This is a genomic window from Phascolarctobacterium sp. ET69, assembly GCF_023336935.1.
Lineage (GTDB): Bacteria > Bacillota > Negativicutes > Acidaminococcales > Acidaminococcaceae > Fusicatenibacter_A > Fusicatenibacter_A intestinipullorum.
In genome coordinates, this window is record NZ_JAMBLR010000006.1 from 1 (window position 1) to 100,127 (window position 100,127).

Here is a 100,127-nt window from a genome sequence, read left to right on the forward strand (position 1 = left end):
GGAAAAGAAGCATACCTTATGGTATGTTTCTTTTTTATGTTTTCCTGTGTTTTTAATTTATTGTCTTTTTATGTTTATGTGTATATAGCGCGTTTCTATTTTATAGGTTATAATTAGTTATAATTTAAATCTAATGGCTGGCATGCTATCCTAAAAGGTATAAAAATATTGTGATTATTTGATTATCGGAACCCATTATGCGGATAATAAATTAATTTTAACACATAAAAATATTAATGAAGTTATACAACTTATTAAACAAACTTTTCTTGAATTTGTTGCGCCGGACTATGATGAATCAGGCATAAAAAACTTCTTTAAATTTGCAGAAGATGAAGATTTACTTATGCAGCTTGTATTTTATGCGGCTTTGCATAACAATAAAATCACTGGGATACTTGCCGTAGATGATAAATTAAACCATATTTGCTTATTCTTTGTCGATAAGAATTTACAAAATACCGGTATTGGAACTGCCTTGTTTAAAAGGTTTTTAAATGAATCTATGCCTAAAGCAGTAACTGTTAATTCATCTCCGTTTGCCGTAAAAGTTTATGAAAAGCTTGGTTTTACTGCAACCGGCAGCAGGCAGATTTCTGATGGGATTGTTTATATTCCTATGCTGTATAGCAGTAAATAGTTGCAGTATACAAAGCATATTATTTTTGGTGCATTTTATAATGAGGTAACAAAGTGATTAAAATACTTTTTATTTGTCTTGGCAATATTTGCCGTTCGCCGATGGCGGAGTTTTTATTTAAAGATATGGTTGCCAAACGAGGCCTGGCAGATAAATTCTATATTGCTTCTGCGGCTACAAGCAGTTATGAAATCGGTAATCCGGTGCATCCCGGCACGCGCAATAAACTTGCACAGTATGGAATTAGTGTTGCCGGTAAAACTGCCGTACAGCTTACAAAAGCAGATTATGATAAATACGACTACCTTATAGGCATGGAATCCTCCAATATCCGCAATATTTTGCGCATTGTAGGCAGTGACAGCCGGCATAAAGTATATAAACTTTTACAGTTTGCAGGCAGTGAGCGCGATATTGCCGACCCATGGTATACCGGCAATTTTGATGTTACTTATAACGATATCCACGAAGGCTGCACTGCTTTGCTGGAATATTTGCTTAAAAATAAAACCGGCGTTTAAGCGCAATCTTGTGGAATCCGACTTGATTCAAAGAGGCAAGACCTTAAACACCGATTCTGAAAATCATTATAACAGGAATGCAAATTAATTACAATTAGTCCTGCCTGCGCAGGGCTTTTTTATTGTGCTTTTGCCTGCTGATGATATAATGTTATTGTTGAAAGAAGATGCTGCAATGAAAATTATTGATGCTCATATGCATTATTTTAATATTGAAGGTTTTAAAACTGTTGCCGCAAATGCGGGATACGAAAACACTGCGGCTTGCTGGCAGCAGATTTGTGAAGAAAATAATATTGTGTTCAGCGTGGCAATGGGAAATACAGAAGATGTGCCGAGCCGTTATGGCGGAATTTCGCCGCGCCTTATTGATTTAAATGCGCCGTTTGATGACATAAAATATAATCAGCCCGATAATATTGGTTATTGCCTGGGTGTTAAAAGCGAGCAGATTACTTTGGAAAATGCCGGGAAAACAGCGCTTGAATTTGAATATTATGCTCAAAAGCCGCAATGCGTAGGTATAAAAATTTATCCGGGTTACAGGCCTGTTTATGTTTACGATAAACGCCACTGGCCGCTTTTTGAACTGGCGCGTGCCTATAATTTGCCGGTAGCCGTTCATACCGGCGATACTGCCTCCAGTGATGCGCGCCTTAAATATGCGCATCCGCTTACCGTTGATGAAGCTGCTGCCGATTTTCCGGATGTTAAATTTGTTATCTGCCACTGCGGCAACCCGTGGTTTGCAGATGCCACCGAAGTAGCTGCCAAAAATCCTAACGTGTATATAGATTTATCAGGTTTGCTGGAAGGCATACCCGGGCCGGATTTTTATAACAAGCAGAAGGCTTATTTTGATTATCTTTCAATGTGGCTTAATTATATGGGCCGCTGGGATAAGCTGATGTACGGCAGCGACTGGCCGCTTGTAAATATAACTGATTATATTAATATTTTAAAACAGGTTGTGCCGCAGGAACATCATGAAGAATTTTTTTACGGCAACGCTTTAAATGTATACGGGCGTATAAAAAATTTGCTGCATGATTGTTAACGCTTTTTAAAACACAGGTTGACGGAAAAGCCCTGTAATAATATAATTATGAAGTAATAATATTTTTCAGAGGTTGCAATGCAGAGTTTAATTGAAATAAAAAATTTAAAACATAGTTATATTGATACCGACGGCAATGAAATTCATGCTTTAAATGGAGTAAGCCTCGATATTTATAAGGGCGAATTCATAGCCGTTATTGGCGCCAACGGCAGCGGTAAATCCACTCTGGCGCGCCATTTGAATGCCCTGCTTTTGCCTACGGAAGGCAAATGTGTTGTGGCAGGCATGGACACCGCAGACGATAAAAATTTATGGAATATACGCCAGCATGTCGGTATGGTTTTTCAAAATCCTGACAACCAGATTGTTGCGGCAATTGTTGAGGAGGATGTGGCCTTCGGACCGGAAAATATCGGCGTGCCGCCGGCAGAAATCCGCACCAGGGTTGATAATGCACTGGCAGCCGTTGGCATGACGGAATATGCAAAACATGCCCCGCATTTATTAAGCGGAGGGCAGAAACAGCGCGTGGCCATTGCCGGTGTGCTGGCATTGGAGCCGGACTGCATTGTGCTGGACGAGCCTACTGCGATGCTTGACCCGCGTGGGCGTATTGAGATTGTAAACACGGTAAAAAAGCTGAACCGTGAAAAAAATATTACCGTTGTGTATATAACGCATTATATGGAAGAAGCCATGCAGGCAGACCGCATTATAGCCATGGAACACGGCGTGATAAAAATGCATGGCAGGCCTGAAGAAATTTTTACGAAAGTAAAAGAGCTGCATGCTTTGGGGCTTGAAACACCGCTGGCAGCACAGGCCGCCTTTGACCTGCGCCAGAAAGGAATTAAGCTGGCGGATGGTATTATCTCTAACGAAGAACTGACGGAGGAATTATGCCGATAAGTTTAGAACATGTTTCGTTTACATATATGAAGGGAACGCCTTTTGAAAAAACTGCTCTGCATGATGTAAATCTGCAAATAGAAAAAGGTGAATTTGTTGCCGTTATCGGGCATACCGGCAGCGGCAAATCCACACTGGTGCAGCATTTAAGCGGGCTGCTGCATCCGCAGAAAGGCAGCGTTTGTGTTGACGGCGTAAATTTAAACGCCAAAAATGCAGCCGCCAAAAAAGCACGCAATTCTGTCGGTATGGTTTTTCAGTATCCGGAGCATCAGATTTTTGCCGAAACGGTTTATGAAGATATTGCCTTTGGCCCGCGTAATAAAGGCTTAACGCCGGAGGGAACCGACAGAGCCGTTAAGGACGCCATGGCTTTTGCCGGGCTTGATTTTGAAACCTTTGCCCAGCGTTCGCCGTTCCGCCTTTCGGGCGGGCAGATGCGCCGCGTAGCCATTGCCGGTGTTGTTGCAATGGAGCCGGATTATTTAATTTTGGACGAACCTTCTGCCGGATTAGACCCGCGCGCCCGCGACGAAATTTTTAAGGAAATAATGGCGCTGTACCGTAAACGCGGCATAGCCGTTATTTTGGTAACGCATAATATGGAAGAAGCCGCGCGCTATGCAACACGCCTTTTGGTAGTGTCTGACGGGCGGATTATTTTGGACGGAGTTCCGCATGAAATTTTTACAAACCATAAGGAAGAACTGTTAAAAGTGTCTATGGATGTTCCTCCCGTTTATAAGCTGGCGGAATGTTTGCAGGAACATGGGCTGAACGTAAAAAGCACGCCGGAGCTTGCCGATTTGGAACGGCAGATACTTAAAGTAAGGAGGAGCAGACATGCTGACTGATATTACTTTAGGGCAGTATTACCCCGGCAGTTCCGTTATACACGGGCTTGACCCGCGTGCAAAAATACTGGCAACGCTGCTGTTTATCGCCGCTATTTTCTTTGCGGAAAGCATGCTTTCCTACGGAGTTTTGGCTTTGTTCGTTGCAGCAGTTATTCTGCTTTCGCGCCTGCCGGTATTAATGGTGCTGCGCAGCGTAAAGCCTTTGTGGATTATTATTCTGCTTACGCTGTTTATCCATGCTTTTACGGGTGAAGGCAGCAATGTTTTATATCAGTACGGCTTTTTCCGTTTAACGGAAGAAGGCCTTATTATGGGTATAAAAATGTCGCTGCGGCTGGTATTTTTGCTGCTTATTTCGTCTATTTTAACTTTTACTACATCGCCCATTGTGCTGACAGACGGTATTGAATCGCTGCTGCGGCCTTTTAAATGTATTGGCGTACCGGCGCATGAGCTTGCAATGATGATGACCATTGCCCTGCGTTTTATACCTACTTTGATAGAAGAAACCGACCGTATAATTAAAGCGCAGACCGCGCGCGGAGCTGATTTTGACAGCGGCAGCCTGCTGCAAAGGGCCAAAAATATGCTGCCGATACTGATACCGCTTTTTATAAGCGCGTTCCGCAGGGCAGATGAACTTGCCATTGCCATGGAAGCCCGCTGTTACCGCGGCGGAGAAGGGCGCACCCGCATGCATGAGCTGGTGTATAAAACCGGCGATTTTATTGCCCTGGCAATAATTGTGCTTTTAATTGCCGTTTTGGCAGTAATGCGCTGGGGGCTGGGCTTATGAGGCGGACATTCAAACTAACGGTTGCTTACGATGGCAGCGGTTATCATGGCTTTCAGCGCCAGCCGCGCGATATAACGGTGCAGCAGGTGCTGGAAGATGCCTTAAGCCGCATTACAGGCGAAAATGTAGTGATTGCAGGCTCCGGCAGGACAGACAGCGGCGTACACGCCAGAGGGCAGGTTGTTTCTTTTACAACCGGCTGCGGCATACCGGCTGCTAATTTAAAACGCGCCATGAACAGCATACTGCCCCCGGATATAACGGTAATTGCTTCGCAGGAGGCGGAGGAAGGTTTTCACGCACGCTTCAGCGCCAAATGGAAACGCTATTGCTACCGCATTGTGCTCAACGGTGATTACGACCCGTTCATAAGAAATTATGCATGGCAGATGCAGAACACCAAATTAAATATCGAAGCCATGAACATGGCAGCAGGTTTTCTTCTGGGCACGCATGATTTTTCTTTTTTCCGCTCAAGCGGCAGCGTGCAAAGTTCGCCTGTAAAAACAATATATAAAGCCGTGTGGCAGGAAAAAGCGCCCGGTGATTTGCTTTTTGTTATTGAAGGTGACGGTTTTTTATACCGTATGGTGCGCAACATTGTGTGGAACCTTGTTGAAGCAGGGCTTGGCAGAAAGAGCCTGGAACAGTTTAAGGAAGAACTTGATAAAGCGGAGCGCCATTTTAAAATAAGCCCGGCGCCGCCGCAGGGCCTTTACCTTGATTATGTGGGCTATACGGAATATTTGCCTTAAAAACTGCGAATTTTGCTTGACAAACAATAAGCAGATGTATAAAATATATATACGTGATTTTGTGACGTATCTTATTAGCCCCAAGATAAGTTAACAAGTCGCACTGAACAGGAAATAATTTAGGAGGGACATAAGGATGAAATCTTTTATGGCTAATCCGTCCAACATCGAACGCAAATGGTACGTTGTTGACGCAGCTGATAAAACTCTCGGCCGTCTTGCCGCAGAAGTAGCAAAAATCCTTCGTGGAAAACACAAACCGACTTTCACTCCGCATATGGATACCGGAGATCATGTAATTGTAATTAATGCAGATAAAGTAGTTCTGACCGGCAAAAAACTCGTTCAGAAAACTTATTTCCGTCACAGCGGTTATCTTGGCGGCGCAAGCTTCACTACCGCAGGCGAAATGCTTGCCAAAAACCCTGTAAGAATGGTTGAACTCGCTGTTAAAGGTATGATTCCGCACAACCGTCTTGGCAGCAGAATCTTTACCAAACTGCATGTATATGCAGGTGCTGAACATCCGCATGCAGCACAGAAACCTGAAGTTCTCGAAATTAACGTAAGATAATAACCGGAGGAGGAAACGTAAATGGCAGTAGTTACTTATAATGCGACCGGCCGTCGCAAATCTTCAGTTGCACGCGTTCGCCTGGTTCCGGGTGAAGGTAAAATCATTATCAACCAGCGTGAGCTTGATGATTACTTTGGACTGAAAACTTTGGAATTAATCGTAAACCAGCCGCTTGAACTCACCGAAACCAAAGGCAAATACGATGTACTCGTAAATGTTATCGGCGGTGGCGTATCCGGCCAGGCAGGTGCAATCCGTCATGGTATTGCCCGCGCTCTCCTGAAAGTTGACGAAGAATTCCGTCCGGCTCTTAAAAAAGCAGGTTACCTTACTCGTGACCCGCGTGAAAAAGAACGCCGTAAATATGGTCTTAAAAAGGCCCGTAAAGCAAGCCAGTTCTCCAAACGCTAATATTTGGATATTGCTTCAAAATTCAATCCCCGAAAGCCTTATGGCTTTTGGGGATTTTTTGTATTTTACGGCGGCATTTCACATAACCTTTGCTTTTGTCAGGCAGGAGTGCTTTGAATTTGGTCGAAGTATTTATATTATAAATCTCAGGCGAGGCCTGTTTGGAGGTAAGATAATGCAGAATTATGCCGCACAGGATGAAATATTATATCATGTTGGATTATCGCCCGAAATGTTAAAAGGCGCGGAATATGCCCTATTGCCCGGTGACCCCGGCCGTGTGGAAGCACTTGCCAAAGCCCTTGGCCCTGCACAGTATTTAAATACGCACCGCGAATATACAAGCTGGCTGGCAGTGGTTGAAGGGCAGAATGTGCTTGTTTGTTCTACCGGCATGGGTGGGCCTTCCGTTGCTATCGGGCTGGAAGAACTTGCCCGCCTTGGCATTAAAAACTTTATCCGCGTGGGCACAACCGGCTGTATTCAGGAAAATATCAATCTTGGTGATGTTATTATTAATAACGCTGCCGTAAGGCTGGAAGGTACTTCTGCGCATTATGCGCCAGTTAATTTTCCGGCTGTGGCGTCGTTAAAACTTACCAATGCCCTTAATGATGCGGCCGCAGCTTTAAATGTGCCGCATCATGTCGGTATTTCCGTTTCTTCCGATACTTTCTGGCCGGGGCAGGAGCGTTATGACAGTTTTACCGGCTATGTATGCAATGCCCTGCGCGGAACGCTTAAAGAGTGGCAGGCGCTTGGTGCGCTTAATTATGAAATGGAAACGGCGGCACTGTTCGTTGTGGCACAGGCTTTTGGGCTTAATGCAGCTTCAATTTGCGGTGTTATTGCCAAACGCACGCAGAGTGAAAGCATTGCTCCGCCGGAAATATACGCGCTGGCCTCCGAACGGTTTGGCGCTGTTGCCAAAAAGGCACTGCAAACTTTGCTGAAGGGGGAATGAGCATGGCAAGGGCAATAATTCTTTTGTTGGATTCTTTCGGCATTGGGCACGCAGCAGATGCGGAAAGATTTGGCGATAAAGGTGCCGATACGCTTGGGCATATTTGCAGCTGGATGGCTGAAAACCGTAAAAATGAGGACGGCAGCCCTAAATTTTTGTATCTGCCCAATATGGCAAGGCTTGGGCTTGAAAAAGCTGCCGAACTGAGCAGAGGGCAGCGCCTTGCCCATACTATTGCCGGTGAAGGCGCAGAAATTAGCGGCGCATATACTTACGCGCAGGAAGTAAGCCGCGGTAAGGACACACTGAGCGGCCACTGGGAAATGATGGGCGTGCCTGTTGATTTTGAATGGGGTTATTTCCCCGATAAACCGAACTGCTTTCCGCCGGAATTGGTGGAAGCAATTATAAAAAAAGGCAGTTTGCCGGGAGTTTTAGGCGAAAAACATGCTTCCGGCACGGAAATTATTAAAGAACTGGGCGAAGAACATATGCGCACCGGCAAACCGATAATATATACCAGCGCCGACAGTGTTCTGCAAATTGCCGCGCATGAAACTGCTTTCGGGCTGGAGCGCTTATATGACTTGTGCAAAATTTGCTATGAACTTGTTAAACCGTACCGCATTGCCCGCATTATTGCCCGCCCGTTTGTAGGCAGCTGCGCTGCTGATTTTGTGCGTACCGGCAACAGGCATGATTATGCCGTGCCTGCACCGGAACCTACCTTGCTTGATAAACTGACGGCGGCAGGCGGAAATGTTTATGCTGTCGGCAAAATTGCCGATATTTTTGCCCACCGAGGCATAACCAAACATTATCCGGCGGCAGGGCTGGAAAATATTTTTAACGCCAGCAGCAGTGCCGTTGCGGATGCGCCGGATAATACGCTGGTTTTCAGTAATTTTGTCGATTTTGATTCTTCGTACGGACACAGGCGCAATGCTTTGGGGTATGGCGAAGCGCTGGAATATTTTGACAGCCGTCTGCCGGAAATACTGGTACAGCTGAAAAAAGATGATTTGCTGCTTATTACCGCGGACCATGGCTGCGACCCGACCTGGAGAGGCAGCGACCATACGCGCGAGCATATACCGGTACTGTTTTACGGCAGCGGCATAAAACCGCAGCAGTTAGAGCCCATGCCATCTTTTTCCTGCATTGGGCAGACAATAGCCGCACATCTGGGGCTTGCGCCGCTTGCTCATGGCACGGCCGCAGCATTTAAATAAACCGGAGGGGTGAAGAAAAATGAAAAAGCTTAATTTGTTTTTTATGCTTGCTGTAATATGCTTAACTTTTACCGGCGCTGCGCCGAAGGCTTTTGCTGCCTTTGCAGAACAGCCCGCCACGCTTGTAGTGTTTGACCGCAGCGGCAACGTAACGCAGGACGTGTACCGCATTTGGCGCGAACCTGTAAGGTGGGCCTATCATTTCCCGGATTTTAAAATTGTAGACAACGCTCCGGCCAAAGCCGCTGCTGCCGAAAAAATTTTTACGCCGCAGGGAAAAGTAAAAATTGATACCAATGTAATGAAAAGTATTGCCGAAGAAGCACAGATAGAAGCCCTTGTGCTTGTTATGGTTGATGACCTCGATTCTTATATGGTTAACAGGTTTTTCGGCTTCCGTAATGATTTTGACGATACTTACATTGAAACTATTGCCAATGCGGATATTTATGTATACAGGCACGACGGCAACAGGTTCTCCAAAAAAGAAGTTTACGAGCGTGATGTAGAGCCTATGGGCAACCAGAAAGACCCGGTAGACATTATGAAATGGGCAATCTGCAAACAGGTGAACCTGATGGAAGGACGCCCGATTATAGAATAAACATACAAAATATTGCGTTTTCAAAAAGTTAAATATACAATATTTTGTAGAAAAGGCTTTACAAATAATTATTATTGCTTTATAATTAGGTCATGAAACAAGTTTGAGGAGTGAGTTTTATGACATACGAAATGGACGGTATTAAAGTTAATTGTGCGGAAGGTATTTCAAAAGAAGAAGCTGCTGTTTATTTAAAAGACCAGCTGCAGGTACGCCCGCATGAAACCCTGCTTTCTTTGGATTTAAGCCTTAAAGGCGATAATGTTGTTGTAAAACCGCATTATGATACTATCGTAAGAGTCCGCAGAATTACGGGCTATCTCAGTACACTGCCGCGCTTTAACGATGCCAAAAAGGCTGAAGTTGCCGACCGCGTATGCCATCTGCACTGATATAAATAAACTGCCTCCGTGCCGTACAGGTGTGGAGGCTTTTTTATTTTACCGCATTATTGTATAATATTTGTAAAAAAACAAAGGAGCAGCTTATGCGCAATTACACAAAAATATATATTACCTCTAAAGGCGAGCGTGCCGCAAGAAGCGGCCATCCCTGGGTATATGCAGATGAAATTACCAATATCGAAGGAACTTATGCCAATGGCGATTTGGTTGATGTTGTAACCAATAAAGGGAAATATCTTGGCACTGGTTTTATTAACGATAATTCTAAAATTAAAGTACGCATTATTTCCACCAATACCAACGATAAATTCGATACTGCTTTCTGGCAGCGCCGTTTGCAGTATGCTGTTGATTACCGCCGCACGGTAATGCCGGGTGATGATTTTAAATGCTGCCGCCTTATTTTTGGCGAGGCCGATATGTTTCCGGGCCTTACGGTAGACCGCTTTAACGATATTTTGGTAACGCAGACTCTTTCTCTGGGTATAGAACTGCGCAAAGAAGAAATTTTCCCCATGCTGATACAGATTCTGCGCAGCAGCGGTGAAAATATCCGCGGTATTTATGAGCGCAACGATGTAAAAATACGCGAACTGGAAGGCATGGCAGAAAATAGAGGCTGGTTTATGCCCGAAACAGTGGAAGATAAAAATACCGTAACAGAAATAATTGAAAACAGCATCCGTTACAGCGTGGATGTTGAAAACGGACAAAAAACAGGCTTTTTCCTCGACCAGAAATATAACCGCCAAGCTGTGGCACGCATTGCCAAAGGAAAGCATGTGCTTGATTGCTTTACGCATACCGGCGCTTTTGCGCTTAATGCCGCTGCCGGAGGGGCGGCGTCCGTAACGGCGGTGGATGTTTCTGCCGAAGCTGTGCGCATGACAGGCATTAATGCGGAAAAGAACGGTTTTAAAGACGTTGTTAAGCCGCTTGAAGCGAATGTTTTTGATTTATTAACCAAACTGGCAGAAGAAAAATCGCACGCTTATGATTTTATTATTTTAGACCCGCCCGCCTTTACAAAATCGGGCAGCACGGTTAAAAATGCCATACGCGGCTATAAAGAAATAAATTTAAAAGCCATGAAACTTTTGCCGCGCGGAGGTTATCTGGCAACCTGCTCCTGCTCGCATTTTATGAAAGAGGAGTATTTTGTGCAGATGCTTAAGGACGCCGCGCGTGATGCCAGCGTCAGCCTGCGGCAGATTGAAGCGCGCCAGCAAGCGCCGGACCACCCGGTTTTGTGGAACGTGCCGGAAACCTACTATTTAAAATTTTATATTTTTCAGGTTGTGTAAGAGGGGAGAACAATGGAAGAAAAACTGCGTAAATTAATGCTGGCGATGATTGCCTACAACAACGGCGACGCCAAACGTATTCAGCACTTTATTAAGGTACACGCTTTGGCAAAGCTCATCGGCGAAGAAGAAAAGCTGGACGCCAAAACGCTGTATATTTTGGAAGCCGCCGCGCTGACGCACGATATTGGCATCCGCAATAGCGAAAAGAAATACGGCACCTGCACCGGCAAACAGCAAGAGGTTGAAGGTCCGCCGGAAGCGGAAAAACTGCTGCAAAGCCTGGGCTTTGACGCCGCTGTTACGGAACGTGTGTGCTGGCTGATTGCGCACCACCATACCTATGGCAATATTGGCGCTGCCGATTATCAGATTTTAGTGGAAGCGGATTTTTTAGTAAATCTGTATGAAGACGGCGTAAGCCAGGAAGCCGTAAAAACGGCGTACAGCCGCATTTTTAAAACGCAGGCAGGCAAAAACATCTGCCGTACAATGTACGGATTGGCAGAATAAAAGGACATACTGTTAAATTTTTTACGGTTTTATGCGTACGTAGTTTAATATTGTGGTTAAATTTATTTGAATACTGTACAAACTAAAGTATATAGTGTATCATATTAGTAATTATAATTTTAGGGAGGCTTTTATAAATGACTAAAGCTGCAAAATTTGACGCTTTTCTGGCAGAAAATAAAATTACCTGCTTTGCAAAGGAAGAAGTAAAAAACGACCTGCATACCGTGGTATACCGTGCGCATATGGAAGTAAGCGGGCAAATGCTGCCGACAATGGTTGTTGCCGATGACAGCATTTATACCATGATTCAGGTTCGTGTTGCTGCTTCCGTAGTAAACGAAGGCAACAAACAGGCTGTGCTGGAACATATCAACGCCATGAACGGCAAATACAAAGTATTTAAATATTATGTTGCCGATAACGGCGATATCTGCCTGGACAGCTGCCTTACCGACACGGAAGAAAGCTTTGACCCGCGTCTTGTACATACCGTTATTGATGTAATTTTAAGGCATTTAACGGAAGAATATCCTAATTTAATGAGCCTTGTATGGGCTAAATAATTGTTTTAACAGGAGTTGGTTAATATATGGATCCTCTTGGGTCTGTGGTTGAGTGTATTATTGTTTTAGTCCTTATTTTATTGAACGGTTTATTGTCAATGCTGGAAATGGCGGTAGTGTCCTCGCGCAAAAGCCGCCTGGAACAGCTGGCGGAAGAAGGCAGCAAAAGTGCTGCTTATATCAGCAAACTGGCAGAGGAGCCGACTGTATTTTTATCTACCGTGCAGATAGGCATTACGCTTGTCGGCATTGGCACAGGCGTATACAGCGGCGCCATGCTGGCGGCACCGCTTGAAGTGCTGCTGCGTAAAATTCCTTTTATGGTGCCTTACGCCGCATTTGTATCATATTCAACGGTTGTTGTGCTGGTAACGTATTTAAGCCTTGTTTTAGGCGAACTGCTGCCGAAAAAACTGGCTTTGAACAATCCTGAAAAAATGGCAATGTTCTTTGCCCGTTTTATTAAAACCTTAATTACGGTTTTCCGCCCGCTTACCATCTTTTTAAGCGTATCAACAACAGTTCTGTTAAGGGTAATCGGCGTTAAGCCCAACGAAGAACCGCCCGTAACGGAAGAAGAAGTGCGCGTTTTAATTGAGCAGGGGCGCGAACACGGTGTTTTTGATGACCGCGAGCAAATGATGATTGAAAACGTATTTGCTCTTGACGATTTGCGCGTCAGCGAAATTATGACGCCGCGCACCAAAATTGAATGGCTTGATTTAAACGACACGGCAGATGTACAATTTTCTGAAATGTCAGACAAGATGTATTCCTGTTTTGTTGTGGCGGAAAATGATTTGGAACATGTTGCCGGTGTTGTTTATACCAAAAAAGTTTTTGCGTCGTGGCTGCACGGCGGCGAACGCAACCTGCGCAAATTCATTCAGCAGCCGCTTTATGTTCCGGAGGCCATGCACACGCAGAGCCTTTTGGATATGTTTAAGGTAAAGCGCATTAAAGTTGCGCTGGTTATGGATGAATTCGGCGGGCTGGCCGGTATGGTAACGTTAAGGGACGTTATCGAGCATCTTGTTGGTGATTTGCCTTCTTACGATGAAGACGTTAAGCAGGAAATTGTAAAACGTGATGACGGAAGCTGGCTGGTAGACGGCATGCTGCCTGTTTCGGAATTTAAAGATTATTTTGAATTCGAAGAACTGCCGCTGGAAGAAAAGAACGGCTATAATACGGTTGCCGGGTTTGTGGTTACAAATATCGGGCATATTCCTCAGGCCGGCAATTACTTTGTTTGGGAAGGTTACCGTTTTGAAGTTATTGACATGGACGGCACCCGCGTTGATAAAGTAATGGTTACGCAGGTACCGCAGCAGGAACCGGAAGCTGATGATGAAGATTAAAACAAACATTAAATGACAATGGTGTCATGAAGTGGGGAGGAGTCGTAATTGGTACTTTTTATTGTAGTTGCAAGTGCAATAATTTTACTCGCTGCATATTTTACTTATGGCAAATTTCTTGCCAATACGGTTTTTAAACTGGATGACAAAAATCCCGTTCCTTCCGTGGAAATGGAAGACGGCGTTGACTATGTGCCTGCCAAAAAAGGCATGCTTTTGGGCCAGCATTTTTCGGCCATTGCCGCGGCAGGGCCTATTAACGGGCCTATTTTGGCCGCAGTTATTTACGGCTGGGCGCCTGCACTTTTGTGGGTAATTTTGGGCTGCATTTTTATCGGCGGCATTCACGATATGGGCAGCCTTGTTGCCTCCGTGCGCCATAAAGCAAAATCCATTACCGAAGTTGTGCGCCTTAATGTATCGCAGCGCGCGTGGATTTTGTTCATGATTTTTGTATGGATTACGCTTGTTTATGTTATTGTGGCATTTACCGATATTACGGCATCGTCTTTTGTCGGCAACGTAACGCTGGAAAACGGCGAAGTTGTTTCCGGCGCTGGTATTGCAAGTTCCTCTGCAATGTATCTGGCTTTGCCGATTATTATGGGTCTGTTAATGCGCTTTGGCGGCTTAAAAGAAGGTTTGGCAGTAGCGATTTTCCTGCCTCTGGTTGGTGTTGCCATTTGGGCAGGCCAGTCTTTGCCGCTTAGTCTGCCTGTTGCAGACCCGGCAACTGCCCAGAAAATCTGGGGCGTTTTAATTCTGGTTTACTGCCTTGTTGCGGCAATGATGCCGATGTGGCTTCTGCTGCAGCCCCGCGGCGCGCTTGGCGGATACTTCCTTTACATTGCCCTTGTTGTAGCGGCAATCGGCATTATGTTTGGCGGCTATGAAATTAATTATCCCGCCTTTACCAATCTTAATCCCGACGGCAGCCTTGGCGAACATTTCTGGACGCCGATGTTCCCGATACTTTTCATCACCATTGCCTGCGGTGCCTGCTCCGGCTTCCATGCCCTCGTATCTTCCGGCACCAGCAGCAAGCAGCTTGCCAAAGAAACGGACGCAACTGCCATTGGCTACGGCGCAATGCTGCTTGAAGGCATGGTTGCAGTAGTTTCCATCGTCTGCGTTATGATTCTTGCCAAAGATTCCGAACTTATTACCAAAGCGCCTAACTTTATTTACGCTATGGGCATCGGCAGCTTTATGGAACTTATCGGTATTCCGGCTGCTTTCGGTATCAGCTTCGGTCTGATGGCATTTACTACCTTTGTTTACGACACGCTCGACGTTTGCACCCGCCTTGGCCGTTACGTTATTGAAGAACTTACCGGCTGGCGCGATATGAAGGGCAAAGTGCTGGGAACCGTGCTTACTTCCGCAGTGCCTATTTTCTTCATCTTCCAAACCATGACGGATGCCAAAGGCAACGTAATTCCGGCATGGAAAACCTTCTGGAATACTTTTGGTGCTTCCAACCAGCTGCTGGCAGCGCTGGCACTTATCGGCATCAGCATCTGGCTGTACAATACCCGCCGCAATTCCAAGGTATGGATGGCTGCGTGCATTCCGGCTGTGCTTATGTTCTTAATGTCCAACTGGGCGCTCCTGCTCAGCATTTATGAAGGCTGGGTACTTGGCCTTGGGCATCCTGCCGTACCGGTAGTATCCGTAATTTTGGTAATACTTTCCGTACTGGTTGCGGTTGAAACCATTTATTCCGTAAGCAAAAGCAAAGCCCAAATTCAAAAAGAGCAATAAGGCTTGACATAATTTTTAAAACTAATTATAATAATTTCCAACAACATATTTTTCACCTGAAAAACTGTGAAGGGAATAAGATAAACCCCAACGCCTTCAGAGAGCTGCCGGAAGGTGCAAGGCAGCGGCAAAGGTTTATGTATAGCTCATCCCGGAGTTGCCCGCCCGATATGTAGGGCCGGACGTTTGGCCGCGTTATAAAGCCGGGCCTTGTTGGAGGCTGCTGAGGGCCGCGTCTGCGGCTGAAATTAGGGTGGTACCGCGTGGAATTATTCCCCGCCCCTATGCTTTGTAGGGAGCGGGGATTTTTGTTTCTCCGCTCAATTAAAAACGAACGGAGGTTATTAAAATGCAGTATGCAAACAAAAAGTACATTCCATTTCAGCCTGTAAAAATGACAAACCGCGAATGGCCGGATAAAGTAATTACCAAAGCTCCGGTATGGTGCAGCGTAGATTTGCGCGACGGCAACCAGGCACTGGTTACGCCCATGCAGCTTGATGAAAAGCTTTTAATGTTTAAAACATTGGTCGATATCGGCTTTAAAGAAATTGAAGTTGGTTTTCCTTCTGCCTCCGACACGGAATATGAAATTCTGCGCACGTTAATAGAAGGCAACTATATTCCCGATGATGTAACCGTGCAGGTACTGGTTCAGGCCCGTGCCGAACTTATCAAAAAAACTTTTGAAGCAGTTAAAGGCGCTAAAAACGTTATTATACATTTTTATAATTCAACTTCAACTTTGCAGCGCAAAGTAGTGTTTAAAAAAGATATGGACGGCATTGTAGACATCGCCGTGGAGGGCGCACGCCTTATCCGCAAATTAACGGAAGAAGAAGTTGCCAAAAGCGGCATGAACATCCGTTACGAATATTCTCCCGAAAGCTTTACCGGTACGGAAATAGATTTTTCCATCCGCATTTGCGAAGAAGTTATGCGCGAACTTGGCGCAACCAAAGAAAACCCGGTTATTTTAAACCTGCCTTCAACGGTAGAAATGTCCACACCAAACACTTATGCCGACCAGATTGAATACTTCTGCAAAAACCTGCATAACAGGGAAGCCGCTATCGTAAGCATTCATCCGCATAATGACCGCGGCACGGCAGTTGCTTCGGCAGAACTTGCCATCATGGCAGGAGCAGAACGTGTGGAAGGCACGTTGTTCGGCAACGGCGAGCGTACCGGCAACCTTGACCTTGTAACAGTTGCGCTCAATATGTTCACTCAGGGTGTAGACCCGCAGCTTGATTTCAGTAATATTCTGGAAATTAAAAATATTTACGAAAAATGCACCAAAATGCACGTGCATGAACGCCAGCCCTATGCCGGCGAACTTGCCTTTACCGCTTTTTCCGGTTCCCATCAGGATGCAATCCGCAAAGGCTACGATTATATGGAAGATTCCAAAACTCCATATTGGGAAGTACCGTATCTGCCAATTAACCCGGCAGATGTTAACCGTGAATATGAACCTGTTATCCGCATTAACAGCCAGTCCGGCAAGGGCGGCGCAGCCTTTGTGCTGGAACATGCCTGCGGTTACCGCCTGCCGAAAGAGATGCACCCGGAATTTGGCGCAATCGTCAAGGCAGCCTCGGATGCTTACGGCGACGAACTGAAAGAACAGCAGATTGTAGAACTCTTTAATAAAGAATATACTGAGTTTAAAGGTAAATACACGCTGCTTCAGCACCGCTTTACGGAACTACGCGATATGGACGGCACCACGGAAACCCGCTTTGAAGGTTATATTAACGAAAACGGTGCCATCAAGATGATTGTCGGCAGCGGCAACGGCCCGATTGACAGCTTCTTCCAGGCACTTTCGAGCATCGGCATTACCGGCTACGAATTTGTAAACTACCATGAACACGCTATTAGCCGCGGCAGTGATGCGCTCGGCATTTGCTACATTGAACTTAAAGTTCCCGGCAATGGACATATCTTTGGCGTAGGCATCAACGCCAATATCAACGTAGCGGCAATTCAGGGCATACTCTGTGCTATTAACCGTGCGGAAGCACACCATACTCAGGCGTAAAGTCAGTATTTGAAAATCCTGCTCGGACTGCGTGGATTGAAATATCACAATGTCATGCACATTATCAAGCACGTTGTTGCAGCACGCATAAGCAGCGCGTGATAAGTTATTGTGCGTAGCTACGGCCGCGTTTTCCTCAGATAATTCAAATATCTGTATTTTTAGCCTGAAAAACAAATTATTTAAATAACAAGAACACTCCCTTTTTATTCAACTGATTTTTAGCTGATAAAATGGGAGTGTTCGTTTTTTACTTATTCCTTATTTTTTACTTCAAATACTCATCAAAGAAGTTTTCAATTTTATCGAACGGAATAGCGTTTTTGCCGCCGCCGTCATACAGGTCGGTGTGAACTGCGCCGGGGATGATTAACAGTTCCTTGTTTTCGGTGTAGGGGTTGCCGTCAATCATATTTTTGTAGGCGTCTTTGCTGAAGTAAACGGAATGTGCTTTTTCGCCATGGATAATCAGTACCGCGCTGCGGATTTCGTTGCTGTATGCCAAAATCGGCTGGTTTAAAAAGCTCATAGTGCCGGTAACGTTCCAGCCGCCGTTAGAGTTTAAAGAGCGTGGATGATAGCCACGTTTTGTTTTGTAGTAATCGTAATAATCCTTTACAAAAAAAGGCGCATCTGCCGGGAGCGGGTCTGCTACGCCGCCGCCAAGTTTGTAAGTGCCGGTTTTGTAGTCTTCGGTGCGTTGTGCGTTTAGCGCCTGTCGTTTGGCGTAGCGCGCATCACTGCTGTTTTCGGCGTCAAAATAACCGTTGGCGTTCACGCGCGACATATCATACATGGTGCTGGTTACGGTAGCTTTAATGCGGGTATCCAGCGCGGCGGTGTTCAGTGCCATGCCGCCCCAGCCGCAAATGCCGATAATGCCTATTTTATCGGGGTCAACCATTTCATTTGCTGCAAGGTAATCTACTGCTGCCTGAAAGTCCTCGGTGTTAATATCTGGCGAAGCCATATAACGGGGCTGGCCGCCGCTTTCACCGGTAAAGGAAGGGTCGAAGGCAATGGTTAAAAAGCCGCGTTTTGCCATTTCCTGTGCATAAAAGCCGGAGGCCTGTTCCTTAACTGCGCCAAACGGTCCGCAAACGGCAATGGCAGGCAGTTTGCCCTGCACGTTTTTGGGTACATACATATCCGCAGCCAGCGTAATGCCGTAACGGTTGCGGAAGGTTATTTTACTGTGATTTACTTTATCGCTTTGCGGAAAAATTTTGTCCCATTCCTGAGTTAAATTAAGCTGTGCTGTCATGTTCGTATCAGTCCTTTCTGCGGTAATTGCCGTGCCTGCCGGTGCGGCGTAAGCTGCGGCTGCGCCTGTGCAAAGCAAAAGCGACAGGCCGAGTGCTGTAAAAAGCTTCATACTGCTCATCCTTTCTTACATATTAGCTGGGGCTGCGTTTTTTAGCTGGTAAAGCAAAAAATCCAGCAGGTCTACTTTTTGTTCTGTCCGGTGGAGTTCTGCCAAAAGCAGGTGTTTATGGCGGCGCAGCAGCAGTGCTGCGTTTTGGGTATCGCCGCTTCGCAGCAGCTGCATAACAGTATCGGTCAGTTCGGTGCTGCACCCTAACTCCCGCAGGCTGTTTTGGTAATCTGCTAATTTTATCTGCTGCATTTGCGCACCTCTTTTCTGTTTTTATTATAGCCAGGCGGCGATTTTTGCGCTAATGGTAAAAACTCATATCGTGATATGAAATAAATTCAATTCATGCTATAATAAACTTACGGAGGTTTTAGAGTATGGAAATCAGAACCCTGCGCTATTTTTTAGAGGCGGCGCGCGAAGAAAATATGTCCAAAGCGGCGGAGCGGATGCACATATCGCAGTCGGCGCTTTCCAAACAGTTAAAAGGGTTGGAGGAGGAGCTTGGCAAAAAGCTGTTTGTGCGGCACAGCTTTTCGATTGAGCTGACGGAAGAAGGGATGCTTTTGCGCAAGCGCGCGGAAGATTTGCTTTCGATGGCGGATAAAATAACGGCGGAGTTTGCCTCAATGGACGACATTATCGGCGGCAATATTTATTTCGGCTGTGCGGAATCGTACCAAATCCGGCATTTAGCGGCTTTAATAAAGCGTTTTAAAAAACAGTACCCGGGGTTTCATTACCACATTACCAGCGGTGATACGGAGCAGGTAACGGAAAAGCTGGATAAAGGGCTTTTGGATTTTGCCGTACTGGTAGAGCGCCCGGATTATGCAAAATACAATGTTGTTAAAATGCCGGAATCGGACCGTTGGGGGCTGGTAATGCCTGCCGGGTGCGCACTGGCGCAGAAGGATTGCATTACTTTTGAAGATTTGCTCGGGCTGCCGCTGTTTTGCTCCGGGCAGGGCTGGCACGCCGATTTGCCGCTGTGGTGCGGTGAGCGCATTAACGAGCTGACGCTGGAAGGTTCATTCCGGCTGTCGTATAATGCTTCTGTTTTTACGCGGGAAGGACTGGGTTATTTATTAACCTTTGAGCATCTGGTTAATACCAGCAGTGAAAGCGGGCTTGTGTTCCGACCGCTGTACCCGGAGCTGACGACGGATATGTTTATTATCTGGAAGAAACATCAGGTATTTACGCCAATTGCCGAGCGGTTTATTAACGAGCTGCAAAAAGAATTTGGGAGAAACTATTAAAGTTTTCTGGCATCGGCCTGAAAAGTGAAAATGCAAAAGTTTTTAAATTGCTAATCGAAAAACAGAGAAAAATTTGATAGAATTAAAAATATAAAAAGAGTTAAAAATTTTTTAAGGAGAAAAACTATGCGTACAGTTGCCTGTTTTGGCGATTCTTTAATTTTTGGTTTTCCGTATGGCCCTAAAGAATCATGGATTGCGGAAGTTGAGGCAGAAACCGGGGTAACCATGCTTAATTACGGCGTGTGCGGCGATTGCTGTGATGATATTGTGTACCGCCTGAAAAATATGTATCTGCCTGAGCAGGTTGAAGCTGTTTTATTTTGGGGCGGAGCAAACGATATTTTAAACGGACGCCCGCAGGGCTTTGTTATTGATGATTTGAAACGTGCGGCGGAATTTTGCGCGGCAAAAAAATGGCCGCTGGCTTTTGTGCTGCCGCTGTTTTCGGCTGATGACGATTTTAACGCAAGGGCAGAGCTTTTGCGGCGCCGTATGCAGCTTGAGTTCGGCGGGAAAGTATTTTTGCTTGATTTGCAGGAGGCTGTTGGCGAAACTGACAGAGAATTGCAGGCTGCGTATTTTGACGGCATTCACCCTACAATAGCAACCTATAAAAAACTTGGCATGTGCGCTTCGCAGCTTTTGGCAGGCTGGCTGAAAGGCGAATGATTTGCTTTAAAGAGGCGGCATGGGGTATAATAATAGATAATAATAAAATGGCTTTAACAGGCCTTAAAATATGATACAGGAGATTTTATAATGTTTATTGACAGAGCGAGAATTTATGTGGAAGCAGGCGCCGGCGGTGACGGTATGAGCAGCTTCCGCAGAGAAAAATTTGTAGAAAAGGGCGGCCCTAACGGCGGCAACGGCGGACGCGGCGGCAGCGTTATTCTGCGTGCCGATAAAAATCTTAATACGCTGATTGACTTCCGCTATAAACGCAAATTTGTTGCAAAACGCGGCGGACAGGGCGGCAACAGCAACTGCACCGGGCACAGGGCTGATGATGTTATTGTAAAGGTGCCTATGGGCACGCTGGTGCGTGACGACGCAACCGGTGTACGGCTGGCTGACCTTATTGAGGACGGGCAGGAATACGTTGTTGCCAAAGGCGGGCGCGGCGGTAAAGGCAATGCCTGCTATGCAACGTCTACCAACCGTGCGCCTACTTTTGCCGAAAAAGGCGAACCCGGTGAAAACCGCTGGGTTAAGCTGGAGCTTAAACTTCTGGCGGATGTAGGGCTTGTAGGCTATCCCAGCGTAGGCAAATCAAGCATTATTGCGCAGGTATCGGCAGCAAGGCCGGAAATTGCGGCTTACCATTTTACCACGCTGACTCCGGTGCTTGGCGTAGTGCGTATCGACGCCGAACGCAGCTTTGTGCTGGCAGATATTCCGGGCCTTATTGAAGGCGCGCATCAGGGCGTTGGCCTTGGGTATGACTTTTTGCGCCATGTGGAACGCACAAAGGTGCTTTTGCACGTGCTTGATGTTTCCGGTACGGACGGGCGCGACCCGATTGACGATTTTGAAAAAATTAATTTTGAACTGAAAGAATACAGCGACAAGCTGGCACGCCGCAAGCAGCTTGTTGTTGCCAATAAAATGGACTTGCCAGAGGGCAGGGAGAATTTTGAACGCGTAAAAAAATATGTGGAAGAAAAAGGCTTTGAAATTATGCCGGTATCGGCAGCAACTGGCGACGGTTTGCAGGCATTGATGTTTAAGGCTTATGAAATGCTGCAGGATTTTGTTCCGGAAGAAGATGAGGAAGAAAACCTGCTTATTGAAGAAATTGACCCGGACAGCTTTGAAGTAGTGCCCGGCAACGATACTGATTTTGAGGTGCGCGGCAAAAATATTGAGCGCCTTGTTGCCATGACGAATTTTGACAATGATGAAGCGTTGTACCGTTTCCAGCTTATCTGGAAAAGCCTGAAAATTGATGATGCCCTGAAGGAAGCAGGCATTACCGAAGGACAGACTGTGCGTATACGCGACATGGTATTTGAATTTAAAGAATATTAAATGGGGTGAGGGGTATGGTTTTACAGCGGAGTGATTTAAAAAAAGCCAAAAGGGTTGTTGTTAAGGTAGGTTCAAGCACAATTACCCATCAAAACGGCAAACGTGATTTTGGGCGTATTGACAGGCTGGCGCGTGAGATGTCTGATTTGCAGAATCAGGGGCGCGAGATGATTCTGGTAACGTCCGGTGCGGTTGCAGTTGGGGTGGACAGGCTGGGGCTGCCCGAAAAGCCGCGTACCATACCCGGAAAGCAGGCTGCTGCTGCAATAGGGCAGGGCATTTTAATGCACACTTACGAAAAGTTCTTTGCCGAATACGGGCAGATTGTGGCGCAGGTACTTTTAACGCGTATGGAGGCCATCGACCGCCACCGTTACACCAACGCGCGCAACACTTTTATGGAACTTTTGAAAAACGGTGTTATTCCCATTGTTAACGAAAATGACGTAGTTGCGCTGGATGAACTGAAAATAGGCGATAACGATAATATGTCGGCGCTGGTTGCCGGAATTACCGACGCCGATCTGGTTATAATCTTATCTGATGTGGAAGGTCTTTATACGGCCAACCCGCAGACGCATCCGGAAGCAAAACTCATCAGCCAGATTGAAGAAATTACGCCTGAGGTAGAAGCGTTAGCCGGCGGTGCAGGCAGCTCCGTTGGCACGGGCGGCATGTTTACCAAGCTGCAGGCGGCAAAAAATGCCACAAGCTCCGGCATTAACATGGTTATTGCCAGCGGCAGCGAAAAAGATGTTATCGCGCGTATTTTAAACGGCGAGGAAATCGGCACGCTGTTTGCATCGAAAGAAAACCGTTTGCAGTTCCGCAAACGCTGGCTGGCGTTCGGCGCGCGCATTATGGGCAAAATTATTGTTGATGACGGCTGCGTAAAAGCAATTAAAAAAGCTGGCGGATGCAGCATTTTGCCGGCAGGCATAAGCGGCGTGGAAGGTGATTTTGAAGCAGGCAACACCGTAAGCGTTGTTACGCAGGACGGGTTTGAACTGGCAAGGGGTTTATGCCACTATTCTTCGGATGAATTGCAGAAGATAAAGGGCTGCAAAACATACCATATAGAAAAAATTCTTGGCCACAAGAATTTTGATGAAGTAATTCACCGCGACGATTTGGTAATTTTAAATTAGGAGGCTGACATGATGACTACATTTGAACTGGTAAGAGCTAAAGCAGAAGCGGCTCATAAAGCTGCGTGCGCACTGGGCGTAGTATCGGCAGCTGTAAAAAACAAGGCGCTGCTGGCTATGGCGGATGCGCTTCTGGCAAAAACGGATTTTATTATTGAAGCCAATGACAGGGATATGCAGGCTGCCAGAGAAAACGGCATGAAAGAATCCATGCAGGACAGGCTGCGCCTTACGCCCGAACGTATTGAAGGCATGGCGGAAGGCTTGCGCCAGGTAGCGGCATTGCCTGACCCTGTCGGCAATGTTATAGGCGGGCAAACGCTTGCCAACGGTCTTAAAATTACCAAAGTACGTGTGCCGCTCGGCGTTATCGGCATTATTTATGAAGCACGCCCCAATGTAACGGCAGACGCTATCGGCCTGTGCTTAAAATCCGGCAACGCGGTTGTGTTAAAAGGCGGCAGCGAAGCCATGCAGTCTAACATGGCGGTTGCAGGCGTGCTTACCGAAGCCGCTGAAGCAGCAGGCATACCGCAGGGGGCAATTCAGTTTATTGATACTGCCGACCGTGCTGCGGTAACGGCGTTAATTAAACTTAACGACTTTGTTGATGTAGTAATTCCGCGCGGCGGTGCAGGCTTAATTAAGGCTGTTGTACAAAACGCCACTGTGCCTGTTATTGAAACCGGCAGCGGTGTATGCCATACTTACGTGGATGCAGCGGCAGACTGCGCGATGGCGCGCAAAATTGCCTTTAATGCCAAAGTGCAGCGCCCTTCCGTATGCAACGCCATGGAAACGCTTTTGGTGCATAAAGATGTGGCAGGTGAGTTTTTGCCGCAGATGCTGGACGAATATTTTAAAGCGGGCGTAACTGTTTTTGGATGCCCGGCAACGCAGGAGTTTGATGAACGCGTACAGCCTGCAACGGAAGAAGACTGGGCAACGGAATACGGCGATTTGCGCCTTTCCGTTAAAATTGTGGAAAGTATTGACGAAGCGCTGGAACATATTGCCAAATACGGCACCAAACATTCCGAATGCATTGTAACGGAAGATTATAATGCGGCGCGTAAATTCCAGGACTGCGTAGATGCGGCGGCGGTATATGTTAACGCGTCAACACGTTTTACGGACGGCTTTGAGTTCGGCTTCGGTGCGGAAATCGGCATCAGCACGCAGAAGCTGCATGCGCGCGGGCCTATGGCTTTGCCGGAACTTACTTCGTATAAATTCCTTATTAACGGCAGCGGGCAAACCCGCGGTTAATAAGTGCGGAGGTTAAAATGGAAGAAATTGAACAGGAAGTGCTGGATTTATTACAGCGCAAAACTGATAATACGGATGAACTTACCGTACGCTTCCGCAATGCGGTAATGCTTGAGCGTGTTAAGAAAAAACTGCTTGGCATACCTGTGGCACGTTACGATAAAGAAAAACGCCGCGCATATCTTGAATATCCCGACGGTAGAAAAGTGTATGAAGATGAACAATGATAAAAAGTCGGAAATAATTGTTTTTGCCGGGCCCAACGGCAGCGGCAAAACAACTGTTACCATGCTTGCCAAAATAATTCAGCCGTATATTAATGCGGATGAAATAAAAAAGAATTTGCTGTGCGAAGATTTGGAAGCGGCCAAAATTTCCGAAGGCCTGCGTGAAAAAGCACTGGCGCAGAAACAGAGCTTTACGTTTGAAACAGTGCTTTCAACACGCCGCAACCTTGATTTGCTGCACCGCGCCAAAGAACAGGGCTATTTTATAAGGTGCATATATGTTTTAACGGTTGACCCGGCAATTAATGTGTACCGCGTGTTTTCGCGCGTGGCGTCGGGCGGGCATCCTGTGCCGAAAGATAAAATTATTTCTCGCTGGCATAAAGCGCTGGGGCTGGTGCCGGAACTTATCGGCGTGTGCGATATTGTGCATATGTATGATAACTCGGATGAGCCGTTCAGAATTTTTAAAAAGCGCAAAACGGAAACCTTTACCTGGCCGTGCGATTTATGGCCGCAGGAGGCCATAGAAAAACTTATAACTACCGGAACAACAAGTATAGAACGTAAATAATATAATACCGGAAGCCTTTATACGGTTTCCGGTATTTTTTTGCGCTAAGTTAAGTAAAAATAAAGCAGTATTAAAAAGAAAACAAACAAAATATCCTAAAGTAAAACCTTGGTAAAAAATGCCCTGTAGAGCTTGCAGATACGGAAAAAGATTTGTAAGATAAAAATAAAGTTAGCTATGGGAAACAGGTGCGGAAATGAAGGCGGATTTACATATACATTCTGTATTTTCGGACGGCAGCGACAGCAGGGAGAGTATTTTGCAAAAGGCTGCTGCCGTTGGAATTAAGGTTTTGGCATTTACTGAACATGACACAACAGAAGGCTGGCAGGAAAGCCTTGCGCTTGGCAGAAGGTACGGAATAACTGTGCTGCCGGGTGTGGAAATATCTGCATGCGATGCTGAAACAGGCAAAAAGGTGCATATTTTAGGCTACGGTTTTAAAAGTGCAGAAGCCATAAACGCTTTATGCAGGCCCGTTGCCGAAGCGCGGCACGAAAATTCACTTCAAAAAATAAAAGTGCTGCAAAAACTTGGGTATAAAATAACGGAAGCAGACGTTTTGCCCTATGCTCATAAATATATTTTTAAAAAGCACATAGTCCGCTATTTATTTGAAAGCGGGCAGGAAGATAAAATATTCGGGCATGTTTATCATAAAATTTTTCACGGCGGCGGGCCGGGGGATTTTGGCATAAAATATGTAAATGCCGCAGGCGCTGTAAAAGTAATAACGGAAAGCGGCGGCAAAGCGGTGCTGGCGCATCCGGGGCAGCAAAACAATTTTGAAATACTGCCGGAATTAAAAAGGGCAGGCTTATGGGGTATAGAACTTAAGCATCCGGTGCATAATGCTTACTGGCAGAAAATTGTATTGCAGGCAGCGGCAGATTACGGCTTATTTTGTACCGGCGGCAGCGACTGCCACGGAATTTATTCCGAAAAATACCACGCTGTTGGTTCCAATTTATGCCCTGCGGCAGCGGCCGAAGAATTGCTGAAACAGAATAAAAACTTTTGAAAATATTATGCTTGTAAGCAGGCATAATATTTTTTTGCTTTGCGGCAGTTTTTAAAACGGCAGGGAATAATATTTTTTTGTAGAATTATATAAAAGAATTCTTAATATGGATTCGAAGGAGGCGTGACGATGAAAATTACTTTTTTGGGTGCCACAAGGATGGTTACCGGTTCATGCTATCTTATAGAAACAGGCGGCAAAAAAATGCTGGTTGACTGCGGTATGTTTCAGGGTTCTAAACTTGTAAACGCTTTTAATGAGCGTGATTTTGTTTTTAACCCCGGTGAAATTGACGCCATGGTTTTAACGCATGCGCATATTGACCACAGCGGCCTGATACCGAAACTGGTTGCGCAGGGCTATAAAGGGCCGGTGTACTGCACAAAAACCACGCTGGAATTATGCGGCATTTTACTGCCGGACAGTGCGCATATTCACGAATCGGATGCGGAATTTGCCAACCGTAAGGGAATGCGTGCAGGGCGCAAATTCGTTAAGCCGCTTTATACGGTTGATGAAGCCTATGCTGCGCTTAAAAATTTTGTAGTGCGCGGTTTTGACGAAGAATTTGACGTTATTCCCGGCATTAAGGCCAAATTTAAAGTAGCCGGGCACATTGCCGGTTCTGCCATTGCAGAAATTTTTGCCGAGGAAGACGGCAAAAAAACAAAAATTATTTTTACCGGCGATGTAGGTCAGCCCGGTGCGCCGATTCTGGAAGACCCTGAACAACTTCAAGGTGCCGATTTTATCATAACGGAATCCACTTACGGCAACCGCGTGCATAAAGTTTACGATAAAGCTGCTGAACTGGCGGAAATTGTTAACGATACGGCAGAGCGCGGTGGCAATATCATTATTCCGGCGTTTGCCGTTGGGCGTACGCAGGTGCTTTTGTATTATTTCCAAAAGCTGGCGCACGAAGGAAAAATTTCCAGCGATATACCTATTTACATAGACAGCCCGATGGCTAATAAAGCCACGCAGATTGTGCTTGGCAACCCACAGGAGTTTGACGACGAGGCGCGCGCCATTTACGAAATGCAGGGCAGGCACCTGCTTTCGATGAAACAGCTGCATTTTACAGCCACGGCGCAGGAATCGCGCATGATTAATGAAATGCCCGGCACCAAAATTATTTTGTCTGCCAGCGGTATGTGCGACGCCGGACGCATTCTGCACCATTTAAAACATAACCTCTGGCGTGAGGACAGCAGCGTTATCATAGCCGGTTATCAGGCGGACGGCTGCCTTGGGCGCAAACTTATTGAAGGCGTGCGCCAGGTAAAAATTATGGGCGAGGATATCCGCGTTAATGCGCGCATTTACAATTTAAAGGGCTTTTCGGCTCATGCCGATAAGGAACAGCTTTTAAACTGGTACGGCAAAATGGCGCAGAAGCCGAAAGCGTTTTTTGTAACGCACGGCGAAGTGGATGCTTCCATGGAACTTGCCGGAGAATTGCAGCGCCGTATCGGCACGGCTGCTTATATACCGCAGTATGGCGACAGCGTAAACATCAGCGGCAGCGAATGGCAGGTAACGGAAGCTGCCGTTGCCAGCGATGTTCCGGAAGTTGCAGCGCTTAAAGATTATCTTAAAAATCTGGAGCGCACTTATTTGCAGCACCGTGCCAAAATTGAGCAGGTTGTTGCACGCGACAGCGGAAAAGTTAAAGATATACGCAAAAAACTTGAAAAAATTAAAAAATATGTTGACGATATGCTGTCATCGTTGTAAATTTATTAGTATATAATAATATGCTGCCCTTGGTACTGTTCCCAAAGGTAACACGCTTTGGGAACAGTATTTTTTGCGGCATAAAATATAAAGGAGGCACTTTATTTGGAAAAATCTGCTAAAAAAGAACAAATGGGAGGCATCCTGGGGCTGATTGAGCGTGTCGGCAATAAAATCCCGGATATTACCGTTTTGTTCATCGGCGCATTCGTAATTGTTTGCGTTGTGTCTGCAATTCTGTCGCAAATCAGTTTCGACTATGTGCACCCCGCAACAGGCAAACAAATTACGGTTAACAACATGTTAAGCGGTAAGGAACTGGTAACGTTAATGAGCAAAATGGTTACCAACTATGCTAACTTCCCGCCGCTGACAATGGTTATTGTGGCAACTCTCGGTATCGGTATTGCCGACGGTTCCGGCTACATTAACACCGGCTTGAAAAAACTTTTGTCTGTAACACCTAAATTTTTAATTACTCCGGTAGTAATTCTTGCCGGTATGGTCAGCCACCTTGGCCCGGATACCGGTTATGTTATCATTATCCCGATTGCGGCATATATGTTTTATGCAACGGGCAAGCATCCGCTTTCCGGCGTTGCGGCATCTTTTGCCGGTATTGCCGGTGCTTTTTCCGCCAACTATACCCCGTCTGCAATCGACCCTGTAATTCAAGGCTTTACGCAGAGCGCAGCGCAGATTATCGATCCGACTTATCAGGTTAACGTACTTTGCAATTATTTTTATGCGCTGGGTTCTACCTTCCTTGTAATTGCTTCCTGCTGGTGGGTTACCGAAAAAGTAGTTGACCCCTGGCTGTGGAGAACTTATCCGCTGCCGGATGACCTTGACCTTGGCAACGAAAACAATACCGATATTACTCCGCGCGAAAACCGTGCTTTTATGATTGCTACCGGCATTTTAATTTTAATGATTATCGGTTTGTTTGCAGCTCTTTATCCGGAAGATTCCCTGCTGCGTGCGCCTAACGGCGAAATTGCCAGCTTCCAGGCTCCTATTATGCAGTCCATTGTAGCAGTAATTTTTATTTTTGCAGCTGCTGTCGGCCTTGTATACGGCATTTTGTGCGGCAAATTCCGTTCTCCTAAAGATGTTACTGCCGCTATGGAAGAAATTACCAAAACCCTTGTGCAGATGGTTGTATTCTACTTCTTCGCAGCACAATTCCTGTATGCGTTTGGTGCATCCAATATCGGTGTACTGCTTGCGGTATCCGGCGCAGAATTTTTAAAATCGCTGGCTTTGCCGCCGCAGATTACAATTTTGGGCATTATAATTTTTGTAGGCCTGCTGAACCTTATCATCACTTCTGCATCTGCAAAATGGGCAATTTTGGCGCCTATTTTTGTGCCTATGCTGATGGCAGTAGGCATTGCGCCTGAACTTACACAGGCCGCCTACCGCGTAAGCGACAGTGCCGTAAACGTTGTAACGCCTATGTTCGCGTTTTATCCGCTGATTATACTCTACTGCCAGAAATACGTTAAAGAAGCAGGTATCGGTACGCTCAGCTCCATGATGCTGCCGTATACCATTACGCTGCTTGTAACTTTAACCTTCATGCTTTACTTCTTCTGGTGGTTCGATATTCCTCTGGGCTTCCAGGCAGATTATGTATATCCGCGGCGAATGTAATATTTAAGGAGGCATAATAAATTATGCAGGAAAAATTATTACAAAGATTTTTGCGTTATGTGGCAGTACCTAGCCAGAGCAACGCTGCCAATGCCAATGTACCTTCAAGCGAAGGCCAGCGCAAACTGGCAGAGCTGTTAAAACAGGACTTGGCTGAACTTGGCCTTGTTGACCTTGAAATCAGCGAATATTCCGTGCTTACCGGCAAACTGCCGGCTTATCTGCCGGAAGGCTGCACCAAAGAGGTACCTGCTGTTGGCTGGTGCGCGCATCTTGATACTATTGATATTAACATGTCGCCGGAAATTCATCCGCAGGTTGTTAAAAACTATCAGGGCGGCGATGTATGCCTGAACAAAGAAAAAGATATCTGGATTCGCACGGCAGAACACCCGGAACTTGAAAAATACGTGGGCGAGGATATTGTATTTACTGACGGCACCAGCGTGCTTGGCGCAGATAACAAAGCTGCCATTGCCAACATTATGGTTGCTTTGGAAACCATTGTTAACGAAAAACGCTGTCACGGCGATATTTACGTTGCTTTTGTTCCGGATGAAGAAATTGGCCTGCGTGGCTCTAAAAAAATGGATTTCAGCAAATTCCCTGTTAAATTTGCATATACCATTGATTGCTGCGAACTTGGCGAAGTTGTTTACCAAACCTTTAACGCCGGCACCGCCATTGTTAAAATTAAAGGCGTAAGCGCGCACCCGATGAGCGCCAAAGGCGTGCTTATTAACCCGACACTGCTTGCCGTTGACCTTGTTAATATGTTTGACCGCACGCAGACTCCGGAATGCACAGAAGGCACCGAAGGTTATATTTGGGTTAAGAGTATTGTAAGCAACGATACTTATGCCACCGTTACGCTCGACATCCGCGACCATAACAAAAAACGCTATGAAGAACGCAAAGCGGAAATTGCCGCCAATGCGGAAAAATTGCAGGCTATGTATCCGCGTGCCGAAGTTACCTGCACCATGAGCGATACTTACGGCAATATTAACGATGCCGTAACGGAAGATAATAAATACTGCATTGATTATCTGTACACCGCAATGGAAAAACTCGGCATTAAGCCGATAACTCTTGCAATGCGCGGCGGTACGGATGGTTCGTTTATTTCCACCAAAGGCATTTTAACGCCGAACTACTTTACGGCAGGGCATAACTTCCACTCCAACTGCGAATTTTTACCGCTGGGCGCTATGGAAAAATCCTGCAAACTGACGCTGGAACTTGTAGATTTGATTTACAATAAATAAATTGTAAAAGTGTTAGTGTTTAAAACTTAATATTGTTATAGAACAAGCAAAGGATTATGCTGTAAGGCGATATGTAAAAACTGCGGCGGCTAAATTTGTGGTAAAATCCTTCGAGAGTCCGGTGCTATGCCCGGACGGAATCGGAGGAGCCGCAGCATTTTTATAGAGCCGCGCAGTATAATCTTTGCATTGTGATTTGCGAAAAAGCCAAAGTATAATTTAAAATTTATATTTTGGCTTTTTTTGTTATGTCAGTATAATTTATAAAAATACGGTTTTATTTTTGTGTGCAGGCAGGAAATTAGAGAAAAATGCCGAAATATTTAATTAAACGATTGATTGAAAAGAGCGGTGATGATATGAAAAACGAAACAGGAAAAAGAGAAAAATTAATAATGTCTGCTATCGGTTTATTTGCAGAATACGGTTATGACAAGGTCAGCATCAGGCAGATTGCGGCAGATGCAGGTGCCAACAGTTCGATGATTTCGTATTATTTTGGCAGTAAGCAGGGGCTTTACGAAGCAATTCTGCGTGAATTGATAAATAATTTTGATGAATTTATAGGCGTTTTGCGTGATGAAAAATTAGACCCGCGTGAAGGGCTGAGGATTTATACACGTTCTATCAGCGATATTTTTCACAAGTATCCGCCTGCCTATGTTAAATTGATATACCGCGAGGTGATTAAGCCGTCGCAGGTATTTCAAGACGTGGTTTTAAACAAGTTCAAAAGCAATTCTGCCGTGCTGCTCAAAATGATTGAGCGCGGCAAAGAGCAGGGAATTTTTTTGAAAACACTGGATGAAAAAACAGTGCTTTTGATGCTTATTTCAATCATTAACCTTTATTTTTTAACCAAGCCGCTGCACAGCATGGTTATAGAACAGGACGAAAGTTTTACCGAAAGCTATCTGCGGCAGGTTTTAGATATTTTATTGCGCGGAATTGAGGTAAAAGGCCATGACAAAACGTAAAATTATTACCGCCGTTATTGCAGTAATACTCATTTTGGCAGCAGGTGCCTATAAATTGTATTTGCAGGGCGAAGAAGCCAAAATACTTACCGGAACTGTTGAGGCGACAAAAGCCGATGTAACTCCGCGGCTGGGCGGCTATTTGCGTGAACGTACCGTAAAAGAGGGCGACAGCGTAACTGCCGGGCAGATAATTGCCAGGCTTGATACGCGCGAATTGGAAGCCCAGCTTGCCGAAGATGAAGCAAGCTTAGCCAAAGCCCAGGCCCAGCTGACCGATTTAATTAAGGGCGCGCGCCCGCAGGAACTGCGCGAGGCGGCAGCTAAAACAGAATCGGCACTGGCAGATTACAACCAGGCTCATACCGACCGCCTGCGTTACGAAAAACTGTATCAGGACGGCGCCGTTGCCCGCCAGCTGCTTGACCAGGCAATAGCGGCAGACGTAGTTGCCGAAAACAGTTTAAAAGCGGCGCGTGAACAGGAAGCGCTTTTGATTGAAGGCAACCGTGAAGATGAAATTGAAGCGCAGCGCCGTGAAACGCAGCGTGCGGCAGCAGCACTTGAAAATACTAAAATAGCATTGGGCGATATGACTTTATACAGCCCGGTAAACGGCGTTGTACTGACAAAAAATTATGAAGTGGGCGAATACGTAAGCGCAGGTATGTCGGTGCTTACGGTTGTGGATTTAAGTGACTGCTGGGTAAGGGTTTACGTGCCTTCCGATGTGCTTGGCGTTATTAAAGTGGGGCAGGAGTGCAGTGTAAAAATTGACGCTTATCCGGACAGGGCTTTTACCGGTAAAATTAAGGAAATCAGCGACAGCGCCGAGTATACCCCGCGCAACAGCATAACAAAGCGTGAGCGCGCGAACCTTGTGTTTGCCGTTAAAGTGGCGCTGCCGAATGAGGAGGGCATCTTTAAGCCGGGCATGGTGGCGGATGTTTTAATAAAATGACAGTACGTGAACTGGCAATAGAAACTAAAGATTTAACTTGTAAATTCGGCGGTTTTACGGCGGTGGACAGGCTTAACATTAAGGTTTACAGCGGCGAAATTTACGGTTTTCTTGGTTCCAACGGCAGCGGCAAATCAACAAGCATTCGCATGCTGTGCGGTATTTTAAAACCGGCAGGCGGAACCGGCATTGTGCTGGGCTATGACGTAGTGAAAGAACCGGAAAAAGTTAAGGAAAATATCGGTTATATGTCGCAGAAGTTCAGCCTGTACCTTGATATGACGGTGTTTGAAAACCTTGATTTTTATGCCGGTATGTACGGGCTGAAAGGTGAAGAAAAATATGCCCGCATTGAAGAAATGATTGAGCAGATGAACCTTAAAGACAAACGCAATGAGTTTTCCGGCAATCTTTCCGGCGGTTTAAAGCAGCGTCTGGCGCTGGGGTGTGCAATACTGCACAAACCCAGGCTGCTGTTTCTGGATGAACCGACAAGTGCCGTTGACCCCATTTCGCGCCGCAGCTTTTGGCAGATAATTCACGCGCTGGCCATTGGCGGCACTACGATGGTAGTAACAACGCATTTTATGGAAGAAGCCGAACACTGCGACGAAATGGTGTTTTTGGATGCCGGGAAAATGGTTGCCGAAGGCAGCCCCAAAAAGCTGAAAGACAGCATTAAAGGCACGCTGGTAAGCATTGCCAGTGATGATTCCATTAAACTGCGCGAAGAAATTAAAAAGCGTATTCTGGTGGAAGATGCCTATATTTTCGGGCGCGAACTGCGTGTGCTGGTTGCCCCGCAGGATTTGCCGCTGCTTTCAGACTGGCAGTATAAAATTATTGAGCCGACAATGGAAGATGTATTTTCGTACTATCTTGATAAAAAGGGCGGTGGCAAAGTATGAACAGGCTGCTCGCTTTATTAAAAAAAGAATTTATCCAGATGCGGCGCGACCGTCTGACGCTGGTAATTTTGCTGATTATGCCGGTGGTGCAGCTTATAATATACGGCTTTGCCATTAATACGGATGTAAAGCATTTAAAAACGGCAGTATTCGACCAGTCGTTATCTGCCGAAAGCAGGGAGCTTTTAAACAGCTTTACCGCCAGCGAATATTTTGACCTTATTTACATAGAAGACAGTTTTGAAGACGTTAACCGCAGGGTTGATGCAGGGGATGCCAAAGTGGGCGTAATTATTCCGCCCGATTTGGAAGAAAACTTAAAGCATAACAGGCAGACACCGGTACAGGTTATTGTAGACGCTACCGATTCCCAGTCAGCTGCTTCGGCCATAGCGGCGGCGCAGTCTATCGGCAATGTAAAATCGCAGGAGGCTTTGCAGGAAAAATACGGCCTGCACAGCAGCCAGACTTCGCTGTATGATGTGCGTGTACGCGCCTGGTACAATCAGGATTTTGTAACGGCGTTTTATATGGTGCCGGGCATTATCGGCGTTGTGCTGACAATGACCATGGTGCTGATAACCTCCATGGCGATTGTGCGCGAAAAGGAAAACGGCACGATGGAGCAGCTTATTGTAAGCCCGCTGCGCCCGTGGGAATTGATACTCGGCAAAATAATTCCTTATATTTTTGTCGGCTATGCGCAGATTACGATTGCGCTGTTTGCGGGCATTATAGTTTTTAACGTACCGGTGCGCGGCAGCATTACCTTGCTGTATGTTCTGTCGTCGCTGTTTATTACGGCGTCGCTGTCGCTGGGGGTTTTAATCTCTAGCTGCTCCAAAACGCAGATGCAGGCCATACAGATGGGCGTGTTTGTGCTGCTGCCGAGCATTATGCTGTCGGGATTTATTTTCCCGCGTGAATCAATGCCTGACTTTTTCTATTACCTGGGAAATTTATTGCCGCTTACATATTATTTGCAAATTTTGCGCGGCATTTTATTAAAAGGCAACGGGCTTGAGATTATGTGGCCGCAGGTAATGGCGCTGGTAATTTTTATTTTGCTGACGCTTGGTGCAAGCATTAAAAAATTTGTAAAAACATTGAACTGAAAATGTTATAAAAACCCTCCGGTATGTTATAATTTAGTTGTGTAAATAACAATATTACCGGAGGGTTTATGAATATAGGCGCAAGATTGGAAGCCATAGCGGCGCTGGTGCAGCAAAACTGCGTTGTGGCAGATATTGGCACGGACCACGCGTATTTGCCGGTGTGGCTTATGCAGAAAGGCTTAATTAAAGCTGCTATAGCGGCAGATATTGCCGAAGGGCCGTGCAGGGCGGCACAAACCAATATCGGCATGTATGGATTAAAAGACAAAATAGAAGTGCGCCGCGGCAGCGGTCTTACCGTTTTAAAGCCGGGCGAGGCCGACGGTGCGGTTATTGCCGGAATGGGCGGCAGCACTATTGTGCAGATTCTGGAAGAAAGCCCGGATGTAGCCAAAACGCTGAAATTTTTAATAGTGCAGCCAATGGCAGGCGCGCCGGGGCTGCGCAGGTGGGCGTGCGAAAACGGCTGGCGCATTGCAGACGAAGCGCTGGCGGAGGAACCGCAGCATTTATACGAAATTATTATGCTGGTGCCCGGCAGCGAGCCTCCGCACAGCAGCATAGAATATGAAATTGGGCCGCGCCTTATTGAAAAGCGGCCGCCGCTTTTTGGCAGGCATATTGAAAAACTTTACGCTGCTTACGCAAGAATGCTTAAAAGCATGGCGCAGAGCAGCAAAGCGCAGCAGAGCGGTAAATATAAAACAATGCAGGAGCTTCTTGCCGGATTGGAGGAATATAAGCATGAGTGCGACTGTGAATGATATAGTAAAAATTATGGACAGCATTGCCCCGCGCAATCTTGCCGAGGAGTGGGATAACGCCGGTTTTTTAATCGGGCGCGGCAATAGTTCCATAAAAAAAATAATGGTAGCGCTTGACGTATCGCCGGAAGTTGTGCAGCAGGCTGTTGGGCAAAAAGCAGATATGCTGATAACGCATCATCCTCCGATTTTCAAACCGCTTAAAAACATCTGCGACAGCAGCTGGCAAAGCGATTTGCTGTTAAAGTGCATAGAAAACGGCATTGCCGTATACAGTGCGCATACAAGCCTTGACAGCGTGCTTGGCGGCGTTAACGATGTGCTTGCGGAAAAGCTCGGCCTGGAGAAAACCGTTTCGCTGGTGAAAAATGACGCTAACTGCGGTGCCTTGGGGCGCGTAGGTTATTTGCCGCAAAAAATGGAATTTGAAAAATTTGCGCAGGTTGTAAAAGAGGCGCTGGGGCTCTCTTTTGTTACCGGCATAAGTGCAGGAAAAACTGTTTACAAGGTTGCTTTATGCGGCGGCGCCGGCATTGATTTTATTGCCGAAGCGCTTGAGCAGGGCGCGGATACTTATGTGACCGGCGATATTAAATACCATGAAGCCCAGAATGCCGTATTCAGCGGGCTGAACCTTATTGACGCCACGCATCAGGGTACGGAGCTGCCGGTTGTGGCGGTGCTGGCAGACAAACTTTCGCTGAGGCTGGCGGCGGCAGGTTTTGCGGCGCAGGTTTTAACGGCGCGCGAAACTTTGCTTTTTAAACAATATTAATGAATTGAGGTACAATAAATGATTAGTGATTTTAAAGCCGGGTCAAAAATTTGCCAGTCGGTACTCCTGCGTGTTCAGCGCGTGGGCACATCTTCCAACGGCGCGCCTTTTGCACGCGGGCTTGCGGAAGATAACAGCGGCAAAATACCGTTTATTACTTTTGAAGCCGGCATTGTTGAAAAAATGCGCGAGATGGACGGCCCTTCGCCGGTAATGGTAAGCGGCAGCGTGGATATTAACAAATTTTCCGGTGAAATGGCTTTGCAGCTGGTTATAAAAAAATTAAGCGATATCGTTCCGGAGGATGATATCAGCAACCTGCTGCCGGAAGGCGATTTTGACCACGAAGCCTATAAAGATAAATTTGACCGCCTGATAAAAAGCGTTTTAACACCAGGGCTGCGCCTTGTTTTGGATAATGTTTTTGAAGGCGCGGTTTACGAACAGTTTTTGCGCAATCCGGCGGGAATGAGGCTGCACCACGCTTATATCGGCGGGCTGCTGCAGCATTCTGTTGATGTGGCGGTGCTGGCAACTGCTATGGCGGAATCCATCGGTGGCGTGGATAAAGATTTAATCGTTGCCGGGGCGCTTTTGCACGATGTCGGCAAGCTGCGTGAAATTTCTGCCTCCATGGGCTTTCCGTATACAACGGAAGGCAGGCTTTTGGGGCATATCAGCATGAGCGCGGCAATAGTACAGGAAGCGGCTGCCAAAGCGCGGGTTACCGGCCCAAAATTGCAGCAGCTGCTGCATATTATATTGTCGCACCACGGCGAACCGGAAAAAGGCTCGCCTGTTGCCTGCGCAACCAAAGAGGCCTTTATAGTGCATTATGCGGATGAACTGGACGCAGTTATGAACCAGTTTAAAAAGACGGATAATAAAAATCCGTGGGAATACAATAAAATGCTGCAGCGTTTTTTAATGAGTAATGTGTAAGCAAATAAGGTGATATTATGCTTTACCTGTTTTTGATTATAATTGTTTTGGGATTGCTGGCAGCTATGCTGACAGCGTTTGTTAAACTTATAAGGGATTTGGGAGAGCTTGCTGCTTTGATGCGCGCTTCGGGCAGCGGCACGGAAAATAATGCCGGGCAGGAAAACAGCCCCGCAAATAACGGCAGCGGAGTTGTGAATGGCCACCCGTACACTCAGGACGATATTATTTACAAGAACGGGCATTATTACGAAAACGAAAACAGCGAAGACTGGGAAGAATTTGAGTACGAAATAAGCGAAGACGAAAGATTTAAATAATATTTAAAAATTTATAAAACAGGTTTTTCCGGCGTTGATGTACGCAAGTGGAAAACCTGTTTTTATTTTTAATATGCACTGTTAATGATGTTACACAATAACAAAAAACATGAAATTAAAATGAAAAAGTTGCAAAGTTATCTTAAAGTTGCTATAATAACGGCGCTGAAGTTAATTTTATATAAATTAAAAATCTTAATGGTTATTATATAAAATTACAGCAAAATATTTTATTCATTGGAGGAATCAAGGTGAGAAAGTTTTTAATGTTGTTAATGATGCTTGGTTTAATTTGTTTGAACGCAGCTGCTTTGGCAGGTGCGCCTGCTGCGGAAAATAACGCGGCAAATGCTGTGCAGTGTCCGTTCAGCGAACGGCTGAATAAAGTTGCTGCTGAAGAAAACGGCGCAAAGGCGGCGGTGCTGTATGTTAATAATGCCAACACAACTTATGACGCGGATATAGACAGGGTAGTTCTGGAAAACGTGCAGGCAGCACTAAAAACTTCTGCCTGTGAGTATATAGACGGAACTGAGTTTTTAGGGCAGCTTAACGAAAACGGCATTGCCGATATTACTCAGGCCGAAAGAGCTGATATTGCAGACGTGTTTAAAGGCAGCGGTGTTGACTACGTTGTGCTGGTGCAGGTAGAACCTTTCGTCCGCAAGGAAAAAGTAACCGTGTTTACGCTTGGCAAAGAGATGACGGCAGTTGTGCCTTTTAAAATTTTTGATGTAAAGAGCGGCAAATACATTTATAACGGCAAATTTACGGAGCTTGCCAAAGACAGTTCCGTTATCGGCGACGTCGGCAACAAATCTGTCGCGTTAAAAGCGCTGGAAACGGTTAATGCCAAAATCAGCGGAGTAATTACTTCGCGCATGGCGCAGGTTAAAAATTAAATGCCTGCGGCCCACATTTTAACCCTTGACTAATTACAGGCTTTGTGCTAAAGTACTGACAGTATGAGTGTGAAAAGCAATCGCTGACGGCTTTGCCGTAAGAGGAAAGTCCGGGCATTATTACGTACAAACATTTACAACACGTAGGATGAAACCTGCGTGTTTTTGCTTTTATGTAAAGCGCATGCGAGTAAAGTCTGCAATTTAGTCAGCAAGATAATTTAATTCTTTTGCCGTGTAATAGGATAGTCCTTTGCCTAAATTTTAATAAGGGGGTAATTGCCTATGTTATTATCGGAAAGTAAAAAAAGATTTTTACGGAGATGTATTGCATTAAATCTTGCAGGGGGAACGCTTATTAAATATGACCGAACATTGTGTAGATTTTTTGAAACATGCACAAGTAGAAATATTCAACACGTTGAGGATATTACAGCTAATGATATAAGAGTACATCTTGCAAAACTTGCCAAGGAAGTTAATCCGAATACGCTAAAAGTATATTTTGATACAATCAAGTCATATTTTAATTATTTATACCGTGATAAGATAATAGCTGAAAATGTAATAGCAAGCATTGAAACGCCAAAAAGAGAAGAAAAAATAATACCAGCGTTTAATAGAATTGAAATAGATACTATTTTAAATTCTTTTGATAAAAATAGTTTTTTGGGATTTAGAAATTATACTATAGCTTGTACTTTGTTTGCTACTGGGTTGCGAAGGGCTGAATTATCTGCATTATACATAAACAGCATTAATTTTGATGTTAATATTATCAAAGTCATTGGGAAAGGCAAAAAATACCGTGATGTTCCTTTAAGTAATACTTTAAGAAAAGTAATATTAAAATATTTGCAGAAAAGGAAAGAGTATGTTGCCGAGCATAAGCTATTTAAGTCACCATACTTAATTATTAACAAGGATGGGGAAAAATTAGGTGTATCGGCAATAAGCGGTATAATAGCTAAAATAGGTAAAGACGAAAATATTACTGGTGTTAGGGTATCACCACATACTTTTCGGCATACATTTGCAAAGTTTTTTCTACTTAATGGTGGTGATTTATTTAGCTTGCAAAAAATACTCGGTCATAGTGATATTGAAATGACAAAACGATATGTTGAAATGAACGAAGTGGAATTAAAAATACAGAACGATAAATTTAATCCATTTGATAATACAAGTTGGCGTTATTATTAATTCAAGGGTGTTGTTTATGAAAGAGGATATAAAAATACATTTAGTATACCGTAACGCAGAAACAGATAAACTTGGTTATTATGGCGTTTATACAGATGAAAATGAGCCGTTAAGTCTTAAAGAATTTTTAGAGTTAATTAAGTTAAACTGTTTAAAAGGGACTCCAATAACTATACTTGAATTTAAAATAGAATAATAGAAAAGGGACTGCTTAAAATAGATTCATTTCTATCTTAGGTAGTCCCTTTATTTGTTTTCAGAATTATTCTTTTGATATTGCTTTACATACTGCGTCAGAGCATATTCAATTTCTTTGTTGGTAGAACGGCAATTTTCCTGTGCTATCTGTTTTATTTGCTCTAATAGTTCTTCTGGTATTCTCAAAGAAAATATTGGTAAAAGTGAAGGCACTATACTCTCCCCCGCTCATTGAATTTTATATTATATATACTATATTTCAATGAGAATTATGTATACGCTCATAGTGATAGCACTTTGAATTGACTTTGAAATATGTGAATATTATAATTATTCTAAAGGAGAGTGGTTATGTTGAAAAGAAAAGGAATTTTATTTGCAGCAGTTATTTTTGTAGTTTCTGTTTTTATATATGCAATAACTGTATATATGCCAAAAGTCAATGAGGAGCAAGATTATTTGAATGAAATTGCAACTGCGATTAAAAACGGAGAGTATATTAAAGCTATAGATTATCCTGAAAAAGTTTTAAGCACTGAAAATCAGAAAGAAAAAAATAATTTAGTGTTTTATGCAAAAGCTTTAGACGCGAAAGAAAAAGGTAATATTTCAGATTATAAATATTTTCTATATCGTATTCCTAAAGAATATAAAGGTAGATTGAACCATGAAATAAAAAAATCTCGTGAAGATGTAAAGAATATTATACAAGAAGAAAAAGATAAAGAAAGAAAAGCCCATGAAGATAAAATCAGGCAAGAGAAGCAATTAGAAGAACAACAAACAATAGCGGAAATCGAACGAATTTTAAATAACATGCCGTCAAAAACTGATGATGTAGAGAAAATAACGTGGTATCAACCTTGGGGCAGTAACGGATATCCTGCAAAAGACGCTATTTATTGGTACGTTGGGGAAAGAAATGGAGAGTATTGGTTAAGAGCTTTTATAGTGCATTTTGATGATGGTATTAATTGGGTATTTTGGGATAAAGTAATTTTTTCAACATCTAATACAAATTGGATATATAATATTGAAAATTGTTTTGCTGGGCAAAGCGGTGGTGGTAAAGATACACAAATTGTTCATGGTGGTAAATACGAAACTTTAGATGTTAGATTTTCTGATTTAGAACGAGGTTATAAATTACTTGCAACCGGTAAAAATCCAATAATACGGCTTCAAGGTAGAGATAGACATCACGATTATTATTTAACCAGTGCTGATATAAATCTTTTAAATACAGGTATATATTTAAACGAACAATTAAAGAAATTAAATTATAGAATTTCTAAATAAAGGAGTAATAGACAATGAAGAAAAGTATAGTTGCTTTATTATGTATATTCTTTTCTATAACCGTTTTAGGCTGTGATTTTGATAGTATAACTGACAGAGAATATTCTAAAGCTAAAGATATTATTTTATCTCAACTACATGACCCAGATAGTTATGAAATGGAATATAAGAAATATACTACGGGACGAACACTAATTAAAGTAAAATTTAGAGCTAACAATAGATTAGGTGCAAAAGTAATACAATATGCTTATGTTGGTTCATTAAATGATAAACCATCTTTATTATATATTGGTTCTGAAGAAGATTTAATGTTGGAATCTATTTTTAGTTTTAAATAAGGAGCAATAAAATGGTTACTTTAAAAAATATTGATACTGGTGTAATAAAAAATGTTCCTACGGGTTATTCGTGGACAACGTTATTATTTGGGTTCTTTCCGGCATTATTTCGTGGAGATTTAAAATGGGCAGTAATTTTCTTTATAGCTAATATTACTATTGCATGGTTTACATTAGGTATAGGTGCATTGATATTTAATATTGTTTTTGCTGCATTTTACAATAAAATTTATATTAAAGAATTAATGGCAAAAAGATTTACTTATGCAGATGAAAAATCAAAAAATTATTTGCTAAATAATGGTATAATTCAATAATAATAAAATTCAAATTTATTTTGGAGTGATAATGGTGAAAAAATTACTAATATCTTTAATTTTTATACTATTTGCTGTAGTAATAGCAGGATGTGGAAAAAGCGATACCGAAGAAGCAGCAAGGCTTGACAAAGAATATTTTGTTATTTTAAAGCAAACTTATGACGATTTTATGATAAATGATAGCAAAACTATGGATAAAAAATCTCCTGAAGAATGGTTAATTGAATATAATCAATTAAAAGATAATAAATACTTGCCTATAATTAATGATTTAAAAAGCAAATTAAAGAAAGAAAAAACAAGTAAATCTCTTGATGTAATAAAAAGTGATTTACTGAATATAACAAATTCATTGGATAATTTATTTAATTCCGTACCTAAAGCTATACAAGCAATAAAAGAACGTAATGAATTTGAATTTATAAAACTTATAAAAGCAATATCAAATGTAGAAGAAAATATTTTAATTTATCAGAATGACTATAGCAAAATCACAACTGATAAAGAAACTTTTGAACTGACTTTAAATAATTATCAGAAAATTAATCCACGGAGTCCATATCTTGATGTAATAAAAACTTTTAAAATGCCCGGTAAACTTGAAAAAAATAGCTATATTAATGGTTCGCTAAGTGAAAGTTATATTTGGGAAAGTAATGGCGCAAAAGTAAAAATGATTTTTAAAAATACGGTTTTAGAATCTATGGAGCAAGAAGGATTAAAATAGGAAAGGTGCTATTTACATGTATAAAAAATTTATATTAACAATAATAATGGTTTTAAGTTTTATTCCAAGTTGTTTTGCTGTTTCTAACATAGAAATAAATAATGTAACCAAAAAACAAGTTATGGATTATATTATGCTTTATGCAAGCAGAAGCGGTTTCAATTATATGCTTGAAAGTGTTAATGATTATGGTGCTACTTTTGTTGGCTCGCAGGCAAGAAATAATATTTTTGGTATGCAAGTGGCAACTCAGCAGAATAAAATTAGTGTTACTTTAGTTGAAAATGGTAATAATGTTATAGTAACTCTTAATGAAGTTGCTTATCTTTATTATAATAATGGACATAGTGAAGTTCATCCAGTAAATGATGTCCCAGTAGAACAAGGCATACTTGTGGCATTAAAACAATACTTTAACGATTATTATTTGTTCGGTTATACACCGACTGATAAGAAAAAAGACGGTGGTTTTGTAATAGGTGAAGTAGACCCTGATTCCCCCTTTGGCGAAAGAGGTATAAAGGCTGGTGATGTTATAGTAGCAGTTAATGGTGAAAAAGTTAGAGACAACAAACGAGCTTTTTTGTGGGGGTCATTCCACGAAAAATTTATGCCAACAACTTGTAAGTTTTTAATCAAACGTGATGGTGTTGAGCATATTTATACTATAACTTCTAAACTTTATAAAGCACCATATACTATTGAGAAAGAAAAACAAGCTCAAATTGCTGCACAAAATAACAATGTATAATTTAATTAAGGAGATGATTGTATGAAACGGATTTTCTTAATAGTTATGCTGGCTTTATCTATTTGTTGCACGGCTTTTGCAGGTCATATACCAAACAGAGAAGAATTAAATCAAATTCAAACTCTGTTTAGTGGCTACTATTTTAATGATAAAGGCAAAGATATTACTAATTACCTTGAAATTGACGATACTGGTATTGTAACCTTTATGCACAAGGGGAAATACCATACAATAAAAGAACCAAACTTACAGGTAGATTTCAATAACGGCATTAGTATTACATTTAAAGGTGATTGTTCTGAAAACGGTTGTGACTTTCAAGGTTGGAACGTAAGCCTTAGTCCTTTAGGTTATCAAAGTAGACGTACTCCGGGTATTGCTTTTAGCTTACTTTTAATGAAACCCAAAGACGTTTCTGCTATGAAACCAGAAGAAATAAAGGATATTTCAGATGTATTTTTTGAAGAAAGTTATCTAATAAGAAAAATGGATTAAATAATCTTCCAAGACGTTCTTCGGAGCGTCTTTTTTATTGGTAGCAAAAAATATATAAAATTTTGTAACAAAGTATAGAAAGTATAAAAATGCTTTTTGCTCGAAAGTGCCAAAATATAGGCACATGTGCTAAAAACACAATAAATGAGAAATAATAGCAATTATTACACATTTGCCGTATTTTACTGCAAATATACTTTTAGCTGTAAATGTCATACTCAAAACTCTTGACATTATTCTCTTTTTGTAGTACAATACATATATAAAATAAAAGATAGGAGATGAAATTTACTATCCTTGTTGAAAATTCAGTGGTTAGCTGTGATAAATTAGTTGTGAGCGGATTAGCTAATGTCTAACTGAAAATTCAGAAGGAAACAAGCAAAAAAAGTTGTTCTATTCTTGGGGCAACTCTCTGTTATTAGACAGAGGGTTATTTTTGTTTTATTAAATCTTAAAAGAAAGGACTGTTTTTTTATACTTAATTATAGTACTTATGATGGCATTGAAAAGATTATAAAGAAAGGATTGCCGAGAGAGCTGTATTTACCACGTTATATTGCAGTTAGAGTGGGACACAAAGTTTATGTAAATTTATTTCCACATAAGCGTTTTCAATGTCAAAGACGTTTAATTAATGAAGAATCTGTTGGAATATTACCGGCAGAATTATATGATTTCGTCTTATCCTTACTGTCTTTTGCAAAAGGGAAAGAAAATTATATTAAACTTAGAGGTAAATATTTAACTATTGACGACATAGCGAATGATTTTCGCAGAATGAATTATACAAAGTCTCAGGTCAATAGATATATGAAAAAATTACTTGAATGTGGCTATATTGATGAAGTTATAGACGATGGATATACAAAATATAAATTTACTTCTAAGACCATTTTGCCGGATAAGCCTGAAGAATTATTTAAAGTTATTACTGAGGAAAGTGAAGTGATGGAATGTGCGTAAGCTGTATACGCTTAAAGAGTTGACCGAACTTTTAATAGATGGCAAACATATTCTTACTATTGCTGATATTCGATATTATGTGCAGATGAGCAGAACACATATATATAATATTTTAAATGGCAAAGCAGTAATTTATACCAGTGAAATCAGACAAATTGTGAGAGGTATGAGAGAGCGTGGTTTTAATATTACAGAAGATGATATAGATTTTTCTAATTTGCGCATAAAATACCACTCTTATACTTGACAGTATGGAGCTTTTGTTTTGAGAAGATTATATAAAAGAAAATAACTATAATTATTAATTTAAATAGGTTAAAATTTGTAAAATTAAAATTAAGGTATATATTTGTATACCATTTTTAATTATTTTACACTTTTTTACGGTATTATTTTTCTAATCTTCGCAGAACCGCTTATAATGGGAGTTTTAAAGCGTATATTTTTAAATCTGCGCTAAAATTCGTCGTTTTATATAATCATTAATGTTTGTTTGTAAATAAGAGAATAAATAAAAGAAGCTGAAAATTTTTACCTAAATGATATTTTGGTAATTAATATTGACAGCAAATGCTGTGAACACATTAGTTAATGTCTGACCAAAACATTCAGCAGGAAAACAAGCATAAAATTTATTTTTCGTTTAGGGCGACTCTCTGTTTACTGACAGAGAGTTATTTTATCGTTAACAAAAATCAAGGAAAAGAGGTAATTTTTATAACAAGATTTAGACTTGTTGATTCGCCAATGGGAAGTGGTAAAACTACTGCTACAATAAACCATATTAACTATACAGAAAAGTACTATAGTAACGATAGTATAGAAAGAGTAATGGTTTGTGTTCCATATATAGAGCAGGTAGACCGATTTTTGAAAAACACAAAACTTAAAACCCCAAAAACGGGTATAAAACTTGACCATCTTAAAATGTTGATAGAAAAGGGAGAAAATATTGTAATAACTCATGCTCTTTTTAATACTTTCGATAGTGAAGTTATTGATTTATTGACAAATGGTAAATATAACTATGATTTATTTCATGATGAACAGCCGCAATTTTTTCAAGGCATTATTGGTGGAGATAGGGGCGGTGATTTCGGTAATTGCGTGCTTGATAATATCGGACAGGCAGATTTATTGTATTTAGTAAAAAATGGTATTTTATTAAAAAAAGAAGATAAATTTATTTGGAACACTCAAAGTTTTTATAATTGCGAAAAGAAAATGATATATGAGCCGTTAAAAGAACTTTGTTCCGTTGCTGATTTATATTACTATGGTGTTAACAAATTTGACAAATCATTTCCAGCCTGCTTAATTGCATTTACAAAGCCTAAAGTTTTTAATTCTTTTAATAGTGTATGGATTCTAAGTTATCAATTAAAAGGCAGTATTGTAGATAGTTATTTTGCATTAAATAATATATCTGATGTTGAATATTACCATGTAGAAGATAATAAGTTTAAAGAAGGTTATAAATTTGAATATCCAAAAGGTTTGAACAGAATAATACTACATCAAGGTAAATATAATTTTAATTTTGGACTTTCTAAAAATTGGTATTTTCAAAATGGCAATAAAGAAAATTTAGATTATATTGGCAAATGTTCTTATAATTATTTACGTTACATTTTTGGTAAAAAAAGTTTTAAAAGTAAAGATTATATTTGGACGACATTTTCTGGTTATGAACTTTATATATCTAAAGCCAATAAAAGTTTTTCCAAGAGTAGATTTGTTCCTTGTAATACTAAAGCTACTAATGAATATAAAGATTCGAGTGTAGCAATTTATTTATGTAATCGTTATCCCAATGTAATGTTGCAAGGGTTGTTAAATTCCAAAGGGCTTAATTTTGACGATAAATTATTTGCTTTATCGGAATTACTGCAATTTGTATTTAGAACAGATATACGAAATGTGGATAGTAATAAACCAATTAATGTATTCGTTCCTAACAGACGAATGCGAGAACTGTTTGCAGCTTGGCTTAAAGAAGGTAAAGATGAACAATATTTAACGGAAAAGGTAGCTGCTTAATTTATTTTATTTTCGCAACTCTGTTGAGGATTTTACTAATGTTATTTCCTCAAAATTATGTATAGACTTAGTATTTATGCTACTTTTCAGCACTATCCTTTAAAAGAAATTTATATATAAGCATTAACGTTATATACAAAGCATAAATCCTAACTCTAAATTATAACGTACTACCTTCGATTACATTACTAACCAACAATACAAAATAACCAATAAACTACACTTTCCATGAGTACTACTGACTTATCTCGGTAGTACTTTTTCTTTACAAACATAAGTATTTATGTTCGAGAGATTTATCCGAAGAACATAGCGATTACCAGAGTGTCAAAAGTTGTAAGTATATACAAATTACGTGGTAAATTACACTGGTATAACTAATAGCAAGACTACTACTATCACGGTATTATGACACGAATGGTAAGCGCAACTTGAAGAACTATTACTAACCGTAATTATCTTGGTATATATTGGTACTGGTAAACCATTACGAATTGCACCGTTCTCGTGATACTTAGTATCACTTCGGTCTCGCTTACACTCGACACACTACCAATCAAACAGCGACAGTGTACGCTTAGACTGGCATACTCATACACTTACAAGGTTTTTGCTCATATACAAGGCAACAATGTTGCCACGGTCTAAAAAGAGGAATCCGCATACACTGTCTTGTTTTCTTGGGCAATTCAATCTGATTTGGGTTTGTTGGCAATACCGTTTTACAGCTTTTGAGCGATTCAATATTAATAGACCGTGTAGACGTTGTCACGTCTATATATAGCTATTATCGTAGTGTTGCTGAATACGACCGGAGCAAAAGAGTTCTTTTATTTATTAGCTTTACACGAACCTTCGGTTAGCTGCCATCGTAGGGAGCTCTATTAATTACCAGCTTAATAGAATTGCTCAATTTTCACGGTCTTTGGGTTGTTTAATAGTTACTTGGTGAAAACTTCGCAATTCGTACTTACTGGTTTAAAATGTATTATTCTTCGGCAGGTAATAGAACGAATATAACTTCTATTCTGTTTAGTTTTAAATTATAGATATTATAGATTTACCTTGGTTTATATACATTGGATTACGTACAACATTAGTATTTATGAAGTTTGTACGTTGTTATGTATAGAGATGGTAATATATAAACTATTTATCGGTTGAATAGTTGGCTATAAATTTATAGTGATAGTAGTTTATATTATATTCATGTGATAGCTTTGGATTTTCTGAATCATGAACGATAGATAGTATACAGATTATTATTTGCTGATTAGCAGAACTATTTTTGAGTAAGATGTGTTATAACCTTGCTATGTTATTACTGATTTTTATATTTTGGTATATATTATTACGGTTTTTAACGGCAGATATATTAACATGGTTATAAAATTTACTTGTTTTTAATGATGAAAAGCTGATATTTAGATTATAAAAAAATGCTTAAAACTGGCTTGAATACTGGCTTTGTGGCTTATCTGGCTGAATTATTTACAACAAAGCACTTCTCGTCCAATGCCAACGAGTATAAAAAAACAGGCGGAAAATGCTCAAACTCCGCTTGTGGTCTGGCTTTGAAGGTTTAACACGGTCTTAACAATAATGTTACACTTTGGTATTAAAAACACTTATAAACAGCAGCTTTTTAAATATAAGGGTATAGGGGCTTTGTTTCTTTGACGCATTACAGCGGCGAGTATTGGCGGCGGTAGTTATTACATTGATATATTTACATTCAGCTACATTTTTAGCAAGTCTATTCTACATTGACATAAAAGCCACTTTAAATTACAATAAAAGAAAGATAAAGATTTTTTACACTCAATATTGTAATAAATTAAAATTAAATAAGATTTACCATAAGGGTGGTTATCGGACACTACAATTTATATTATGGTTTGTTTATACAGCAATAGTGTATAAAGATTCTTTTGTCTTATTCGTACTATACATTGATACTGTAATATTAGTACATCATCTAAAATGTTAGTATTAGCTAACCTATCATACAGGGTTACAGCGAATATATGTTCTTATTATAATAATTATACAGTGAATATAATAAAATAACTGTGTGCTGTACGCATACAACGTAAGGGCTGCTATATAGGGGTACTGCTGCGCTGTGGTGCTCGTGTTGTGGTAGTCTTTTTTTATTGCTTTGGCGCATTACAGCTTCTTATATATTGGCTGTTTCTTTTATATGGTTACTGTAAGGTATACAGGGGTAAGTTTATTTAAACCAAAGGGCGGCTCATTATCTGTAAAAGCGGATATAGATTTTGTGAGCCTTCTTGTGGTAATTATTATGTGGCAAAAAATATAACTAAAAAAATTTTTTCTTTTTATTCATAGACAAAAGGAAAGCTACTATGTTATACTATGTAAATGGCGAGGAAAGTTTTCTTTTGCGTCAGTAGAATTAAAATTACAGATGGCTTTATGTTGTACTTGTTAACGTAAACATTGCTTGTATGATATGAGGTTGAAATGCTTGAAACGCAGACAGCAAGCCCACATTTTAACCCTTGACTAATTACAGGCTTTGTGCTAAAGTACTGACAGTATGAGTGTGAAAAGCAATCGCTGACGGCTTTGCCGTAAGAGGAAAGTCCGGGCTCCACAGGGCAGAATGCCGGATAACGTCCGGCGAGGGTGACCTCAGGGATAGTGCCACAGAAATGTGTACCGCCTGCTTCGGCAGGTAAGGGTGGAACGGTGCGGTAAGAGCGCACCAGCGGACGGGTAACCGGCCGGCTAGGTAAACCCCATTCGGAGCAAGACCAAATAGGGAAGGGATGAAGCGGCCCGCTGATCCTTCCGGGTTGTGTCGCTTGAGCCTGCAAGTAATTGCCGGCCTAGATAAATGATTGCTGCCGCTTTGCGGAACAGAACCCGGCTTATTGAGCACTCGTATTAAGAAATTAAAAGGCTGGCAGAAATGCCGGCCTTATTTTTTGCAAATTTTCAGCAGAAATTCAAAATAAGATGTTATAATATATAAGAAATTAAAATTAATGTAAAAAACTATTGGCTAAAGGTTGGGTCTTGACAGTGAAACGGATTTCATTTGTTGTTCCTGTATATAATGAAGAAGAAAATTTACATGAGTTTCATAAAAGGCTGGGCAAAGTTATGGAAGCCCTGCCCTATGATTACGATTTAATTTTTGTTGATGATGGCTCAAGCGACAGCAGCCATTTAATATTAGCCGAACTGGCTGAAAAAGATGAACATGTGCAGGTGTATTTCCTTTCGCGCAATTACGGGCACCAGCTTGCGCTGACCTGCGGGCTTGATAATGCCTGCGGCGACGCTGTTATTACCATGGACGGTGATTTGCAGCATCCGCCCGAACTTGTGCCGGAACTTTTAAAGCTGTGGGAGGATGGTTTTCAGATTGTGCAGACGGTGCGCACGGCAACGGAAGACGCCTCTTTTTTTAAAAACATTACGTCAAAGGCTTATTATAAAATTATTAATTCCATGTCCAAAGTGGAAATTACACCCGGCGGCAGCGATTTCCGCCTGATGGACAAAGTTGCTGTGGAGGCGTTCAGGCATTACCGCGAACGTGCCCGTTTTATCCGCGGCCTGGTTAATACGCTGGGCTTTAAAGTGGCAACTTTTGAATTTACCGCTCCGCCGCGTTTTGCCGGACATTCCAAATACAATCTGCGCAAAATGCTGCATTTTGCTCTGGACGGCATTACTTCATTTTCCAATCTGCCGCTGCGCTGGGCGTTTTATATCGGCATTGTGTTCGGTTTAATGAGTTTTCTGGTAATTTTACACGTTCTTTATGTAAAATATGTTGCAGATGACGCAGTGCCCGGCTGGGCAACAATGACGGCCAGCGTACTCTTTCTTGGCGGCATTCAGCTTGTAGGCATAGGCATTTTGGGCGAGTATATAGGCCGCATTTTTGAGGAAGTAAAGCAAAGACCACTGTATATAGTAGGCAGACACCTTGGCAAACGGTAGTTCTGGTTTACAAAAGCGGCATTTTGTGCTATAATTTAGTTGTTTATAAAAGCACAAGGAAGTGATGCGGGTGATAAAAAAAGGGTTCCTTTGTTTGGCATTGACATGTGTATTCTGTTTAGCAAACATGGCAACCGCATTAGCCTCGTTTGAATACGGGGATAATGGTCCGGAAGTCCTGGCTATTCAAAAACGCTTGGTTGAATTGAAGTATGAAATCAAATTGCTTGACGGTGATTTCGGTTCTGAAACGGAAGCCGCTGTCAAACGCTTCCAGGCGGATCAACAGTTAGAAGTTGACGGAATAATCGGTGAAGCTACCTATACGGCTTTGATGCAGAAACCTATGCCTCCTAACCGTTCCGGCAGGAGTGCTACTGTAAGAAACATTATTCGTGCTGCCTATGGTGTAATTGGTACGCCTTATGTTTTTGGCGGAACGAGTGTATATGGCTTCGACTGCTCCGGTTTTACCCAGTATGCTTTCGCGCGTGCAGGCATCAGCCTTCCGCGTACTGCTGATGTGCAGATGTACAGCGGACGCCAGATTAGTGCCAGCCAGCTGCGTCCGGGAGATTTAATCTTCTTCAGCACTTATGAGCCCGGCCCGTCGCACTGCGGTATTTATCTTGGCAACGGACAATTCATCCATGCGGGTTCCAGTACTGGCGTAACGGTGTCCTCCGCATTTACCGGCTATTGGGGCGCACGCTATTATGGCGCATGCCGCGTTATTTAAAAACATTAATAAACTATCAATAAAGCAGTGCTTTGTTGGTAGTTTATTTTTTTTATCAGCGTGATTATATCTCTGTTTTGTAATATTTTTGTGAAAGCATATTGCAAAAATACCCAAACAGCGCGATTTATTGTATAATAATGCTAATAACAGTTAATGGCGGTGGTAAAGATGGATAAACAAAAAGTTTTGATTGCTGATGACGAAGCGCCGATTAGGGAAATATTAAAAATTTACTGCGAAAAAGAAGGCTTTGATGTAATAGAAGCTGCCGATGGTGCAGAAGCCATTTTAAAGGTTCAGTCGGAAAAACCGGATATTATCATTCTTGATATTATGATGCCTGTGCTGGACGGACTGGAAGTTTGCAAACAGGTACGCAAAATGAGCGATATTCCTATTATTATGCTGACTGCTAAAGATGATGATGACGACCGCATTTTAGGCCTTGAAATAGGTGCGGACGATTATATTACCAAACCGTTTAATAACCGCGAAGTTATTGCAAGGGTTAAAGCCGTTTTACGCAGAAGCTCTGCTGTAAAGAAAGATGAAGCAGGCGGACGTTCGCATATTGAATACCGCGGGCTCAGCATCGATATGGAAAAATATCAGGTTATTGCTTTCGGTAAAAAAATGACCTTTACCGCGAAAGAAATGGAACTCTTGTGGTGTCTGGCATCCAATCCCGGCAAGGCTTTTTCGCGCAACCAGCTTCTGGAAACAATTTGGGGCTATTCCTATTACGGCGATACACGCACGGTTGATACGCATATTAAACGTATCAGGCAAAAACTTAATATTCCTTCCGATTCCGATTGGGATATTACAACCATTTGGGGCGTAGGTTACAAATTTGAGGTTAAAGATAAAAAATGAATAAATCTCTGAGTACAAGGCTGATGTACAGCTTCATGGCTCTGATAATGGTTATAGTAGTCGGCGTTACGGCAGGTATTTCCTATCTTATCGCCGATTATTTTTTTAAAACCAACGAGCAGGAGCTGGCAGAAAAAGGCAATGAAATGGCCGCTACGGTAGAATATTTTATGGGATTTTCCAACAGCATGGAAATGCTGAACCGTTATGTGTTTGCCGTAGACAGGCTTGTTGGCGCCAGAATATGGCTGTTTGACGATAAGTTTGAGCTTCTGGCTGCATCCAACATCAATACAGATTATAAACAGGACGGCACACGCCCCGGCATTAAGGATTTAACCATGCTGGAAGGCTCTGTTGCAGAAATTGCCAGGGAAATAAAAAGCGGCAAGTTGGATACCAAAGTAATAACCATTTTAAAAGATGTATACAGCGGTAAATCCGTTCAGTCGCAAATCTACCATCCGTATTACAAAGAACAGGTAATGCTGGTAGGCGTTCCTTACGGCAAGCCCGGGCAGGCGCGCGGGGCAATTTTGCTGGCGCAGCCTTTAAGCGGGTTTGACAGCTTTTTGCGTGACATTTACATATATACTTCTATCGTTGCTATTTTGGCACTTATTTTAAGTATGTTCATGGTGCGCAGCCTGGCCAGAACCATCATCAAGCCGCTGGTTTCCATGAAAGACAGCGCCATGGCCATTGCTGCCGGTGACTATACACGCAAGGTTAACGTGCACGGGCAGGATGAAGTGGCGCAGCTCGGCAAGGCGCTTAATGCCCTCGGCAACGATTTGAGTGCGTTTGTTGCCAAAACGGAACGCGCCGAAAAAATCCGCCGCGACTTTGTTGCCAATGTATCGCACGAACTGCGCACGCCGCTGACCATCATCCGCGGCTATAACGAGGCGATAAGCGACGGCACTGTTACCGACAAGGATATGATTCAGCGTTACCGCCTTTTGATTAACGAAGAAACAATGCGTCTGGAGCGCATGATAAGGGAACTGCTGGATATCAGCCGCATGCAGGCTGCCGATGAACTTGCGCCTGCCAAAATGCAGCCGCTGCCTTTGGGTGCCATTGTGCGCAATGTAGCGGAAAAACTCATGGTGAACGCTGTTGAAAGAAACGTTAAGCTGCTGGTGCATGTTGATGAAAAAATACAAATTATGGGCCAGGGCGACCAGATGGTGCAGCTTGTGCTGATTATCGGCGACAACGCATTAAAATATACACCGGAAAACGGCACTGTTACGTTTGTAACAGAAATGCAGCAGGATGGCAGCGTGAAAATGACCATTTCAGACCAGGGTCCGGGCATACCGGAAGAAGATTTACCCTTTATCTGGGAACGCTTTTACAAAGTTGATAAATCACATTCGCGCAATGTGCCCGGTACAGGGCTTGGCCTTGCCATTGCCAGGGAAATTATCCGTATGCACGGCGCCAAAGTGCAGGTATTCAGCAAACTTGGCGAAGGCACGCGTTTTGAAATTACATTCCCTAAAGATAAAGTTATTTCGGAGTGATTGGAGGGGTAAAATTGAAACTTGCATTATTGCAGATGGAAGTTCTGGAGAAAAATAAAGCAGGCAATGTGGAAAAAGCCTGCCATTTGTTAAAGCAGGCCGCGCCGCAGGCTGATATTGCCGTGCTGCCGGAAATATGGACAACAGGTTATTCGCTGGGGCATTTAAGCAAAGAGGCGGAATATCTGAACGGGCCGGTAATTGAAGAAATCAGGCGCATTGCTGCCGCAAACAGCTGCGCCGTTGTTGCAGGTTCAATTCCTCTGCGCAAGGGCGACGGCAATGTTTATAACACTACCGTTGTTATAGATAAAAACGGAGAGATTGTTTTCTGTTACAGCAAACTGCATTTGTTCAGCATGTTTAATGAACAGCGTTTCTTTAAGCCGGGCAGTGATTTCAGCGCGTATGAACTGGAAGGCGTAACCTGCGCTTCAACAATTTGCTATGATTTGCGCTTCCCGGAATTATACCGCCATATGGCCATGCAGGGCGCAAAAATAATTTTTGTTCCGGCAGAATGGCCGAAAATACGCGGCGCTATCTGGGATTTGTTCCTGCGTGCAAGGGCACTGGAGAACCATACCTTTATTGTCGGCGTAAATTGCGCCGGTAAATTTCATGACCAGAAATTTTACGGACATTCTTCGGTAATAGACCCGTTCGGCAAAGTGCTTGCCGTTGGCGGCGAAGAAGAAGAAATTATTTACTGCGATATTGACCTGGCGCAGGTTGATAAAGCCAATGAATATATGAATGTTTTGAAAGATGTTAGGCCGGAGCTGATAAAATGAAGTACAGAATTTTGAGCATGCTGCTGTGCCTGTGCTTTTTTGCGGCCGGGCATGGCTGGGCAGCGCCTGCTTTTGAACCTAAAGACTGCCCGAAAGATTTAAAATATATTTTGGGAATGTATTACGGCAACGGCGAAATGTTTTTGCTGCGCGAAAATAACGGAGAAGTTGAGCTGGTTTACCGTTTTGGGCAGAAGGATTATACTTTTGCCGGCAGTAATGTTTACCCGCTTTATAAGGAACATTTCGATTCGTATACCATAAATGAAAGCGGGCCGCTAAATCATTTGGATGCCGCAGTACGTATTGAACGCAGCCGCGAAGGCTACGGTGTAAGCTGCAGTGTTGGCGGCAACCGTTACAGTCGCCGCTTTTTTGCCGGTGAAAACGGCAGACCGTTCCGCTTTGCACCTGCAAGTGACTGGCAGGCATTAAAAACTGCGGCAGCCACTGCCGTAATGCCGGCGCAGCTTGGCGCCGGGCAGCAGGCACAGCTTGTTGATTTGGCACAGGCAGTACCGGGGCTTAAATTTGACTTGCGTTATGCGCAGGCAGATAACTGTTTTGGCCAGGTGCTTACCGATGACCAGCGCGCGTTTTTGGATGCAGACGCTGCACAGGCACTGGCGCAGGCACAGCAATATTTAAAACCCTATGGTTACGGTATTCTGGTATGGGAGGCTTACCGTCCGTGGTCGGTTTCCAAACTTGCCTATGACGCACTGCCGACAGATAAAAAATCCATGCTGCCTGCGCCGGAGGCTGGTTTCAGCCATAATACCGGGCGCAGCATTGATGTAAGCCTGTATTTGCTTGCAACCGGTGAAAATGCCGGTATGATCAGCGGATTTGATGAACCCTCCGTGCGTCAGTACGCATCTTTTGCAGGCGGCACAACGCTTGAACGCTACCGCCGTGATTTGCTGCGCAGCGCCATGCAGATGGCAGGCTTTACGGCAAGCGAAACGGAATGGTGGCACTTTGATTACGGCGATATCAAAGGATTTGCACATTTGAATGTAAAACCGCAGTAACAGGCATTTACAGTATCTGTAAATGTGTTATAATATTTACGAAAAAACATAATTAATTATGAGGTGACATATAATGAACGTTTATGATTGCGCTAACGAACTGGCTAAAGCATTAAAAGAAAGCCATGAATTTAAAAAATTACAGGAAGCAAGAGTTGTTCTTAAAAAAGATGCTCAGGCTGAAGAACTTGCCAATGATTTTATTAAATTAAGCTCTGAAATTGAACTTGCCAAATATCAGAAACAGGAAGTGGACAAAGAAAAAGAAGAAAAGCTGCAGAAACTTTCTTCTTTGCTGAGCCTTAACCCGACAGCTATGGAATATCTGCACGCGTTTATGCGCTTCCAGATGATGATGGCCGATATTACCAAAACGATTAATGACGTTGTAAAGGAAGCTGTCGGTGAATAATTCCGTTAATCTGTTAGCAGAAGTTTTAAAAGAAAAAATGCCCGGCAGGGTTTATTGCAGTGAACCAATGAGCAGGCATACTTCGTTTAAAATCGGCGGCCCGGCAGATGTTCTTGTGCAGCCGGAAAATTCGGAGGGGCTTGCTTTTGCCCTTGCAGCTGCCAAAGATTACGAAGTGCCGGTAACCATTCTCGGCAACGGCTCCAATGTGCTTGTGCGCGACAAAGGTATCCGCGGGCTGGTTATTCAGCTTGGCAATGCACTTAAAAGTTTCCGCCGAGAAGGCAACAGGCTGTTCTTCGGTTCCGGTTATTCGCTGGCTTTGGCATCACGAAAAGCGTGGGAATGTGGTTTAAGCGGCATGGAATTTGCTGTGGGCATTCCGGGAAGCATTGGCGGCGCGGTGTACATGAATGCCGGTGCGTATAACGGTGAAATGAAAGGCGTTGTGGAAAGCGTAGCCGTTATGGATATGGACGGCAGGGAGTTTGTGCTTACCGCTGCGGATTTGCAGTTTGGCTACCGTAAAACAAGTTTGCAGGAAAGCGGCTATATTATTACCGAAGTTTGCCTTAATATGCAGCCCGGCGACAAAGACGCCATTAAAGCCATGATGGACGATTTCAGCAGCAGGCGCATCAGCAAGCAGCCGCTGGAAATGCCAAGTGCCGGCAGTATGTTTAAGCGTCCGCCGGGATATTTTGCCGGAACGCTTATTGAAGAAGCCGGATTGAAAGGCTATAAGGTTGGCGGCGCGCAGGTTTCGCCCAAGCATGCAGGTTTTGTTGTAAACTGCGGCAACGCCACGGCGGCAGATGTCTTGCAGCTGATAGCGGACGTGCGCAGAGTAATTATGGAAAAAGCCGGTGTGGAACTTCATCCGGAAGTGCTGGTTATCGGCGAAGAATAAAAAATTTTTCAAAGAGCGGCTGCAAAGCCGTTCTTTTTTATACAGGGCAGTGTTATTGTAGTTGCCCGCTTGTATATGTTATAATAAGCTATCACAGAAAGAGGTATTTTATAAAGTATGGATAATGTTTACGATTTAGTGGAAGATTTTTACGGGCATGACCCGGGCTGGAATTTTCTGCTCCGTCGGGAATACGCCGAGGGCTTTCTGCGTATAGAAGCATGGCATGGAAAAACGCCGGAAGAATTGTATGATATATGGGACCAGCTGACAATGCTGTGCCTTTACCTTGGTAATACGGAACTTATGCTTGGCGATATGAGCGCGGATGATTTTGTGGACTGCATTGCCTGGTGCGGCCGCAACGTATCCGAGTTTGACGCCGATTATGAGCATACAAAATATTTTCTGGATACCTGCGTGAGGCTGTACGCCTATTTGCAGAAGAAAAATGTAATTTCTGACGCCGGTGCTCCGCTTGAAGCGGAAGAAAAACTGCTGGCAGGCGGAAAAATGAATATTGTGAATCCGGACGGCAGTTTTACTGATGAAAATAAAGACCGCCGCCTGTTTACGGTGCCGGATGCTTCCAATAAAATATTTTTAAACGTAAATGAACGGATGCAGGAAATTTATGCGGCGATGCATGAATTTTTTACTGAAAGCAGGTTCAGTGTTGATTTGGAACGCGCTTCCGTGCTGTATCATGGAATTTTTGGCAATGCCATTAACGAGTCGGCAAAAAGCAGGCAGGAAGCCTTTAATTCATTTTGGGATTATTTTTTGCTTGATTACCGTTTGATGCTGCGCGATATGCACCCGCTGGAATATTTTTATGAAACTGTATGCAGCAGTGACAGCCGTTACTACGATGCAGGCTTTGCCAAGCGCAACAGCGATATTTTAAAGGAAATTATTTCTGCGCGCCTGGTGCTGTTTACCGTGGAAGGTTTTGGCGAAGAAGGCATGTATTTATGCCGTGATTTTCTTACAAACGAAACTTATCAGCTTAATTTGCCGTTAACCGAAGATATTGATACAAATGATATGCTGTTTATCGGGCATTTGTTTTACAACGATAATATGCTTACCGAAAATATGCGCGGCTACAAGATAGACAACATAAACGCTTTATGCCTGCGCGATACTTTAAAACGCGCTTATAAATGGGTAAGCGTACAGCAGAAAGAACCGGATTGGCAGTGGTTCAGCGAATATTATCCCATGGTGCTGCGCAATATGCTGTTTTTATATGCGGCAGGCATTGCGCATAAAAACTTTAACAACTATACTGAACATACCGCATTTGCGGCAGCGCCTTACAGTGATGAAACACTGGTTGCCGGTATTTTAAAAAATATTATGCTGAAAAATTACTTTGCACTTGCGGATGTGCGGCTGGCAACGCAGATGTGGTGCGATTTGCAGGCTGCGGGTGCAGATTTGGCTGCTTACAGCGAAACGGTATGGGCAGCAGGCATAATTTATACATTTGTAAAACTTAACGGTGCCTATACTTTCTTTGATGAACGCATTGCCGGTTTTTGCGGAACGGAAGTGGCTGCTATGCAAAAGGCTTCCGAAACGATATGCGAAGTGCTGCAAATAGAGAAGCATGACCCGCGTTACAGCAACGAAGAAGGCATTTTGGCAATGCTCATGAGTGCTTACATGTAAAGGAGAACTTTATGAAATGTAATTTTTGCGGCAGGGAAGTGCCTAAAGGCACAGAAGAATGCCCATATTGCCATTACAGATTCGAGCAGGAAGCAACGATACTCAATCCGCGCGAGCGTGATGAGTTTGAAGGCGTAACCATTGACGAAAGCGGTTATGAAGAAAATGCTGCCGGAAATAATGGCACAAGAAGCCCCGAATACAGGCAGACTTATGAATACCACAGCGAAGAATACAGCGGTGCGCGCAGCGGCAGAGGCCCTAAAATTTACGTTAAAAACCTTGGCTGCGGCGGTGGGCTGCTTACCGCTTTGCTGGTTATCTGCGTACTGATTGGTTTGTTTATTTTCTTTATGCCGCTGTTTGTTATAATAGCAGGCATTGGCCTGATTTATTATTTCATCAGCAGCTTTTTAGGATGATAACAAAAAAACTGCGCTTCAATCCGTATAAAACGGAAAGAAGTGCAGTTTTTATTTTGCGCGTAAGTTTTACAAAATTTCGTCGCGGACAAGCTGGTTAATCATTTTTTGTTTGCCAAGAACCCATAATAAATCGCCTTTTTCGAACACAAGCGAAATATTGGGGTTTACTATGGTGTAGCTGCCGCGTTCAAGCCCAATTACAAGGCAGTGCCATTTATTGCGGATATCGGTAGATTTTATAGACTTGCCAAGCAGCGGTGAATGTTTGTCAACCGTAATGGCGCAGGGCATGAATGCAATATCGTGGCGGCCTTCAGCTTCGTTAACAAGCATAAACTGGCGCATGCTTACTGGAGAATCGAGCATAGTAAGGCCAAGATTTTTATTTTTTATGGCGGCATTTAAAAGTTTAAAATGCGCTTTGGTGCCGATAATTAAAAGCTTTGTTCCGGCGGTGATGGTAAAGCTGCCGCCCGGCATATCGTGAATCTGCCTGCCGGTATCGGCCTGCAAAACATTACAGCCGTAAGATTCGCGCAGGGCGAGGTTCAGCAAGGTTTGCCCGGCAGTAACGGAACCTTCTTCCACTTTGTAGTGGGCTAACTGCAAATCTTCGTCAAACCAGCCATAAGGTGTGTGCTCGCCCGATTCTTTTAAAGCCTGGCGGTGTTTTAACATATGGCGCTCGTTAAGGTTAACCAAAAAGCGCGATTCCATACGCAGGTATTCGCCCATCAGCCAGTCGGAAGAAGAAATAAAGTAAGCCGTAATTAAAGTCGCGGCGGCGGCAAAAAATTCAGAGAGGTTTAAAATCCAGGCGAATACAAAGAAGATAAAGCCTGCGGCGGCAATAATTTTTAATAGAATGAGCACCATAAGCGGAATATGGTTGCTGCGTTTTTCAAACCACAGTACGGAAAACAGTTCCGAGCGCCTGGTGCGGTTAACAAGGATAGCACGCAAAAACGGTGCCGCTATAATGAAGGTAAGCACGGCGGTAATAATATCTGCATAAGGCAGTTTTAAAATATCGCGCAGGTAACCGCTTAAATAATATTCCGCAAACAGCGCTATCGCCGTCAGCAGTGTTGTAAAAATAAGCATGCGCGTAAAATATTCCCGCAAAAAATTGCTCCAGTCCGTGGTGGCTCTGGTGCTGATATTTTTTTCAGTGTAACGGTCAAGCCAGTCGTTAACACGCTGCGGCAGCAGGCGGCGGATAATTTTATAAGCCGGGTCGGCAGCCATAATGCAGAACGGCGTGGTAAAAGTCGTCATAACAGATACGGCAACGATGATAGGATAAATAAAATCGCTGATAACGCCGAGGCTCATGCCCAAAGAAGCAATAATAAAGGAAAATTCACCAATCTGCGCCAGGCTGAAACCGCATAAAATTGAAGTTTGCAGGTTTTGCCCGGAAAGCAGCACGCCGCCGGCGGAAAAAATAAGTTTGCCGGCAATGGTAACGATAATAAGCACGATAATGGGGAGCCAGTATTCCACAAGCAGTGCCGGGTCTACCAGCATGCCTACGGAAACGAAAAATACTGCGCCGAAAATATCTTTTACAGGGGTGAAAAGGTGCTCGATTTTTTCGGAGTTCGGAGCTTCGGCAATAAGCGAACCCATTATAAAAGCGCCAAGCGCGGCGGAAAAACCGAGATGCGTTGCCAGAACAACCATGCCGAGGCAAAGGCCGATGGAGGTAACAAGCATTGTTTCGTTGTTCATCAGTTTCAGCGAGCGTTTATAAAAGGTAGGAACAAGGTATATGCCAAGCACAAACCACAATACCAGAAAGAACAGCAGGCGCATAACGCTGGCCAAAAGCTCCGTGCCGGAAATGCCTGCGGAGGCAGCAAGCGTGGAAAGCAGAACCATCATGATAATACCGGCAATGTCTTCTACAATTAATATGCCAAAAACCATTTCGGTAAAGCGTTTGCCCTTCATTTTTAAATCTTCAAAGGCTTTTATAATGATGGTTGTGGATGACATGGAAAGCATGCCGCCCAAAAACAGGCTGTTCATGTGGCTCCAGCCCATAAGCGTGCCTGCGCCGTAGCCAAGTGAAAGCAGGCCGGCAATTTCAACTATGGTTGCAATAAAGGCGGTATTGCCAACTTGTTTCAGCTTGTTGAAGCTGAATTCCAGCCCAAGCGAAAACATTAAAAAGATAATGCCTATTTCCGACCAGGTGTGGATGTTGTTAAAATCCGTAACCGTCGGGAAAAAGGAAAAATGCGGGCCAGTAATAAAACCGGCAACGATGTATCCGAGTACAAGCGGTTGATTGAGCTTTTTAAAAAGAATGGTAGTAATACCTGCTACCAGCAAAATCATAGCGAGGTCGGAAACGATTGGTGGTAAATGCGCCATCTAAGGTTCCTCCTTACTTTTGTAAAATAAGATAAGCGACAAATAAAAAGAAATGTTGTATAATAAAATAGGTTTAATGTTTATAAGCGGCAGTAAAAAACGCCGCTATATTATTATACAATGACACAGTGCTTTTTAACAAGGCATACTGTTTGCAAAATATTTGAAAATACGGAGGCAAAGCATGAATACAGATTTGATTTTGATTAACGGCGATATAGTTGACCGTAAAGAAGGGCTTATTGAATACTGCGACCGCGGGCATCAGTTTGGCGACGGTGTTTTTGAAATTGTGCCGGTTTATAACGGCAAGGTTTTTGGCATGATTCCGCACATGGAAAACCTTTTTACTTCCGTAACGCGTTTAAAAATACCTGCCGTTTATATGGTAGAAGAACTTGTTGAGTTTCATGAAGCGTTAATAAAAGCCACCGGTATGGAAAACGGCGAAATTTATACGCAGGTTACACGCGGCAGTGCCCCGTTCGGGCTGGCTTTTCCGGAAATGAGCGTGCCGCAGCTTGTAATGCAGCCTGTTTTTACAGACCGCTCTCAGCTTATGGAGGCACAGCAGAAGGGTGTAAAGCTCATTACCGAAAAAGACCTGCGCTGGCAGCATTGCGACGTTAATACCTTAAACCGCCTGCCGGAAGTAATGGCACGCCAGAAAGCCGCCATCAGCGGCGCGTTTGACGCTTTGTTTGTGCGCGACGGAAAAATTACCGAAACCACCGAAAGCAGCTTTATGCTTGTAAAAGATGAAGTTTTGTGGACGGCTCCGGAAAACGAAAACATTCATAAAAATATTACGCGCAAAGTAATTAAAGAACGCCTGGCGCTTGATTTGGGCATGCCGGTTGTAGAGAAAAATTTTGACATGGATTTTGCGTTAAAAGCAGAAGAAGCCTTTATCTGCGGGCCGCGCTGCGAAATTGTGCCCGTGGTTAAAATAGACCGCAAACTGCTGAACGGCGGCGAAGTTGGCAAAGTAGTGCCGCAGCTTTTAGAGGCTTATAAAAATTTTGTTGCCAAAGAATGCCCGGCAAGGTAATAAATTATGGATAAAACTTTAGTGCGCGGGGCAATGCTTATTGCTCTGACGGTTGTTTTGCAGTCGCTGCGCCTTTTTATACCGCTGCCGCCAATGGCAAGCATGTTTTTTATAGGCACGCTTGTTAATATGATGCTTGCCGTTACAGTGCGCCTTGCTGGTTTAAAACCGGCGCTGCTGGCAGTTGTGCTGCTTCCGTTTTTTGCATATTTGCAGGGGCAGCTGCCAATACCGCTTTTAATACCGGTAGTTATCGGCGGCAACGCCGTGTTTGTGCTTATCTGCCATTGGGCGTGGCACCGCGGGCTTATGCTGGCGCCGCTTGCCAAAACAATCTGCATGTTTACGTCAAGCCTTGTGCTTTTAAAAGTGCTGGCGCTGCCTGAAAAAATGGTATTTGCCATTGGCTTTATGATGGGCTGGCCGCAGATGGTAACAGGTATTTGCGGCATATTACTGGCACGGTTAATTACAAAACGCACCACAAACTTTTAATATGGGGGCATTGTTATGGATACAAGAGTGGTACTTTTGGGCATTATTGTAGAAAACACTGCCGCTGTTGAAGAACTGAATGCTATTTTGCATAATTACGGCAGTTATATTATCGGGCGCATGGGGCTGCCCTACCGCGAGAAAAATCTGCATATTATCAGTATAGTTCTTGATGCGCCGCAGAACATTATCAGCGCGCTTGCAGGAAAAATCGGCATGCTGCCGGGAGTTACGGCCAAAGCGCTTTATGCCGGAAAACAGGCTTAGTCCTTAATGCCTTAGGGCTTTTTTATAGGAGAAATACTGACAGGGAAGGTTCGTCCTGACCTTTAAGGAGGAAAATTAAATGTATGATGCAAAATCAATGAAGGCCGAAGAATTTATTGACCATAACGAGATTATGGCAACATTGGAATATGCCGCAGCCAATAAAAACAACGCTGCCCTTATTTCCGAGATTATTGAAAAGGCAAAACTGCGCAAAGGCTTAAGCCACCGTGAAGCAGCGGTACTGCTGGACTGCGAACTGGAGGACAAAAACGCGGAAATTTTTGCGCTGGCAGAACAGATAAAAAAAGATTTTTACGGCAACCGCATTGTTATGTTTGCACCGCTCTATCTTTCCAATTACTGCATTAACGGCTGTGTGTACTGCCCGTATCACAGCGTAAATAAACACATTGCCCGCAAAAAGCTTACGCAGGATGAAATCCGTGCCGAAGTTATTGCTTTGCAGGATATGGGGCATAAACGCCTGGCACTGGAAGCCGGTGAAGACCCGGTTAATAACCCTATTGAATATATTCTTGAATCAATTAAAACAATTTACAGCATTAAACATAAAAACGGCGCAATCCGCAGGGTGAACGTTAATATTGCCGCAACTACGGTTGAAAATTACCGCAAATTAAAAGAAGCCGGTATCGGCACCTATATTCTTTTTCAGGAAACCTATCATAAAGAAAGTTATGAAAAACTGCATCCCTACGGACCGAAAAGCAATTATGCCTACCATACCGAAGCAATGGACAGGGCAATGGAAGGCGGCATAGACGATGTTGGCCTCGGCGTATTGTTCGGGCTTGAACTTTACCGCTATGAATTTGCAGGGCTTTTAATGCACGCAGAACATCTGGAAGCCGTTCACGGCGTTGGACCGCATACTATCAGCGTTCCGCGCATCTGCCCGGCAGATGATATTGACCCGTCTGCTTTCGATAACAGCATCAGCGACGATATTTTTGAAAAACTTGTTGCCTGCATCCGCATCAGCGTGCCTTATACCGGCATGATTGTATCAACCCGTGAAAGCCAGCGCGCCCGCGAAAGAGTGCTGCACCTCGGCATTTCGCAAATCAGCGGCGGTTCCCGCACCAGCGTCGGCGGCTATGCCGAACCGGAAAAAGAAAATAACTCTGCCCAGTTTGATGTAAGCGATAACCGTACACTGGATGAAGTTGTAGGCTGGCTGATGGAACTTGGCTATATTCCGAGCTTCTGCACTGCCTGCTACCGCGCAGGGCGTACCGGCGACCGCTTTATGAGCCTCTGCAAGAGCGGGCAGATTCAAAACTGCTGCCATCCCAATGCGCTGATGACCTTAAAAGAATATCTGGTAGATTACGCTTCTCCGCATGTAAAAGAACTGGGTGACGAACTTATTGCCAAGGAAATTTATAATATTCCCAACGAAAAAGTGCGCGAACTTGTAGAACGCCATTTGAAAGATATTGAAGAAGGCGAACGCGACTTCAGAATTTAAAATTGACATTTATAATCATATCGAATAAAATTTATATGTGTATTTAATGTTTAAGCCGCTTTTTACAAGCGGCTCATTATTTTTGAAAGGCGTTGATATTTTGCTGGAAAATCTGTTCAAACTTAAAGAAAACGGTACCAATGCCAAAACGGAAATGATGGCCGGGATTACAACTTTTATGACTATGGCTTATATTCTGGCTGTAAACCCCGCTATTTTATCCGCATCCGGTATGGATTCCGGCGCCGTATTTACGGCAACTGCCATTGCCTCCTGCATTGGCACGCTGTTTATGGCGTTTTTTGCCAATTATCCGTTTGCGCTGGCGCCCGGCATGGGCCTGAACGCATTTTTTGCCTATACTGTCGTAGGGCAAATGGGATATTCATGGCAGGTTGCACTGGCGGCCGTATTTGTTGAAGGCATTTTGTTTTTCATTCTGTCACTTACAAAAGTGCGCGAAGCAATTTTTAACTGCATTCCGTTTTCGCTTAAATATGGCGTTACCGGCGGCATCGGTTTGTTTATTGCTTTTATCGGCCTGCAAAACTCGCATCTCGTTGTGGACGGCGCAACGCTGGTAAGCATTTATCCGTTTAAAGCATCGCTTGCAAGCGGAGAGTTTTATACAACCGGTATTGGTGCGCTGTTGGCGCTGATAGGCGTAATTTTAACGGCTGTTTTAATGATAAAAAATGTGCGCGGTGCAATTTTGCTGGGCATACTTATTACCTGGGGCCTTGGCATAATTGCGGAAGTAACAGGCATTTATATTCCTGACCCGGCTAAAGGCGCATTTTCAGTAATGCCGGATTTTTCTAACGGCTTATATATACCGAGCCTGATGCCGAGCTTTATGCAGATGGATTTCAGCTATATTTTTACCTTTAATTTTGTTACCATAATGCTGTCATTCATGTTTGTAGATTTGTTTGACACACTGGGTACTTTAATCGGTGTTGCTTCCAAAGCCAATATGCTTGACAGACAGGGACGCCTGCCCAGAATCAGAGGCGCGCTGCTGGCCGACTCTGTTGCAACATCGGCGGGTGCTGTGCTCGGCACTTCTACGGTAACAACTTTTGTTGAAAGTTCTTCTGGTGTTATGGCTGGCGGCCGCACAGGCCTTACTGCTGTTACCGTGGCAATACTCTTTTTGGCCTCTTTGCTGTTTGCACCGGTATTTTTGGCAATACCGGCTTTTGCAACAGCGCCGGCGCTTATTATTGTAGGCTTTTTAATGCTGGCTACCGTTTTGAACATTGATTTTAACGATATGGGCGAAGCAGTGCCCGGCTTTATTGCCATTATAGCCATGCCGTTTATGTATTCAATTTCCGAAGGCATTGCGCTTGGAATAATTTCTTATGTGGTTATTAATGTTCTTTCCGGAGCGGCCGGTAAAAAGAATATCAGCGGTATTATGTATATACTGGCATTTTTGTTTGTTTTGAAATATATTTTCGTTTAAAACTTAAAATTGTTATGGCAGGGCCGGCTAACTTCCGGCTCTTTTTTATTGCCCAAATTGCGGACAGAGCAGAACAAAGCCTTGCCAGATTAGTTAAAAACGCAGGAGCGTAATGTAAAATTTAGGTTAAGCAGCATTTTGAAAAATGCGTATTGAAACCTTTTATAAGTTTCTACCTTAGCGCGGCGGGGGTTCGGGGTATTGCTGCGCAGACGGTGAAAAAGCGAAAAATTCAGATTTATCTTTAAAAGTGGTCTTTACAGGGGGGGCAAACGTGTTATAATGAGGCTGTATAAAAGACTGGGTAGTCAAAAAACCTTCTCCTCAGGAACGTTTTTCAGGTTTACTCAATACTTTATACAATAAGGCTTGCCGTTTCCTCAGGGGCAGGCCTTCACTGGGGTTTATAAACCGCAGCAGGAAGAAAAATGTAATTAAGCGTTTGCAACGGTAGAGGAAACCAGGAGACTCGCACTCAGGGCAGATGCCGAAAGCAGAAATTTCTTCCCCAAGCGTTTTATAAAAATAAAATGTGTTTTTCTAAAGGGAGGAAAACAAAATGAAAAAATCTTTAGTACTTGCAATGGCTATGGCTCTCGGCGTAACTGCATCCGCATATGCAGCTAACCCGTTCAGCGATGTACCGGCTGGCCACTGGGCTTATGACGCAGTTAACAAACTGGCAGCAGAAGGCGTAGTAGACGGTTATCCTGACGGCACCTACGGCGGTGACAAGCTGATGACCCGTTATGAAATGGCACAGATCGTTGCTAAAGCTATGGCTAAAGGCGCAAACGTAGACAAACTGGCAGCAGAATTTGCTGACGAACTGGACAGCCTCGGCGTACGCGTAGCTAACCTTGAAAAGAAAGCTGACAATGTAAAAATCACCGGTCAGATCCGTGCTTCTTATCGCGATGTAAGCGGCGACCGTGATGGTCACGAAGGTAAACTTCGTACTCGTCTGTTCATTAATGGTCAGGTAAACGAAGACTGGACTTATACTGCTCGTTTGCAGAATGAACAAGTTTACAGCGATGAAGATGCAGAAGACGATGCAAAAGTAAACTGGGCATTCGTATCCGGCCGTGTTGGCGGCGTTAAAATGGATGCAGGCCGTATGGACTTTGTTCAGGGCGATGTACTTGATACCCGTGCAGATGGCGTAAAACTTGCTTATGGCAGCGATGTTAAAGTATTCGGCTGGGCTATGAAAGCTCTTAGCGATGATGTAGCTTCTTTGGCAATTGGTGATGAAGAAGTATTTACTAAAACGGAAATTGAGGATGGCGCTTCCTTAGTTGAAGATGGCGACCGTTTCTATGTAGCAGGTGTTGAAGCTAATATTGGTGCTGTTAATACCGCTGTAAAATATTACAATGCTGATAACCTCCGCGATCAGGAAATTTGGGAAGTAGCTCTTAAAGGTGAAGTTGCAAAAGATTTGACCTTAAGAGGCAGCTGGTTCTATGGTGATTCTGATGGTTATGACGGAGTAGCTGATAGACTTAATGAATCTACTGATAACAATGGTTGGTTAGTAGGTCTTACTTATAAAGGTGCTAAAGCTTCTAAACCCGGTAGCTGGGGTTTGTATGCTAACTACAGTGATCGTCCGTTCTCCACTTATCTCGAACCTACTGTATTCAGCGGCGGCTATGCTGAATATCCTGATGGACTCGGCGCATTTACCACTGATGGTTACAAAGGTTTTGAAGTAGGTGCAAATGTAACCCTTGCTAAAAACATTGTAGCAGGTGTTAAATATGCAGACTTTGAAGGTCGTGAAGATAAAGGCCTTGGCACTCCGGATGCTCAGGTACTTTGGTCTGAAGTAATCTTCACTTTCTAATTTAATAGTTAGAACTGTTAAAGCGGATGGCTTATGCCATCCGCTTTTTCTTTACAAAAAAATGGCGGATAAAATCCGCCATTTTTTATCATAACTTAATATTTAATATTAAATTTTAAATATGTGCTGCACTTACTTTTACGCTGTAGCCCATAACATAATCCAGCATTTCTACCGGTACCATGGTTACGCCGTCGATAAGTTCAGGTTTGTTTTGCAGCTTAATGCGCATACGCTGTTTACCGTACTCATTGCTGTTAATTGTGCATACTGCGCTGCGCGGGCCGTCATAAACAACTGCGGTTTGTGCGTCCTGATTCCATGTTACGGTATAGCCAAGTGCTTCCGCTACGGCGCGCAGAGGAACATATAAAGTGTTGTTTTTGTTTACAAGTTTAACGTCGGCAAGTTCTTTGCCGTTTAAAGCAATTACTCCGGCCGTTGTGCTGATGTTAATATCAGCAAGGCCCTGCTGCAATAAAACGGCTTTGGTTGCAGTAGCCTGTCCGGGCAAACTTAAGGTAGAAATTTCATACCATAACAGCATTTTGTCGCCCGGTTTAAGTTCGGCAGCTTCCGGGTAAACTTCCGGCAGCAGGGTAACGTATTGTGTTTCGTTAACGTTAAGCACGCGCACGCTGCCGTCTTCACGCGGTTCTACTTTGCCGATATTAAAATAGGTAAAGGTGGGGCGGCTGTCTTCCGGGCCGGAAACAATGGCATCCGCTTTTCCCTGCGGCGGCAGGCTGCGCGTTAAAGCAGGTCCGTACCAGGTGCTGACATGCCCGTCTTTTTTTACATCATTGGCGCCAAGATAATAGCCGGTACCGCTTTGCAGTATATAGGTGTTGTCCGTAATATGCAGGGCAACGCTGTCGAACGGTTTATTGCTGTTTTTTACGGTAATCATGCTGCCGGTATTTTCCGTTACGGTTCCGGACATTTGCAGTTCCTTCGGCACATTCTGCGCCGCCATGGCACTGCCGCTTAACGTAAGCAGGCACAGTGCCGCTATAAGCATTTTCTTCATTTTATGCAGCTCCTTTAATGTATAAACTAAAAATATTATAGCATGTATACGCCTTCCTGTTCCAGTATGTTGCAAAGAGTTTGCAAAAGTGTAAAATTTGTGATAAGAGTTAAAAAATATATTACCAAAAAGAGGATTTTTGAAAGATATAGAGTATACTAATAATATATATGGTATTTTATGGGTTAAATTAAAGCGGCAGAAGGGGATGAGAACAATTTCTTTAAGTACAAGGCAAAAGCGTATAGCTGAGATTGTAAGACAGGACGGACCGATTACCGGCGAACATATTGCAGAAAGACTTAATGTTACGCGCGCTGCCTTGCGCAGTGATTTGGCCATTTTGGTGATGGGCGGCATTTTGGACGCAAGGCCTAAAGTAGGGTATTTTTACACCGGAAAAAACACCCTCGGTATGCTGATGGAAGAAATTTCCGGTATCTGCGTGCGCGATTTGCAGTCTGTGCCGGTTGCCGTCAACCACGATAAGAGTGCTTACGAAGCGGTTATAACAATGTTTCTGGAAGATGTGGGAACGGTATTTGTTATTGACGATGCCGGATTGCTGGCCGGTGTTGTTTCGCGTAAAGATTTGTTGAAGGCTGCTATCAATAATAATTATAACCTGCGCGAAGTACCGGTTGTTATGGTAATGACGCCGCTTTCCAAATTAATTGTTGTAACTCCGGAAGATTCTGTGGCAGCTGCTGCCCGGAAGATTATTGATAATGAAATTGACTGCCTGCCGGTTGTGCGCTGTATAGAAGAAGGCAGCCGCAGCTACGAGGTTGTGGGCAGAATTACAAAAACTAATTTTACGCGTCTGCTTGTAGATTTGGCAGAGGGCAAAGGGGGCAATTATCATAGCTAAGACACCGGTTATTTATGCTGTGTCCGATTCTATCGGCGAAACTGCCGAATCGGTTGTAAAGGCTACAACCAGCCAGTTTGTACAGGAAAAATTTGACATTATCCGCGTTCCTTATATTAAAGATGCTCAGCAGGTTGAAAAAATACTTGAAGAAGCTAAAGAAAGCGGCGGCATTGTTTGCTATACTATCGTATCGCCGGAACTGCGCGAGCATATTATGCAGAAGGCAATGGAACTTGACGTTGAAGTTATTGACGTTTTGGGGCCAATGCTGAAGGCCATTGAAAAAACTTCCGGGCTTTTGCCTAAAAACCAGGCAGGCCTTATCCATGCTTTGGACCACGAATATTTTAAGCGTGTTGAAGCAATTGAGTTTGCTGTTAAATATGACGACGGCAAGAACCCGCTGGGACTTTTAAAGGCAGACGTTGTGCTGATTGGCGTAAGCCGCACCAGTAAAACGCCGCTGAGCATGTACCTTGCACACAAGCAGCTTAAAGTTGCCAACGTGCCGCTGGTGCCGGAAATTGCTCCGCCGGAAGAACTTTTCAAAGTTCCTCCCCATAAAATTATTGGCCTGTTGATTGACCCGTTTAAATTAAACGAGATACGCAGCGAGCGTTTAAAAACCATGGGGCTGAGCGACGGCGCAAATTACGCGGATGTAAGGCGTATCAGCGAAGAACTGGAATACGCCAAAGCCATTATGCGCCGCGTACACTGCAAAATCATTAATGTATCGAACCGTGCTATTGAAGAAACAGCCGGCATCATACTTGATTACGTACAGAAAAACAGAGACAGGAACATATAAAAATAACCCCCGTTTTAACGGGGGTTATTTAGGCTGGCGTTATAAAAATTTTTTATCGCGTACATTATAGGTTAAATCACCTGTGTGCGGCGTGCCGTTAACGGTAACATTCCCGGAGAAAACAGCGTTTTTGGTTTTCCAGTTAAAGCTGCCGTTATCGGCGGTAATACGCAGGTTATCCTGGGTAAAAACCATGTTGCCGTTTACATAAGCAGTGCGTTCATTGCCCTTAACTTCAACGGAATCGCAGTCAAAATGTATTCCGGTGGGCTTGTCGGTAAGGCTGATATTGCCCTGTGCATGAACCTCCAGCTGATACAGGTAAACCTGCGCAGCATCGCCGTCAATAACGCGGTCGCCTAAATCCACGTGTACGTGCCCTTTTAAATCGTAAACTCCCGTAAAGGGGTTAAAAGTCTGGCTGTCGCTGGAAATATCCGGCTGGGCAGCAAAAGCCGAAGGTATAAACAAAAACATCAGCATAAATAAAACTGCAAAAATTCTTTTCATTGTAAAAACCTCTTTATTTTATGAATATACTATTATTATAGACTTTGGCGCGCCGGGCGGCAAGGCAGATTAAGTGAAATAAAGGTGAAAGAAATGGTTATAAGAAAGTTGATAGAAGCTACAGAAGAAAAGATTTTGGCGCCATGGGCACAAAAAAGTGCTGCTGCCGTGCGTGAGCACGAAGAAGAACCAGATGACCTGCGCACTGTTTATCAGCGCGACAGGGACAGAATTATTCACAGCATGGCTTTTAGAAAATTAAAGCATAAAACGCAGGTTTATCTGAACCCGGGCGACCATTACCGTACGCGGCTTACGCACAGCATGGAAGTATCGCAGATTGCAAGGACAATAGCCCGTGCGCTGCGCTTAAATGAAGATTTAACGGAAGCGGCGGCGCTGGGGCACGATTTGGGGCATACGCCCTTCGGGCATGCGGGCGAACGTGCCATTAACGCTTATACGGGGCATTTTAAGCATAACGAGCAAAGCTTGCGGGTGGTAAAATATTACGGACGTGAAGGGCGCGGGCTGAATTTAACTTTGGATGTATGTGATGCCATTGTTAACCATACGGGCGATACTTTGCCGAAAACGCTGGAAGGGCAGATAGTGCGCCGCTGTGACCGTATAGCCTATTTATGCCATGATTTTGACGATGGCTGCAAAGTTGGGATTATAGGGCCGGATAAACTGCCGGGCATTGTTGCAATGCGCCTCGGCACAAAACCGAGCCAGATTCTTGACATTCTTGTACGCAATGTGGTGGAAAGTTCGGCAGGAAAACAGATTGTCAGCATGGACAAATATTATGAAGAAGCAATGGATGAATTCCGCTGCTTTATGTTTGACTATGTTTATCTTTCGCCGCCGCTGAAAAATGAACACCGCAAGGCAGAACATGTTGTAACCACGCTTTTGGATTTGTATATGCACCGCCCGGAAATGCTGCCGCAGGAATATGCCGTTAACGTGGAAAGACACGGCTTGCAGCAGGTTGTGGTTGATTATATTGCCAGCCTGACGGACGCGGCTGCCGTACAGCAGTTCAGCAGGCATTATTTGCCTGTTATTATTTAATGTAGCGAAAAATAAATTATCGTCAATAAAAAAGAGGATTTTCTGTTTATATATTGAATATAAATAAAACAGATGATATTTAAAGTGACGGGAGCAAGGCAAATGAGCAGTATGTTTGATGATTTTAAAGAGCAGGTCCGCTCACAGGCAAATATCGTCGAAATAGTATCGGAATATGTACCGCTGAAAAAACGCGGCAGCAGCTATTGGGGCTGCTGTCCTTTTCATGGCGAAAAAACGCCGTCTTTTTCCGTATCGCCGGATAAGAATTTTTTTTATTGCTTTGGCTGCCATGCAGGCGGCGATGTTTTTACCTTTATAATGAAGGAAGAAAACTGCACCTTTCAGGAAGCATTAAAAATTCTGGCCAATAAACTTGGCATACCGGTTCCGGAGCGCGAAAAAACACGGCAGGAAATTGAACGCGAAAAAGAAACAAAGGAAATTATTGCCGCCAACGAACTGGCAACACGTTTTTATCAGGCCTGCCTTACAAAAAGCGAGTTTGGCAAACTGGCGCAGCGTTATCTTGCGGGCAGGGGCATTACGCCGGAAATTATCGAAAAATTTTCTATCGGCGTGTCGCTGCCGGGTTATACTTCGCTTGTAAAAGCGCTTGGCAAACGCGGCTGCCGCGAGGAGCTGCTGATAAAGGCGGGGCTTGCCGTTAAAGGGCGTAACGGCGCTTACGATAAATTCCGCGGCAGGGTTATGATACCCATTGAAGATGCACGCGGGCATGTGGTTGGTTTTGGCGGGCGCATTCTGCAAAATAATGCCGAAGCAGCCAAATATATGAATACCGCCGAAACCGAATGGTTTAATAAACGTACATTGTTGTTTGGCCTGCACGCGGCAATTAAAGAAATAAAAAGCAGGCGTCAGGCAATTATTGTTGAAGGCTATATGGACGCAATAAGCCTTCATGCCGCCGGTATCGGCTGGGCTGTGGCTTCAATGGGCACGGCATTTTCGGCAGAGCAGGCAAAACTTTTGGCGCGCGTATGTGATGAAGTTGTGTTTTCGTACGACAGTGACGAAGCCGGGCAGCGCGCTGATATGAGGGCTGTAAGCATAGCACGCGCGGCGGGGCTGAGGGTTAAAGTTCTGGCAGTGCCAGACGGCAAAGACCCGGATGAATTTGTGCGCAGGCACGGCACAGAGGCCTATCTTGAATTAGTCAAAAACGCTGCTGACGGCATTGACTTTCAGATGCGGCAGGTAATAGCGCAAAATAATGTTTCAAATTTAGCAGGAAAAGTGGAAGCGGTGTCGAATATACTACCATTCCTGTTAGAATGTAAAAATGATATAGAAGTGGCAGGGTATATACGCAAATTAGCCCAGCTGCTGACAATAGATGAAAGCCTTATCATAAGCGAATACCGCAAAATGAGCCGCAAAAGCGGCAGCCAGGGGCATGTGCCTCTGCCGGTGCAGCCAAAAGCAGTGCGTGCGGCCGCACCGGATGACGAAGCGGAACAGCAGCTGTTGAACATACTTGCAAAAAATATCAGCCTTCTGCCCGTATACAGGGATGAAATAGCCAAAGCCGGATTCAAGTCACCGGAACATCAGGAAATTTATTCATCACTGACGGGAATGCTGGAAAATATGCCGCAGGATGTTACAGCTGAACTTTTCAGGGTGTTAAGCCCAGAGGCTTCAACGGCTTTTGCAGCGATAATGGCGAAAAATGTGCAGCCCGGCGATGAAGAAAAACTTATTGCCGACTGCATACGTATGATGAATAAAAGCAGGCTGGAGGCTTTATATGAAAAGCACCGGCTGCTTGCGGATGAATATGAACGTTTGGGGGACAGCCGCTTTTTGCAGGAACTTGCAGAAAGCCAGAAGATAAAAGATGCTATTAAAAATTTGTATTGAAATGGTTAAAGCAGTTTATCACGAAGGGAGGGAACACCATGGCTAATACAAAAATACCGTCCGAGCAGGTTGAGGAATTATTGTCTAAAGGAAAATCACATGGCGGTGTTCTCACTTATCGTGAAATTATGGACTCCATGCAGAACGCTGAAGACATGAGCGCCGACGATATGGACAGCATGTATGAACTGATTGCCCAGAAAGGCATTGATGTTGTTGACGACGCTAACGACGACCTTGACCTGGAGCCGGAAGCAGTAAGTGAAGCCGACGAAATAAACGAGGCCGAGCTTGCCAATATGAGCGTGCCCGAAGGCGTAAGCATTGACGACCCGGTTCGCATGTACCTGAAAGAAATAGGGCGAGTGCCTCTTTTGGTTGGCGAAGACGAAGTTAAGCTTGCCAAACGCATGGACAAGGGCAAACAGGCTTACAGGCTTCTGCACGGCACAAGGCACGGCGTGGTTGCGCCCGTATATACCGGCAAAGATTCCACGCAGGAACTTATTGCCAAAGCACGCGAACTTATTAAAGACGAAAAAACAATCTGCGATTTGCGCAGCATAACCAAAGCGCTGCAATTTATTGAAGCGAGAGAAAAAAGCGGTAACCCCTGCACAATAGAAGAATATAAAGCACTTGTTGCCGATTTTACCCGCGACGAATGCATGCGCCTGCACAAACTTTTGCAGGATGAACATATAACCATAAGCGGCAGCGAAAAAGTAACTCCCGATGCACATACCAGTGATAAAGAAATTCATTCGCTGTTTGATTTAAAAACCATTCTGGAAGAAGTTAAGCGCCGCCTGCCGGAAGAAAAAGATACGGCTGTTTTTGATGCTTACCTTGAAATTGAGGACGATTACAAAAAACTGCTGGAAGAAGTTTATGAGCAGGGTGAAGAAGCAAAACGCTGCCTGTCGGAAGCAAACCTGCGCCTTGTTGTAAGCATTGCCAAACGTTATGTAGGGCGCGGCATGCTGTTCCTTGACCTGATTCAGGAAGGCAATCTCGGCCTTATTAAAGCAGTTGAAAAATTCGATTACAATAAAGGCTTTAAATTCAGTACCTATGCAACATGGTGGATACGCCAGGCCATTACAAGGGCTATTGCCGACCAGGCGCGTACTATCCGCATTCCTGTGCATATGGTGGAAACCATTAATAAACTTATCCGCGTATCGCGCCAGCTTTTGCAGGAACTGGGCCGTGAGCCGCAGCCGGAAGAAATTGCCAAGGAAATGGACACTTCCGTTGACCGTGTGCGTGAAATTATGAAAATTGCCCAGGAACCGGTATCGCTGGAAACTCCTATCGGTGAAGAAGAAGATTCGCATTTGGGCGATTTTATTGAGGACCATGACGCACCGGCACCTGCTGATGCTGCTTCGTTTACGCTTCTGCGCGAGCAGCTTGACGAAGTGCTGGAAACATTGACGGTACGCGAGAAGAAAGTACTGGAACTGCGCTTTGGCCTTGAGGACGGACGCAGCCGTACCCTGGAAGAAGTAGGGCAGCATTTTGGCGTAACACGTGAACGTATCCGCCAGATTGAAGCCAAGGCTCTGAGAAAATTAAGGCATCCGAGCCGCAGCAAACGCCTGAAAGATTTTCTTGAATAGTTGACAATATATACTAACTTTAGTAAAATATTACTGTTGGCTAATTGCCATCAGCTTGGGCCTATAGCTCAGTGGTAGAGCCATCGGCTCATAACCGATTGGTCGTAGGTTCGAATCCTACTGGGCCCACCAATCCAAAAACAAGACGCAGATTTCGGTCTGCGTCTTTTTGTATATCCGGAAGGTTTTACTTAGCCTGCTATATATGTTACTGCGCTGAAAACAGCAAGCAAAAGTGCCGACATCGGTACAAGTGTTTTTAGGCATTTAAAATAATCGGCTTTAAAATAATCGAGCGTTACAAGCAGGCACATATGTGTCGGTGTAAGCATCTGCCCGGCAACGCCAAATACCATGGCAATGCCCGCAAGCGTTAAATCTCCCGGTGCCATAGCGGCGATAATGGGCATTACTATGGCAACATGCCCCTGCGACATACCCGTAAGTATGCCGATAATAAATGATACGGCGGCAACAATGGCAGGTACCGGCAGCGGCGATTTTTGAAATTCGCTTACTATAAGGTGCAGTATGCCGGTATCGGTTAAAATTTGAATGAAGTAGAAAATGCAGACGATATTAAGCAGCATTTTCCTGTCGTACGCACCTGCAAAAACTTCTTTAATATTTAATGTATGGTTGGTAAAGCGCAGTACAAATATCATTGCAAAAACAACCAGAGCCATAGCGGCAGCCGCCGTAAAATTAAAAGCGGTTATTAAAATAAAGTTGGCGGCAACCGGGGCAATGGCAAAGCAAAGGGTTTTTAATTCTTTTGCAAGATTTACTTTTCCGGTTTCTGTAATAATGTGCGGCGGAAGTTTTAACGGGCGCATTAAAACCAGCCAGCCTACCAGGAAAAACAGCGGCGTAACCCACGCCAAATGCAGCAGCAGGCTGCTGAAGGGTATTGCGGCAATGCTGCATGCCATCAGCATGCCGGGAATAATAGGGCTGGAAAATTCAAAAATATGGCGGAACCAGAAATTAATATTGGCTTTGTGTTCTGCCGTCAGGTTTAAACCTTTGGCTGTTATTTCAACAATAGGGGCAGAAAAGCGCGCTCCGCCAAGCGAAGGCAGAAGCCCTAAAAATGCCGGCATAATGGCAAGCGTAAGGCGCGGGCTTTTAAGCAGGCGGTGCAGTGAACGCACAAGGTCATCCAAAATGCCGCCGGTGCGCAGCTCAATTTCCAGGCACATAACAAAGTACAAGGCAAAAATTAAATCGTAAGTGCGGTAAGCGCTGAAGGTTTCTATCCAGGCGTCCCACAAATAATGCGGCTGCGGGGCGGCAGCTGCCCAAATAAAAATTCCTGCCGTTAAAATTGCCGGCCCTATTGGCACACGTCGGCGCAGCAGTACAATAATAATTAAAAGTGCTGAAATTAAAATTACAAAAATATTCATAATTTAACCACCTTTTTTATTTATGAAGAAAGTTTAACACGTTTTCAGGCTATTGAAAAATATGAATATAGTAGTAAGATAATAAGTAAATACTAATAACGAGGAAAATAAAATGACAATCCGTTATCTGGAAATTTTTGTGGAAGTATGTAAATACATGAACATGAGCAGAGCGGCGCAGTCGCTGATGATTTCGCAATCGTCCGTCAGCCAGGCGGTTAAGGCGCTGGAAAAAGAATATAATGTGCTTTTGTTTGAACGCCTGAACCATAATCTTTATTTAACCGCTGCCGGAGAGAAAATGTTATACCTTGCAACGCAGGTTTTAAAAAGCATCGGGCGCTTGAGTTCTGCCATGCATAATGCGCCGGTATCGCTTAATATCGGTTCGTGCAATACGGTGGGCGCAAGTTTTCTGTATCCGCTGCTGGCGGAATTTAAAAAGCGCAGCCCGGATATTCATATCAGCGCCGAGATAAGCAATACACAAACCTTAACGGAGAAAATTTTAAACAGCAGCCTTGATCTGGCAATAGTTCCGGAAACGGTGCAGCAGGATTCTTTTGAGTATCTGCCGTTTTTTGATGATGACATAGTTGTTATATGCTGGCCGGGGCATCTGCTGGAAGGACGTACGGCAGCGCTTGAAGAAATTGCCGGAGAAGTTTTTGTGGGCAGGGAAAACGGCAGTGCGACAGACCTGCTTTTAAAAAATGTATTTGCCAAAAACGGGCTGCCGCTGAAGATTAACTGCGTCTGCAACAGTGCTGCTTCTGTAAAGCTTGCTGTAAAAAATAAAATGGGCATAGCTTTTATTTCGCGCTTTTTGGTTAAGCGTGAGCTTAAAGAGCATAAACTTGGGTGCATTAACCTTTGCAGCAAGGTGTTTACGCGGCGTTTTGGCATTATTTACCATAAGGATAAAGTTTTAAGCAAAGAATTTACCAGGTTTACCGGTTTTTGCAGGCAGCTTGGGCGGCAGGGATTGGAAACTCTGCTTGACGATAATTAAACAGGAGGGGTTACAATGGAAAAAGATTTGCAGGTTTTAATAGAAAAAGCACTGGCGGCAGGTGCTTCCGCAGCCAGAGTTGTGGATGTAAACAAGATAAAAACGGGTTCGTGGACGCGCTGGAAATGCCAGTACGGCTGCCCGAATTACGGTAAAACTTTGTGCTGCCCGCCGTATTCTCCGGATTATGAAGCTACGCAGCGCTTTTTGAGCGAGTATCAGAAAGGCATTATTGTGCAGTACACCATGCAGCTTGACCCTACCGGACCGGCTGATTTTGAGCGTGCGGATTTGCAGCTGAGCAACGAACTTCTGCGCATTTTGCTGGAACTGGAACGCGAAGCATTTTTGCTTAATCATTATAAGGCATTTGCGCTTAAAGCGGGGCGCTGCCGTTTGTGCGAAAAATGTAATCTGGAGCATTGCGTGCATCCAACCAAAGCACGCCCCTCGCTGGAAGCCTGCGGCATAGATGTGTTCGCGCTGGCGCGTGACAACGGTTTTGACATGGATGTAGTAACCGGGCCGATAACCAAACTGGATATTTACGGCATGGTGCTGGTGGAATAATTGTTTACAAATTTGTCAACGGGTGTTTGCCGTTATGGCTTTAAAAGCAAAAACGAAAATGATATAATTATACTATTAGATAATTTTTATATTTTATATAGAACAGGATGTGGATTGATTAATGAAATTAGTTTCGTGGAATGTAAATGGTTTAAGAGCCTGCATGAATAAGGGCTTTAAAAATTTTATGGACAGCGTTGACGCCGATGTTTTCTGCGTGCAGGAAACCAAGATGCAGCGCGAGCAGGCTAATTTTGAGTTTCCCGGTTATTTTGAATACTGGAACAGCGCCGAGAAAAAAGGTTATTCCGGCACGGCAATTTTCAGTAAAACGGAACCAATCAGTGTAACTTACGATATGGGCATTGAAGAACATGATAAGGAAGGGCGCATTATTTGTGCGGAATACGATAAGTTTTACCTTGTCAATGTTTATGTTCCCAACGCCCAGCGTGATTTGGCGCGTTTGCCGTACCGCGTAACATGGGAAGATGCCTTCCGCAGTTATGTCGGCGAACTGAACGTCAGGAAACCGGTGCTTATCTGCGGCGATATGAATGTGGCACGTAATTTCATTGATATTAAAAACGCCAAAAACAATGTCGGCAATGCCGGTTTTACCAACGAAGAACGTGCAAAAATGGAAGAACTTTTGCAGTCCGGCTTTGTAGATTCTTACCGCCATTTATATCCTGATAAGGAAGGCGCTTATACATGGTGGTCCTACATGTTTAAAGCACGCGAAAAGAACGTGGGATGGCGTATTGACTACTTCCTTGTATCACAGAAAATGCAGGACGAAATTGAGGACGCATTGATTTACCCTGAGATTATGGGCAGCGACCACTGCCCTGTAGGTTTGATTTTAAAATAATGCTGTGAGGCGTTAATTATGGATTTTAACATAAAGGCACCGTTTGAACCTGCCGGTGACCAGCCGCAGGCCATAGAAGAACTTGTTGACGGTGTAAACAAAGGGCTGCATACGCAGGTGCTTCTGGGTGCAACCGGCACGGGCAAAACCTATACCATTGCGCAGGTTATTAACCGTGTGCGCAAACCGATTCTTGTTATTGCGCACAACAAAACACTGGCGGCCCAGCTTGCCAGCGAGTTAAAGGCGTTTTTTCCGGATAACGCGGTTGAATATTTTGTATCTTACTACGATTATTATCAGCCGGAAGCCTATATTCCGCAGAGCGATACTTATATTGAAAAGGACGCTTCCATTAACGACGAGATTGATAAACTGCGCCACTCTGCCACCAGCGCGCTGTTTGAACGCCGCGACGTAATTATTGTAGCCAGTGTGTCGTGCATTTATGGCCTGGGCGCACCGCAGGAATACTACGATATGGTGCTTTCGCTGAGGACGGGGCAGATTATTGACCGCCAGGCTATTTTGCGCAAGCTGGTGGAAATTCAGTATGACCGCAACGATATTGCTTTTCAGCGCGGCACATTCCGCGTGCGCGGTGATATAATTGAAGTTATTCCTGCCGGTTACAATGAAAAAGCCGTGCGCATAGAAATGTTTGACGACGAGGTAGACCGCATACTGGAAATTGATGTGCTGACCGGTGAAGTGCTGGCGCAGCGCACGCATGTGGCAATTTTTCCGGCATCGCACTATGTAACTTCGCGCGAGAATCTGGAACGCGCGATGGAAGACATAAAGGTTGAACTGAAAGAACGGCTGGAATACCTGAATGAGCATAACAAGCTGCTGGAGGCGCAGCGCCTTGAGCAGCGTACAAATTACGATTTGGAAATGATGAACGAAATGGGCTACTGCTCCGGCATCGAAAACTATTCGCGCCATCTGGCAGGGCGCAAGGCTGGCGAAGCGCCGTTTACGCTGGTAAATTATTTCCCGGATGATTTCTTGCTGGTGGTTGACGAATCGCACGTTACGCTGCCGCAGATACGCGCCATGTACGCCGGTGACCGTTCGCGCAAGGAAATGCTTGTGGAGCACGGTTTCCGCCTGCCGTCGGCGTTTGATAACCGCCCGCTGACTTTTGACGAGTTTCAGTCGCAGATAAAGCAGGCAATTTACGTATCGGCAACGCCTGCCAAATACGAACTGGAACATGCCGATAAGGTTGTGGAGCAGATTATCCGCCCGACAGGGCTTTTAGACCCCAAAATTGAAATACGCCCGATTAAGGGGCAGATTGACGATTTGCTGACGGAAATAAATAAAGTAACCGCTGCCGGTGAGCGCACGCTGGTAACAACGCTGACCAAGCGCATGGCGGAGGATTTGACGGATTACCTTAAAACCGCCGGTGTACGCGTGCGTTACCTGCATTCGGAAATTGCCACGATTGAGCGCGGTGCGATTATTGACGACCTGCGCAGCGGCAAGTTTGATGTGCTGGTAGGCATTAACCTTCTGCGCGAAGGGCTTGATTTGCCGGAAGTTTCGCTGATAGCCATTCTGGATGCCGATAAGGAAGGCTTCCTGCGCAGCGATACTTCCATGATTCAGACTATCGGGCGTGCGGCCCGCAACGAGCACGGGCGCGTAATTATGTATGCAGACCGCATAACGGATTCGATGCAGCGCGCCATTGATGAAACCGAACGCCGCCGTGAAAAACAGGCGGCTTACAATAAAGAACACGGCATTACGCCGAAAACGGTTTACAAAGAGCAGCGCCAGCTGATTAAGCTGACCAAGGTTGCCGAAGAAACCGGCATTGATGATTACAGCGAAAAGGCACTGAAAAAACGCAGCATTAAAGAAATTGAAAAACTGGCGCGCACACTGGAAAAAGAAATGACGGAAGCCGCCAAAGCACTTGACTTTGAACGCGCTGCCGAACTGCGCGACCGTTTGATTGTAACCAAAGGGCTGCTGGGCGAAAAATTAGTGCCTAAGAAACGTAAAAAATAGAGGAAAACATGAAAGACCAGATTATTGTAAAAGGAGCAAGACAGCATAATTTAAAAAATATTACCGTGGAAATACCGCGCGACAAACTGGTGGTAATTACGGGTTTAAGCGGCAGCGGCAAATCGTCGCTGGCGTTTGATACTATTTATGCTGAAGGGCAGCGCCGCTATGTGGAATCGCTTTCGGCCTATGCCCGCCAGTTTTTGGGGCAGATGGACAAGCCTGACGTTGATTATATTGAAGGACTTAGCCCTGCTATTTCCATTGACCAGAAAACAACCAGCCGCAACCCGCGTTCTACCGTTGGCACCGTTACGGAAATTTACGATTATTTAAGGCTGCTGTTTGCGCGTATCGGCGAGCCGCACTGCCCTAAATGCGGTAAGTTGATTGAACGCCAGACCGTGCAGCAGATTGTAGACCATGTACTGGCCATGCCGCAGGGAACAAGGTTTATGGTAATGGCGCCGCTGGTGCGCGGACGCAAGGGCGAACATGCCAAAATAATGGACCAGATGCGCAAAGCGGGTTACGTCCGTATATTTGTTGACGGCGAAGTGCGTACCCTTGATGAAGAAATTAAGTTGGAAAAAAATAAAAAGCACAGCCTGTCCGTCGTTATCGACCGACTTGCTGTGCGTGACGGCATTACGCAGCGCCTTACAGATTCCGTGGAAACGGCACTGAAGCTGGCGGAAGGGCTTGTTGAAATTAATGTTATCGGCGGCGAAACGCAGATGTACAGCGAAAACTTTGCGTGCAGCGACTGCGGCATCAGCCTGCCGGAAATTGAGCCGCGCCTGTTTTCGTTTAACAACCCTATGGGTGCCTGCCCGGCCTGTACCGGCCTTGGCATGAATATGGAACTGGATAAATCGCTGATTATTCCGGACGGCAGCAAAACCTTTGCCGAAGGCGTTATTGCCGCGCTTTCAACAAACCAGGAAGCCTACCATATGAAGCAGCTGGCAGCTGTTTTAAGTTATTACGGTTATTCGCTTGATACCGTATGGAACGACCTGCCCAAAGATATGCAGGAAATTTTGTGGTACGGCAGTGGCGAACAGAAATTTTCATTTATGTATGAAAATTTGCAGGGCGAAGTAAAAAAACATACCACGCCGTTTGAAGGCATAATTCCGCTTTTGCGCCGCCGTCACCGCGAGGCGTTCAGCGAGCGCATGCGCCTTGATATTGAAAGCTTTATGACGAGTACGCCCTGCCCGGTGTGCCACGGTGCGCGTTTAAAACCGGAGGTGCTCTCGATACTCGTCGGCGGCAAAAATATTTGTGAAGTTACTGCCCTTACCGTGCGTGACGCGATAAACTTTTTTGAAACGCTGAACCTTACGGAACGCCAGCAGTTTATTGCCCGCCAGATTTTAAAGGAAATACTGGCACGCCTGCGTTTTTTAAATGATGTAGGGCTTGATTATTTAACGCTTGACCGTGCTGCCGGTACGTTAAGCGGCGGCGAAGCGCAGCGCATACGCCTTGCTACGCAGATAGGCAGCGGGCTTGTCGGCGTGCTGTACATTCTGGATGAGCCTTCTATCGGCCTGCATCAGCGCGATAACAGCAAACTTCTGGCAACTCTGCAGCACCTGCGTGATTTGGGCAACACGCTGCTGGTGGTTGAACACGACGAAGAAACCATGTATGCGGCAGACCAGATTATTGATATCGGCCCCGGTGCCGGTGAACACGGCGGCAATGTGGTTGCGCAGGGCACGGCAGAAGAAATCAAACTGGTGGAAAACTCCGTTACCGGGCAGTATTTAAGCGGCCGCAAGTTTATCCCCGTGCCGAAAAAACGCCGTGAGTGCGACGGGCGTTATATAGAAATTATCGGCGCTAAAGCCAATAACCTTAAAAACATAGATGTAAAAATTCCGCTGGGCGTGTTTACCGTTGTTACCGGCGTCAGCGGCAGCGGCAAATCCACGCTCATTAACGATATTTTGTACAACGCGCTGGCTGCAAAGCTGCACGGTGCGCGTCTGCGCCCTTCGGAACATAAGGAAATCCGCGGGCTGGAAAATATCGACAAAATTATTAATATCGACCAGTCGCCGATTGGGCGTACACCGCGCAGCAACCCGGCAACATATACGGGCGTGTTTGATTTTATACGCGAATTGTTCAGCCAGACCAACGAGGCCAAAATGCGCGGCTACAAGCCGGGGCGTTTCAGCTTTAACGTAAAGGGCGGCCGCTGCGAAGCCTGCCGCGGCGACGGTATGAACAAAATTGAAATGAACTTTCTGCCGGATGTGTATGTGCCGTGCGAAGTTTGCCACGGTGCGCGCTATAACCGCGATACGCTGGAAGTGCATTATAAAGGCAAAAGCATTGCCGAAGTGCTGGACATGACGGTAACGGAAGCCTGCGAATTTTTTAAGAACCTGCCGCGTATTGCACGTAAATTGCAGGTGCTGGAAGATGTTGGGCTTGGCTATATCCATCTGGGGCAGGCGGCAACAACGCTTAGCGGCGGCGAAGCGCAGCGCGTAAAACTGGCAACGGAGCTCAGCCGCCGCAGCACAGGCAAAACGCTGTATATTCTGGACGAACCTACAACCGGCCTGCATATTGCCGATGTACACAAGCTGCTGGATGTTTTGCAGCGTCTTGTGGAAGCCGGTGACAGCGTTGTTGTTATCGAGCACAACCTTGATGTTATTAAAACTGCTGATTATTTAATTGACCTCGGCCCCGAAGGCGGCGATAAAGGCGGCACGCTTGTTGCCTGCGGTACGCCGGAAGAAATGGCCAAAGTAAAAAAATCCTACACCGGCCAGTATGTAAAGCAGGTTTTAAAACAGGCTAAAGACAACGGGTGGTACCAATGAACGAAAACATAGCCAAAGCACTGGCGGTACTGCCCGATAAGCCCGGCGTATACCTGATGCACGACGAACACGGCAAAGTAATTTATGTCGGCAAGGCCGTTGTGCTTAAAAACCGCGTGCGCAGTTATTTCCGCAATCTGGCCTCGCATACGGTTAAGGTTAAAGCGCTGGTCAGCAAAGTTGCGGAAATTGAAACCATTGTTACCGACAGTGAAGTGGAAGCGCTGATTCTGGAGTGCAACCTTATAAAAAAATACCGTCCGCGCTACAACATTATGCTGAAGGACGATAAAACCTACCCTTATTTAAAGGTAACAATGGCAGAAGATTTTCCGCGTATTTATGTTACGCGGCGGCTTATCCGCGACGGCAGCAAATATTACGGCCCTTATGCCGATGCCGGTGCGATGCACGCCACGGTAAAACTTTTACGGACGATGTTTCCGCTGCGTACCTGCCGCAAAATGAATCAGGAGCGCCCGTGCCTGCAATATCACATTAAACGCTGCCTTGCTCCGTGCGCAGGGCTTGTAAGCAGGGAAGAATACGGGGCAATGATACGCAGCGTATGCATGGTGCTTGACGGACGTACGAGTGAGCTGGAAAAAGACTTAAAGCAGCGTATGCAAAATGCCGCCGAAAATTATGCTTTTGAAGAAGCGGCGCGCCTGCGCGACCAGCTGGCGGCTGTAAAACGTCTGGACGAATCGCAGAAGGCAGTTACCGGCGGCGGTGATATGGATGTAGTCGGTTATGCCAAAGACGATACCGGCATTTGCCTGCAAATATTTTTTGTGCGCAGCGGCAAGCTGATTGGGCGTGAGAATTTCTTTCTGCCCGACGGCGGCGACAGCAGGCAGGAAGTGGTAACGGCGTTTATCAAGCAGTATTACAATGATGCTTCGTTTATACCGCGCGAGATAATTCTGCCGGATTTGCCGGAAGAAGATGAAACTGCGGTGCTTACTACCTGGCTGACGGAAAAAGCCGGACACAAGGTTGAATTTATCCGCCCGCAGCGCGGAACCAAGCGTGACCTTTTGCAGCTGGCTGATGAAAATGCGGGCAAGCTTCTTGAAGAACGCCTGCGCAAAGGCAAAATTAGCTTAAAAACGGACGAAGAAGCTACGGAAGAACTGCAAAGGGCACTGAGCCTGCCGGACCCGCTGGAACGCATGGACTGCTTTGATATCTCGCATACGCAGGGCTCGGAAACGGTTGCATCCATGGTTGTGTTCCGCAACGGAAAACCGAGTAAAAAAGATTACCGCAAATATAAAATTGTCAGCGCCGAAGGCAAGCCCGACGATTTTAAATCCATGCAGGAGGTTGTGTACCGCCGCTATAAGGATTACGAGGATTTGCCGAGTTTGGTTGTTATTGACGGCGGCAAAGGTCAGCTGAGCAGCGCACTGGAGGTTATCCGCGGGCTGGGGCTGCACGAACTGCCGGTAATAGGCCTTGCCAAGCGCGAAGAAGAAATTTTTACCGAAGGCAGCCACGAAAGCATTATGCTGGACAGGGAATCGGCATCGCTGCATTTAATTCAGCGTATCCGCGACGAAGCGCACCGCTTTGCAATAACCTATCACCGCAAGCTGCGCGGCAAACGCAATCTGCGTTCGGTGCTGGACCATATCGAAGGCATTGGCCCCAAACGGCGGCAGGCTTTGTGGCTTAAATTTAAGTCTATTGACGCCATTAAAGCGGCCAGCGTGGAAGAACTTGCGGATACGGAAAGCATGAATTATCCTGCGGCGCAGAAAATATATGACTTTTTCCGCATGGATTTGCCGGAAAAGGCTGAAGTGTTAAAAAATTGAAACATTTTCAATAATTATTTTCTTTTAGAATAAAGTGTGCTATAATAGGCACATAAGCAGTAACGGCTTGAAAAGATTTAAAATGAAATAAAAGGAGATGGAATTTATGGCAAAATGGGTATGCAATATCTGCGGTTACATTTATGACCCCGAAGTAGGTGACCCGGACAACGGCATTGAAGCAGGCACCGCTTGGGAAGATGTACCGGAAGACTGGGTTTGCCCCCTCTGCGGCGTAGGCAAAGACCAGTTCAGCGAACAATAAGAAAATAAAAACAGGCTTCGTACTTTTAATTAAGTATGGGGCCTGTTTTGTTTTCAGGATAAACTGATTGATAATTTTATAAAAGTTAGTTAAAAAATATAGGAAGTATCTCTGTTCAGCTTGTCAAAAACGTCGCTCCTATTTGCGTTCGCCGAACCGGATATGCGGTCCGGCGCATGGGGGCTACAACAATTATTTAGCCGTCGCGATTTTGATCTGCGCTTCACATTGATACTTCCTATATCTTTTTATATCACGCGCAGTTTTTATAATTCCGTGCCGTCTGCCAGATAGATAGTTTTCTCTTTAGCGGCGTTGGCAACTGTTTCGCCTATAAAGCCGCGTTTAACCATGGTATCAAGCACTAAATGCTGGCGTTTTTTGCAGCCTTCGGGATTTTCGTACGGGTTAAGCGCGGACGGTGCGTACGGCAGCGAAGCGATAACCGCACATTCGGCGAGGTTCATTTCGGCAGGCGTTTTGCCGAAGTAACTGCGTGCAGCGGCAGTGATTCCGGTTGCTCCGTTGCCGAAGTAGGTAGTGTTAAAATACATTTCCAGAATCTGGTCTTTGCTGAATTTATCTTCCAGCATCAGCGAGAACATGACATCATAAACTTTGCGGCTCATTGTCTGTTCCTGGCTTAAAAACATATTTTTGGCAAGCTGCTGCGTAAGTGTGCTGCCTCCCTGCACAATTTCGCCGGCAGAAATATTTACGAAAGTTGCACGCAGTATGCCGCCCATATCAACAGCACCGTGGCGGTAAAAATCGTGGTCCTCTATGGCTACCAGTGCCTGCTGCATAGCCGTCGGTATATCGGGCAGTGCAGTCCATTCCATACCGGCAGTACGTTCCTTAACCGTATTTTCAATAGTAAAGAGCATAAACATTTTTTGCAGCGGGTCAGGCCAGGTGTCACGCTCCGGCAGATATGGCAAAATTGTCATCAGCGTGCTTTCTGTCTGCTGATATTCGCTGACATGGTTTGCCTGTTCCTGTATCTGCGTTGTTGCTGCCTGCTGCGCCGGCTGCGGGTCTGTTTCGTAGCCTGCTATATTGGGGTAGTACATAAAAAGACCTGTTACAGCTGCCAGTATAATTAATAGTTTAATGATTTTTCCCATAATTACCTCACCTGTTTTCTTATATAATATTGTACCAAAAATTGCGCCAAGGTAAAATTTAAATTTTATTTTTATTTTTTACCGAAAAAATTTTGAAAAAGGGATACTAAAGTAGTACAATATACATGATAATGGCATAGTGTTTTCTTTTTGCAAAAACTGGAAACAACTGCGAAAAAATTAAAAAATACTATTGATTAATTATACATAATAGTTGTATAATTATAAAATCATAAATTCAAGGGAGGTTCGGTATGAGAGCAAGTGTTATCGGTGCAACCGGGTTTGCAGGTGCTGAGCTTTTAAGGCTCCTGGACGGGCATCCGCAGGCAGAAGTGGCTTATATTACTTCTGAAAGCAGTACCGGTGAAGATATAGCCGCAATGTATCCGCATTTGCGCGGAAGAATAGACAAACAGCTTATTTCCATGAATGAGCTGGAAAAAATTGCAAAAGGCAGTGATGTAATATTTATCGCGCTTCCGCACGGGCATGCTATGAAGATTGGCAAAATGCTGCGCGGCAGCGGCGTTAAAATAATTGACCTTGGCGGTGATTACCGTTTCAGGGATGTAAAGGTGTTTGAAAAATGGTATAAAGTTCCGCATGCTGACCCTGAAGCAAAAGCTGTTTACGGGTTAACGGAATTGTACCGCAAAGATGTTGCCGCTGCTGAACTGGTGGCAAACCCCGGATGTTATACAACCTGCAGCATTCTGGCTCTGGTGCCTCTGCTGAAAGCAGGTTTAATTGAAACAAAAGGCATTGTTGTTGATGCCAAGTCCGGCACAACAGGAGCCGGGCGCGGGCTTAAACTTGGCAGCCTGTACTGCTCTGTCAACGAAAACTTCCACGCTTATGGCGTGGCAACGCACAGGCATACCCCTGAGATTGAGCAGATTTATTCTGAATTTGCAGGCGAAGATGTTGTAATTCAGTTTACTCCGCACCTTCTGCCGGTTGACCGCGGCATTTTGGCAACCTGCTATGCTATGCTTAAACCGGGCGTTACGGATGCCGATATTGAAAATGCTTTTAAAGAAATGTATGGCGCCGAATTTTTTATCCGCCTATTAGGCAAAGGAGCATGCCCGGAAATTAAAAATATCAGGGCTTCCAATTATGTCGATATAGGCTGGCAGACGGATGCGCGCACCGGCAGAGTGATTGTAATGAGTGCGCTCGATAACCTTGTAAAAGGTGCTGCCGGGCAGGCCGTACAGAATATGAATGTAATGTTTGGCCTTGATGAAACAACCGGGCTGCGTCAGCTGCCCGTATATCCTTAAGGAGGTTGGCTAATGAAAAAGATTGACGGTTGGGTTACAACGCCGCAGGGCTTTTTGGCAGCAGGTGTCAAAGCCGGAATTAAAGCCAGCGGCAACCATGATGTAGCCGTTATTTACAGCACAGTGCCGGCGGCAACCGGTGCCGTGTTTACGCAGAATAAAATGTGCGCGGCCCCTGTATTGGTAAGCCGCAAAGTTGCCGCAAAATCTTATGCGCAGGCTATTGTGGTAAACAGCGGCTGCGCTAACGCCTGCACCGGCGAACAGGGCTTAAAAGACGCCGAAGCAATGCAGGCACAGACGGCAGAACTTTTAGGCGTTGAAAACGATGCTGTTTATGTTTGCAGCACAGGTGTTATCGGGCATTTTATGCCGATGGATAAACTGGCAAAAGGCATTGCCGATGCAGTTGACGCTATGGACGAAACCGGCGGCGAAAGCTGCGCCATGGCAATTCAGACAACGGATACTTTTATCAAGCATGCGGCTTATGAGTTTGAATTAGGCGGCAAAACCGTTAAAATTGCCGGTATAGCCAAAGGCGCCGGCATGATTCACCCCAATATGGCAACCATGCTTACCTTTTTAACTACCGATGCTGCCGTTGCGCCGGATGTTTTAAAACGCGCGGTTAAGGCGGCTGCCGATAAATCCTTTAATATGGTTGTTGTTGACGGCGATACCAGCACCAATGACAGTATGATTGTACTGGCTAACGGCCTTGCCGAAAACGAAATTATTGTAAGCGAAGAACATCCGGATTACCCGGCGTTTTTTGAAGCCTTGCTGGCATGTGCTCAGGACCTTGCCAAAATGATTGCGCGCGACGGCGAAGGCGCTACCAAATTTTTGGAAGTAAACGTTGCCGGTGCCGCAACCTGGGCAGAAGCAAAAACTGCTGCTATGGCCATTGCCAAATCCCCGCTTGTAAAAACGGCTTTCTTTGGCAAAGACCCCAACTGGGGACGCATTGTTTGTGCAGCCGGTTACAGCGGCGCGCAGATGGAGCCGGATAAGGTTAACCTTGAAATCGGCGGCGTAAGGCTTGTGGAAAACGGCATGAACTGTAATGTTCCGCTTGAAAGCCTGAAAGACATTATGGAACAGCACGACATCAGCATGAAAATAGACCTTGGCGCAGGCAAAGAAGAAGCTACCGTCTGGACATGTGATTTCAGCTATGAATATGTTAAAATAAACGGTGAATACCACACCTGATATTAAACAACATTTTATTAACGGCTTTTGCCGGATTACAGGAGGAATAATCAATGTTACGTAACGAAGAAATTAAAATTTTGGTGGAAGCACTTCCGTACCTGAGAGATTTTAAAGGCAAGACCGTTGTTGTAAAATATGGCGGCAATGCTATGCTGAATGATGAAATTAAAAATAAAGTGCTGCAGGATATTATTTTCCTGAAATGTGCAGGCCTGCGCCCGATTGTTGTTCACGGCGGCGGCCCGGAAATTACTGCACAGATGGTTAAGGCCGGCAAAAAGACTCAGTTTGTAGGCGGCCTGCGCGTAACTGATGAAGAATCGGTAGGCATTACGGAAATGGCACTGGTTGGCAAAATTAACACCGACCTTGTTGGCCGTTTAAATCGTTTGGGCGGCAAAGCAGTAGGCCTTAACGGCAAGGACGACAATCTCATTCAGGCAAGAAAACACCTTGCCGACGTTTATGAAAACGGCGAAGTAAACCTGGTTGACATCGGTTACGTAGGCACTGTTGAACACATTAACACCGAACTTTTAAACGTACTTCTGGACAACGACTTTATTCCCGTTATTGCACCTACCGGCGTTGGCGCAACCGGTGAAACCTACAACATCAATGCAGACAGCGTTGCAGGTGAAATTGCAGGCGCATTAAAAGCAGAAAAACTTCTGGTACTTACCGACGTAAAAGGCATTTATGCCGATTACCGCGATGAAAGCACTTTCCTTTCCACTATGACTTTTGAAAAAGCACAGGAACTTATCATTAAAGGCAATATCGACGGCGGCATGATTCCGAAAGTTAAAGCCTGCATTACCGCACTCAGCGGCGGCGCCAAGAAAGCACAGATTATTGACGGCCGTGCCGAACACAGCATTTTGATGGAAGTATTCAGTGATGAAGGCGTAGGCACCGAGGTTGTAAAAACTTTATAATTTTTTCTGAGGGGGCAAAAAGGTGAATAATATAGAAATCAGAGAACAGACAGATAAATATTACCTTCCGGTATTCGGCCGTTATCCGCTGGCGCTTACCCATGGCAAGGGCTGCATGGTTTATGACGCCGACGGCGAAGGCTATCTTGATTTTCTGGCAGGTATTGCCGTTAATTCTTTAGGCTATGCCCATCCTGCGCTTGTTAAGGCAATCAGCGAACAGGCCGGTAAAATTATGCACTGCTCCAACGTATTTTATACGGATGTGCAGGCACGCGCAGTTAAACTTATCAGCGAAGCAACCGGTTTTGACCGTGTGTTTTTAGCCAACTGCGGCGCGGAAGCCAACGAAGGCGCAATTAAGCTGGCGCGCAAATACGGACACAGCAAAAACGACGGCAAATACCGCATTATTACAGCCGTTCATTCTTTCCATGGGCGCACCATGATGACGGTAACGGCAACCGGCCAGCCTAAATACCAGCAGGGGTACGAACCGCTGCCGGCAGGTTTTGACTATGTTCCTTACGGCGACCTTGAAGCGCTAAAGGAAGCAATGGACGAAGATGTATGCTGCGTAATGCTGGAGCCTATTCAGGGCGAAGGCGGTGTGCATGTGCCAAGTGACGAATATTTACAGGGCGCGCGCGCTTTGTGCGATAAATATGACGCACTGCTGATTTTTGACGAAATTCAGTCCGGCGTTGGCAGAACCGGCCAGTGGTTTGCCTATATGCATACCGGCATTAAACCGGATGTGCTTACCTTTGCCAAAGGCATTGGCGGTGGCTTCCCGACAGGCGGCTTCTGCGTTGACGAAAAACTGGCGCATGTATTTAAACCGGGCGACCACGGCGGAACCTTCGGCGGCAATGCGCTGGCCTGCGCAGCTATTGAAGCAGCTCTTACAACCATTAAGGAAGAAGGGCTTGTTGAAGCTGCGGCAGAAAAAGGCAAATACTTTATGGGCAAATTGCAGGAGCTTAAGGCAAAATACCCGGAAAAAGTTACTGAAGTACGCGGACGCGGCCTGATTTTGGGCATGGAACTCTGCAAACCTGGCGGAGCAGTTGTGGAACACTGCCTTAAAGACCATGTTATCGTTAACTGCACTGCCGGCAATGTAATACGCCTTGTTCCTCCGCTTATTGTAACGGAAAAAGAAATAGACACGGTTGTTGCTGCTCTTGACGCAGCCCTGGCAGAATTTTAATCGGTTGGTGAGGGTATAAAATGGGTTTAAGAAACAAAGATTTAATTTCTATTCATGATTTGTCTGTTGGTGAAGTAGCCACAATTTTGGACGTTGCCAAAAAATTAAAACGCAAACAAAAAAGAGGGGAGCCGCACAGATATCTGGAAGGCAAAACTCTGGCTATGATTTTTTCCAAAGCTTCCACAAGAACAAGGGTTTCTTTTGAAACCGGTTTCTATCAGCTTGGCGGACATCCTATTTATCTTAATGATTCCGCTTCGCAGATTGGCCGCGGTGAGCCGGTGCGTGATACGGCAAGGGTGCTTTCCCGTTTTGTTGACGGCATTATGATTCGTACATTTTCGCATGATTCCGTTATTGAGCTTGCCAAATACGCTACCGTGCCGGTTATTAACGGATTGACCGATTTGCTGCATCCCTGCCAGGCTTTGACCGATATGTTCACCATTATGGAACATAAGGAAATATTAAAAGGCCGCAAGCTGGTTTATGTTGGCGACGGCAACAATATGGCGCATTCGCTGATGTATGCCTGCGCCAAAGTAGGCATGAATATGGTTTGCGCATCTCCGAAAGGCTACCAGCCTGACCCGGAAATTGTAAGAACCGCGCAGGAAGATGCCGCACTTACCGGCTGCACCATTGAAGTTGATGAAGATTTGTTCCGTGCTGCCAAAGGCGCAGACGTTTTATACACAGATGTTTGGGCAAGTATGGGACAGGAAGCCGAACAAAGCATCCGTCAGGAAGCACTTGGCGATTACCAGATTAACAAAGAACTGCTGAGCGTGGCACGTCCGGACGCTATGGTTCTGCACTGCCTGCCTGCACACCGCGGCGAGGAAATTACCGAGGAAGTGCTGGAAGGGCCGCAGTCCAAAGTGTTTGACCAGGCAGAAAACCGCCTGCATGTGCAGAAAGCCATTATGGCACTTTTGATGACTGATGATATCATCTAATAAAAATACACAAAATATTTATAAAAATACTGGAAATTTTTAAGATTTATGGTATAATCATATTCGTTATATATTTTTATACATAAAAGCTGTATATTATGCAAACAACAGGAGGCTGTACTTTAATGAAAATTGACAAAAGCAAAATTAAAAAAGTAGTGCTCGCTTATTCCGGCGGCCTTGATACTTCCGTTATTATTCCCTGGCTTAAAGAAAACTACAATAACTGCGAAGTTATTGCCTGCACCGCAGACCTTGGCCAGGGCGACGAACTGAATATCGTTCATGACAAGGCTTTAAAATCCGGCGCAAGCAAATGCTATATTCTTGATTTAAAAGAAGAATTCGTTTCCGATTATGTATGGCCTGTTGTTAAAGCAGGTGCCATTTATGAACAGAAATATCTGCTCGGCACTTCTTTTGCACGTCCGCTGATTGCCAAAAAACTGGTTGAAATTGCACTGAAAGAAGGCGCCGATGCTGTTGCCCACGGCGCTACCGGCAAAGGCAACGACCAGGTTCGTTTTGAACTCGGCGTTAAAGCTCTTGCTCCGCAGCTGGCAGTTATCGTGCCCTGGCGTGAATGGAACATCCGTTCCCGCGAAGACGCTATCGACTTTGCAGCAGCACATAACATTCCGGTGCCTGTAACCAAAGACCACGATTATTCCATGGACCGCAACATGTGGCATTTAAGCCATGAAGGCTCCGACCTTGAAGACCCCTGGAATGCTCCGAAAGACGAACTCTTTATCGTTACCAGCACTCCGGAAAAAGCTCCCGATAAAGACGAATATGTTGAACTGGAATTTGAAGCAGGCGTACCTGTTTCCGTTAACGGCGAAAAACTTTCTCCGGCAGCACTGCTTGAAAAATTAAACGAAATCGGCATCCGCAACGGCGTTGGCATTTGCGATATGGTTGAAAACCGCCTCGTAGGCATGAAATCCCGCGGCGTATATGAAAATCCGGGCGGCGCAATTATTGTTTACGCACATAAAGAACTTGAAAGACTGTGCCTTGACCGCGCTACCATGCACTATAAAGAAATGATTGCCATTAAATATGCAGAGCTGGTTTACGACGGCATGTGGTTCAGCCCGCTGCGTGAAGCACTGGCAGCATTTGTTGACGAAACCCAGAAAACCGTTACCGGCACCGTTCGCCTGAAACTTTACAAAGGCAATATCATGAGCGCCGGCACTAAATCTCCGTATTCACTGTACAGCAAGGAATATGTAACCTTCGGCGCAGACGAAGTTTACAACCAGGCTGACGCTACCGGCTTCATCACACTGTTCGGCCTGCCGCTGACCGTACGTGCATTGATGAAACAGGGCAAACTTAAATAATGGCTAAACTCTGGGGCGGAAGATTCAGCAAAAATACCAATGAGCTCGTGGACGCATTCAATGCGTCCATTGAGTTTGATAAACGCTTGTACCATGAGGACATCCGCGGCAGTATTGCTCATGCTACAATGCTGGCCAAATGCGGAATCATTCCGGAAGAAGATGCAGAAAAAATTGTTGCCGGATTAAAAGATATTTTAAAAGATATTGAAGCCGGTAATTTTGAATTTGATATTGCGCTGGAAGATATTCATATGAATATTGAGGCACGCCTGACAGAACGTATCGGTTCTGCCGGGGCAAGGCTGCATACTGCACGCAGCCGCAACGACCAGGTTGCGCTTGATATGCACATGTATATGAAACGCGAAGTTGTGGAAATTGCAGAACTTTTAGTGCAGTTTGAAGAAGCACTTTTAAGCGTTGCTAAAAAGCACGATAAAACCTTAATGCCAGGGTACACGCATTTACAGCGTGCGCAGCCGATTACTTTTGCACATCATCTGCTGGCATATTTTAACATGCTGCAGCGCGATTTCCGACGCCTGCTCGGCGTATGGGAAGGTGCGGACATTATGCCGCTCGGCGCCGGCGCCATTGCAGGCACAACTTTCCCGATTGACCGTTTCTTTGTGGCAGAACAGCTGAATTTCGGCAGTGTTTATGCCAACAGTATGGATGCGGTAAGCGACAGGGATTATATTATTGAATTTTTAAGCTTTGCTTCGACGCTGATGATGCATATGAGCCGTTTGAGCGAGGAATTCTGCCTGTGGAGCAGCACGGAATTTGGCTTTATTGAACTTGACGATGCTTTTGCAACAGGTTCTTCCATGATGCCGCAGAAGAAAAACCCGGATATTTCAGAACTTGTGCGTGGCAAAACCGGCCGTGTTTACGGGCATTTAATGGCAATGCTTACTACGGCCAAAGGCCTGCCTTTAACTTACAACAAAGATTTGCAGGAAGATAAGGAAGGCTTCTTTGACGCCATTGACACGCTGAAATTTACGCTTGCCGTTTACAGCGACATGGTTAAAACCATGACCGTTAATGTGGACAGAATGCGTGAAGCTGTAAGCAAGGATTTTTCCAATGCAACCGATTTGGCAGATTACCTTGTGCGCAAAGGCCTGCCTTTCCGCATGGCACACGAAGTTGTCGGCAAATGCGTGGCTTATGCCATTACGGAAGGCAAGTTCCTGCCGGAAATTTCGCTTGATGAATATAAAAAGTTCAGCGATTTGTTTGAAGCAGATTTGCTTGACGCATTAAAACCGGAAAACTGCGTGGCTGCACGTACTTCTTACGGCGGCCCGGCATTTACGGAAAACGACAAACAGTTTGTGCGCGGCGATGAAATTATTGCAGGGCAGAAAGCTAAAGTTGAAGAATTAAAACAAAAATTATAATTCAGGCTTAAATAAAAAAGAGGCGGTTCGTTATGAACCGTCTCTTTTGCTGTATAATGATTATAATTTTAAAAGCGTTTTTAATTCCTGTACTTTTTGAGCAAATTTTTGCAGGGTTACGGCAACCGGCTGCGGCGTGGTTAAATCTACACCGGCATTTTTTAAAATGTTCAGCGAATAATCGCTGCCGCCTGCTTTTAAGAAACCGAGGTATTTTTCGACGGCGTTTTCTTTGCCGCTGAGTATTGCTTCGGCGAAAGTGGTTGCGGCGCTGTAACCGGTTGCGTATTTGTAAACGTAAAACGGTGTGTAAAAATGCGGAATGCGCGACCATTCGCTGGCAAGTTCTTTATCGGCTGTAAGAGCCGGGCCGTAATATGTTTTGTTGCTTTCCAGCCAGTAGTTTTCAAGGTTTTTTGCCTGCAGGCTGCGCCCGGCGTTAATTTCTCCGTGAGTGTAAAGTTCAAATTCGGCAAATTGTACCTGGCGGTAAACCGTGGTGCGCACTGCTTCCAGAAACTGGTTGATAAGATAAATTTTTTGCTCGGCGGTAGCGTTGGCAAGTGTGTGTTCCAAAAGTAAAATTTCGTTTGTTGTGCTGGCAACTTCGGCACAGAAAATGGAATAATCACTGTTGGTATAGGTTTGCGCCTGGTTGGCAAGGTAGCTGTGCATGGCGTGCCCCATCTCATGCGCGATAGTGGAAATGCTGTTGTAGCGCGGCTGATAATTTAACAGAACATAAGGATGTACGCCGTAAATACCCCAGGAATAAGCACCGCTGCGTTTGCCTTTGTTTTCGTAAATGTCAATCCAGCGGCTTTTAAAAGCATGTTTTAAAGTGCTGATGTAATCTTCGCCAAGTGGAGCGAGTGCTTCGGCAACACGTTCGCAGGCTTCTTCAAATGTGCAGGCAAAACTTTCTCCGGCAGATGAAAGCGGCATGTATAAGTCGTATGGGTGCAGTTCATCCAACTTCAAGGCAGCTTTTTTGATGGCAATATATTCGTGCAGGGGTTCTAAATTATTATGTACTGTTTCAATTAATTTGTGGTAAAGTTCCGTCGGAATATTATCTTCGGCAAGGCTGGCCGTTAAAGTATCTTCATATTTGTGGGCAGTGGCATAAAAACGGCTTACGCGGCACTGTCCGGTTAAAGTATTGGCCAGCGTATTGCGGTAGTTATGGTAAGTGCCCATAAGCGTGCGGAAGGAATTTTTACGCAATGTACGGTCGGCGCTGGTCATGTTCAGCAAATAATTGCCTTCGCTTACATTGGCTGTATTGCCTTTGCCGTCTGTAACGGGCGGAAATTCCATATCGGCGCTGACAAGGCTGCGGAAGATAGCAGCAGGTGCTGACATGGCAAGGCTTGCCTGCGAAAGCAATGCTTCCTGCTCCTGCGGCAGTACATGCGGAGCAAGGCGCAGCAGGTTGGCAAGATAAAATTTAAATTCGTTAAAAGAAGATTCTGCCAGGCAGGACTCTAAATAATCTTTGGACAGTGAAATTATTTCCGGTTCAACAAACGATACCGCATTATTAAAATCAGCCAGCAGGCTTTCGGTTTCGCCGGACATGGCCTGTAAAGCCGGGTCGGCATTATCGGCATCAAGTTGCAGGCGTGCATAGGCATAAATTTTGGAAATTTCTTCTGAAAGTTGAGCCTGCTTTTGCAGTGCCTGCAATAAAATTTCCGCATCACCAAGGCGGCCTTTAAATTCTTCAAAACGGCTGAGTTCTGCTTTTAAATTTTGGGCGGCAGCCTGCCAGCTTTCTTTGTCTGCATATAAATCATCAATTTTCCATTTGTAAATTTCATTTATATCTTTTCTGGCAATATTGCTGCCATGCGCGGGAATATTTTGCGTCATATTTTTAATCACTCCTTGCAAAAATTTCAATACTCTATTATTATAGCACAAGACGATATATTAAAGTTAGAGGCGGTAAACATGAAAATAATTTTGACGGCAATCGGAAGCAAATACATACATACGGCATTGGGGCTGCGCAGCATCCGTGCATATGCAAAGGCGCACGGAATTGAAACGGAACTAATTGAAGATACCGTGCAGACGCCGCTGTTGGCAGTGCTGGCTGAAATAACCGGGAAAGAGCCTGATGTCGTAGGGCTTTCGGTGCATATCTGGAATAAAAATTATGTTTACAGCCTTATCAGGCTTTTGCGCAAAGTAATGCCGCAGCTTAAAATAATTGCCGGCGGTCCGGAAGTTTCGTTTGAGCCGGAACGCATTTTTAACGAATGTCCGCAGATTGATTATATTGTAATGGGTGAGGGCGAAGAAGTTTTTGTGAGCCTTATAAACGCCTTGCAGCAAAACAGCGAGCCGCCTGCACATGTTGCCTTTAAAAAGGATGGGCGCGTTATCAGCAGCGGCGGCACGGCCGTGGTTGCCGATTTGGATGTGCTTGAATTTGCTTATCCTGATTTAACAGATGTTGTTGCAGGTAAAAAAATAGTTTATTACGAAAGCACGCGCGGATGCCCGTTTAACTGTTCGTACTGCTTATCGGGAATATCGCGCAATGTGCGCAAAAGAAGCCTTGCCAAAGTTTATGCTGATTTGGACAGGATGATTGCCGCAGGTGCGGTTTTGGTTAAATTTGTAGACCGCACGTATAATCTTGACGAAAATTATTATCTGCCGATAATGCAACATTTGGCAGAAGCAGAAACCGATGCAACTTTTCATTTTGAAATAAAGGCCGATTTGCTGACTGAAGATGTGCTTAACTTTTTAAAAACGGTTCCCAAAGGACGTTTTCAGTTTGAAATAGGTGTGCAGACAACAAATGCAGCAACTCTTAAAGCCATTAACAGGCGCGATAATTGGGAGAAACTTACAGCCAATGTAAAAAGATTGCTGAGCTATGGGAATATTCATCTTCATCTTGATTTAATTGCCGGGCTGCCGTACGAAGGAATGGCGGAATTTGAAAAATCTTTTAATGATGTATATGGCCTGCAGCCGGATATGCTGCAGCTGGGATTTTTAAAAGTTCTTCCGGGTACGGAAATGGAAAAACAGCGCCTTGAGCATGAGCTGCAATATATGGATGAGCCGCCTTATGAAATACTGTCGACTAAATACATGCCTTATTGCGGTTTACGGTTTTTAAAGGTTTTGGAAGATATTTTTGAACATACTTATAACAGCGGAAGATTTGTATATACGTTAAAATATTTAACGGAAGCAGAGGGGAATGCATTTGCTTTTTATAAAAAGTTTGCTTTGTGGTGGCAAAAACGCGGAGAATATCCGCTTGGGCATAATGTGCGCGGCGTAAGCAGGCTTTTGTATGAATTTGCCGCTGAATGTTATGCTGAAAAGCTGGCAGATATCTGCGAATTGCTGCGTTTTGATGTTTTAATGTTTCAGCCCGGCTGGAAACCGGAGTTTTTAAACTGGCATTCGGAAGAATTAAATGAAAAAAGCATGGCATTCTGGCGTGATGCAGAAAGAGTGCAGCGTTATCTTCCTGATTATAATTTTGCAACATGGCGGCAGATTCAGAAAAAATTTGCCATAGAATATTTTGACATTTCGCCGTTTACTTACGAAAAAACAAGAAAGTATTACCTGTTTATGTATGAAAACGGTGCAGCCAAAACAATAGAATTAAAAGATTTATAAAAATAGCGGAAAAAGTAGTTGACAAGAGTATATTAAGA

Annotated in this window: 95 protein-coding genes, 1 tRNA gene, 1 other RNA gene, 1 pseudogene and 1 other annotated feature; of the genes and pseudogenes, 89 read left to right on the plus strand and 9 right to left on the minus strand. The window is 44.4% G+C overall.

Translation table 11 applies throughout. The annotated features are described in order from the left end of the window. Positions 1 to 178: 178 nt before the first annotated feature. The 19 genes from M3079_RS08035 to leuA all read left to right on the plus strand — a co-directional run bounded on the left by M3079_RS08035 (position 179) and on the right by leuA (position 17,285). Positions 179 to 640: a GNAT family N-acetyltransferase gene (locus M3079_RS08035; RefSeq protein WP_249078556.1), complete on the plus strand. Its 462-nt coding sequence runs from the start codon at positions 179 to 181 to the stop codon at positions 638 to 640. Between the two features lie 53 nt (positions 641 to 693). After that, the gene (locus M3079_RS08040; RefSeq protein ID WP_249078558.1) at positions 694 to 1,161 is read left to right on the plus strand and encodes a low molecular weight protein-tyrosine-phosphatase; all 468 of its coding nucleotides are present in this window, start codon (positions 694 to 696) and stop codon (positions 1,159 to 1,161) included. A gap of 175 nt (positions 1,162 to 1,336) precedes the next feature. Next, positions 1,337 to 2,218: an amidohydrolase family protein gene (locus tag M3079_RS08045; protein ID WP_249078561.1), complete on the plus strand. Its 882-nt coding sequence runs from the start codon at positions 1,337 to 1,339 to the stop codon at positions 2,216 to 2,218. 78 nt (positions 2,219 to 2,296) lie between these two features. Beyond that, positions 2,297 to 3,130 carry an energy-coupling factor transporter ATPase gene (locus tag M3079_RS08050; protein WP_249078563.1) on the plus strand — a complete coding sequence of 278 codons (834 nt, stop codon included), beginning with the start codon at positions 2,297 to 2,299 and terminating at the stop codon, positions 3,128 to 3,130. Next, positions 3,121 to 3,984: an energy-coupling factor transporter ATPase gene (locus tag M3079_RS08055; protein ID WP_249078565.1), complete on the plus strand. Its 864-nt coding sequence runs from the start codon at positions 3,121 to 3,123 to the stop codon at positions 3,982 to 3,984. Before M3079_RS08050 ends, M3079_RS08055 begins: the two co-directional genes overlap by 10 nt. Next, the gene (locus tag M3079_RS08060; protein WP_249078566.1) at positions 3,974 to 4,783 is read left to right on the plus strand and encodes an energy-coupling factor transporter transmembrane component T; all 810 of its coding nucleotides are present in this window, start codon (positions 3,974 to 3,976) and stop codon (positions 4,781 to 4,783) included. The genes M3079_RS08055 and M3079_RS08060 overlap by 11 nt, the downstream gene beginning before the upstream one ends. Continuing rightward, positions 4,780 to 5,538 carry a tRNA pseudouridine(38-40) synthase TruA gene (gene truA, locus M3079_RS08065; RefSeq protein ID WP_249078568.1) on the plus strand — a complete coding sequence of 253 codons (759 nt, stop codon included), beginning with the start codon at positions 4,780 to 4,782 and terminating at the stop codon, positions 5,536 to 5,538. The genes M3079_RS08060 and truA overlap by 4 nt, the downstream gene beginning before the upstream one ends. Positions 5,539 to 5,674: 136 nt before the next feature. Next, positions 5,675 to 6,112: a 50S ribosomal protein L13 gene (rplM, locus tag M3079_RS08070; RefSeq protein WP_021715670.1), complete on the plus strand. Its 438-nt coding sequence runs from the start codon at positions 5,675 to 5,677 to the stop codon at positions 6,110 to 6,112. Between the two features lie 21 nt (positions 6,113 to 6,133). After that, positions 6,134 to 6,526, plus strand: a complete 393-nt coding sequence (gene rpsI, locus M3079_RS08075) for a 30S ribosomal protein S9 (protein ID WP_021715669.1) — start codon at positions 6,134 to 6,136, stop codon at positions 6,524 to 6,526. A gap of 175 nt (positions 6,527 to 6,701) precedes the next feature. Then, positions 6,702 to 7,490, plus strand: coding sequence for a uridine phosphorylase (udp, locus tag M3079_RS08080; RefSeq protein ID WP_249078570.1), 789 nt, complete (start codon positions 6,702 to 6,704; stop codon positions 7,488 to 7,490). A 2-nt stretch (positions 7,491 to 7,492) separates the two neighbouring features. Next, a complete protein-coding gene (locus M3079_RS08085) occupies positions 7,493 to 8,722 on the plus strand; it encodes a phosphopentomutase (protein ID WP_249078572.1) in 1,230 nt (409 codons plus the stop codon). 19 nt (positions 8,723 to 8,741) lie between these two features. Continuing rightward, positions 8,742 to 9,326, plus strand: coding sequence for a hypothetical protein (locus M3079_RS08090; RefSeq protein WP_249078574.1), 585 nt, complete (start codon positions 8,742 to 8,744; stop codon positions 9,324 to 9,326). Between the two features lie 119 nt (positions 9,327 to 9,445). Beyond that, entirely contained in the window at positions 9,446 to 9,718 is a 273-nt protein-coding gene (gene nrdD / locus M3079_RS08095) for an anaerobic ribonucleoside-triphosphate reductase (protein ID WP_021715665.1), read from the plus strand. A 95-nt stretch (positions 9,719 to 9,813) separates the two neighbouring features. Next, positions 9,814 to 11,034 (plus strand): class I SAM-dependent rRNA methyltransferase, encoded by a 1,221-nt coding sequence (locus M3079_RS08100; protein ID WP_249078576.1) that lies wholly within the window; start codon positions 9,814 to 9,816, stop codon positions 11,032 to 11,034. 12 nt (positions 11,035 to 11,046) lie between these two features. After that, positions 11,047 to 11,547 (plus strand): HD domain-containing protein, encoded by a 501-nt coding sequence (locus M3079_RS08105; protein WP_249078577.1) that lies wholly within the window; start codon positions 11,047 to 11,049, stop codon positions 11,545 to 11,547. Positions 11,548 to 11,684: 137 nt separating this feature from the next. Next, the gene (locus M3079_RS08110; RefSeq protein WP_249078579.1) at positions 11,685 to 12,113 is read left to right on the plus strand and encodes a hypothetical protein; all 429 of its coding nucleotides are present in this window, start codon (positions 11,685 to 11,687) and stop codon (positions 12,111 to 12,113) included. A 26-nt stretch (positions 12,114 to 12,139) separates the two neighbouring features. Then, positions 12,140 to 13,474 (plus strand): hemolysin family protein, encoded by a 1,335-nt coding sequence (locus M3079_RS08115; protein WP_021715661.1) that lies wholly within the window; start codon positions 12,140 to 12,142, stop codon positions 13,472 to 13,474. 48 nt (positions 13,475 to 13,522) lie between these two features. Then, entirely contained in the window at positions 13,523 to 15,238 is a 1,716-nt protein-coding gene (locus M3079_RS08120) for a carbon starvation protein A (RefSeq protein WP_249078583.1), read from the plus strand. A 57-nt stretch (positions 15,239 to 15,295) separates the two neighbouring features. Further along, positions 15,296 to 15,525 (plus strand) — a binding site (T-box leader). A gap of 62 nt (positions 15,526 to 15,587) precedes the next feature. Further along, positions 15,588 to 17,285, plus strand: coding sequence for a 2-isopropylmalate synthase (gene leuA / locus M3079_RS08125; protein WP_249078585.1), 1,698 nt, complete (start codon positions 15,588 to 15,590; stop codon positions 17,283 to 17,285). A gap of 268 nt (positions 17,286 to 17,553) precedes the next feature. On the opposite strand, the gene M3079_RS08130 is transcribed toward leuA, so the two are convergent. Then, a complete protein-coding gene (locus tag M3079_RS08130; RefSeq protein ID WP_349293371.1) occupies positions 17,554 to 18,549 on the minus strand; it encodes an alpha/beta hydrolase in 996 nt (331 codons plus the stop codon). Positions 18,550 to 18,675: 126 nt separating this feature from the next. Then, positions 18,676 to 18,912 (minus strand): hypothetical protein, encoded by a 237-nt coding sequence (locus tag M3079_RS08135; protein WP_021715657.1) that lies wholly within the window; start codon positions 18,910 to 18,912, stop codon positions 18,676 to 18,678. A 125-nt stretch (positions 18,913 to 19,037) separates the two neighbouring features. On the opposite strand from M3079_RS08135, the gene M3079_RS08140 reads away from it, so the two are divergent. The 22 genes from M3079_RS08140 to M3079_RS08245 all read left to right on the plus strand — a co-directional run bounded on the left by M3079_RS08140 (position 19,038) and on the right by M3079_RS08245 (position 39,925). Beyond that, on the plus strand, positions 19,038 to 19,922 hold the full coding sequence (locus M3079_RS08140; RefSeq protein ID WP_249078588.1) for a LysR family transcriptional regulator: 885 nt from the start codon (positions 19,038 to 19,040) through the stop codon (positions 19,920 to 19,922). Positions 19,923 to 20,048: 126 nt separating this feature from the next. Beyond that, entirely contained in the window at positions 20,049 to 20,594 is a 546-nt protein-coding gene (locus tag M3079_RS08145; protein WP_249078590.1) for a GDSL-type esterase/lipase family protein, read from the plus strand. 90 nt (positions 20,595 to 20,684) lie between these two features. After that, entirely contained in the window at positions 20,685 to 21,956 is a 1,272-nt protein-coding gene (gene obgE, locus M3079_RS08150) for a GTPase ObgE (RefSeq protein ID WP_249078593.1), read from the plus strand. A gap of 14 nt (positions 21,957 to 21,970) precedes the next feature. Beyond that, positions 21,971 to 23,104 (plus strand): glutamate 5-kinase, encoded by a 1,134-nt coding sequence (gene proB / locus M3079_RS08155; protein WP_249078594.1) that lies wholly within the window; start codon positions 21,971 to 21,973, stop codon positions 23,102 to 23,104. A gap of 12 nt (positions 23,105 to 23,116) precedes the next feature. After that, the gene (locus tag M3079_RS08160) at positions 23,117 to 24,373 is read left to right on the plus strand and encodes a glutamate-5-semialdehyde dehydrogenase (RefSeq protein ID WP_349293373.1); all 1,257 of its coding nucleotides are present in this window, start codon (positions 23,117 to 23,119) and stop codon (positions 24,371 to 24,373) included. A gap of 17 nt (positions 24,374 to 24,390) precedes the next feature. Continuing rightward, complete coding sequence (locus tag M3079_RS08165) at positions 24,391 to 24,600, plus strand: hypothetical protein (RefSeq protein ID WP_021715650.1); 210 nt, start codon at positions 24,391 to 24,393, stop codon at positions 24,598 to 24,600. Continuing rightward, the gene (locus M3079_RS08170) at positions 24,590 to 25,174 is read left to right on the plus strand and encodes a hypothetical protein (protein WP_349293375.1); all 585 of its coding nucleotides are present in this window, start codon (positions 24,590 to 24,592) and stop codon (positions 25,172 to 25,174) included. Before M3079_RS08165 ends, M3079_RS08170 begins: the two co-directional genes overlap by 11 nt. A gap of 196 nt (positions 25,175 to 25,370) precedes the next feature. Beyond that, positions 25,371 to 26,195, plus strand: a complete 825-nt coding sequence (locus M3079_RS08175; protein ID WP_249078600.1) for a PHP domain-containing protein — start codon at positions 25,371 to 25,373, stop codon at positions 26,193 to 26,195. A 129-nt stretch (positions 26,196 to 26,324) separates the two neighbouring features. Then, complete coding sequence (locus M3079_RS08180; RefSeq protein WP_249078601.1) at positions 26,325 to 27,935, plus strand: MBL fold metallo-hydrolase; 1,611 nt, start codon at positions 26,325 to 26,327, stop codon at positions 27,933 to 27,935. A gap of 132 nt (positions 27,936 to 28,067) precedes the next feature. Further along, positions 28,068 to 29,591, plus strand: a complete 1,524-nt coding sequence (locus M3079_RS08185) for an AbgT family transporter (RefSeq protein ID WP_044896717.1) — start codon at positions 28,068 to 28,070, stop codon at positions 29,589 to 29,591. Positions 29,592 to 29,614: 23 nt separating this feature from the next. Next, on the plus strand, positions 29,615 to 30,859 hold the full coding sequence (gene pepT, locus M3079_RS08190) for a peptidase T (RefSeq protein WP_249078604.1): 1,245 nt from the start codon (positions 29,615 to 29,617) through the stop codon (positions 30,857 to 30,859). Positions 30,860 to 31,170: 311 nt separating this feature from the next. Continuing rightward, positions 31,171 to 31,836 (plus strand): TetR family transcriptional regulator, encoded by a 666-nt coding sequence (locus M3079_RS08195; protein ID WP_249078605.1) that lies wholly within the window; start codon positions 31,171 to 31,173, stop codon positions 31,834 to 31,836. After that, complete coding sequence (locus tag M3079_RS08200) at positions 31,823 to 32,797, plus strand: efflux RND transporter periplasmic adaptor subunit (protein WP_021715644.1); 975 nt, start codon at positions 31,823 to 31,825, stop codon at positions 32,795 to 32,797. The genes M3079_RS08195 and M3079_RS08200 overlap by 14 nt, the downstream gene beginning before the upstream one ends. Further along, entirely contained in the window at positions 32,794 to 33,705 is a 912-nt protein-coding gene (locus M3079_RS08205; RefSeq protein WP_249078607.1) for an ABC transporter ATP-binding protein, read from the plus strand. The genes M3079_RS08200 and M3079_RS08205 overlap by 4 nt, the downstream gene beginning before the upstream one ends. Further along, positions 33,702 to 34,820 carry an ABC transporter permease gene (locus M3079_RS08210; RefSeq protein ID WP_249078609.1) on the plus strand — a complete coding sequence of 373 codons (1,119 nt, stop codon included), beginning with the start codon at positions 33,702 to 33,704 and terminating at the stop codon, positions 34,818 to 34,820. The genes M3079_RS08205 and M3079_RS08210 overlap by 4 nt, the downstream gene beginning before the upstream one ends. Before the next feature lie 68 nt (positions 34,821 to 34,888). Further along, a complete protein-coding gene (locus M3079_RS08215) occupies positions 34,889 to 35,587 on the plus strand; it encodes a class I SAM-dependent methyltransferase (protein ID WP_249078611.1) in 699 nt (232 codons plus the stop codon). Further along, positions 35,568 to 36,362 carry a Nif3-like dinuclear metal center hexameric protein gene (locus tag M3079_RS08220; RefSeq protein WP_249078612.1) on the plus strand — a complete coding sequence of 265 codons (795 nt, stop codon included), beginning with the start codon at positions 35,568 to 35,570 and terminating at the stop codon, positions 36,360 to 36,362. Before M3079_RS08215 ends, M3079_RS08220 begins: the two co-directional genes overlap by 20 nt. Before the next feature lie 18 nt (positions 36,363 to 36,380). Beyond that, entirely contained in the window at positions 36,381 to 37,304 is a 924-nt protein-coding gene (locus M3079_RS08225; protein WP_249078616.1) for an HD domain-containing protein, read from the plus strand. A gap of 17 nt (positions 37,305 to 37,321) precedes the next feature. Continuing rightward, complete coding sequence (locus M3079_RS08230) at positions 37,322 to 37,624, plus strand: hypothetical protein (RefSeq protein ID WP_249078618.1); 303 nt, start codon at positions 37,322 to 37,324, stop codon at positions 37,622 to 37,624. Positions 37,625 to 37,875: 251 nt separating this feature from the next. After that, entirely contained in the window at positions 37,876 to 38,526 is a 651-nt protein-coding gene (locus M3079_RS08235; RefSeq protein ID WP_249078620.1) for a hypothetical protein, read from the plus strand. Positions 38,527 to 38,811: 285 nt separating this feature from the next. Further along, a complete protein-coding gene (locus M3079_RS08240) occupies positions 38,812 to 39,729 on the plus strand; it encodes a tyrosine-type recombinase/integrase (protein ID WP_249078622.1) in 918 nt (305 codons plus the stop codon). A gap of 16 nt (positions 39,730 to 39,745) precedes the next feature. After that, positions 39,746 to 39,925 (plus strand): hypothetical protein, encoded by a 180-nt coding sequence (locus tag M3079_RS08245; protein WP_249078624.1) that lies wholly within the window; start codon positions 39,746 to 39,748, stop codon positions 39,923 to 39,925. 50 nt (positions 39,926 to 39,975) lie between these two features. Here M3079_RS08245 and M3079_RS09475 read toward each other — a convergent pair whose 3' ends face one another. Continuing rightward, a complete protein-coding gene (locus M3079_RS09475; RefSeq protein ID WP_349293364.1) occupies positions 39,976 to 40,140 on the minus strand; it encodes an Arc family DNA-binding protein in 165 nt (54 codons plus the stop codon). Between the two features lie 138 nt (positions 40,141 to 40,278). Between M3079_RS09475 and M3079_RS08250 the strand changes: the two genes are divergently transcribed. The 20 genes from M3079_RS08250 to M3079_RS08345 all read left to right on the plus strand — a co-directional run bounded on the left by M3079_RS08250 (position 40,279) and on the right by M3079_RS08345 (position 59,249). Continuing rightward, a complete protein-coding gene (locus tag M3079_RS08250; RefSeq protein ID WP_249078627.1) occupies positions 40,279 to 41,226 on the plus strand; it encodes a hypothetical protein in 948 nt (315 codons plus the stop codon). A 14-nt stretch (positions 41,227 to 41,240) separates the two neighbouring features. Beyond that, positions 41,241 to 41,567: a hypothetical protein gene (locus tag M3079_RS08255; RefSeq protein WP_249078628.1), complete on the plus strand. Its 327-nt coding sequence runs from the start codon at positions 41,241 to 41,243 to the stop codon at positions 41,565 to 41,567. A gap of 11 nt (positions 41,568 to 41,578) precedes the next feature. Further along, positions 41,579 to 41,884, plus strand: coding sequence for an HrgC protein (locus M3079_RS08260; RefSeq protein ID WP_249078630.1), 306 nt, complete (start codon positions 41,579 to 41,581; stop codon positions 41,882 to 41,884). Between the two features lie 31 nt (positions 41,885 to 41,915). Then, on the plus strand, positions 41,916 to 42,614 hold the full coding sequence (locus M3079_RS08265) for a hypothetical protein (protein WP_249078631.1): 699 nt from the start codon (positions 41,916 to 41,918) through the stop codon (positions 42,612 to 42,614). A gap of 16 nt (positions 42,615 to 42,630) precedes the next feature. Next, positions 42,631 to 43,365 carry a PDZ domain-containing protein gene (locus tag M3079_RS08270; protein WP_249078633.1) on the plus strand — a complete coding sequence of 245 codons (735 nt, stop codon included), beginning with the start codon at positions 42,631 to 42,633 and terminating at the stop codon, positions 43,363 to 43,365. A 21-nt stretch (positions 43,366 to 43,386) separates the two neighbouring features. Continuing rightward, positions 43,387 to 43,860 (plus strand): hypothetical protein, encoded by a 474-nt coding sequence (locus tag M3079_RS08275; RefSeq protein ID WP_249078635.1) that lies wholly within the window; start codon positions 43,387 to 43,389, stop codon positions 43,858 to 43,860. 402 nt (positions 43,861 to 44,262) lie between these two features. Continuing rightward, on the plus strand, positions 44,263 to 44,826 hold the full coding sequence (locus M3079_RS08280; protein WP_249078637.1) for a helix-turn-helix domain-containing protein: 564 nt from the start codon (positions 44,263 to 44,265) through the stop codon (positions 44,824 to 44,826). After that, positions 44,819 to 45,073 (plus strand): hypothetical protein, encoded by a 255-nt coding sequence (locus M3079_RS08285; RefSeq protein WP_249078639.1) that lies wholly within the window; start codon positions 44,819 to 44,821, stop codon positions 45,071 to 45,073. Before M3079_RS08280 ends, M3079_RS08285 begins: the two co-directional genes overlap by 8 nt. A gap of 344 nt (positions 45,074 to 45,417) precedes the next feature. After that, positions 45,418 to 46,866 (plus strand): DEAD/DEAH box helicase family protein, encoded by a 1,449-nt coding sequence (locus M3079_RS08290; protein WP_249078640.1) that lies wholly within the window; start codon positions 45,418 to 45,420, stop codon positions 46,864 to 46,866. 2,567 nt (positions 46,867 to 49,433) lie between these two features. Next, positions 49,434 to 49,784: RNase P RNA component class A (gene rnpB, locus M3079_RS08295), an RNA gene on the plus strand. A 136-nt stretch (positions 49,785 to 49,920) separates the two neighbouring features. After that, positions 49,921 to 50,850 (plus strand): glycosyltransferase family 2 protein, encoded by a 930-nt coding sequence (locus M3079_RS08300; protein WP_249078642.1) that lies wholly within the window; start codon positions 49,921 to 49,923, stop codon positions 50,848 to 50,850. A 94-nt stretch (positions 50,851 to 50,944) separates the two neighbouring features. Next, complete coding sequence (locus M3079_RS08305; RefSeq protein WP_249078644.1) at positions 50,945 to 51,589, plus strand: NlpC/P60 family protein; 645 nt, start codon at positions 50,945 to 50,947, stop codon at positions 51,587 to 51,589. 171 nt (positions 51,590 to 51,760) lie between these two features. After that, on the plus strand, positions 51,761 to 52,468 hold the full coding sequence (locus tag M3079_RS08310) for a response regulator transcription factor (protein ID WP_021715634.1): 708 nt from the start codon (positions 51,761 to 51,763) through the stop codon (positions 52,466 to 52,468). After that, positions 52,465 to 54,000 carry an ATP-binding protein gene (locus tag M3079_RS08315; protein ID WP_249078646.1) on the plus strand — a complete coding sequence of 512 codons (1,536 nt, stop codon included), beginning with the start codon at positions 52,465 to 52,467 and terminating at the stop codon, positions 53,998 to 54,000. The genes M3079_RS08310 and M3079_RS08315 overlap by 4 nt, the downstream gene beginning before the upstream one ends. 14 nt (positions 54,001 to 54,014) lie before the next feature. Next, positions 54,015 to 54,794, plus strand: coding sequence for a carbon-nitrogen family hydrolase (locus tag M3079_RS08320; protein ID WP_249078648.1), 780 nt, complete (start codon positions 54,015 to 54,017; stop codon positions 54,792 to 54,794). Beyond that, the gene (locus M3079_RS08325) at positions 54,791 to 55,828 is read left to right on the plus strand and encodes a M15 family metallopeptidase (protein WP_249078650.1); all 1,038 of its coding nucleotides are present in this window, start codon (positions 54,791 to 54,793) and stop codon (positions 55,826 to 55,828) included. The genes M3079_RS08320 and M3079_RS08325 overlap by 4 nt, the downstream gene beginning before the upstream one ends. Before the next feature lie 73 nt (positions 55,829 to 55,901). Further along, positions 55,902 to 56,240 (plus strand): YlbF family regulator, encoded by a 339-nt coding sequence (locus tag M3079_RS08330; RefSeq protein WP_021715206.1) that lies wholly within the window; start codon positions 55,902 to 55,904, stop codon positions 56,238 to 56,240. After that, positions 56,227 to 57,150 (plus strand): UDP-N-acetylmuramate dehydrogenase, encoded by a 924-nt coding sequence (murB, locus tag M3079_RS08335; RefSeq protein WP_349293377.1) that lies wholly within the window; start codon positions 56,227 to 56,229, stop codon positions 57,148 to 57,150. The genes M3079_RS08330 and murB overlap by 14 nt, the downstream gene beginning before the upstream one ends. Positions 57,151 to 57,267: 117 nt before the next feature. After that, entirely contained in the window at positions 57,268 to 58,827 is a 1,560-nt protein-coding gene (locus M3079_RS08340; RefSeq protein WP_249078653.1) for a hypothetical protein, read from the plus strand. A gap of 11 nt (positions 58,828 to 58,838) precedes the next feature. Beyond that, on the plus strand, positions 58,839 to 59,249 hold the full coding sequence (locus M3079_RS08345; protein WP_249078654.1) for a hypothetical protein: 411 nt from the start codon (positions 58,839 to 58,841) through the stop codon (positions 59,247 to 59,249). Between the two features lie 69 nt (positions 59,250 to 59,318). Here M3079_RS08345 and M3079_RS08350 read toward each other — a convergent pair whose 3' ends face one another. Beyond that, the gene (locus M3079_RS08350) at positions 59,319 to 61,634 is read right to left on the minus strand and encodes a cation:proton antiporter (RefSeq protein ID WP_249078656.1); all 2,316 of its coding nucleotides are present in this window, start codon (positions 61,632 to 61,634) and stop codon (positions 59,319 to 59,321) included. Between the two features lie 184 nt (positions 61,635 to 61,818). Here M3079_RS08350 and M3079_RS08355 point away from each other — a divergent pair, with 184 nt between their 5' ends. The 6 genes from M3079_RS08355 (at position 61,819) to M3079_RS08380 (ending at position 68,265) form a co-directional block, all read left to right on the plus strand. Beyond that, entirely contained in the window at positions 61,819 to 62,685 is an 867-nt protein-coding gene (locus tag M3079_RS08355; RefSeq protein WP_249078658.1) for an aminotransferase class IV, read from the plus strand. Between the two features lie 6 nt (positions 62,686 to 62,691). Then, positions 62,692 to 63,180, plus strand: a complete 489-nt coding sequence (locus M3079_RS08360) for a hypothetical protein (protein WP_249078660.1) — start codon at positions 62,692 to 62,694, stop codon at positions 63,178 to 63,180. A gap of 15 nt (positions 63,181 to 63,195) precedes the next feature. Then, positions 63,196 to 63,447: a TM1266 family iron-only hydrogenase system putative regulator gene (locus M3079_RS08365; protein ID WP_021715213.1), complete on the plus strand. Its 252-nt coding sequence runs from the start codon at positions 63,196 to 63,198 to the stop codon at positions 63,445 to 63,447. A 79-nt stretch (positions 63,448 to 63,526) separates the two neighbouring features. After that, on the plus strand, positions 63,527 to 64,942 hold the full coding sequence (gene hydG, locus M3079_RS08370) for a [FeFe] hydrogenase H-cluster radical SAM maturase HydG (RefSeq protein ID WP_249078661.1): 1,416 nt from the start codon (positions 63,527 to 63,529) through the stop codon (positions 64,940 to 64,942). 46 nt (positions 64,943 to 64,988) lie between these two features. Further along, positions 64,989 to 66,413: an NCS2 family permease gene (locus tag M3079_RS08375; protein ID WP_349293367.1), complete on the plus strand. Its 1,425-nt coding sequence runs from the start codon at positions 64,989 to 64,991 to the stop codon at positions 66,411 to 66,413. A gap of 559 nt (positions 66,414 to 66,972) precedes the next feature. After that, a complete protein-coding gene (locus tag M3079_RS08380; protein ID WP_249078665.1) occupies positions 66,973 to 68,265 on the plus strand; it encodes an S-layer homology domain-containing protein in 1,293 nt (430 codons plus the stop codon). Between the two features lie 115 nt (positions 68,266 to 68,380). Here the strand turns inward: M3079_RS08380 and M3079_RS08385 are convergent, their stop codons facing one another. Then, positions 68,381 to 69,295 (minus strand): stalk domain-containing protein, encoded by a 915-nt coding sequence (locus tag M3079_RS08385; protein ID WP_249078667.1) that lies wholly within the window; start codon positions 69,293 to 69,295, stop codon positions 68,381 to 68,383. 208 nt (positions 69,296 to 69,503) lie between these two features. Between M3079_RS08385 and M3079_RS08390 the strand changes: the two genes are divergently transcribed. Both M3079_RS08390 and M3079_RS08395 read left to right on the plus strand, forming a co-directional pair. Beyond that, positions 69,504 to 70,166, plus strand: coding sequence for a helix-turn-helix transcriptional regulator (locus tag M3079_RS08390; RefSeq protein ID WP_044896682.1), 663 nt, complete (start codon positions 69,504 to 69,506; stop codon positions 70,164 to 70,166). Then, positions 70,159 to 70,980, plus strand: a complete 822-nt coding sequence (locus M3079_RS08395; RefSeq protein WP_349293379.1) for a pyruvate, water dikinase regulatory protein — start codon at positions 70,159 to 70,161, stop codon at positions 70,978 to 70,980. Before M3079_RS08390 ends, M3079_RS08395 begins: the two co-directional genes overlap by 8 nt. A 39-nt stretch (positions 70,981 to 71,019) precedes the next feature. Here M3079_RS08395 and M3079_RS08400 read toward each other — a convergent pair whose 3' ends face one another. Continuing rightward, entirely contained in the window at positions 71,020 to 71,490 is a 471-nt protein-coding gene (locus M3079_RS08400; RefSeq protein ID WP_249078669.1) for an organic solvent tolerance protein OstA, read from the minus strand. A gap of 93 nt (positions 71,491 to 71,583) precedes the next feature. On the opposite strand from M3079_RS08400, the gene M3079_RS08405 reads away from it, so the two are divergent. From M3079_RS08405 to M3079_RS08425, 5 genes and pseudogenes are all read left to right on the plus strand, one after another. Further along, positions 71,584 to 72,570: a deoxyguanosinetriphosphate triphosphohydrolase gene (locus M3079_RS08405; RefSeq protein WP_021715551.1), complete on the plus strand. Its 987-nt coding sequence runs from the start codon at positions 71,584 to 71,586 to the stop codon at positions 72,568 to 72,570. A gap of 102 nt (positions 72,571 to 72,672) precedes the next feature. Then, complete coding sequence (gene dnaG, locus M3079_RS08410) at positions 72,673 to 74,457, plus strand: DNA primase (RefSeq protein ID WP_249078671.1); 1,785 nt, start codon at positions 72,673 to 72,675, stop codon at positions 74,455 to 74,457. A 38-nt stretch (positions 74,458 to 74,495) separates the two neighbouring features. After that, positions 74,496 to 74,876, plus strand: a pseudogene (locus tag M3079_RS09480) (RNA polymerase sigma factor region1.1 domain-containing protein); the annotation flags it as partial. A gap of 87 nt (positions 74,877 to 74,963) precedes the next feature. Next, entirely contained in the window at positions 74,964 to 76,082 is a 1,119-nt protein-coding gene (gene rpoD, locus M3079_RS09430; RefSeq protein WP_349293381.1) for an RNA polymerase sigma factor RpoD, read from the plus strand. A gap of 57 nt (positions 76,083 to 76,139) precedes the next feature. Continuing rightward, positions 76,140 to 76,214, plus strand: a tRNA-Ile gene (locus M3079_RS08425). Positions 76,215 to 76,273: 59 nt separating this feature from the next. Here M3079_RS08425 and M3079_RS08430 read toward each other — a convergent pair. After that, positions 76,274 to 77,491, minus strand: a complete 1,218-nt coding sequence (locus tag M3079_RS08430) for a DUF401 family protein (RefSeq protein ID WP_249078673.1) — start codon at positions 77,489 to 77,491, stop codon at positions 76,274 to 76,276. A 112-nt stretch (positions 77,492 to 77,603) separates the two neighbouring features. Here M3079_RS08430 and M3079_RS08435 point away from each other — a divergent pair, with 112 nt between their 5' ends. The 7 genes from M3079_RS08435 to rd all read left to right on the plus strand — a co-directional run bounded on the left by M3079_RS08435 (position 77,604) and on the right by rd (position 86,915). Further along, positions 77,604 to 78,503 carry a LysR family transcriptional regulator gene (locus M3079_RS08435; RefSeq protein WP_249078674.1) on the plus strand — a complete coding sequence of 300 codons (900 nt, stop codon included), beginning with the start codon at positions 77,604 to 77,606 and terminating at the stop codon, positions 78,501 to 78,503. A 15-nt stretch (positions 78,504 to 78,518) separates the two neighbouring features. Continuing rightward, positions 78,519 to 79,073, plus strand: coding sequence for a DUF2284 domain-containing protein (locus M3079_RS08440; RefSeq protein WP_249078676.1), 555 nt, complete (start codon positions 78,519 to 78,521; stop codon positions 79,071 to 79,073). 121 nt (positions 79,074 to 79,194) lie between these two features. Further along, positions 79,195 to 79,947: an exodeoxyribonuclease III gene (locus M3079_RS08445; protein ID WP_249078678.1), complete on the plus strand. Its 753-nt coding sequence runs from the start codon at positions 79,195 to 79,197 to the stop codon at positions 79,945 to 79,947. An 18-nt stretch (positions 79,948 to 79,965) separates the two neighbouring features. Next, the gene (gene uvrB / locus M3079_RS08450; RefSeq protein WP_249078680.1) at positions 79,966 to 81,975 is read left to right on the plus strand and encodes an excinuclease ABC subunit UvrB; all 2,010 of its coding nucleotides are present in this window, start codon (positions 79,966 to 79,968) and stop codon (positions 81,973 to 81,975) included. 8 nt (positions 81,976 to 81,983) lie between these two features. Beyond that, positions 81,984 to 84,827 carry an excinuclease ABC subunit UvrA gene (uvrA, locus tag M3079_RS08455; RefSeq protein WP_249078682.1) on the plus strand — a complete coding sequence of 948 codons (2,844 nt, stop codon included), beginning with the start codon at positions 81,984 to 81,986 and terminating at the stop codon, positions 84,825 to 84,827. Further along, positions 84,824 to 86,650 carry an excinuclease ABC subunit UvrC gene (gene uvrC / locus M3079_RS08460; protein WP_249078685.1) on the plus strand — a complete coding sequence of 609 codons (1,827 nt, stop codon included), beginning with the start codon at positions 84,824 to 84,826 and terminating at the stop codon, positions 86,648 to 86,650. The genes uvrA and uvrC overlap by 4 nt, the downstream gene beginning before the upstream one ends. Before the next feature lie 106 nt (positions 86,651 to 86,756). Then, positions 86,757 to 86,915, plus strand: coding sequence for a rubredoxin (rd, locus tag M3079_RS08465; protein WP_249078687.1), 159 nt, complete (start codon positions 86,757 to 86,759; stop codon positions 86,913 to 86,915). A gap of 266 nt (positions 86,916 to 87,181) precedes the next feature. On the opposite strand, the gene M3079_RS08470 is transcribed toward rd, so the two are convergent. Continuing rightward, positions 87,182 to 88,042 (minus strand): biosynthetic peptidoglycan transglycosylase, encoded by an 861-nt coding sequence (locus M3079_RS08470; RefSeq protein WP_249078688.1) that lies wholly within the window; start codon positions 88,040 to 88,042, stop codon positions 87,182 to 87,184. Between the two features lie 254 nt (positions 88,043 to 88,296). Between M3079_RS08470 and argC the strand changes: the two genes are divergently transcribed. The 7 genes from argC (at position 88,297) to argH (ending at position 96,429) form a co-directional block, all read left to right on the plus strand. After that, the gene (gene argC / locus M3079_RS08475) at positions 88,297 to 89,331 is read left to right on the plus strand and encodes an N-acetyl-gamma-glutamyl-phosphate reductase (RefSeq protein ID WP_249078690.1); all 1,035 of its coding nucleotides are present in this window, start codon (positions 88,297 to 88,299) and stop codon (positions 89,329 to 89,331) included. Between the two features lie 12 nt (positions 89,332 to 89,343). Then, entirely contained in the window at positions 89,344 to 90,549 is a 1,206-nt protein-coding gene (gene argJ / locus M3079_RS08480) for a bifunctional glutamate N-acetyltransferase/amino-acid acetyltransferase ArgJ (RefSeq protein WP_249078692.1), read from the plus strand. A gap of 53 nt (positions 90,550 to 90,602) precedes the next feature. Further along, positions 90,603 to 91,490: an acetylglutamate kinase gene (gene argB, locus M3079_RS08485; RefSeq protein WP_249078694.1), complete on the plus strand. Its 888-nt coding sequence runs from the start codon at positions 90,603 to 90,605 to the stop codon at positions 91,488 to 91,490. A gap of 22 nt (positions 91,491 to 91,512) precedes the next feature. Continuing rightward, positions 91,513 to 92,703: an acetylornithine transaminase gene (locus tag M3079_RS08490; RefSeq protein WP_249078696.1), complete on the plus strand. Its 1,191-nt coding sequence runs from the start codon at positions 91,513 to 91,515 to the stop codon at positions 92,701 to 92,703. A 20-nt stretch (positions 92,704 to 92,723) separates the two neighbouring features. Beyond that, a complete protein-coding gene (gene argF, locus M3079_RS08495) occupies positions 92,724 to 93,665 on the plus strand; it encodes an ornithine carbamoyltransferase (protein ID WP_249078698.1) in 942 nt (313 codons plus the stop codon). Positions 93,666 to 93,790: 125 nt separating this feature from the next. Then, positions 93,791 to 95,017 carry an argininosuccinate synthase gene (locus tag M3079_RS08500; RefSeq protein WP_249078700.1) on the plus strand — a complete coding sequence of 409 codons (1,227 nt, stop codon included), beginning with the start codon at positions 93,791 to 93,793 and terminating at the stop codon, positions 95,015 to 95,017. Beyond that, the gene (gene argH / locus M3079_RS08505) at positions 95,017 to 96,429 is read left to right on the plus strand and encodes an argininosuccinate lyase (RefSeq protein WP_249078702.1); all 1,413 of its coding nucleotides are present in this window, start codon (positions 95,017 to 95,019) and stop codon (positions 96,427 to 96,429) included. Before M3079_RS08500 ends, argH begins: the two co-directional genes overlap by 1 nt. A gap of 60 nt (positions 96,430 to 96,489) precedes the next feature. On the opposite strand, the gene pepF is transcribed toward argH, so the two are convergent. Next, entirely contained in the window at positions 96,490 to 98,304 is a 1,815-nt protein-coding gene (pepF, locus tag M3079_RS08510; RefSeq protein ID WP_249078703.1) for an oligoendopeptidase F, read from the minus strand. 81 nt (positions 98,305 to 98,385) lie between these two features. Here pepF and M3079_RS08515 point away from each other — a divergent pair, with 81 nt between their 5' ends. Then, a complete protein-coding gene (locus tag M3079_RS08515) occupies positions 98,386 to 100,089 on the plus strand; it encodes a B12-binding domain-containing radical SAM protein (RefSeq protein WP_249078705.1) in 1,704 nt (567 codons plus the stop codon). Positions 100,090 to 100,127 lie beyond the last annotated feature (38 nt).

Excerpts from the sequence above, each read along its gene's own strand:
- M3079_RS08110 (WP_249078579.1), top strand. The coding sequence starts at position 11,685 with ATGACTAAAGCTGCAAAATTTGACGCTTTTCTGGCAGAAAATAAAATT.
- M3079_RS08515 (WP_249078705.1), top strand. The coding sequence starts at position 98,386 with ATGAAAATAATTTTGACGGCAATCGGAAGCAAATACATACATACGGCA.
- dnaG (WP_249078671.1), top strand. The coding sequence starts at position 72,673 with ATGAGCAGTATGTTTGATGATTTTAAAGAGCAGGTCCGCTCACAGGCA.
- argF (WP_249078698.1), top strand. The coding sequence starts at position 92,724 with ATGGGTTTAAGAAACAAAGATTTAATTTCTATTCATGATTTGTCTGTT.
- nrdD (WP_021715665.1), top strand. The coding sequence starts at position 9,446 with ATGACATACGAAATGGACGGTATTAAAGTTAATTGTGCGGAAGGTATT.
- M3079_RS08440 (WP_249078676.1), top strand. The coding sequence starts at position 78,519 with ATGGAAAAAGATTTGCAGGTTTTAATAGAAAAAGCACTGGCGGCAGGT.
- M3079_RS08175 (WP_249078600.1), top strand. The coding sequence starts at position 25,371 with ATGAAGGCGGATTTACATATACATTCTGTATTTTCGGACGGCAGCGAC.
- M3079_RS08390 (WP_044896682.1), top strand. The coding sequence starts at position 69,504 with ATGAGAACAATTTCTTTAAGTACAAGGCAAAAGCGTATAGCTGAGATT.
- proB (WP_249078594.1), top strand. The coding sequence starts at position 21,971 with ATGGTTTTACAGCGGAGTGATTTAAAAAAAGCCAAAAGGGTTGTTGTT.
- M3079_RS08090 (WP_249078574.1), top strand. The coding sequence starts at position 8,742 with ATGAAAAAGCTTAATTTGTTTTTTATGCTTGCTGTAATATGCTTAACT.
- obgE (WP_249078593.1), top strand. The coding sequence starts at position 20,685 with ATGTTTATTGACAGAGCGAGAATTTATGTGGAAGCAGGCGCCGGCGGT.
- M3079_RS08225 (WP_249078616.1), top strand. The coding sequence starts at position 36,381 with ATGATTAGTGATTTTAAAGCCGGGTCAAAAATTTGCCAGTCGGTACTC.
- argB (WP_249078694.1), top strand. The coding sequence starts at position 90,603 with ATGTTACGTAACGAAGAAATTAAAATTTTGGTGGAAGCACTTCCGTAC.
- rd (WP_249078687.1), top strand. The coding sequence starts at position 86,757 with ATGGCAAAATGGGTATGCAATATCTGCGGTTACATTTATGACCCCGAA.
- M3079_RS08365 (WP_021715213.1), top strand. The coding sequence starts at position 63,196 with ATGGATACAAGAGTGGTACTTTTGGGCATTATTGTAGAAAACACTGCC.
- M3079_RS08140 (WP_249078588.1), top strand. The coding sequence starts at position 19,038 with ATGGAAATCAGAACCCTGCGCTATTTTTTAGAGGCGGCGCGCGAAGAA.
- M3079_RS08290 (WP_249078640.1), top strand. The coding sequence starts at position 45,418 with ATGTCTGACCAAAACATTCAGCAGGAAAACAAGCATAAAATTTATTTT.
- M3079_RS08200 (WP_021715644.1), top strand. The coding sequence starts at position 31,823 with ATGACAAAACGTAAAATTATTACCGCCGTTATTGCAGTAATACTCATT.
- argJ (WP_249078692.1), top strand. The coding sequence starts at position 89,344 with ATGAAAAAGATTGACGGTTGGGTTACAACGCCGCAGGGCTTTTTGGCA.
- M3079_RS08050 (WP_249078563.1), top strand. The coding sequence starts at position 2,297 with ATGCAGAGTTTAATTGAAATAAAAAATTTAAAACATAGTTATATTGAT.
- M3079_RS08210 (WP_249078609.1), top strand. The coding sequence starts at position 33,702 with ATGAACAGGCTGCTCGCTTTATTAAAAAAAGAATTTATCCAGATGCGG.
- M3079_RS08135 (WP_021715657.1), bottom strand. The coding sequence starts at position 18,912 with ATGCAGCAGATAAAATTAGCAGATTACCAAAACAGCCTGCGGGAGTTA.
- M3079_RS08380 (WP_249078665.1), top strand. The coding sequence starts at position 66,973 with ATGAAAAAATCTTTAGTACTTGCAATGGCTATGGCTCTCGGCGTAACT.
- M3079_RS08260 (WP_249078630.1), top strand. The coding sequence starts at position 41,579 with ATGGTTACTTTAAAAAATATTGATACTGGTGTAATAAAAAATGTTCCT.
- M3079_RS08165 (WP_021715650.1), top strand. The coding sequence starts at position 24,391 with ATGGAAGAAATTGAACAGGAAGTGCTGGATTTATTACAGCGCAAAACT.
- uvrB (WP_249078680.1), top strand. The coding sequence starts at position 79,966 with ATGGATTTTAACATAAAGGCACCGTTTGAACCTGCCGGTGACCAGCCG.
- M3079_RS08240 (WP_249078622.1), top strand. The coding sequence starts at position 38,812 with ATGTTATTATCGGAAAGTAAAAAAAGATTTTTACGGAGATGTATTGCA.
- rpsI (WP_021715669.1), top strand. The coding sequence starts at position 6,134 with ATGGCAGTAGTTACTTATAATGCGACCGGCCGTCGCAAATCTTCAGTT.
- argH (WP_249078702.1), top strand. The coding sequence starts at position 95,017 with ATGGCTAAACTCTGGGGCGGAAGATTCAGCAAAAATACCAATGAGCTC.
- uvrA (WP_249078682.1), top strand. The coding sequence starts at position 81,984 with ATGAAAGACCAGATTATTGTAAAAGGAGCAAGACAGCATAATTTAAAA.
- M3079_RS08145 (WP_249078590.1), top strand. The coding sequence starts at position 20,049 with ATGCGTACAGTTGCCTGTTTTGGCGATTCTTTAATTTTTGGTTTTCCG.
- leuA (WP_249078585.1), top strand. The coding sequence starts at position 15,588 with ATGCAGTATGCAAACAAAAAGTACATTCCATTTCAGCCTGTAAAAATG.
- M3079_RS08115 (WP_021715661.1), top strand. The coding sequence starts at position 12,140 with ATGGATCCTCTTGGGTCTGTGGTTGAGTGTATTATTGTTTTAGTCCTT.
- M3079_RS08245 (WP_249078624.1), top strand. The coding sequence starts at position 39,746 with ATGAAAGAGGATATAAAAATACATTTAGTATACCGTAACGCAGAAACA.
- M3079_RS08340 (WP_249078653.1), top strand. The coding sequence starts at position 57,268 with ATGGATAATGTTTACGATTTAGTGGAAGATTTTTACGGGCATGACCCG.
- M3079_RS08085 (WP_249078572.1), top strand. The coding sequence starts at position 7,493 with ATGGCAAGGGCAATAATTCTTTTGTTGGATTCTTTCGGCATTGGGCAC.
- M3079_RS08250 (WP_249078627.1), top strand. The coding sequence starts at position 40,279 with ATGTTGAAAAGAAAAGGAATTTTATTTGCAGCAGTTATTTTTGTAGTT.
- M3079_RS08360 (WP_249078660.1), top strand. The coding sequence starts at position 62,692 with ATGGATAAAACTTTAGTGCGCGGGGCAATGCTTATTGCTCTGACGGTT.
- M3079_RS08180 (WP_249078601.1), top strand. The coding sequence starts at position 26,325 with ATGAAAATTACTTTTTTGGGTGCCACAAGGATGGTTACCGGTTCATGC.
- uvrC (WP_249078685.1), top strand. The coding sequence starts at position 84,824 with ATGAACGAAAACATAGCCAAAGCACTGGCGGTACTGCCCGATAAGCCC.
- M3079_RS08270 (WP_249078633.1), top strand. The coding sequence starts at position 42,631 with ATGTATAAAAAATTTATATTAACAATAATAATGGTTTTAAGTTTTATT.
- rplM (WP_021715670.1), top strand. The coding sequence starts at position 5,675 with ATGAAATCTTTTATGGCTAATCCGTCCAACATCGAACGCAAATGGTAC.
- M3079_RS08350 (WP_249078656.1), bottom strand. The coding sequence starts at position 61,634 with ATGGCGCATTTACCACCAATCGTTTCCGACCTCGCTATGATTTTGCTG.
- M3079_RS08325 (WP_249078650.1), top strand. The coding sequence starts at position 54,791 with ATGAAGTACAGAATTTTGAGCATGCTGCTGTGCCTGTGCTTTTTTGCG.
- udp (WP_249078570.1), top strand. The coding sequence starts at position 6,702 with ATGCAGAATTATGCCGCACAGGATGAAATATTATATCATGTTGGATTA.
- hydG (WP_249078661.1), top strand. The coding sequence starts at position 63,527 with ATGTATGATGCAAAATCAATGAAGGCCGAAGAATTTATTGACCATAAC.
- M3079_RS08215 (WP_249078611.1), top strand. The coding sequence starts at position 34,889 with ATGAATATAGGCGCAAGATTGGAAGCCATAGCGGCGCTGGTGCAGCAA.
- M3079_RS08445 (WP_249078678.1), top strand. The coding sequence starts at position 79,195 with ATGAAATTAGTTTCGTGGAATGTAAATGGTTTAAGAGCCTGCATGAAT.
- M3079_RS08310 (WP_021715634.1), top strand. The coding sequence starts at position 51,761 with ATGGATAAACAAAAAGTTTTGATTGCTGATGACGAAGCGCCGATTAGG.
- M3079_RS08405 (WP_021715551.1), top strand. The coding sequence starts at position 71,584 with ATGGTTATAAGAAAGTTGATAGAAGCTACAGAAGAAAAGATTTTGGCG.
- M3079_RS08045 (WP_249078561.1), top strand. The coding sequence starts at position 1,337 with ATGAAAATTATTGATGCTCATATGCATTATTTTAATATTGAAGGTTTT.
- M3079_RS08265 (WP_249078631.1), top strand. The coding sequence starts at position 41,916 with ATGGTGAAAAAATTACTAATATCTTTAATTTTTATACTATTTGCTGTA.
- M3079_RS08060 (WP_249078566.1), top strand. The coding sequence starts at position 3,974 with ATGCTGACTGATATTACTTTAGGGCAGTATTACCCCGGCAGTTCCGTT.
- M3079_RS08315 (WP_249078646.1), top strand. The coding sequence starts at position 52,465 with ATGAATAAATCTCTGAGTACAAGGCTGATGTACAGCTTCATGGCTCTG.
- M3079_RS08230 (WP_249078618.1), top strand. The coding sequence starts at position 37,322 with ATGCTTTACCTGTTTTTGATTATAATTGTTTTGGGATTGCTGGCAGCT.
- M3079_RS08220 (WP_249078612.1), top strand. The coding sequence starts at position 35,568 with ATGAGTGCGACTGTGAATGATATAGTAAAAATTATGGACAGCATTGCC.
- M3079_RS08255 (WP_249078628.1), top strand. The coding sequence starts at position 41,241 with ATGAAGAAAAGTATAGTTGCTTTATTATGTATATTCTTTTCTATAACC.
- M3079_RS08435 (WP_249078674.1), top strand. The coding sequence starts at position 77,604 with ATGACAATCCGTTATCTGGAAATTTTTGTGGAAGTATGTAAATACATG.
- M3079_RS08385 (WP_249078667.1), bottom strand. The coding sequence starts at position 69,295 with ATGAAGAAAATGCTTATAGCGGCACTGTGCCTGCTTACGTTAAGCGGC.
- argC (WP_249078690.1), top strand. The coding sequence starts at position 88,297 with ATGAGAGCAAGTGTTATCGGTGCAACCGGGTTTGCAGGTGCTGAGCTT.
- M3079_RS08470 (WP_249078688.1), bottom strand. The coding sequence starts at position 88,042 with ATGGGAAAAATCATTAAACTATTAATTATACTGGCAGCTGTAACAGGT.
- truA (WP_249078568.1), top strand. The coding sequence starts at position 4,780 with ATGAGGCGGACATTCAAACTAACGGTTGCTTACGATGGCAGCGGTTAT.
- M3079_RS08105 (WP_249078577.1), top strand. The coding sequence starts at position 11,047 with ATGGAAGAAAAACTGCGTAAATTAATGCTGGCGATGATTGCCTACAAC.
- M3079_RS08500 (WP_249078700.1), top strand. The coding sequence starts at position 93,791 with ATGAAAATTGACAAAAGCAAAATTAAAAAAGTAGTGCTCGCTTATTCC.
- M3079_RS08430 (WP_249078673.1), bottom strand. The coding sequence starts at position 77,491 with ATGAATATTTTTGTAATTTTAATTTCAGCACTTTTAATTATTATTGTA.
- M3079_RS08400 (WP_249078669.1), bottom strand. The coding sequence starts at position 71,490 with ATGAAAAGAATTTTTGCAGTTTTATTTATGCTGATGTTTTTGTTTATA.
- M3079_RS08275 (WP_249078635.1), top strand. The coding sequence starts at position 43,387 with ATGAAACGGATTTTCTTAATAGTTATGCTGGCTTTATCTATTTGTTGC.
- M3079_RS08355 (WP_249078658.1), top strand. The coding sequence starts at position 61,819 with ATGAATACAGATTTGATTTTGATTAACGGCGATATAGTTGACCGTAAA.
- M3079_RS08330 (WP_021715206.1), top strand. The coding sequence starts at position 55,902 with ATGAACGTTTATGATTGCGCTAACGAACTGGCTAAAGCATTAAAAGAA.
- M3079_RS08205 (WP_249078607.1), top strand. The coding sequence starts at position 32,794 with ATGACAGTACGTGAACTGGCAATAGAAACTAAAGATTTAACTTGTAAA.
- pepF (WP_249078703.1), bottom strand. The coding sequence starts at position 98,304 with ATGACGCAAAATATTCCCGCGCATGGCAGCAATATTGCCAGAAAAGAT.
- M3079_RS08055 (WP_249078565.1), top strand. The coding sequence starts at position 3,121 with ATGCCGATAAGTTTAGAACATGTTTCGTTTACATATATGAAGGGAACG.
- M3079_RS08375 (WP_349293367.1), top strand. The coding sequence starts at position 64,989 with ATGTTTAAGCCGCTTTTTACAAGCGGCTCATTATTTTTGAAAGGCGTT.
- M3079_RS08100 (WP_249078576.1), top strand. The coding sequence starts at position 9,814 with ATGCGCAATTACACAAAAATATATATTACCTCTAAAGGCGAGCGTGCC.
- M3079_RS08170 (WP_349293375.1), top strand. The coding sequence starts at position 24,590 with ATGAACAATGATAAAAAGTCGGAAATAATTGTTTTTGCCGGGCCCAAC.
- M3079_RS08195 (WP_249078605.1), top strand. The coding sequence starts at position 31,171 with ATGCCGAAATATTTAATTAAACGATTGATTGAAAAGAGCGGTGATGAT.
- pepT (WP_249078604.1), top strand. The coding sequence starts at position 29,615 with ATGCAGGAAAAATTATTACAAAGATTTTTGCGTTATGTGGCAGTACCT.
- M3079_RS08185 (WP_044896717.1), top strand. The coding sequence starts at position 28,068 with ATGGGAGGCATCCTGGGGCTGATTGAGCGTGTCGGCAATAAAATCCCG.
- M3079_RS08160 (WP_349293373.1), top strand. The coding sequence starts at position 23,117 with ATGACTACATTTGAACTGGTAAGAGCTAAAGCAGAAGCGGCTCATAAA.
- M3079_RS08345 (WP_249078654.1), top strand. The coding sequence starts at position 58,839 with ATGAAATGTAATTTTTGCGGCAGGGAAGTGCCTAAAGGCACAGAAGAA.
- M3079_RS08130 (WP_349293371.1), bottom strand. The coding sequence starts at position 18,549 with ATGACAGCACAGCTTAATTTAACTCAGGAATGGGACAAAATTTTTCCG.